Source organism: Ruegeria sp. CDSB113 (assembly GCF_059611045.1).
In genome coordinates, this window is sequence record NZ_JBXWOU010000004.1 from 111,224 (window position 1) to 224,028 (window position 112,805).

The 112,805-nt window shown below is 57.6% G+C and carries 111 protein-coding genes (2 of these 111 running past the window's edge); 42 read left to right on the plus strand and 69 right to left on the minus strand.

Annotation, left to right across the window (positions count from 1 at the left end; genetic code table 11):
• On the plus strand, positions 1–457 hold the 3' portion of the coding sequence (map, locus tag AC2FIS_RS09440; protein WP_113791219.1) for a type I methionyl aminopeptidase. It extends 356 nt beyond the left edge of the window; 457 of the gene's 813 nt are visible here — the last part of the coding sequence; the start codon falls outside the window, past its left edge; the stop codon is at positions 455–457.
• Here map and AC2FIS_RS09445 read toward each other — a convergent pair.
• The 4 genes from AC2FIS_RS09445 to AC2FIS_RS09460 are packed head-to-tail and all read right to left on the minus strand — an operon-like array spanning position 445 to position 3,050.
• The gene (locus tag AC2FIS_RS09445) at positions 445–624 is read right to left on the minus strand and encodes a hypothetical protein (RefSeq protein WP_496721112.1); all 180 of its coding nucleotides are present in this window, start codon (positions 622–624) and stop codon (positions 445–447) included. The genes map and AC2FIS_RS09445 overlap by 13 nt on opposite strands.
• Positions 625–647: 23 nt before the next feature.
• Entirely contained in the window at positions 648–1,283 is a 636-nt protein-coding gene (locus AC2FIS_RS09450) for an HAD family hydrolase (protein ID WP_496773053.1), read from the minus strand.
• A gap of 1 nt (position 1,284) precedes the next feature.
• Positions 1,285–1,842 carry a 16S rRNA (guanine(966)-N(2))-methyltransferase RsmD gene (rsmD, locus tag AC2FIS_RS09455; protein ID WP_496773054.1) on the minus strand — a complete coding sequence of 186 codons (558 nt, stop codon included), beginning with the start codon at positions 1,840–1,842 and terminating at the stop codon, positions 1,285–1,287.
• Entirely contained in the window at positions 1,839–3,050 is a 1,212-nt protein-coding gene (locus tag AC2FIS_RS09460; RefSeq protein ID WP_496773056.1) for an NAD(P)/FAD-dependent oxidoreductase, read from the minus strand. The genes rsmD and AC2FIS_RS09460 overlap by 4 nt, the downstream gene beginning before the upstream one ends.
• Before the next feature lie 99 nt (positions 3,051–3,149).
• On the opposite strand from AC2FIS_RS09460, the gene AC2FIS_RS09465 reads away from it, so the two are divergent.
• The 4 genes from AC2FIS_RS09465 to AC2FIS_RS09480 all read left to right on the plus strand — a co-directional run bounded on the left by AC2FIS_RS09465 (position 3,150) and on the right by AC2FIS_RS09480 (position 4,687).
• A complete protein-coding gene (locus AC2FIS_RS09465; protein ID WP_058279067.1) occupies positions 3,150–3,635 on the plus strand; it encodes a peroxiredoxin in 486 nt (161 codons plus the stop codon).
• A gap of 103 nt (positions 3,636–3,738) precedes the next feature.
• Positions 3,739–3,984, plus strand: coding sequence for a glycine zipper 2TM domain-containing protein (locus AC2FIS_RS09470; RefSeq protein WP_496726400.1), 246 nt, complete (start codon positions 3,739–3,741; stop codon positions 3,982–3,984).
• 13 nt (positions 3,985–3,997) lie between these two features.
• A complete protein-coding gene (locus AC2FIS_RS09475; RefSeq protein ID WP_496773057.1) occupies positions 3,998–4,345 on the plus strand; it encodes an EF-hand domain-containing protein in 348 nt (115 codons plus the stop codon).
• Positions 4,346–4,378: 33 nt separating this feature from the next.
• A complete protein-coding gene (locus AC2FIS_RS09480; protein WP_058279069.1) occupies positions 4,379–4,687 on the plus strand; it encodes a hypothetical protein in 309 nt (102 codons plus the stop codon).
• Here the strand turns inward: AC2FIS_RS09480 and AC2FIS_RS09485 are convergent.
• Genes AC2FIS_RS09485 through AC2FIS_RS09500 form a run of 4 tightly spaced genes read right to left on the minus strand, consistent with a single transcriptional unit; the run spans position 4,684 to position 7,426 of the window.
• Complete coding sequence (locus tag AC2FIS_RS09485) at positions 4,684–4,977, minus strand: 4a-hydroxytetrahydrobiopterin dehydratase (protein WP_058275007.1); 294 nt, start codon at positions 4,975–4,977, stop codon at positions 4,684–4,686. The two genes, AC2FIS_RS09480 and AC2FIS_RS09485, sit on opposite strands and share 4 nt — an antisense overlap.
• On the minus strand, positions 4,974–6,161 hold the full coding sequence (locus tag AC2FIS_RS09490) for a GNAT family N-acetyltransferase (RefSeq protein WP_496773058.1): 1,188 nt from the start codon (positions 6,159–6,161) through the stop codon (positions 4,974–4,976). Before AC2FIS_RS09490 ends, AC2FIS_RS09485 begins: the two co-directional genes overlap by 4 nt.
• Positions 6,162–6,206: 45 nt before the next feature.
• Positions 6,207–6,974: a glycerophosphodiester phosphodiesterase family protein gene (locus AC2FIS_RS09495; RefSeq protein ID WP_496773059.1), complete on the minus strand. Its 768-nt coding sequence runs from the start codon at positions 6,972–6,974 to the stop codon at positions 6,207–6,209.
• Entirely contained in the window at positions 6,971–7,426 is a 456-nt protein-coding gene (locus AC2FIS_RS09500) for a RidA family protein (protein ID WP_496721130.1), read from the minus strand. Before AC2FIS_RS09500 ends, AC2FIS_RS09495 begins: the two co-directional genes overlap by 4 nt.
• 291 nt (positions 7,427–7,717) lie before the next feature.
• Between AC2FIS_RS09500 and AC2FIS_RS09505 the strand changes: the two genes are divergently transcribed.
• Positions 7,718–8,545: an MlaA family lipoprotein gene (locus tag AC2FIS_RS09505; RefSeq protein ID WP_113791221.1), complete on the plus strand. Its 828-nt coding sequence runs from the start codon at positions 7,718–7,720 to the stop codon at positions 8,543–8,545.
• Positions 8,535–9,134, plus strand: a complete 600-nt coding sequence (locus AC2FIS_RS09510; protein ID WP_113790948.1) for an MlaC/ttg2D family ABC transporter substrate-binding protein — start codon at positions 8,535–8,537, stop codon at positions 9,132–9,134. Before AC2FIS_RS09505 ends, AC2FIS_RS09510 begins: the two co-directional genes overlap by 11 nt.
• 72 nt (positions 9,135–9,206) lie before the next feature.
• Here the strand turns inward: AC2FIS_RS09510 and AC2FIS_RS09515 are convergent, their stop codons facing one another.
• Genes AC2FIS_RS09515 through AC2FIS_RS09530 form a run of 4 tightly spaced genes read right to left on the minus strand, consistent with a single transcriptional unit; the run spans position 9,207 to position 13,374 of the window.
• The gene (locus AC2FIS_RS09515; protein WP_496773061.1) at positions 9,207–10,304 is read right to left on the minus strand and encodes an ABC transporter ATP-binding protein; all 1,098 of its coding nucleotides are present in this window, start codon (positions 10,302–10,304) and stop codon (positions 9,207–9,209) included.
• Positions 10,305–10,307: 3 nt separating this feature from the next.
• On the minus strand, positions 10,308–11,207 hold the full coding sequence (locus AC2FIS_RS09520; protein WP_058279072.1) for a carbohydrate ABC transporter permease: 900 nt from the start codon (positions 11,205–11,207) through the stop codon (positions 10,308–10,310).
• Positions 11,200–12,072, minus strand: a complete 873-nt coding sequence (locus AC2FIS_RS09525; protein WP_058275014.1) for a carbohydrate ABC transporter permease — start codon at positions 12,070–12,072, stop codon at positions 11,200–11,202. The genes AC2FIS_RS09520 and AC2FIS_RS09525 overlap by 8 nt, the downstream gene beginning before the upstream one ends.
• 57 nt (positions 12,073–12,129) lie before the next feature.
• Entirely contained in the window at positions 12,130–13,374 is a 1,245-nt protein-coding gene (locus AC2FIS_RS09530) for an ABC transporter substrate-binding protein (protein ID WP_058279073.1), read from the minus strand.
• Between the two features lie 217 nt (positions 13,375–13,591).
• Between AC2FIS_RS09530 and AC2FIS_RS09535 the strand changes: the two genes are divergently transcribed.
• Both AC2FIS_RS09535 and AC2FIS_RS09540 read left to right on the plus strand, forming a co-directional pair.
• On the plus strand, positions 13,592–14,323 hold the full coding sequence (locus tag AC2FIS_RS09535; protein ID WP_496773063.1) for a response regulator transcription factor: 732 nt from the start codon (positions 13,592–13,594) through the stop codon (positions 14,321–14,323).
• Positions 14,320–15,762 carry a sensor histidine kinase gene (locus AC2FIS_RS09540; protein WP_496773064.1) on the plus strand — a complete coding sequence of 481 codons (1,443 nt, stop codon included), beginning with the start codon at positions 14,320–14,322 and terminating at the stop codon, positions 15,760–15,762. Before AC2FIS_RS09535 ends, AC2FIS_RS09540 begins: the two co-directional genes overlap by 4 nt.
• Before the next feature lie 4 nt (positions 15,763–15,766).
• Here the strand turns inward: AC2FIS_RS09540 and fliP are convergent, their stop codons facing one another.
• Genes fliP through fliF form a run of 4 tightly spaced genes read right to left on the minus strand, consistent with a single transcriptional unit; the run spans position 15,767 to position 18,963 of the window.
• The gene (gene fliP / locus AC2FIS_RS09545) at positions 15,767–16,498 is read right to left on the minus strand and encodes a flagellar type III secretion system pore protein FliP (protein WP_496773065.1); all 732 of its coding nucleotides are present in this window, start codon (positions 16,496–16,498) and stop codon (positions 15,767–15,769) included.
• Positions 16,498–16,785 (minus strand): FliM/FliN family flagellar motor switch protein, encoded by a 288-nt coding sequence (locus AC2FIS_RS09550; protein ID WP_282119613.1) that lies wholly within the window; start codon positions 16,783–16,785, stop codon positions 16,498–16,500. The genes fliP and AC2FIS_RS09550 overlap by 1 nt, the downstream gene beginning before the upstream one ends.
• Positions 16,778–17,374, minus strand: a complete 597-nt coding sequence (locus AC2FIS_RS09555; RefSeq protein WP_496773066.1) for a FliH/SctL family protein — start codon at positions 17,372–17,374, stop codon at positions 16,778–16,780. Before AC2FIS_RS09555 ends, AC2FIS_RS09550 begins: the two co-directional genes overlap by 8 nt.
• Positions 17,374–18,963: a flagellar basal-body MS-ring/collar protein FliF gene (gene fliF, locus AC2FIS_RS09560; protein ID WP_496773068.1), complete on the minus strand. Its 1,590-nt coding sequence runs from the start codon at positions 18,961–18,963 to the stop codon at positions 17,374–17,376. Before fliF ends, AC2FIS_RS09555 begins: the two co-directional genes overlap by 1 nt.
• A gap of 119 nt (positions 18,964–19,082) precedes the next feature.
• On the opposite strand from fliF, the gene AC2FIS_RS09565 reads away from it, so the two are divergent.
• From AC2FIS_RS09565 to AC2FIS_RS09585, 5 genes are read left to right on the plus strand one after another with little or no spacing between them, the layout of a single operon-like run.
• Entirely contained in the window at positions 19,083–19,580 is a 498-nt protein-coding gene (locus tag AC2FIS_RS09565) for a flagellar basal body-associated FliL family protein (RefSeq protein WP_496773069.1), read from the plus strand.
• A gap of 9 nt (positions 19,581–19,589) precedes the next feature.
• Positions 19,590–20,051: a hypothetical protein gene (locus tag AC2FIS_RS09570; RefSeq protein ID WP_496773070.1), complete on the plus strand. Its 462-nt coding sequence runs from the start codon at positions 19,590–19,592 to the stop codon at positions 20,049–20,051.
• Positions 20,048–20,623 (plus strand): MotE family protein, encoded by a 576-nt coding sequence (locus AC2FIS_RS09575; protein WP_496773071.1) that lies wholly within the window; start codon positions 20,048–20,050, stop codon positions 20,621–20,623. Before AC2FIS_RS09570 ends, AC2FIS_RS09575 begins: the two co-directional genes overlap by 4 nt.
• 46 nt (positions 20,624–20,669) lie before the next feature.
• On the plus strand, positions 20,670–21,539 hold the full coding sequence (gene motA, locus AC2FIS_RS09580) for a flagellar motor stator protein MotA (RefSeq protein WP_496773072.1): 870 nt from the start codon (positions 20,670–20,672) through the stop codon (positions 21,537–21,539).
• Positions 21,536–23,674, plus strand: coding sequence for a hypothetical protein (locus AC2FIS_RS09585; protein ID WP_496773073.1), 2,139 nt, complete (start codon positions 21,536–21,538; stop codon positions 23,672–23,674). Before motA ends, AC2FIS_RS09585 begins: the two co-directional genes overlap by 4 nt.
• 87 nt (positions 23,675–23,761) lie before the next feature.
• Here the strand turns inward: AC2FIS_RS09585 and AC2FIS_RS09590 are convergent, their stop codons facing one another.
• The 3 genes from AC2FIS_RS09590 to betB all read right to left on the minus strand — a co-directional run bounded on the left by AC2FIS_RS09590 (position 23,762) and on the right by betB (position 29,130).
• Entirely contained in the window at positions 23,762–25,105 is a 1,344-nt protein-coding gene (locus AC2FIS_RS09590; RefSeq protein ID WP_496773074.1) for an MmgE/PrpD family protein, read from the minus strand.
• Complete coding sequence (locus AC2FIS_RS09595; protein ID WP_496773075.1) at positions 25,102–27,546, minus strand: GcvT family protein; 2,445 nt, start codon at positions 27,544–27,546, stop codon at positions 25,102–25,104. The genes AC2FIS_RS09590 and AC2FIS_RS09595 overlap by 4 nt, the downstream gene beginning before the upstream one ends.
• A gap of 129 nt (positions 27,547–27,675) precedes the next feature.
• On the minus strand, positions 27,676–29,130 hold the full coding sequence (gene betB, locus AC2FIS_RS09600) for a betaine-aldehyde dehydrogenase (RefSeq protein ID WP_496773076.1): 1,455 nt from the start codon (positions 29,128–29,130) through the stop codon (positions 27,676–27,678).
• A gap of 164 nt (positions 29,131–29,294) precedes the next feature.
• Between betB and AC2FIS_RS09605 the strand changes: the two genes are divergently transcribed.
• The gene (locus AC2FIS_RS09605; protein WP_496773077.1) at positions 29,295–29,624 is read left to right on the plus strand and encodes a hypothetical protein; all 330 of its coding nucleotides are present in this window, start codon (positions 29,295–29,297) and stop codon (positions 29,622–29,624) included.
• A gap of 7 nt (positions 29,625–29,631) precedes the next feature.
• On the opposite strand, the gene AC2FIS_RS09610 is transcribed toward AC2FIS_RS09605, so the two are convergent.
• The gene (locus AC2FIS_RS09610; protein WP_058275022.1) at positions 29,632–30,132 is read right to left on the minus strand and encodes a potassium channel family protein; all 501 of its coding nucleotides are present in this window, start codon (positions 30,130–30,132) and stop codon (positions 29,632–29,634) included.
• Positions 30,133–30,208: 76 nt separating this feature from the next.
• A complete protein-coding gene (trhO, locus tag AC2FIS_RS09615; RefSeq protein WP_496773078.1) occupies positions 30,209–31,114 on the minus strand; it encodes an oxygen-dependent tRNA uridine(34) hydroxylase TrhO in 906 nt (301 codons plus the stop codon).
• 97 nt (positions 31,115–31,211) lie between these two features.
• On the opposite strand from trhO, the gene pncA reads away from it, so the two are divergent.
• Positions 31,212–31,805, plus strand: coding sequence for a bifunctional nicotinamidase/pyrazinamidase (gene pncA, locus AC2FIS_RS09620; protein WP_496773079.1), 594 nt, complete (start codon positions 31,212–31,214; stop codon positions 31,803–31,805).
• Here the strand turns inward: pncA and AC2FIS_RS09625 are convergent.
• Positions 31,802–32,326 carry a hypothetical protein gene (locus AC2FIS_RS09625; RefSeq protein ID WP_496755386.1) on the minus strand — a complete coding sequence of 175 codons (525 nt, stop codon included), beginning with the start codon at positions 32,324–32,326 and terminating at the stop codon, positions 31,802–31,804. The two genes, pncA and AC2FIS_RS09625, sit on opposite strands and share 4 nt — an antisense overlap.
• Before the next feature lie 165 nt (positions 32,327–32,491).
• On the opposite strand from AC2FIS_RS09625, the gene pncB reads away from it, so the two are divergent.
• Positions 32,492–33,784 carry a nicotinate phosphoribosyltransferase gene (gene pncB, locus AC2FIS_RS09630; protein WP_496773080.1) on the plus strand — a complete coding sequence of 431 codons (1,293 nt, stop codon included), beginning with the start codon at positions 32,492–32,494 and terminating at the stop codon, positions 33,782–33,784.
• Positions 33,785–33,787: 3 nt separating this feature from the next.
• Here pncB and AC2FIS_RS09635 read toward each other — a convergent pair whose 3' ends face one another.
• Genes AC2FIS_RS09635 through AC2FIS_RS09660 form a run of 6 tightly spaced genes read right to left on the minus strand, consistent with a single transcriptional unit; the run spans position 33,788 to position 41,286 of the window.
• Positions 33,788–35,239 (minus strand): aldehyde dehydrogenase family protein, encoded by a 1,452-nt coding sequence (locus AC2FIS_RS09635; protein ID WP_496773081.1) that lies wholly within the window; start codon positions 35,237–35,239, stop codon positions 33,788–33,790.
• 33 nt (positions 35,240–35,272) lie between these two features.
• Complete coding sequence (locus AC2FIS_RS09640) at positions 35,273–36,871, minus strand: ABC transporter ATP-binding protein (protein ID WP_496773082.1); 1,599 nt, start codon at positions 36,869–36,871, stop codon at positions 35,273–35,275.
• A complete protein-coding gene (locus tag AC2FIS_RS09645; RefSeq protein WP_496773083.1) occupies positions 36,868–37,683 on the minus strand; it encodes an ABC transporter permease in 816 nt (271 codons plus the stop codon). Before AC2FIS_RS09645 ends, AC2FIS_RS09640 begins: the two co-directional genes overlap by 4 nt.
• Positions 37,680–38,627 carry an ABC transporter permease gene (locus tag AC2FIS_RS09650; RefSeq protein ID WP_496773084.1) on the minus strand — a complete coding sequence of 316 codons (948 nt, stop codon included), beginning with the start codon at positions 38,625–38,627 and terminating at the stop codon, positions 37,680–37,682. Before AC2FIS_RS09650 ends, AC2FIS_RS09645 begins: the two co-directional genes overlap by 4 nt.
• Before the next feature lie 40 nt (positions 38,628–38,667).
• A complete protein-coding gene (locus AC2FIS_RS09655) occupies positions 38,668–39,738 on the minus strand; it encodes a ligand-gated ion channel (protein WP_496773085.1) in 1,071 nt (356 codons plus the stop codon).
• A gap of 60 nt (positions 39,739–39,798) precedes the next feature.
• Positions 39,799–41,286: an ABC transporter substrate-binding protein gene (locus AC2FIS_RS09660; RefSeq protein WP_496773086.1), complete on the minus strand. Its 1,488-nt coding sequence runs from the start codon at positions 41,284–41,286 to the stop codon at positions 39,799–39,801.
• A gap of 169 nt (positions 41,287–41,455) precedes the next feature.
• Between AC2FIS_RS09660 and panB the strand changes: the two genes are divergently transcribed.
• From panB to glpK, 3 genes are all read left to right on the plus strand, one after another.
• Positions 41,456–42,295, plus strand: a complete 840-nt coding sequence (gene panB / locus AC2FIS_RS09665; RefSeq protein WP_496773087.1) for a 3-methyl-2-oxobutanoate hydroxymethyltransferase — start codon at positions 41,456–41,458, stop codon at positions 42,293–42,295.
• The gene (gene panC / locus AC2FIS_RS09670; protein ID WP_496773089.1) at positions 42,292–43,134 is read left to right on the plus strand and encodes a pantoate--beta-alanine ligase; all 843 of its coding nucleotides are present in this window, start codon (positions 42,292–42,294) and stop codon (positions 43,132–43,134) included. Before panB ends, panC begins: the two co-directional genes overlap by 4 nt.
• Positions 43,135–43,201: 67 nt before the next feature.
• The gene (gene glpK / locus AC2FIS_RS09675; RefSeq protein ID WP_496773090.1) at positions 43,202–44,680 is read left to right on the plus strand and encodes a glycerol kinase GlpK; all 1,479 of its coding nucleotides are present in this window, start codon (positions 43,202–43,204) and stop codon (positions 44,678–44,680) included.
• Between the two features lie 13 nt (positions 44,681–44,693).
• On the opposite strand, the gene smpB is transcribed toward glpK, so the two are convergent.
• The 10 genes from smpB to AC2FIS_RS09725 form a co-directional block, all read right to left on the minus strand.
• A complete protein-coding gene (gene smpB / locus AC2FIS_RS09680) occupies positions 44,694–45,170 on the minus strand; it encodes an SsrA-binding protein SmpB (protein ID WP_058272887.1) in 477 nt (158 codons plus the stop codon).
• Positions 45,171–45,217: 47 nt separating this feature from the next.
• Positions 45,218–45,760, minus strand: coding sequence for an isopentenyl-diphosphate Delta-isomerase (gene idi, locus AC2FIS_RS09685; protein ID WP_058272886.1), 543 nt, complete (start codon positions 45,758–45,760; stop codon positions 45,218–45,220).
• 208 nt (positions 45,761–45,968) lie between these two features.
• The gene (locus tag AC2FIS_RS09690; protein ID WP_496773091.1) at positions 45,969–46,382 is read right to left on the minus strand and encodes a c-type cytochrome; all 414 of its coding nucleotides are present in this window, start codon (positions 46,380–46,382) and stop codon (positions 45,969–45,971) included.
• Positions 46,383–46,495: 113 nt separating this feature from the next.
• Positions 46,496–47,509, minus strand: coding sequence for a P1 family peptidase (locus AC2FIS_RS09695; protein WP_496773093.1), 1,014 nt, complete (start codon positions 47,507–47,509; stop codon positions 46,496–46,498).
• Between the two features lie 81 nt (positions 47,510–47,590).
• Complete coding sequence (locus AC2FIS_RS09700; protein WP_058279346.1) at positions 47,591–48,337, minus strand: SDR family oxidoreductase; 747 nt, start codon at positions 48,335–48,337, stop codon at positions 47,591–47,593.
• Between the two features lie 60 nt (positions 48,338–48,397).
• Positions 48,398–48,817 (minus strand): alternative ribosome rescue aminoacyl-tRNA hydrolase ArfB, encoded by a 420-nt coding sequence (gene arfB / locus AC2FIS_RS09705; RefSeq protein WP_058272882.1) that lies wholly within the window; start codon positions 48,815–48,817, stop codon positions 48,398–48,400.
• A gap of 263 nt (positions 48,818–49,080) precedes the next feature.
• Positions 49,081–49,725 (minus strand): queuosine precursor transporter, encoded by a 645-nt coding sequence (locus AC2FIS_RS09710; protein ID WP_496773094.1) that lies wholly within the window; start codon positions 49,723–49,725, stop codon positions 49,081–49,083.
• A gap of 91 nt (positions 49,726–49,816) precedes the next feature.
• Complete coding sequence (locus tag AC2FIS_RS09715; RefSeq protein WP_496773095.1) at positions 49,817–50,701, minus strand: esterase-like activity of phytase family protein; 885 nt, start codon at positions 50,699–50,701, stop codon at positions 49,817–49,819.
• Positions 50,674–51,537, minus strand: coding sequence for a penicillin-insensitive murein endopeptidase (mepA, locus tag AC2FIS_RS09720; RefSeq protein ID WP_496773097.1), 864 nt, complete (start codon positions 51,535–51,537; stop codon positions 50,674–50,676). Before mepA ends, AC2FIS_RS09715 begins: the two co-directional genes overlap by 28 nt.
• Entirely contained in the window at positions 51,534–52,901 is a 1,368-nt protein-coding gene (locus AC2FIS_RS09725; protein ID WP_496773098.1) for an MFS transporter, read from the minus strand. Before AC2FIS_RS09725 ends, mepA begins: the two co-directional genes overlap by 4 nt.
• A gap of 132 nt (positions 52,902–53,033) precedes the next feature.
• On the opposite strand from AC2FIS_RS09725, the gene AC2FIS_RS09730 reads away from it, so the two are divergent.
• The 3 genes from AC2FIS_RS09730 to yaaA all read left to right on the plus strand — a co-directional run bounded on the left by AC2FIS_RS09730 (position 53,034) and on the right by yaaA (position 56,256).
• Positions 53,034–53,324 (plus strand): YggT family protein, encoded by a 291-nt coding sequence (locus tag AC2FIS_RS09730; protein ID WP_108860000.1) that lies wholly within the window; start codon positions 53,034–53,036, stop codon positions 53,322–53,324.
• 86 nt (positions 53,325–53,410) lie between these two features.
• A complete protein-coding gene (gene recQ / locus AC2FIS_RS09735) occupies positions 53,411–55,450 on the plus strand; it encodes a DNA helicase RecQ (RefSeq protein ID WP_496773099.1) in 2,040 nt (679 codons plus the stop codon).
• A 35-nt stretch (positions 55,451–55,485) separates the two neighbouring features.
• Positions 55,486–56,256: a peroxide stress protein YaaA gene (gene yaaA, locus AC2FIS_RS09740; RefSeq protein WP_109313672.1), complete on the plus strand. Its 771-nt coding sequence runs from the start codon at positions 55,486–55,488 to the stop codon at positions 56,254–56,256.
• Here the strand turns inward: yaaA and AC2FIS_RS09745 are convergent.
• A complete protein-coding gene (locus AC2FIS_RS09745) occupies positions 56,247–56,708 on the minus strand; it encodes a VOC family protein (protein WP_109313673.1) in 462 nt (153 codons plus the stop codon). The two genes, yaaA and AC2FIS_RS09745, sit on opposite strands and share 10 nt — an antisense overlap.
• Positions 56,709–56,717: 9 nt before the next feature.
• Complete coding sequence (locus AC2FIS_RS09750) at positions 56,718–58,922, minus strand: response regulator (RefSeq protein WP_496773101.1); 2,205 nt, start codon at positions 58,920–58,922, stop codon at positions 56,718–56,720.
• Positions 58,923–59,037: 115 nt separating this feature from the next.
• Here AC2FIS_RS09750 and AC2FIS_RS09755 point away from each other — a divergent pair, with 115 nt between their 5' ends.
• On the plus strand, positions 59,038–59,883 hold the full coding sequence (locus AC2FIS_RS09755) for a 2-keto-4-pentenoate hydratase (protein WP_496773102.1): 846 nt from the start codon (positions 59,038–59,040) through the stop codon (positions 59,881–59,883).
• Positions 59,884–59,887: 4 nt separating this feature from the next.
• Here the strand turns inward: AC2FIS_RS09755 and AC2FIS_RS09760 are convergent, their stop codons facing one another.
• Genes AC2FIS_RS09760 through AC2FIS_RS09775 form a run of 4 tightly spaced genes read right to left on the minus strand, consistent with a single transcriptional unit; the run spans position 59,888 to position 66,562 of the window.
• Complete coding sequence (locus tag AC2FIS_RS09760) at positions 59,888–61,927, minus strand: hypothetical protein (protein WP_496773103.1); 2,040 nt, start codon at positions 61,925–61,927, stop codon at positions 59,888–59,890.
• Positions 61,924–64,686 (minus strand): DUF4159 domain-containing protein, encoded by a 2,763-nt coding sequence (locus AC2FIS_RS09765; RefSeq protein ID WP_496773104.1) that lies wholly within the window; start codon positions 64,684–64,686, stop codon positions 61,924–61,926. The genes AC2FIS_RS09760 and AC2FIS_RS09765 overlap by 4 nt, the downstream gene beginning before the upstream one ends.
• On the minus strand, positions 64,683–65,558 hold the full coding sequence (locus AC2FIS_RS09770; RefSeq protein WP_496773105.1) for a DUF58 domain-containing protein: 876 nt from the start codon (positions 65,556–65,558) through the stop codon (positions 64,683–64,685). Before AC2FIS_RS09770 ends, AC2FIS_RS09765 begins: the two co-directional genes overlap by 4 nt.
• Positions 65,555–66,562, minus strand: coding sequence for an AAA family ATPase (locus AC2FIS_RS09775; protein ID WP_496773106.1), 1,008 nt, complete (start codon positions 66,560–66,562; stop codon positions 65,555–65,557). Before AC2FIS_RS09775 ends, AC2FIS_RS09770 begins: the two co-directional genes overlap by 4 nt.
• Before the next feature lie 64 nt (positions 66,563–66,626).
• Here AC2FIS_RS09775 and AC2FIS_RS09780 point away from each other — a divergent pair, with 64 nt between their 5' ends.
• Complete coding sequence (locus tag AC2FIS_RS09780; RefSeq protein WP_496773107.1) at positions 66,627–67,205, plus strand: DUF1285 domain-containing protein; 579 nt, start codon at positions 66,627–66,629, stop codon at positions 67,203–67,205.
• Here the strand turns inward: AC2FIS_RS09780 and AC2FIS_RS09785 are convergent.
• The gene (locus AC2FIS_RS09785) at positions 67,202–68,146 is read right to left on the minus strand and encodes a DMT family transporter (RefSeq protein ID WP_496773108.1); all 945 of its coding nucleotides are present in this window, start codon (positions 68,144–68,146) and stop codon (positions 67,202–67,204) included. The two genes, AC2FIS_RS09780 and AC2FIS_RS09785, sit on opposite strands and share 4 nt — an antisense overlap.
• A 175-nt stretch (positions 68,147–68,321) precedes the next feature.
• Here AC2FIS_RS09785 and AC2FIS_RS09790 point away from each other — a divergent pair, with 175 nt between their 5' ends.
• Both AC2FIS_RS09790 and AC2FIS_RS09795 read left to right on the plus strand, forming a co-directional pair.
• Entirely contained in the window at positions 68,322–69,071 is a 750-nt protein-coding gene (locus AC2FIS_RS09790; RefSeq protein WP_496773110.1) for a hydroxypyruvate isomerase family protein, read from the plus strand.
• A gap of 79 nt (positions 69,072–69,150) precedes the next feature.
• Positions 69,151–69,381 carry a DUF2798 domain-containing protein gene (locus AC2FIS_RS09795; RefSeq protein ID WP_496773112.1) on the plus strand — a complete coding sequence of 77 codons (231 nt, stop codon included), beginning with the start codon at positions 69,151–69,153 and terminating at the stop codon, positions 69,379–69,381.
• Between the two features lie 58 nt (positions 69,382–69,439).
• On the opposite strand, the gene polA is transcribed toward AC2FIS_RS09795, so the two are convergent.
• From polA to AC2FIS_RS09810, 3 genes are all read right to left on the minus strand, one after another.
• Positions 69,440–72,238, minus strand: a complete 2,799-nt coding sequence (polA, locus tag AC2FIS_RS09800) for a DNA polymerase I (RefSeq protein WP_496773114.1) — start codon at positions 72,236–72,238, stop codon at positions 69,440–69,442.
• 124 nt (positions 72,239–72,362) lie between these two features.
• On the minus strand, positions 72,363–73,025 hold the full coding sequence (locus tag AC2FIS_RS09805) for a YrbL family protein (RefSeq protein ID WP_496773116.1): 663 nt from the start codon (positions 73,023–73,025) through the stop codon (positions 72,363–72,365).
• Positions 73,026–73,038: 13 nt separating this feature from the next.
• Positions 73,039–73,215, minus strand: a complete 177-nt coding sequence (locus AC2FIS_RS09810; protein WP_108859985.1) for a zinc-finger domain-containing protein — start codon at positions 73,213–73,215, stop codon at positions 73,039–73,041.
• A gap of 87 nt (positions 73,216–73,302) precedes the next feature.
• On the opposite strand from AC2FIS_RS09810, the gene AC2FIS_RS09815 reads away from it, so the two are divergent.
• On the plus strand, positions 73,303–74,295 hold the full coding sequence (locus tag AC2FIS_RS09815) for an ABC transporter ATP-binding protein (protein WP_496773342.1): 993 nt from the start codon (positions 73,303–73,305) through the stop codon (positions 74,293–74,295).
• Here the strand turns inward: AC2FIS_RS09815 and AC2FIS_RS09820 are convergent.
• Positions 74,292–74,756: a DUF1203 domain-containing protein gene (locus AC2FIS_RS09820; RefSeq protein WP_496773118.1), complete on the minus strand. Its 465-nt coding sequence runs from the start codon at positions 74,754–74,756 to the stop codon at positions 74,292–74,294. The two genes, AC2FIS_RS09815 and AC2FIS_RS09820, sit on opposite strands and share 4 nt — an antisense overlap.
• A gap of 109 nt (positions 74,757–74,865) precedes the next feature.
• On the opposite strand from AC2FIS_RS09820, the gene AC2FIS_RS09825 reads away from it, so the two are divergent.
• From AC2FIS_RS09825 to AC2FIS_RS09835, 3 genes are all read left to right on the plus strand, one after another.
• The gene (locus AC2FIS_RS09825; protein WP_496773120.1) at positions 74,866–77,784 is read left to right on the plus strand and encodes an error-prone DNA polymerase; all 2,919 of its coding nucleotides are present in this window, start codon (positions 74,866–74,868) and stop codon (positions 77,782–77,784) included.
• Between the two features lie 50 nt (positions 77,785–77,834).
• Positions 77,835–78,248 carry a group III truncated hemoglobin gene (locus AC2FIS_RS09830; protein WP_496773122.1) on the plus strand — a complete coding sequence of 138 codons (414 nt, stop codon included), beginning with the start codon at positions 77,835–77,837 and terminating at the stop codon, positions 78,246–78,248.
• Between the two features lie 148 nt (positions 78,249–78,396).
• Positions 78,397–79,335 carry a DMT family transporter gene (locus AC2FIS_RS09835; RefSeq protein ID WP_113791000.1) on the plus strand — a complete coding sequence of 313 codons (939 nt, stop codon included), beginning with the start codon at positions 78,397–78,399 and terminating at the stop codon, positions 79,333–79,335.
• Positions 79,336–79,412: 77 nt separating this feature from the next.
• Here AC2FIS_RS09835 and AC2FIS_RS09840 read toward each other — a convergent pair whose 3' ends face one another.
• The gene (locus AC2FIS_RS09840; RefSeq protein WP_496773123.1) at positions 79,413–80,525 is read right to left on the minus strand and encodes an S-(hydroxymethyl)glutathione dehydrogenase/class III alcohol dehydrogenase; all 1,113 of its coding nucleotides are present in this window, start codon (positions 80,523–80,525) and stop codon (positions 79,413–79,415) included.
• A 130-nt stretch (positions 80,526–80,655) separates the two neighbouring features.
• On the opposite strand from AC2FIS_RS09840, the gene AC2FIS_RS09845 reads away from it, so the two are divergent.
• The gene (locus tag AC2FIS_RS09845; protein WP_496773124.1) at positions 80,656–80,940 is read left to right on the plus strand and encodes an I78 family peptidase inhibitor; all 285 of its coding nucleotides are present in this window, start codon (positions 80,656–80,658) and stop codon (positions 80,938–80,940) included.
• A 42-nt stretch (positions 80,941–80,982) separates the two neighbouring features.
• Here the strand turns inward: AC2FIS_RS09845 and AC2FIS_RS09850 are convergent, their stop codons facing one another.
• Positions 80,983–81,966 (minus strand): formylglycine-generating enzyme family protein, encoded by a 984-nt coding sequence (locus AC2FIS_RS09850; protein ID WP_496773126.1) that lies wholly within the window; start codon positions 81,964–81,966, stop codon positions 80,983–80,985.
• 184 nt (positions 81,967–82,150) lie between these two features.
• Here AC2FIS_RS09850 and AC2FIS_RS09855 point away from each other — a divergent pair, with 184 nt between their 5' ends.
• Positions 82,151–83,803: a DUF6504 family protein gene (locus AC2FIS_RS09855; RefSeq protein ID WP_496773128.1), complete on the plus strand. Its 1,653-nt coding sequence runs from the start codon at positions 82,151–82,153 to the stop codon at positions 83,801–83,803.
• Positions 83,804–83,819: 16 nt separating this feature from the next.
• Here the strand turns inward: AC2FIS_RS09855 and AC2FIS_RS09860 are convergent, their stop codons facing one another.
• Entirely contained in the window at positions 83,820–84,545 is a 726-nt protein-coding gene (locus AC2FIS_RS09860; RefSeq protein WP_496773131.1) for an SDR family NAD(P)-dependent oxidoreductase, read from the minus strand.
• A gap of 228 nt (positions 84,546–84,773) precedes the next feature.
• On the opposite strand from AC2FIS_RS09860, the gene AC2FIS_RS09865 reads away from it, so the two are divergent.
• The 5 genes from AC2FIS_RS09865 to AC2FIS_RS09885 are packed head-to-tail and all read left to right on the plus strand — an operon-like array spanning position 84,774 to position 88,980.
• Entirely contained in the window at positions 84,774–86,105 is a 1,332-nt protein-coding gene (locus AC2FIS_RS09865) for an NAD(P)/FAD-dependent oxidoreductase (RefSeq protein WP_496773132.1), read from the plus strand.
• Positions 86,059–86,604, plus strand: a complete 546-nt coding sequence (locus AC2FIS_RS09870) for a hypothetical protein (protein ID WP_496773134.1) — start codon at positions 86,059–86,061, stop codon at positions 86,602–86,604. Before AC2FIS_RS09865 ends, AC2FIS_RS09870 begins: the two co-directional genes overlap by 47 nt.
• Entirely contained in the window at positions 86,604–87,827 is a 1,224-nt protein-coding gene (locus tag AC2FIS_RS09875) for an MFS transporter (RefSeq protein ID WP_496773136.1), read from the plus strand. The genes AC2FIS_RS09870 and AC2FIS_RS09875 overlap by 1 nt, the downstream gene beginning before the upstream one ends.
• Positions 87,824–88,441 carry a DUF3833 domain-containing protein gene (locus AC2FIS_RS09880; protein WP_496773137.1) on the plus strand — a complete coding sequence of 206 codons (618 nt, stop codon included), beginning with the start codon at positions 87,824–87,826 and terminating at the stop codon, positions 88,439–88,441. The genes AC2FIS_RS09875 and AC2FIS_RS09880 overlap by 4 nt, the downstream gene beginning before the upstream one ends.
• Positions 88,438–88,980 carry a DUF3833 domain-containing protein gene (locus AC2FIS_RS09885; protein WP_496773139.1) on the plus strand — a complete coding sequence of 181 codons (543 nt, stop codon included), beginning with the start codon at positions 88,438–88,440 and terminating at the stop codon, positions 88,978–88,980. Before AC2FIS_RS09880 ends, AC2FIS_RS09885 begins: the two co-directional genes overlap by 4 nt.
• A 64-nt stretch (positions 88,981–89,044) precedes the next feature.
• Here the strand turns inward: AC2FIS_RS09885 and AC2FIS_RS09890 are convergent, their stop codons facing one another.
• The 11 genes from AC2FIS_RS09890 to AC2FIS_RS09940 form a co-directional block, all read right to left on the minus strand.
• The gene (locus AC2FIS_RS09890) at positions 89,045–90,070 is read right to left on the minus strand and encodes a porin (RefSeq protein ID WP_496773141.1); all 1,026 of its coding nucleotides are present in this window, start codon (positions 90,068–90,070) and stop codon (positions 89,045–89,047) included.
• A gap of 378 nt (positions 90,071–90,448) precedes the next feature.
• The gene (locus tag AC2FIS_RS09895) at positions 90,449–91,585 is read right to left on the minus strand and encodes an energy transducer TonB family protein (protein WP_496773142.1); all 1,137 of its coding nucleotides are present in this window, start codon (positions 91,583–91,585) and stop codon (positions 90,449–90,451) included.
• A complete protein-coding gene (locus tag AC2FIS_RS09900; protein ID WP_496773144.1) occupies positions 91,582–91,959 on the minus strand; it encodes an ExbD/TolR family protein in 378 nt (125 codons plus the stop codon). The genes AC2FIS_RS09895 and AC2FIS_RS09900 overlap by 4 nt, the downstream gene beginning before the upstream one ends.
• On the minus strand, positions 91,956–92,288 hold the full coding sequence (locus AC2FIS_RS09905; RefSeq protein ID WP_348774513.1) for an ExbD/TolR family protein: 333 nt from the start codon (positions 92,286–92,288) through the stop codon (positions 91,956–91,958). Before AC2FIS_RS09905 ends, AC2FIS_RS09900 begins: the two co-directional genes overlap by 4 nt.
• Positions 92,289–92,313: 25 nt before the next feature.
• Positions 92,314–92,979, minus strand: coding sequence for a MotA/TolQ/ExbB proton channel family protein (locus AC2FIS_RS09910; RefSeq protein ID WP_058272851.1), 666 nt, complete (start codon positions 92,977–92,979; stop codon positions 92,314–92,316).
• Complete coding sequence (locus AC2FIS_RS09915) at positions 92,976–93,410, minus strand: hypothetical protein (RefSeq protein ID WP_496773145.1); 435 nt, start codon at positions 93,408–93,410, stop codon at positions 92,976–92,978. Before AC2FIS_RS09915 ends, AC2FIS_RS09910 begins: the two co-directional genes overlap by 4 nt.
• Before the next feature lie 128 nt (positions 93,411–93,538).
• Positions 93,539–96,076 (minus strand): cellulase N-terminal Ig-like domain-containing protein, encoded by a 2,538-nt coding sequence (locus tag AC2FIS_RS09920; RefSeq protein WP_496773147.1) that lies wholly within the window; start codon positions 96,074–96,076, stop codon positions 93,539–93,541.
• Between the two features lie 44 nt (positions 96,077–96,120).
• Complete coding sequence (locus tag AC2FIS_RS09925) at positions 96,121–97,050, minus strand: glycosyltransferase family 2 protein (protein ID WP_496773148.1); 930 nt, start codon at positions 97,048–97,050, stop codon at positions 96,121–96,123.
• Position 97,051: 1 nt separating this feature from the next.
• Positions 97,052–98,017 carry a glycosyltransferase family 2 protein gene (locus tag AC2FIS_RS09930; protein ID WP_496773149.1) on the minus strand — a complete coding sequence of 322 codons (966 nt, stop codon included), beginning with the start codon at positions 98,015–98,017 and terminating at the stop codon, positions 97,052–97,054.
• Complete coding sequence (locus AC2FIS_RS09935) at positions 98,007–98,978, minus strand: sulfotransferase family protein (protein ID WP_496773151.1); 972 nt, start codon at positions 98,976–98,978, stop codon at positions 98,007–98,009. The genes AC2FIS_RS09930 and AC2FIS_RS09935 overlap by 11 nt, the downstream gene beginning before the upstream one ends.
• Before the next feature lie 321 nt (positions 98,979–99,299).
• Positions 99,300–100,052 carry a WecB/TagA/CpsF family glycosyltransferase gene (locus AC2FIS_RS09940; RefSeq protein WP_496773152.1) on the minus strand — a complete coding sequence of 251 codons (753 nt, stop codon included), beginning with the start codon at positions 100,050–100,052 and terminating at the stop codon, positions 99,300–99,302.
• A 318-nt stretch (positions 100,053–100,370) separates the two neighbouring features.
• Here AC2FIS_RS09940 and AC2FIS_RS09945 point away from each other — a divergent pair, with 318 nt between their 5' ends.
• A complete protein-coding gene (locus AC2FIS_RS09945) occupies positions 100,371–102,605 on the plus strand; it encodes an exopolysaccharide transport family protein (RefSeq protein ID WP_496773153.1) in 2,235 nt (744 codons plus the stop codon).
• A gap of 85 nt (positions 102,606–102,690) precedes the next feature.
• Here AC2FIS_RS09945 and AC2FIS_RS09950 read toward each other — a convergent pair whose 3' ends face one another.
• From AC2FIS_RS09950 to AC2FIS_RS09970, 5 genes are all read right to left on the minus strand, one after another.
• Entirely contained in the window at positions 102,691–103,602 is a 912-nt protein-coding gene (locus AC2FIS_RS09950) for a sulfotransferase family protein (RefSeq protein WP_496773155.1), read from the minus strand.
• A gap of 86 nt (positions 103,603–103,688) precedes the next feature.
• On the minus strand, positions 103,689–104,972 hold the full coding sequence (locus AC2FIS_RS09955) for a polysaccharide biosynthesis/export family protein (protein WP_496773157.1): 1,284 nt from the start codon (positions 104,970–104,972) through the stop codon (positions 103,689–103,691).
• Between the two features lie 36 nt (positions 104,973–105,008).
• Positions 105,009–105,713, minus strand: coding sequence for a sugar transferase (locus AC2FIS_RS09960; protein WP_496773159.1), 705 nt, complete (start codon positions 105,711–105,713; stop codon positions 105,009–105,011).
• A 376-nt stretch (positions 105,714–106,089) separates the two neighbouring features.
• Complete coding sequence (locus AC2FIS_RS09965; RefSeq protein ID WP_496773161.1) at positions 106,090–106,353, minus strand: hypothetical protein; 264 nt, start codon at positions 106,351–106,353, stop codon at positions 106,090–106,092.
• 262 nt (positions 106,354–106,615) lie between these two features.
• Entirely contained in the window at positions 106,616–108,037 is a 1,422-nt protein-coding gene (locus tag AC2FIS_RS09970) for an oligosaccharide flippase family protein (RefSeq protein ID WP_496773162.1), read from the minus strand.
• A 391-nt stretch (positions 108,038–108,428) separates the two neighbouring features.
• On the opposite strand from AC2FIS_RS09970, the gene AC2FIS_RS09975 reads away from it, so the two are divergent.
• The 3 genes from AC2FIS_RS09975 to AC2FIS_RS09985 all read left to right on the plus strand — a co-directional run bounded on the left by AC2FIS_RS09975 (position 108,429) and on the right by AC2FIS_RS09985 (position 111,751).
• Positions 108,429–109,709 (plus strand): O-antigen ligase family protein, encoded by a 1,281-nt coding sequence (locus AC2FIS_RS09975; RefSeq protein ID WP_496773163.1) that lies wholly within the window; start codon positions 108,429–108,431, stop codon positions 109,707–109,709.
• A gap of 190 nt (positions 109,710–109,899) precedes the next feature.
• Positions 109,900–110,814, plus strand: a complete 915-nt coding sequence (gene rfbF / locus AC2FIS_RS09980) for a glucose-1-phosphate cytidylyltransferase (RefSeq protein WP_496773164.1) — start codon at positions 109,900–109,902, stop codon at positions 110,812–110,814.
• On the plus strand, positions 110,741–111,751 hold the full coding sequence (locus tag AC2FIS_RS09985; RefSeq protein WP_496773166.1) for an NAD-dependent epimerase/dehydratase family protein: 1,011 nt from the start codon (positions 110,741–110,743) through the stop codon (positions 111,749–111,751). Before rfbF ends, AC2FIS_RS09985 begins: the two co-directional genes overlap by 74 nt.
• 15 nt (positions 111,752–111,766) lie before the next feature.
• On the opposite strand, the gene AC2FIS_RS09990 is transcribed toward AC2FIS_RS09985, so the two are convergent.
• Positions 111,767–112,805: the 3' portion of a protoporphyrinogen/coproporphyrinogen oxidase gene (locus AC2FIS_RS09990; RefSeq protein WP_496773167.1), read on the minus strand. It continues 284 nt past the right edge of the window; only the last 1,039 of its 1,323 coding nucleotides appear in the window; the start codon falls outside the window, past its right edge; the stop codon is at positions 111,767–111,769.

Genomic DNA, 112,805 nt, shown 5'->3' on the forward strand with positions numbered 1-112,805 from the left:
CATGTATGTTGCGGGCAAACTACCCCGCAAGGCTGAACGTCTGATCCAAGTGACACATGATGCCCTGTTCAAAGGCATCGAGGCGGTCAAACCGGGCAACACCTTCGGCGATATCGGCCACGCCATTCAGGCCTACGTCGAGGCGCATCGGATGAGCGTTGTCCGTGATTTCTGTGGCCACGGATTGGGCCGGGTATTCCACGCGCCGCCAAACGTTCTGCACTATGGCCGTCCGGGCACCGGCGCGGTGCTGGAAGAGGGCATGTTCTTCACCATCGAACCGATGGTGAACCTTGGCCGTCCTGAGACGAAAACACTGGCCGACGACTGGACCGCTGTGACCCGCGACAAGTCACTGTCAGCGCAGTTCGAACACTCGGTGGGTGTGACGGCTGATGGGGTCGATATCTTTACCCTGTCACCGGGCAACAAGTTCCATCCGACCTATTCGTCCTGATCGGCGGCCTGTTCGCGCAGCAGTTTCAGCAGCAATGTTTCCGTGCCCCACGGCGTAATCGCGTCGTGGATGAACACAGGCGCGCGTAAAGGCTTGGGCGCGGGTCCGGTGTGGGTTTCAGCGGCCTGTGAGTGGGTCCAGAACAGAGAGGTGGCGGTGCGGTCCATCCGCCAATCCTAGCATAATTGGGCTATAGACCCAAAAGCTTTGGCACTTGTGCCATGTCGTCAAAGACTTCGGCACCCAACGCAGCCAGCCGCGCACCGTCGTCATGGGCCGCATACCCCAGGCACCGCATATCGGCGCGCTTGGCAGCGGTCACTCCGCTTTCGCTGTCTTCGATGACGACCGGGGACTTGGCACCGAAATGCTGCGCCGCTGCAATGAACAAAGCAGGATCGGGCTTACCCACCCCCAGAATATGCGCCGAGAACATCACATCCCGGAACCTGTCCCATAATCCGTTCTGGCCCAGGGTGATCTGCATCTTTTCCGGGCGGCCATTCGAGGCGACGCAATACGGAATACCCAATGAATCCAACTGCTCCAATAGCTCGGGGATACCCGCGATCAGGGGCGTGCCCGTGCGCAGAACTTCGTAGGTTTCCGAATAGATCTGTTCAATCCAGTCTTCAGGTAGATCCGCGCCCAGCGCCCGGGCCTTGCCGCGGACACCGGTCATCGTACCACCGACGAAAAGCGCCATGCACTCCGCCAAAGACAGGTTCAGCCCATGTCTCGCAAAGCTGTCGATCAAAACCTGATTGGACAGAACCTCACTATCGACCAGAACACCATCGCAATCGAAAATGACCAGATCGTGCATGTCAGGCCTCAGTCCGCCACATCAGTGAGATATGCGTGTCGCCATATCTACGCGCATTGTGCAGGTCAAATCCTTCGGGCGCTTCCATGGGGGCGTTTTCTTCCCAGACGATCAAGGCGTCTTTTGCCAACCACCCCCCTTGAGTGACCGTCGCAAGCGCCTTTTGCCCCAGGCTTTTGCCGTAAGGCGGGTCGAGAAAAATAAGATCACAAGGCGCGCCCGGATTGTCGCCCAATCGCGTCGCGTCGCGACGGATCAGATCAGTACGATCCTTGCTGTGGGTCAGATCAATGTTCTTACGGATCAGTCCCTGCGCGACACGCCCGTCATCCACGAACGTCACATGCGCCGCGCCGCGCGACAGCGCCTCAAGCCCCAGTGCTCCGGTGCCGGCGAAAAGGTCCAGAACACGCAGCCCATCAAAGTCGATCTGATGGCTCAGCACATTGAACAGGCTTTCGCGCACCCGGTCCGTTGTGGGGCGCAGATGCGCCCCGGCATCGCCTTTGCCGACCGAGGCCAAGGCGCGACCTCGGAACTCTCCGGCGATGATCCTCACGCTTTGAGCAGCGGTTTCAGGTCCGCGCCTGGGTCGGCCACGACGGCCGGGTCGGCCGTTTTGCCTGCATCAATCAGGCGTTTGCCCACCATATAGGCACGTGGGTCATTCATCGCGTCGACCGCGATCAGCTGATCGCCTTTGTAATACCAGAAGGACACCGTCTGCCCGTCGCCCTTGCGGGTCACCACGCGGTCATAGCCCGTGTTCAGACCTGCGATCTGTAGTTTGACGTCATACTGGTCCGACCAGAACCACGGCGTCGCCACATAATCCCTGGCGGCACCGAGCATGTTCTGAGCAACGATCTCGGCCTGATCGATGGCATTCGGTACGCTTTCCAGCCGGATACGGCCACCATCATGCGGGAACGACGCGCAATCGCCCGCCGCCCAGATAGCCGGATCAGAGGTGCGGCCATGGGCATCCGTTTTGATGCCGTTGTCCAATTCCAACCCGGCCATCTCGGCCAATTGGGTCGAGGGTGCGATGCCCACGCCAACCACGACGAAATCAACCTCAAGCTTGGTGCCATCAGTCAGAATGGCCCCGGTGACCTTGCCGTCTTCGCCGACCAGACGATCCAGCCCGACGCCTTCACGAATGTCGGCACCGTATTCGGAATGCAGAGCACGGAAGTAGTCGCTGGTTTCCGGTGCTGCGACGCGTTGCAAAATCCGTTCCGCCATCTCGACCAGAGTAACCTTGACCCCGCGCTTGGCACAGACGGCAGCCGCTTCAAGCCCGATATAACCACCACCAACGATCAGGGCGCGGGCGCCCTCTTTCACGCGGGGCTCCATCTCGTCGATATGGGTCAGGTCGCGCACGACATGGACGCCTTCGAGATCACCGCCAATGGCAGCAGGCAAGTAACGCGGGTCGGAACCAGTGGTCAGGGCCAGTTCGTCATAAGAAATCACCTCATCGCCCAGGGTCACGGTCTTGGCCTTGGGGTCGATCCCGGTCACGCGCTGACCCAGACGCAGGGTGATGTTGTTTTCGGCGTAGAAACTTTCGGGGCGCAGGAACAGGCGTTCAAGCTCCATGTCGCCCAGCAGATAAGCCTTCGACAGAGGCGGTCGCTGATATGGCAGGTGCTGCTCGGCACCGATCAGCGTGATATCGCCTTCAAACCCGTCCTTGCGCAGCCTAGCAACAAGAGATGATCCCGCCTGCCCGGCTCCGATCACAACAATATGGCTCATGTTCGTCCTGCCCTGTCAAATTCCCGTGGTTTCATTCTCTGGCTCACCTATATTGCGGCTGAGGCCGACTCTGCAAATCCAATCGACAGGAGGAACAAGATGATTTCAACCGGTGATACGCTTCCCGACGCAACGTTGACTCAAATGGGGGCAGAAGGGCCCGAAGAGGTTCGGATTTCAGACAAGACCAAAGGCCGCAAAGTCGTTATCTTTGCTGTGCCCGGCGCATTCACACCAACCTGCCATTCGGCCCACGTGCCCAGCTTTATGCGAACCAAGGAACAGTTCGACGCCAAAGGCGTGGACGAAATCATCTGCGTCTCGGTCAACGACCCTTTTGTAATGAGCGCATGGGGCGAAGCCACTGGCGCGACCGGCGCAGGCCTGACCATGCTGGCCGACGCCGCATCCGAATTCACCAAGGCCATTGGCATGGATTTCGATGCCCCGCCCGTCGGCCTGCTTGCACGCTCAAAGCGCTATGCGATGTTGGTCGAAGATGGCAAGGTCGTTGCGCTGAACCTCGAGGAAAACCCCGGTGCCTGCGAGATTTCCGCGGGCGAAGGTCTGCTTGAGGCCATCTAGGTCACTCGGGCCCCGGTACAGCCGGGGCCACGTTAACCCTATTTCACTTGATGCAACTTCCTGATGGGTCGATACTTGCCCCATTCATTCAGGGAGTTTTTTGATGAAGCTCAAAATCATCACAGTCATTCTGGGTTCGGCAGGTGCGCTCGCCGCCTGTGGCCCGGCCCCGACACCTCAGCAGCAGCAAGCACGACAGCATGAGATCGCCTGCCTCGGCGGCACACTAGGCGGCGCACTGATCGGCGGGGCGATTGGCAATCAATTCGGCGGTGGGTCCGGCAAAGACATCCTGACCGCGGCAGGGGCCGTCGCGGGCGGTGTCTCGGGCCAGCGTTATGCGTGCTGAGGAGAGAATGATGATGAAAACAGCGATTTTAGCGACAACGGTCATTCTGGTGGCCAGTGCAACTTTGGCGGAAACAGTGGCTGAACTGCACGAAAAGGAACTGAACGCCATTGATTCCAACAACGATGGCTTCCTGTCCAAGGACGAGTTCAACGCCTTTTCGGACTATGCTTTTCAGGCCATGGACGAAGACAAGAACGGAACGCTGGGTCTGGAAGAAGCCAAGCCGTTTCTGGACATAAAGCGGTTTCAAAACGTTGACCGCAACAACGACAGCTTTATTTCACGATCAGAGTATGACCAGCAGATGGGCGATGATTTCCTGGCCGCCGATCAGGACGGAAACGGCCAGTTGGATTGATCGCACGACCGGGCTGAACGATAGGAGCGTGGTATGAAAAAGTGGATAGCCCTCGGCATTCTGGGGTTTCTTGCCGCCTGTGATGCGCCGCAGGCCCCCGTGGTGACCGGACCGAACGGACAGCCCCAGATCCAGATCAGTACTTCGGGCCTGACGTGCTATGATACGCGATGTTTGGACATCAATCCAGCGGCGCGCAGCGTTCGTTCGGTTGGGAATCGGACAACCGGTATTCCACGAGACATCGACGTCAGCAACGGCACGGTCACACCCGCCGATTTCCGTCGTCTGGGTGAAATAGCTTCTCTGGCCGGCGGTATGGGATCCAGAGGGGACCGTTAAACGAGGCTGTCCATTTTACGCGCCAACTTGGCATCCAGCGCTGACAAACCGCCCACATCATGGGTGGACAGGACGACCTCGACCGTGCGGTACACGTTTGACCATTCGGGATGGTGGTTCCATTTCTCGGCAAAGATCGCCACCTGGGTCATCCAGCCAAAGGCATGAACAAAATCTTCGAATATGAAGGTCTTGGTGATAGCGTCCCGGTCGGTGACCATGGTCCAGCCGTTGTCGAACAGCGGATCAAGAAGAGGGCCGCGAGTTTCGGTCGACAATAGTTCCGTCATTGCTGTTCCTCCGGATTCGATTTTCTGAACGGACCATAATCCGTCAGAATCTCGATCTCTTCTCCCACTGCGTGGGCCTCGGCGTCCAGATATTTCTTGATCGCATCGGCAAAGCCCGGGTCGTTGACCCAATGCAAGCTATGCGTGCGCGTGGGCAAGTAACCGCGCGCCAGCTTATGTTCACCCTGCGCGCCTGCTTCGACCCGCGCCAGACCTTCCGCAATGGCAAAGTCGATCGCCCTATAATAGCACAGTTCGAAATGCAGGCAGGCGTGATGTTCAGTGCAACCCCAATACCGGCCAAAAAGCGTTTCGCGGCCTATGAAATTCAAAGCCCCGGCGATAGGGTATCCGTCCCGTTCTGCCAGCACCAAAGCCATGTCGTCCGCCATGGTTTCATGTGCGATATCAAAGAATTGGCGGGTAAGATAAGGCACGCCCCATTTACGGGACCCGGTGTCCTGATAAAACTGCCAGAAGGCATCCCAATGTTCGGGGCGCAGGTCATCCCCTGTCAGAGTGCGGATTTCGCCGCCAAAATCGATGGCCTGCGCGCGTTCTTTGCGGATATTCTTGCGCTTGCGCGATGACAACGCCGCAAGAAATCCGTCGAAATCTTGATATTCGTCATTCAGCCAGTGAAACTGCTGCGACTGACGCAGCATAAGGCCCATCTGTTCGCCCGCCAACGCCTCCGCTTCGGTGCAGAAGGTTGCGTGGACCGAAGACACCTGATTGTCCGCAGCCAATTGCACCGCCCCCTGCACCAGCGCAGACATGCCAACCGAGTCATAGCCGGGGCGCACCAGAAAACGCCGACCTGTTGCGGGTGTGAACGGTACGGCGATCTGCAGCTTGGGATAGTAACGACCCCCGGCACCTTCATAGGCATGCGCCCAGTTGTGGTCGAAGATGTATTCGCCCTGACTGTGGGATTTGGCATACATCGGCGCCGCCGCGATCAGCATCCCGTCCAGATAGGCCGTCAGGTATTGCGGCTGCCAGCCAGTTCCGCGCCCAACCGAGCCGCTGTGTTCAAGTGCCAGCAGAAACCGGTGGGTGGTAAACGGATCAAGCGGACGGCCGCCATCGGCAACCTCGGGACAGGCGCAGTTATCCCATTCCGCCGCAGATATCTGCGACAGCGAGCCCAGCACCCGAACCTCGATCTGTGCCTGATCCATTTGCCCTCCGCCTCTGATCTTTATCTGTGACGTCGCAGGGCTGGTTCAACCCGGTTGTACAGCCAGATACCCTTCGAACGTCACATTGTCCGCAACTTCGCGGGCCTCTGCCTCTTGTTCAGGCGATCGCACAGTCCAGCACAGGATCGGCACGCCGCGCGCCTTCAGTTCGGCCACGCGGGGGCGGTCAAGGTCTTCGACCTCATGGCTGATGAAGCTGGCCCCGACACGGTCGAAATCCGGAATGTCGCGCAGGTGGTCACAAACACTCTGAGGTAAAAGCTCGACTTTGGGCTGGTACGATCCCGTCACGATGCCACGCGGCAGATGCGGTGCCAGCCGCGCCAGTTCAGCGACCGAGTTTGGGTTGAACGACATCAACGCCACCGGCCCATCGTAACCTGACAATGCACGCACCGCGTCTTGTTCCAACGGGCCTACAGATGTGCCCATCGCGCCGTCCTGATCCTTGAATTCGATCAGCAGCGGTACTTTGCCTGACACGATTTGCAGCACCTCATCCAGCGTCGGGATACCATCGTCCGCGTGCAACAGCGTCGTGCCTGATGCCTGAACCGACGTGATCTGCTGGATCGGACCGGACTGCCCGGTCAGGCGGGTCATGTCATAGTCATGAAACACCATTGCCCGGTTGTCCGAGGTCCGTTGCAGATCAATCTCAATCCCATACCCGGCGTCCACGGCGGCGCGAATGGCCGCCCGGCTGTTTTCCGGGCGGTTGTCCTGTTTGTCGTGCAGCGCACGATGCGCCAGCGGGACTTGAAGGAATACGTCAGGCAGTGCGGGCGTCATTGAACTTCAAAGATACCTTCAATCTCAACCGCGACGCCCAAGGGCAGTGCCGCCGCGCTGACGGCTGAACGCGAATGGCGACCTGCATCACCCAGCGCTTCGACCAGAAAGTCCGACGCGCCGTTGATGACTTGCGGCTGCGCAGTGAAATCTGCCGTCGAGTTCACAAACCCGGTCAGCTTGATGACGCGCACCAACTTTTCGATATCGCCACCGCAGGCCGCCTTGACCTGCGCCAGAAGGTTGATCGCACATACCTTGGCCGCAGCAGCGCCTGCTTCGACTTCCATGTCGTCGCCCAGCTTGCCAGTGATCAGATCATCCGCCTTCGAGATCTGCCCCGAGACATAGACGATATTGCCCACGCGCACGAAGGGCACGTAGTTGGCAGCCGGCGCAGGAGCGTCCGGTAGGTTGACACCCAGGCTTTCCAGTTTCGCCGCGATGCTCATGAGGTCTCCTCCCAAATTTGAGTCGGGGCGAAGCTAACCGGGAAGGCAAGGATCGAAAAGTGCGAAAACGGCGATGTGACCTGCACCGGTTGTGGGCGTAACTTTTCTTATTCTGAACTGTTGAACCTGTGTCACTTTACGTTGACCTATTCGGCAGGTTAAACGCTATCTGTTTCATATTGGTGGCGAAACGCCTATGTGACTTTGGGTAGGCCGGGCACAACGGCCAAAGAGAGTATTGATTAAGTGTTCGGGCACGGACTGTCCGAACGTTTTGGAGTGGCAAAGACCGTGTTGAGCAGAATCAGCCTAAAACCCCTGATCGTTGTGTCCGTATTGGCAGTTCTCAGCGCCTGCACTACACGCCCTCCGGAGGGTGTTCAGCAGGGTGAAGCATTTGATCCCTACGAAAGCAACAACCGGGGCATCCACAAGTTCAACCTTGGCGTCGACCGGTTTCTGTTTCGTCCGGCCTCGAAAGGGTACGTAAAGATCGTGCCCGACCCGATGGTGACCAGTTTCAACCATTTTGCCGAGAACCTGACGATGCCGGGCCAAGCCGTGGATTACCTGCTGCAAGGCAACCTCAAGCAGTCAGGCAACGCATTGCTGCAGTTTGTGATCAACACGACCGTTGGTGGTCTGGGGTTGTCAGCCCCCGCCGACGAGTTGAACCTTCCTCCTGTGGATACCGATTTCGGTGAAACGCTGCACGTCTGGGGTTTCGGCGAAGGCGCTTATGTCGAGCTGCCCCTCTATGGTCCGTCAACGCAGCGGGACTCGATTGGCGTTATCGTCAACCTGTTCTCGAACCCGATCAACTTCTCTCCGGTCCGTCCGGTCGACAATATCGGTGTCTATGCCGAGGTCGTGCGCCGAATGGGTGATCGGGGGCGTTTTTCGGACACGGTCGACTCGATCCTGTATGAAAGCGCAGACAGTTATGCGCAGGCGCGGACCATTTACCTACAAAATCGCCGCTTCGAACTGGCGAGAGACGACGAAGAAACCTATCTGGGTCTTTACGACGACCCTTATGCAGACAACGGGACCGACCCTGTCAGAGATCCCTACCTAGACCCATACGAGGACCCCTATGAGGACCCCTATGCCGAGTAACCATATGAACCGGCGCGGTTTTGTCGCCACTGGCCTTGCCGGCCTGGCACTGACCGCCCTGCCTTTTTCCGCTTTTGCCCAGACTGAAGCCAGCGCCAAGGCTCTGGTCGTCAGTGTCGTGGATGACATCAACCGCATTATCGCCTCGGGCAAATCCGAAAAGGCGATGATCCGCGATTTCGAAAAGGTCTTTGTGCAATATGCCGATGTGCCGATCATGGCGCGTTATGTACTGGGGGCAGATGCCCGTTCGGCCAGCCCGTCGCAGTTGAAGCAGTTCACCAGAGCGTTTCAGGGCTATATCTCGAACAAGTATGGCCGGCGTTTCCGCGAATTCATTGGTGGGCAAGTCACCGTCCGGAAGGCCCGGAAAATCAAGGCCGGTTACGAAGTACGCACCTCGGTTAAGCTGCAGGGCTCATCCCCGTTCGAGGTGACATTCCTGGTTTCGGACAAATCGGGCCGCGACAAGTTCTTCAACATGTTCATCGAAGGGGTGAATATGCTGCTGACCGAACGGACCGAGGTTGGCGCGATGCTGGACGCCCGCGGTGGGGACCTGAACCGTCTGATCAAGGACTTGAGCTAGAACAAGGTCAGCTGACCCGGTTCAAACGCAAAGAAACGCCGCGCGATTGAGTTCGCGCGGCGTTTCTTACTTTTAATTCAAGCGCTCGCCGGTTTCCTTGGCGAAGTACGATACTTTGCTCATATCGAAGGCCAGGTTCAACATCTTGCCCGCCTGCGCACTGGTTTCGGCATGTAATCTTGCGGTCACCTGCTTGCCACCCAGTTCTGAGACGACATAGGTATCGGCCCCTGCGGGTTCGACCATATCGACCATGCACGCAGCTTCCTGCACGCCATCACCCGCACGGAACCCGGCCTCGGCGATATCCTCAGGGCGCAAACCCAGGATCACATCCTTGGGCAACGCCAGATCGCGCGCATCGTTCAGAACCAGAGTTTCCCCGGCATCGCGCGAGATGACGATTTGTGTACCCGACCCGTTCTTGGTGACCTGCGCAGGGATCAGATTCATCGCCGGCGAGCCCATGAAATCGGCGACAAACAGATTGGCCGGGTTGTTATAAATCTCGGCTGGGCTGCCGATCTGCTGCACGATACCGCCCTTCAAGACCACGATCTTGGTCGCCAGCGTCATCGCCTCAATCTGATCGTGGGTCACGTAGACGATGGAAGCGTCCAATGTCTGGTGCAGCTTCTTGATCTCGGTCCGCATCTCAACCCGAAGCTTGGCATCGAGGTTCGACAGCGGTTCATCAAACAGGAACAGCTTGGGATCGCGCACCAGCGCCCGGCCCATCGCCACACGCTGACGCTGACCACCGGATAGCTGGCTGGGACGACGGTTCAGCAGCGGCTCGATTTGCAACAGCGAGGCCACATCGTTTAGTTTGGCCTCCTGCGTCGCCTGATCGACCCCGCGCACCTTCATGCCGAAGGTGATGTTCTTGGCCACGCTCATCGTCGGATACAGAGCGTAGGATTGGAACACCATCGCGATGTCGCGGTCCTTGGGGCTGACATGGGTCATGTCTTTGCCGCCAATCGCCAGTGTCCCGTCGGTGATTTCCTCCAATCCCGCAATGCAGTTCAGCAGCGTGGATTTACCGCAGCCCGAGGGGCCGACCAGCACCAGGAAATCGCCCGGTTCGATCGAGATGTTGATGTCCTTCAGAATCTCGGTTGCGCCGTAATTCTTGTAGAGTTTGTTGATATCAAGGATGGGAGCCATGGGTTATCCCTTCACAGAGCCAGCGGTCAGGCCGCGGATGAAATACTTACCGGCAACGACATAGACGAGCAGCGTCGGCAGCCCCGCGATGATCGCGGCGGCCATGTCAACGTTGTACTCTTTGACGCCGGTGGTGGAGTTTACGATGTTGTTGAGCGCCACAGTCACAGGCTGCGTGCCTGCCTGGCTGAACGACACACCGAACAGGAAGTCGTTCCAGATCTGCGTGAACTGCCAGATTACGGTCACAACGATGATGGGCAGTGACAGCGGCAGGAAGATCGACCAGAAAATCCGCAGGAACCCTGCCCCATCGACCCGAGCGGCTTTGGTCAGCTCGGCCGGAATGGTGACATAGTAGTTGCGGAAGAACAGCGTAGTGAAGCCAAGGCCATAGATCACGTGGACAAAGATCAGGCCCGGAATGGTTCCGGCGATCCCCATCATGCCCAGCAGCCGCGCCATCGGCAGCAGCACGACCTGAAACGGAATAAAGCAGCCAAACAGCATCAGCGAGAAGATGATGTTCGCGCCTTTGAACCGCCACTGCGCCACGACATAACCGTTCAGCGCACCTATCAGGGTGGACAAAAACACTGCAGGCACCGCGATCAGGACCGAGTTCCAGAAGTAAGGCCGCAGACCTTCACATTGGATACCGGTACAAGCGCCTGACCACGCGGTTTTCCAGGCGTCGAAGCTGACTTCTCGGGGCAGCGAGATCAGGGACCCGGTGCGGATTTCCTCAAGGCTTTTCAGCGATGTCGTCAACATCACGAAAAGCGGCATCAGGTAGTACAGCGCGAACAGGCCCAGCAGGACGTAAAGCAGCCAACGAAGGGCAATCTTGCCGGTGGCGCTCTGCGAGCGGGTTTGGGTTTGGGGCATCGACAGATCAGTCATTTTTCGCCCTCAGCTCTGAATAAAGATATGGAACCACGATGGCAAAGACGACCAGCATCATGATCATTGCGGAAGACGCCGCCTGACCAATATCGCCGCGCGAAAACGCCATGGCATACATGTATGTGGCTGGCAGATCGGTGGCGTATCCCGGACCGCCGCCTGTCAGCGCGATGACAAGGTCAAAGCTCTTGATCGCAAGGTGGGCCAGCACGATGAAGGCCGACAGGAAGATCGGTGCCATCGACGGTATGATGATCGCCGTATAGATGCGCCATGTGGGGATACCATCGACCTGTGCGGCTTTGATGATTTCACCATCCACCGAACGAAGCCCGGCCAGAAACAGCGCCATAACAAAGCCCGAGCTCTGCCAGATCGCGGCAATCACGATCGTGTAGATGGCGTAATCGGGGTTCACCAGCCAATCGAATTCGAAATTCGGAAAGCCCCAGCCCTGCACCATGGATTCAATGCCCAGACCTGGGTTCAGGATCCACTTCCATGCGGTGCCGGTCACGATCATCGACAGTGCCATCGGGTACAGGTAGATGGTGCGAATAACCCCTTCGACGCGGATCTTCTGATCCAACAGGATGGCCAGCAACAGCCCCAGCACCATCGCGATCACGATGAACAGCGCGCCAAAGATATACAGGTTGTTGATTGCCGTATCCCAGCGAGGGGAATCGAACAGGCGTTCATACTGAATGAAGCCATGGATCTCGTATTTCGGCAGTAGTTTCGATCGGGTCAGCGACACCCATGCGGTCCATCCGATAAATCCGTAGACAAAAATCAATACGGCGATGAACGACGGTGCCAGCACCACCTTGGGCAGGTGGTTTTCCAGCCATTCGGACATTTTTTCCTCCGGGGAAAAGTGCTCTGCCCCTCAGCATAGGGGGCAGAGCGTTTTGGATCAGTAGCTGTTGGCCACCGCGTCCGCCAGTTGCTGAACCGCGTCAGCCGAGGACATATCCGAGTTGAAGTGCGCGGTCACAACGTCGGTGATCGCACCGGACTGCGACCCGCGCAGCGCCATGCCATGGGCGTAAGACGGCAGCAGGGAACCACCTGCCGAGGTCGTACCCATGTCTTCTGCCGAGATTTTCGCACAGATATCAAAGGCATCCAGCGCTACGTCGGTTCGTGCAGGGATCGAACCCTTGTTCAGGTTGAACACTTCCTGGAAGTTCGGTGCGACGATCAGTTTGGCCAGCAGTTCCTGACCGGCGCGGTTGTCGTCACCTTCGACTTCGAACATGGCAAAGCTGTCGACGTTGTACAGATAACCGTCACCGGGGGTCGAGGCGCACAGGAAATCTTCGCCGGGCTTCTTGCCAGCGGCCAGGAATTCACCTTTGGCCCAGTCACCCATGATCTGGAAAGCGGCCTCGCCATTCATCACCATGGCGGTGGCCAGGTTCCAGTCGCGACCCGAGAAGTTCTCGTCAACATATCCACGCATGGTACGCATCTGGTCAAAGACCTGTACCATTGTGTCGGACGTCAACGCTTCGGGGTCGAGATCGACCAGGGCTTTCTGGTAGAATTCTGGTCCACCAATACCCATGACAACCGCCTCAAACACGGTCGCGTCCTGCCAGGCCTGACCACCGTGGGCCAGCGGGATCACACCAGCGGCCTGCAGTTTTTCGGCTGCTGCGTTGAACTCATCCCATGTGGTGGGCATTTCGATGTCGTTTGCCGCCAGAACATCAGCATTCGCCCAGATCCAGTCGATGCGGTGCACGTTCACGGGTGCAGCGCACCAAGTGCCTTCGCACATCATATGGCCCGCGATCGACGCAGGCAGGACATCCGCCCAGCCTTCCGCCTCGGCCACGTTCGAAATGTCGGCCAGAACGCCTTCTTCGTACCATTCCTGAATGGCAGGGCCTTTCAGCTGAACGGCGGTCGGTGCGTTACCGGAAAGAACGCGGGCACGCAGTGCGGTCATTGCCGCATCACCACCGCCACCCGCGACGGGCATGTCGGTCCAGGTGCCGCCGTTCGAGGCGAATTCTTCCTGCAGAACGGCAACCGACTTGGCCTCGCCACCCGAGGTCCACCAGTGCAGTACTTCCGCCTGCGGCTCGGCCACAACGGACGATCCGGCCACAACAGCCAAAGTCGAAACGGTGGCAAATGCAAAACGCTTCATTTTTTGTCTCCTCCCTGAGAACTCAGTGACTGCCAAAGCAGCGATGGCGCTATTACTGTGGTCTGATCGCCGTCTGGCAAAGCGGAATTCATAGTAAAGCACGGAAACGGCCCAAATTTTCACCACTTCTGTTACAGCGTGTTACGTTGGCATTGAATCTGTTTCCATTCGTTACAATGGACATCGACAGAGGGAAAAGATCGGGAGGAAAGACAGAGTGAGCATTCCGCGGCTTCTGGTGGTGGATGACGACCCTGAGATGCGGTCGATGATGACGCAGCTATTGCAGCAAAACAGCTTCATCGCCCTTCCCGCCAGTTCCGAGCGGGAAATCCGGGCGCACCTGTCCAATGGCCGGATCGATCTGATTTTGTTGGACGTCATGCTGGGGGACGAGAACGGGATTGATATCTGCGCCCGGTTGCGGCGCGAACAGGACGTCCCGATCATTCTGGTCTCTGCCCTGTCTGCCGACCATCAGCGCATGGCAGGGTACGAAGTTGGGGCAGACGACTACATCGCCAAACCCTTCAACCCTCAGCTGATGCTGGCCCGTGTCAGGGCAGTGATGCAGCGCGCTCGGCGGTCGTCTTCGCTGGCGTATCGCCGCAGAACCCGCACGTTCCGATTTGACGGCTGGGTCTTTGACGGAAAGCGTGATGATTTGCATTCGCCAGAAGGCTATTTGGTCGCGTTGTCACAGCGGGAAACCGCCCTGCTCAAGGTCTTGCTGGCCAATCCACATATTCCGCTGACGCGCGATGAAATCGTCACGGCACTGGATGTAACAGGGGACAGCGAAAAGTCCGAAGCGCAGGGCCGCGCCATCGACATGCTGGTCGGTCGCCTGCGATCCAAGATCGAGACCAACCCTAAAGATCCGCAAATGCTGCGCACGGAACGCGGGGTCGGGTATATCTTTGCCGCCGACATTTCGGTCGAAGAATGACACTGCGCCTGCGCAATCTGGGGTGGCTTTGGACCCTTTCAGCCTTTGCCGCCGGTTTGCTGTCTGCAGGGTTATGGTTCGCTTCGGCGCGCGCCTGGAACGACTACCTGCTTCAATCTTTTGTGGCGGGGTTCACCGTCTACGAAGAATTGCGAACAGGCATGGCCCCCTCCGAGGGGTTGTCGATAACGCCCTTGCCGCCCCAGGATACTGCTCTTGCCGAAAATGGTGAATTTCAGCGGTTGCCCGGGTTTTCAAACCGCCGTTTTGTCACCAACCTTTCGATCCTGACCGACAGTTCCTCGCCGCTCAGCGGGCGTGAATTAAGCGTGGCAATTCTGTCCGACCGGTTGGTTTATCCGGTTTCGGACATTGTGTCAGGCAGTGATCAGACCGGGCCTGAAAAGATGGGAAACCTGACCCGGTTGCTGGCGACATATTGCAGCGAACCAATCCTGATTGCGAAATTTGGGCGTGAGGCCTGGCATCAGGTCGACGGGACCCAGATATGGGGCTGTCAGGCGGCCCCAACGGATTTACGTCTGCCCGCAATACTTATGGGGATCGTCGCAATGGCGGTCATCTTATCCGCAGTCAGTAACGTCTCAGATACCTTCACCCGGTTTGCCCGCGCGTTGCGCGAACGGCAGCGCCTTGGGGGGCCGGAAAGCTACGAGGCGGATGGCCCGGATGAACTGCGCGATATCGTCTCGGCGGTGAACGCCCATCTTGAGGCCGAGCGCGCGCAGCTTGAAAAGCGGGCAACGGTTTTGTCCGGCGTCAGCCACGATCTGGGTACCCCTGCGACACGCGTGCGCCTGCGTGCCGCTCTGATCCCCGACGATGAACTACGCGAAAAGCTCGAGGCGGATGTAGATCAGATGACGGGCATGATCGAAAGCGTCCTGACCTATACGCGATCCGAACTGGATGTTGAGGAACCGCGCCAGATTTCTCTGACCTCTTTGGTCGAGGCTCTGGTCGCCGATTATCAGGATATGGACCTGCCCGTGACACTAAAAAAGACCGACCCCGTCACGGTCGATGGGGTTACATCGGTTTTCATGTCCCGGCGCGGCCACGGACAGCTGACCGAAACACGCCGCGTTCTGGTCATGGCGCGGCCCATATCGCTTAGGCGTGCGCTGACCAATTTGATCGATAACGCGTTGAAATATGGTCGACACGCCGAAGTGCAGTTGGCGACCGATGCGACCACCGCGACGATCACGGTCGAAGACAAGGGCACCGATCTGTCCGTGACAGACATCGAAAACCTCATGGCTCCGTTTCGTCGTGGATCCAACACCGGATCGTCTGACGGCTATGGTTTGGGCCTGACAATCGCCGCCACCGTGGCCGAACAGCATGGCGGAGAAATGCGCTTTGAGGCCGGCGACTGCGGCCTGCGCGCCTGCCTGCAAATCGCCCGGCAGTAAAAAACTAGGTAGTATAGCTGCGCACAAGCGCGCTGGCGATCAAGGACCAACCGTCGGCGATGACGAAAAACGCCAGTTTGAACGGCAAAGACACTGTGGCTGGCGGAACCATCATCATCCCCATCGACATCAGTACCGCCGCAACCACAAGGTCGATAATCAGAAATGGCAGAAAGACCAGAAACCCGATCTGAAAAGCGCGCGCAATCTCGGACAGCATGAAGGACGGCATCAGGATGGACAGCGGCGCGTCGGGCGACAGCGTTGTGGCATCACCACCGGGGCGCAAGGCGGCCATGGCGTGAAACGTATCGGGGTCCAATCGCGCAGCCATGAAACCGCGAAACGGCTGTAATGCACGCTCCAATGCAGGTTCGACCTCCATAGTTTCATCGACCAACGGCCGAATTCCTGTTGTCCAGGCTTCGGAAAAGACCGGCTCCATAATGAAATAAGTCAGAAACAACGCCAGACTGACAATCAGCATATTGGGAGGAGATTGCTGCAACCCGATACCCTGGCGCAGGATCGCCAAAACAGTGATCAGAAACGGAAAACAGGTGATCATGATCGCCAATCCCGGAGCCAGGCTGAGCACGGTGATCAACAGGATCAACTGAATCGTTCGCGCAGATATCGAACCGCCCTCGCCCAGCGAAACAGACAACTCCTGCGCCGTGGCCAGAGACGGGGTCAGCACCGCAAACGTGACCGCCAGAATAAGAAAGAGGCGCATCAGCCGATCCCGTTTTGCAGGTCCGCGATTTCGGTCAGACGCACAGCCAGTTGACCGGCCTGCTCGCCCTCCATCTCCTCTAGCAGACCGCGCGCGACAAGCTGGTCGCCGACATACAGGTCAACCGGATCCTCGATGCGTTTGTCCAGCATCAGCACGGCGTTTTCCCCCATGTTCAGTAGATCGCGGATCAAAGGGCGCGCCCGGCCAACCGATACGGTGACTTCAATCGGAACAGCCTCGAACGGGTTGGGCTTCTCGGATTTCGGGGTTTGCGGATCACTCATTGGTCACTGCCTCTTTTGCCTGAAAAACAAACGCCTGAAAGGCTTGATCGACCGCAGCAAGCAAGCCGCTGCAATCCACTTCGCGCTGGGAAATCCCGACCTTGAGCCGCGCTTGCCCTGCCTCAAGCGACGGGTCTTCGATCACCTGCACAGGCGATGACAGATCGGCAGGGATCAGGTCCTCTACCTCGTTGACACGACGTGAGGGTACGAAGATTTGCATGGGCTGTCCGATCTGCGCGCGCGCCATATCGGTGAGCTGCTCGACAAGCAGAACGGCAAACCCACGGTCCAGCATTTCAGGCAAAACCAGCTGTGTCAGGCTCTGAAACATTGGTTCCAGCGACAGGGCCATCCGGTTAACCGCCTCATGGTAGGTAAAAGACATATCTTCGAGCGATTTGGCTAATTCAGCCGAAACCTGCCCCCGGCTTTTCTCCTGCGCCTGGACCGCGTCTTCCCAGCCTGCGCTATAGCCTTGCTCGAACGAGGCCAGCCTTTGTTCCTCTAACGCGTCCTCATCCAGTACGTGCAGCTGTCCGCCGCCGGCCTGTAAAGTGAAATCCTCAAGAAGATGGGCAATCGACATCACACACGCTCCTCACCTTCTTCCAGCCAGCTGCGCAGGATTTCGACCGTTTCTTCCTGCTTGTCGCCGATCATCGCCCTGAGCCGATCCACCGGATCCGCCCCGGCATCGGTCCCAAGCGCCGGAACGTTCCCTGTGGGCGCCTGCCCCGGCAAGGTGGTGAATTGGCCGCCTTCTTCCGTCGCAATTTCGCCGGTCAGGTATGCGTCAGGTTCCTGAGCCGTACCTGCGGGCAACAGCGCCGGAGCAGTTGCCGGTTGAGTCAGTATGGGGCGGATGACAAACACCCCAAGTACCAGAGAAACCAGCGCCAACACGGCCATCTGAATCAGCGACATCGCGTCGAAATGCACCTTCTGCCACAGTGAGGCGGTTGCCAGACTGCCCTGCGGCTCGACCGCCGGCAGATCCAGCGATTTCAGCGTAATAACGTCGCCCCGCTCGACATCGTAGCCCACTGCCGAGGCCACAAGCTCTAGCAGTGCATCCATCTCGGTCTGCCGCATCGGCGTGAATGTTTCACTGCCGTTTGCGTCCACGGATCGCGTCCCGTTTACCAGAACAGCCACCGTCAGTCGCTTGATCGCGCCGGGGCCGTTGTGAACCTCAAGCTCGGTCTCGGAAACCTCGTAGTTGACCCGCTCTCGGGTCTGGGTTGCGTTCGAATTGGATTCGTCCCCGCCTGCGCCATCGCCATCGGGCAGGTTTGACGCAACCGTCACATCCCCGGATTGGTTGCGGGCACTGTCCGAACGCTCTTCGACATCGGTGCTGATGGCCACGCGGCCATTGGGATCGAAACGCCGTTCGCGGATTGATTCTGTCTTGGTAACTGTATCGACACTCACCTCGACCACAGCATTTCCAGCTCCGACACGGGCTTCTACCAGACGCAGAACCCGTTCGCGCAGCTGGCGCGATTTATCGTCAGCGGTATCTGCGGACACCGGGTTGTCCTGTGCCCCGATCACTGCGCCATTCGAATCGATGACGGTGACGTTCTCGGGCGCCAGTCCGCTGACTGCGGACGACACCAGGAACCGGATCGCCTTTGCCTGATCCGACGTGATGTCCGTGCCCGACGCGACCAGATAGATCGATGCGGTTGGTGCAACACTGCGCTGGAACGGATTGGCTGATCCATTGGCAATATGCACACGCGCCTGGCTGATATGGGGGCTGCCGACGATGGTTCGGGCCAGCTCTCCTTCTTTGGCGCGCCAATAGGCGGCGTCGAACATCTGCGACGTTGTGCCAAACCCGCTGAGCGAATCCAGCAACTCGTAGCCCCGGTTTCCGGTTGCCGGCAGACCTTCGCTGGCCAGCGTCAAGCGCAGTTCATCCCGCTGTGATCCCGGCACATAGATGGAGCCGCCGCGAATCTCATACTGCACACCGCGCTGATCCAATGAACGGACGATATCCCCTGCAGCACCGCTTTCTAATCCGGCGTAAAGCAGGGTCATCGACGGCGTTGTCACCAGACGCGACATCGCAAGGATCCCCAGAAACACCAGCACGACTGCACCCGCGACAATGATTTGTTTACGCCTGTCCAAACTTGCCCAGACAGTTCCGATCTGCTGCACGATCACCTCCGACTCGCCGACATTCTGTGCGACGCATCCCTTGTTTGGACGATTGCCCTTAACAATCGGTTAGTCCCTGTCGGGTTATGACGATTGCAGATTGTAGGAATGAGGACGTCATGACCGACGCGACTGCAGAACAGGCAGAAGTCCCGGAAAAATCTGGGAAAAAGGGAATGATAATAGGCGCGATTCTGGCGATAGCCGGTGCTGCGGGCGGGTATTTCCTAACCACCACCGGCCTGTTGCCGGTGGGCGGAAAACCCGTCGTGCAAAACGCCGAGGAAACAGAGAAAAGCAAGCCTGCCACGGCTCTGCCAAAGGTCGGATTCGTTGACCTTGCCCCAGTCGTCGTGTCGGTAAACACCAGCGATTCGCGACATCTGAAGTTTCATGCCCAGCTCGAGGTGAACGCGCCGTACATGGCGGATGTGGAAAAGATGAAACCGCGAATTATGGACGTGCTGAACGGATATCTGCGCGCGATCGAGGTGTCGGATCTTGAGGATTCGCTCGCGCTCATGCGCATCCGAGGACACCTGTTGCGGCGTATCGAAATCGTCGTCGGTGAAGGCCGTGTGCGCGATGTTCTCGTCATGGAATTCGTACTGAACTAGGAGGCGAAGTTGGAGCTGATTGCAGATATTTTGCTGGTCGCGGGCGCCTTGGGTGCGGGTCTCTATTGTTTCGTTCTGTCCCGGCGGTTGAAACGCTTTACCGACCTTGAAAAAGGCGTCGGTGGTGCGGTGGCCGTGCTGTCTTCGCAAGCGGAAGAGTTGAAAAAGTCACTGGAGGCCGCGCGGGACGCCTCGGATCAGTCTGGCGTCGTTCTTAAGGAATTGACCGAACGCGCCGAAACAGTGGCGCAGCGGCTTGAGCTGATGATGGCCTCGATGCATGACGTAGTGCCGGACGATGAAGAGGCGACCGAGACCCCTACACCAGAGCCTGAGTCGGTTGCTTCCAAAGAACAGTCCCAAGCCACCTCAGTGCCCGTCATTGAAGAAGACGCGCCGGCCGAAACTCAGGTCAAACGTCCGGGTGGGTTGATGTTCCTGCGCCACAGCCGCAGCGAGGCCACGACATGAGGAGGAAGCGGACGGAGAATCGCCCCAAAGGCGGCGTTCTTGCGGTGATCGCAATGCTTATGATCGGTTCCGCCGCGATCAGAATAGGATTCGAGGCCGGGCCCGCGCTGGCTAAAGGATCCGATCCCGCCCCATCGCTGGCGAAGAACAGCCAACCCAAACAGCCCGGTGCGCAAGAATTGTTGACTGAATTGCTACGCCGCGAAGACTCGCTCAAAAAACGAGAGGCCGCGTTGCAAGACAAAGAAAAGGCGCAGGATATCGCGGATCAGGCGATTGAAACGCGCTTGGCTGCCTTGCAGGAGGCAGAAGAGTCGCTGCGACAGACACTGGCCTTCGCCGAAAAAGCCGCCGAGGCCGATCTGACGCGCCTGACGGATGTGTATCAGAGCATGAAGCCCAAGGACGCAGCCGCCCTGTTCGAAACCATGGACCCCGGCTTTGCGGCTGGCTTTTTGTCGCGGATGCCGCCTGACGCAGCAGCAGGTGTTCTGGCCGGTCTCAGCCCCGAAGCCGCCTATACGATCAGCGTGATCATGGCCGGTCGCAATGCTGCGGTGCCGCAGGAGTAGCGCACATGTTTTTTACCCCCGCATCTGACATTGCAGGAGACCGCCCATGATCGGAATCATCGGAATCGTCGTCATTTTCGCCATGGTGTTTGGCGGATATCTTGCCGCCGGTGGCAAGATGACGATCATTTTGAAATCGCTCCCGTTCGAGATGATGATGATCGGCGGCGCCGCCGTTGGCGCATTCATGATCAGCAACGACTTGAGCGCTGTCAAACATACGATCAAGGACATGGGTAAAGTGTTCAAGGGCCCCAAATGGAAACCCGAAGATTACCGCGATCTGCTGTGCCTTTTGTTTTCTCTGATCCGCATTGCCAAGGCCAACCCCGTCGAGGTGGAACAGCATATCGAAGACCCCGAGAACTCGACCCTATTCTCAGCCTATCCGAAGATTCAGAAGGACAAGGAAGCTGTCGATCTGATCTGCGACACGATGCGATCCGCGTCGATGAATTACGACGATCCACATCAAGTTGAAGAAGTGCTGGAAAAACGGATGGAGACCAATTTTCACCACGCCATGCATTCCAGCCACGCATTACAAACCGTCGCCGATGGTTTGCCCGCACTTGGGATTGTGGCCGCCGTTTTGGGCGTAATCAAAACGATGGGGTCCATCGACCAGCCGCCCGAAGTACTGGGCAAACTGATCGGTGGCGCGTTGGTCGGGACGTTCCTGGGCGTGTTTCTCGCCTATGGCCTGGTTGGCCCGTTCGCCGGCAAGCTGAAAGCGGTAGTCGAAGAGGACAACCATTTCTACCAGCTGATCAAAGAGGTTCTGGTCGCCAACCTGCACAACCACAATGCAGCCATGTGCATTGAAGTTGGACGCCAGAACACGCCGACGCATAACCGACCCGGATTTTCTGAGCTAGAAGATGCGTTGAAGGAACTCAAACAGGCAGCGGCATGATCCGGATAGTTTTTCTTGTTTTGGCTTTTGCCGCTGCGACAACGCAGGTTCAGGCACAGGATGTGCAGGTGCGTTCGGGCGAACATGATGGGTATACGCGGCTGGTCGCACAGGTTCCGCCGGGCACTAAATGGTTGCTGTCGCACAAGAAAAATGGTGCGCGACTGAATGTCGAATTGGAATTGGTAAACTTCGACACAGCAGCTGTGTTCCGGCGTCTGACGCAAAACCGCTTGGCCGCGATCTCTCAGTCCGAACCGGGTGCCGCACTGGATATGCAATTTGGCTGCGACTGTGTTGCCAATGCCTTTCTGTTCAAGGGCACGATGATCGTGGTGGATATTGCACCAGGCGCGGCGCTGCCCCCAATCAGCGCTGATATTCCGTCGCCTGTTTTGCCCAAAGCGTCCAAAGAGAAAGACCCGTTGGTTGCGCAAAATTTGCAGAGTCTCGAATTGCCACTGCTGAACCTGAACGCACAGCGTTTTGAAGAACAGCTCTCTACCCTGCTGCTGCGCGGTTCTGACCGGGAAGTCGTTGATTTGAGGCTTTCTCCGGTCGGACCAAGGCCGTCTGTCCCCAAGAACGATCCCTTTAGTCCCTCAGACCTTAATGCCAATATTCATGTGACATCCGTTCTGGACGGCTTGAATGAACTTTTAGGGCCATCCCTGCCGCAGCTTGAACAACGCCCACCCTGCATCTCAAGCGCTGAGCTTGGGTTTGACCGTTGGTCTGGGGCAACTCCCTTTCCGGAACAGGTGGCTTCGTTGCGCGCCGCCTTGTTCAAAGAATTTGATCATCTCGACGAAGAAGAAACGCTGAAGCTGGCGCAGCTATACGCCTATTCCGGGTTCGGCGCCGAGGCTATTCGGACGCTTGAATTGCTTGGGCGGCATGCGCCGGACACAGATCGGGTTGCCGCCATAGCCCGGTATCTTGATGGCGCACAGCCGTCCCATCCGAACCCATTTACCAGTCTTCAGCGGTGTGAAAGCGACGCCGCGCTTTGGGCTCTTTTGATCGAAGGAGAGCTGCAGGAAGAGGCCCGGTTGCAATCGATCGAACAGTCATTTGCGCGCCTGCCCGACCATCTGCGCCGTCACATTGGGCCGACATTGGCGGAAATTCTGACAGATGCCGGGAAACTTGAACCAGCAAGGCGCGTGTTGCGCGCGGTCGACCGCGTTGCGACTGAGGACAGCGCTGATACGTCCCAAGCCAAGGCTAAAGTCGCGGCTGCCGAAGGCGACGGTCCGAAGTCGGAAGCATTGTTGAACGAGGTCATCGCCGCGTCGGGCGCAGAGTTGGAGGCACCGCTTGCGCTTGCGCGACTGGTCGACAAGCGATGGTCGGAACGTGGGGCAATATCTCCGCAAGAGCTTGATCTTGCGGTCTCTTACGTCACGGAGTTTCGCCGGTCTGAAATCGGGCCGCGCATGCTGCAAACACAGATCGTCGCGTTAAGCTTAAGCCATGAGTTCGACAAGGCGATGAATCTGCTGGGCGCCCAAGATACACGGGCCAATGCCGCCGAAACGTTGAACCGCGTCGCCCAGATCCTGACCGAACGCGCCGACGACGCGACATTTCTAAGGCGTGTGGTGACCCTGACGCCCGAGCAGAAACTGGCGCTCGTCACAGACACAAGCGTGGCGATGGCCGAGCGTTTGGTCACCCTTGGTTTTGCGGATGCGGCGCTGGAGTTGGCCAGTCGGCCACAGGACAAGGCCCGGCGCGCAGAAAGGGCACGGTTACGCGCGCGCGCTGCCTTACTGCAACGCCGACCTCATCAAGCGATGTTGGAACTGGCCGACGATCCATCAGACGCGGCCCAGCTTTTGCGAGGGCAAGCATTGCAGATGACGGATGATTACGTGGCAGCTGGTCAGCTTTTGCGTGCTGTGGGTGAGGATGAAAAAGCCGATCGGTTCTTTTGGTTGGCCGATCATCCGGAAACAGTCGAGCCCGAACGCGACACAAAGTTCCTCGCAGTTCAGCAAACAACGCAGCTCCTGTCCGTGCCGCCAACGCGAATGCAGGACAAACCCTTAGCTGACGCGAAAGGCTTGTTGGATGACAGCGCAAAAGCACGCCAGCACATTCTGGATTTGCTTGCGAAGGTGGACCAATAGCGGATCACGTCAGCGCCACCTGCATTCACGGTTTGTCTTTCATTAGGTGCCCACTGAGCATCGGCCTGCAGTCCGTACTGGCCGCTTTTACGGATCAAAGACCAAAGGCATCAGGTCCGACAATCTGGATGTAGGCTCGACCCAACCCAATATGGCTGCGCGGATCGCGTCCGCGCGATCTGAACCGACGACTGGCGCGGCAAACTCGGTGTACTTGGCGATCACATCTCCCCTGCTGAGCGGGGCCTCCGGCCCGCCGCGCGCGTGAGTGTCGCCGGATTCGAACACACGCCCATCGTTCGATTTCAAGGTGACATCGGCCCACCGCCCCTGCGGGAAGCGTGCACTGTGGCGCGCATCTTCCTGAACGTGAATACGCGATACCAACTCTGCCACCGCCGGATCAGACAGACCCGAACCCGAGATATGTTCAACCGCGATCCGACCATGGATCGCCTGAACCGCCACAGCAAAAGGCAGAGAATACTGGGCCTGAGACGTGGTATTAGGCATCCCGCCATACAGGCAGGCCGCTTCTTGAAAACTGTTGATATGGATGGATCGGATCTGGTCGTGGGCTAGGTCATTCTCCATCATCACAGCCCGAACGCCATCAATTGCCGCATGAGCCCAGCGACATATCGGATAAGGTTTTACGTATTGGTGTTCGACCTGCCAGAACTGACCCAAATCATCCCAAAACGACGCAACATCAGCATCTTCGATTGTGATGGCCGGGGCGCCCGTGAAACCACGTTCAGCCAGGATCGCAGATGATATGCCAACCATCGCGCCCCAACCCGATCCGTCATGCAGCATCGTCGGATTTGCAATCTCGCGCATCATCTGGCTTCGGGGGCCGTGGTATTCTGCTATCCCCAATGCTTGTCGAAACTGGTCGGGCGTATGCCTGCGCATGCGCGCGGCCATGGCGACCACGCCAAGGGCATTCCAGGCGCCGGACGTGTGGTAATCGCTGACCGATGCGTGCAGCGACAGCCCCGCACGTCCCGCGATTTCATATCCCGTGACGACGGCAGCCAGGGCTTCGGGACCGGACAAATCAGGGCAATGCGCACCAAGTGAAACCAACGCAGGCAGGACGACGACACCGATATGCCCCTTGGTCGGGTTGTAGCCGTCATGCCCGTCCAAATTGTCGGTTTGTGTGGCTGCTGCGTAGGCAGCGCCCGCTATGCTGACGGGGCGGCCGTCAAACATCATCGGAACGCTGAATGCCGCATCAGTGCTTGCATAGAGCAGCGCGGCAGTATCGCGGGCGATCACGCCGGCCTCCATCGGGCCGGAGGCGATCAGGATGCCCATTGTATCCAGCATCATCAGGGCGGCGGCCTCTTTCGCGCTGTCAGGCATCTCCTGCGCTGAAAGGTTCAGGGCAAAATCCGTGACCCGCTCAAGCGTGCCGGTCATTTGGCCGTCTCCATCGCCTTGTGTTGGACATCGCGCAGCCGAAGACCCGATGGATCAAAGGGCGGTTCGGCCAAAACTCTGGCTTTATGCGGTTTGCCGAGGATGAAGATTTCCACCATATCCCCCGGCTTTACGACCGCCGGATTTGCATAACCGATGGCCAGTGACTTGTCGACTGAATAGCCATAGGCGCCTGACGTCACACGTCCGACCGGTGCGCCACCTGGTGTAAAAATAGGTTCGCCACCGGACGCGTCGGCATCCGTCACCTCGACCTCAAAAATCGATAGAACCTCGCGCGCGGCGTTGTCCTTGATGGCCAGATAGGCGTCTTTGTGCAAGAAGTCCTTGTCCAGCTTGATCAGACCTGCCAGCCCGACTTCCTGCGGCCAGTATTCCTGAGAATACTCGCGGCCCCAGGAGCCATAGCCCTTCTCGATCCGCAGTGCCCCCAACGCACGGCCGCCCACTGGACCACCGTCGCACGCCTTCGCAGCCTCAAGAAGTGCGGAATAGAGCCTGATCTGATCTTTTTCCGCGCAGTGCAGCTCCCACCCCAGATCACCGGTAAAGCTGACGCGGATGGCAAGGCAGGTGACGCCCGCCACCTCGATCGTTTGTGAGCGCATAAAACGGAACGCTTCGTTCGACAGGTTGGCATTTGTCAGTCGTTGCAACAGGTCACGCGACTTGGGACCCGCTACATTGAAACCCGCGATGCGATCTGTTGCCACTTCGAGTGTTGTGCCTTCGGGCAGGTCGACCATGTTGAAGAACCGCTGATGATAACGCTCGGCCATGCCCGAGCCGATCATCATGTATTCTTCATCTGCCACTTTGGTGATGGTGAAATCCCCGGCAACGCCGCCCCGGACTGAAATCAGCGGTGTCAGGCACGACCGCCCAATCTCGGTCGGCACCCTATTCGCGACCAAACAGTCCAGCCAATCATAGGCACCCGGGCCCTTAATGACGTAGTTGGCAAAGTTCGAGATGTCGATCACGCCAACGTTTTCGCGCAGCATCTTGACCTCTTGCCCAACCGGTTCCCACCAGTTCTGGCGGGTGAACCCGTTTGTCTCGGTGGTGCCGGTTCGATCCGCAAACCACAGTGGGTGTTCCCAGCCGCAGTTCAGACCAAAGACGCAGCCCATGTCCCTTTGCATCTCATACGCCGGGCGCACGCGGGCCGGGCGGCCAGCGCTGCGTTCCTCGCTCGGGAAATGGATGGCAAAACGGTGGGTATACTGGTCCTCAACCCGTGCCTTGGTGAATTTCTTGTCCGCCCAATCGCCAAACCGCGCCAGATCCCATGCGAACATGTCGTATTGAGGCTCACCCTCGATCATCCACTGCGCCGCCAGAAGGCCAAGACCGCCCGATTGCGAGAAGCCGGGGATCAGACCGCCGCATAAGAAATAGTTCTTTAACTCTGGCACCGGACCCCAAAGGGCGGAACTGTCCGGGGACCAGATCATAGGCCCGTTGATCACCCGTTTCACACCAGCCGTCGCCGCGGCGGGCACACGTTCGGTTGCGCGGATCACGTTCTCCATAATCCGGTCCAGATCGTCGGGGAACAGATCATGAGCGAAGTCCAGCGGCGTGCCCTCTTCGGCCCAGAACTTCATGTCCTTTTCATAGGCCCCGATCAGCAGCCCGTTGCCTTCCTGTCGGAAGTAGTACTCGCCGTCCCGATCGGCGATCGAAGGCAGACGGCGGCCGAGATTGGCTACCTCATCAATGGAATCGGTTACGAAATACTGGTGTTCAGTTGGTTGCAACGGCAGGGTCAGACCGGCCAGCGCCGCAACTTCGCGCCCCCAAAGACCTGCTGCATTCACCACCCATTGCGTATGGATATCCCCCTTTTCCGTGCGCACGATCCACGATCCGTCAGGCTGTTGTTCAGTGCCTAATACGGGGCAAAAGCGCTCGATCGTTGCACCCATGGCGCGCGCGCCTGCGGCATAGGCGTGCGGCACGCCTGAGGGATCCACGTTGCCGCCTTCGGGTTCAAACATAATGCAGCGGATATCGTCGAACCGCGCCAGCGGGTGAAGTTCCATCGCTTGTTCTCGGCTGACCTCGTAGAAATTCAGGCCATAGAACCGAGCCTTGGCCTCTTGCAGGCGCAACTGGTGCTCACGATCTTCGGTCTGAGCCAGATACAGGGAACCGGGCTGGAACACTCCGCAACTCTGGCCGGTTTCCTGCTCCAGCTCTTTATACAGGTTCATTGTGTAATGCTGGATGCGGGTGATGTTGTTATTGTCATGCAACCCGTGGATATTGGCCGCCGCGTGCCAGGTTGATCCGCTGGTCAGTTCATCCCGTTCAAGCAGGACAACGTCCCGCCAACCAAGCTTGGCCAAATGGTACAGGATTGAACAGCCAGCCAATCCTCCGCCGATGACCACGGCCTGCGCATGCGTTTTCATGAACTTGATCTCCTGCCGACAGTGCCGAAAACAGCACCCTTAAGCAGAAGTCAGCCACATGTCTTATGTGGCTTATGCTCTGTTCCCGACGCGAAATGTCGGGAACAGAGCTTGAATGGCCGGTTTTGATTAGTACGGCGCTTCGACGTCGTTCATCGAAACATAGACCGTCTTCATCTCGCTGAAGTGATTGATCGCCAGTTTCGAGTTTTCGCGCCCGACACCCGACATTTTGGATCCACCGAACGGGGCCTCGACCGGAGCCAGATTATAGGTGTTGATATAGCAGGTGCCCGCCTCGAACGCGGCCACGATGCGGTGCGCGCGGGTCAGGTCGTTGGTGAAGACACCGGCTGCCAATCCAAACTCGGTGTCGTTGGCGCGGGCCAACACCTCTTCTTCGGTATCAAAATCCAGCACAGACATGACCGGGCCAAAGATTTCTTCGCGCGCGATGGCCATATCGTCCGTCACATCCGCAAACACAGTGGGCTGCATGTAAAAGCCGTCACCGTCGATCCGCTCACCACCGAATACCAGACGTGCACCTTCGGCTTTGCCTTTTTCGACATAGCTCAGCGCAATGTTCAGTTGGTTTTCACTGACCATCGGGCCAAAGTTGACGTCCTCATCCAGCGGATCACCGATTTTCGCAGTGGCCAGACGTTCAGAGAGGCGCTTGAGGAATGCTTCTTTGACGCCTTTCTGCACAAAAACACGGGTGCCGTTCGAACAGACCTGACCCGAGGAATAGAAGTTGCCCAGGATCGCACCCGAAACAGCATTTTCGATATCGGCGTCGTCGAACACGATCATCGGGGACTTGCCGCCCAGTTCCATCGTCACGTGTTTCATGCCGTCGGCAGCTGCGGCATAGACCTTGCGACCGGTCGGCACGGACCCGGTCAGCGAAACCTTGGCCACGCGCGGATCGGTCACGAGCGATGCGCCAACATCGCCATAGCCCTGAACCACGTTATAGACGCCCTTTGGCGCGCCCGCCTCGATCAGAATCTCGGCCACTTGTAGAGCCGACAGGGGCGTTGTCTCGGACGGTTTGAAGACCATCGTATTGCCGCAGGCCAGTGCAGGGGCTCCTTTCCAGCATGCGATCTGGGTCGGGTAATTCCATGCGCCGATACCGACGCAAACGCCCAGCGCCTCGCGGATGGTGTAGACAAAGTCTCCGCCGCCCAGCGGGATATGCTCACCCGTCAATGACGCAGCCAGCCCCCCAAAGTACTCCAACGCATCCGCACCCGATGTGGCGTCGGCCACCAGGGTTTCCTGCAAGGGTTTACCGGTGTCGTGGGTTTCGAGGATCGAAAGCGCGCGATTGCGGTCACGCATGATGTCAGATGCCCGTCTCAGGATGCGGCCACGATCGGTCCCGGACATTGCCGCCCACTCTGCCTGAGCGGTTTTAGCGCTTGTTAGAGCCTGATCTACAATATCCGGCGTGGCAGAGTGCAGCCGGGCGATGATTTCACCGGTGGCCGGGTAGATCACGTCGATAGGGGCGCCGTTGGTATCTTCGATATATGTGCCGTTGATGAAATGGCTCGCTTTGGGCTGAAACTTCATGCCGATTTCCTTCTCAGAGGTCCTTTCCTTCGCGTTTATATTTTATTGATTGACCAGTCAATAAAAGCAATTCACGGCGGACTCCCGCTGATGTGAATCGGCGACCTCTTGAATAAAACGTCAAATGTTCCATTTATGTTCTACATAGTCAGAGGAACAATCCGATGTCTTACCACGCCAGAAACTCGGCCCTGAATGGCCCGTCGAACGATTATCATTTGTTGCCTGTCACCGACCAGCAAATGCGATATGCCCGTGCAATTGCCCAGCAGTCAGCCTTGGAAATCCCAGTCGAGGCACAGCAAGACCGCAGGTCGATGTCGGCCTGGATTTCGGCGCACAAACCAATCGACCCTTCGCCCTTCGCGAACTATCCAACCGGCAAGCAGGTTGCCTTTGCCGAACGCATTTCCCGCAGCAAGCGCAGGCCTATCCCGTCCGAGTGTTTCCGCGATAAACAGATGATGTCCCGCTGGATTGATCAGAACAAATAATGGCCGTCTAATGTTTATGGTGGCGGGTATAGAGTGCAACCGTAGCAGCAACAAACATACCCAAGAGAATGTAACCGGTAACGGCCTCAGCGACGGCCAGACCGCGACACAGACCTGTTGGGATCATGTCGCCATATCCCACCGTTGTGAAGGTAACGTATGAAAAATACAGGAAATCGGCTGGGGCATCTGCACCGACAACGCAATTGTCGGCGTAACCGAATGCGCCATACGCCGCCGCGAACAAGAACGGCACGACCTGAATGAATGACACACCCATCAGAAACAAGCGTCGATGCGGCAGCTTCACCTGTGTCATGTAGTACCAGGATTGCGATGCGACCCAAACCACCAGGCAGACCGACACAATAGTACCAATGGTTTCCCCTGCGGCCGCCTCACTCAGACGCGACAGACCATACCACGCGAAAAAACTGGCAATAACCAGTCCGACCGCTGCGATAAGCGTCGATTTCCACTCTTCCAGGGTTGTAGGTTCGCGGTGCATAAAACCTCCGATGGCCTAGGTTTTTCCGCGATCATCAGGATTCCAGCCTGTACCCGCAACCTTAATCATTCACCCATCATTCAATGCCTAGGTGTTCCTGCCCGCGCTGACGTGACAACAGGATCTGTTTCTGGCGTTCGCGGAACCGCGTTTTGTCCGCGTCTGATGTCTCGTTTATGCACCGATGGCAGGACACGCCGTGCTCGTATTCCGGGCGTTTCATATCCTCGGGCAGGATCGGGCGGCGGCAGCCATGGCACAGGTTGTGCGGCCCTTCGACCAGCCCATGTCCGACCGAGACACGATTGTCGAACACAAAGCACTCACCCTGCCAACTACTGTCATCGGCGGGCATCTCTTCGAGATACCGCAGAATGCCACCTTTCAGGTGATACACATCCTCAACCCCCTGCCCCAGCAGGTAGTTGGTAGATTTCTCGCAACGGATGCCGCCGGTGCAGAACATGGCAACCCGCTTGTTGTGAAAGCGGTCTTTGTTTTCTTCCCACCAGACCGGGAAATCACGGAAACTGGCTGTTTCAGGGTCTACTGCGCCCTCAAACGTACCAATCGCCACTTCGTAGTCGTTGCGCGTGTCGATCACGACCACATCGTCAGACCGGATCAGATCGTTCCAGTCTTCGGGTTCGACATAGTTGCCGACGCGGGCGCGCGGATCGACGTCCGGCTGACCCATGGTCACGATCTCTTTCTTCAGGCGCACCTTCATTTTGCCAAAGGGCGGGTGATCGGATGTGGCCTCTTTCCACTCAAGATCCGCGCATCCGGGCAGAGCCTTGATGTGGGCCAGCACCGCATCGATCCCACTACGCGGGCCGGCGATGGTTCCGTTGATCCCCTCGGCGGCCAGCAACAAGGTGCCTTTGACTGATTGCGCGCGGCATAGGTCCAGCAGCGGGTCGCGCAAGGACACGTGATCCGAAAAACGGGTAAAGTGATAGAGAGCAGCGATCGTATACATGCGCGCGGTCTAAACCTGCTGGACAAGAGTCGCAAGAGACCGGATTGACGCCCCCCGCCCTGCCCCCTACCGATAGAACAATGCGAGGAGATACCCGATGGCCCATGCCCTGATTGTAATCGACGTTCAGAACGATTTCTGCCCCGGTGGCGCGCTGGCGGTGCCCGGAGGTCACGAGATCGTGGACCCTATCAACGCGATGATGGCAGAGTTCGACGCCGTGATCCTGACGCAGGATTGGCACCCGGCGGGACATTCGTCCTTTGCCAGTGAACATGATGGCAAAGCCCCCTTGGACATGACCGACATGCATTATGGGCCGCAGGTCTTGTGGCCGGATCACTGTGTGCAGGGCACCGATGGTGCGGAATTCCACCCGGACCTGAATACCCATGCTGACCTTGTCATTCGCAAAGGCTTTCGGCGCGGCATCGATAGCTATTCCGCCTTTTTCGAGAACGACCAAAAGACACCGACCGGGTTGGAAGGTTACTTAAAATCACGTGGTATCACCAAACTGACCCTGGTTGGGCTGGCCACAGATTTCTGTGTTCATTATTCGGCCGTCGACGCAGCCCGGCTGGGTTTTGATGTCGCAGTGCGCATGGACGCATGTCGGGCGATTGATATGGATGGATCATTGGCAGCCGCCGTGGCCGCGATGCGCGCCGCAGGCGTTACGCTGGATTAAGGCGTAGCGCCTTTTTCGGCAAGATACCTAAGCACTGCAAACAAGATCACCGCCAGTCCCAATGCGACGCCAATTCGTCCCGGCAATGTACGGCGCTCAGGCGTTGCGGGTGATTTGTAGCGTGGATTTGGCGTCCAATTCTCGACTTTTGGGCGTTGGTCGTTGCGTGGTTTGGCCGTTTTGACGTTGTCCAAAAAGCGATGGAAATCGAATTCACCGCAATATTCGCCCTCAATTCCCATTTCGCGAATATTGGCAAAAAGCGCGTGCAGAATGCGTTTGCGTTGGTCTACGTCCCGTGACGAATAGTACCCTTGCGACAGCTTGCTGTCGGTTGAATCCAGATCAAAGCCGGCTTCCTGGAAAATTTGTCGAATCTTCGGTGACGTCGCCCGAAGCGCGTCAGCCGTTTTCACATGACGGAATCGGGCACGCGCGACGGAAATGTCCAATCGCTCTGAACCGGCGTCATCTTCCAATTCTTCGTTAACAACGATGTCAAAATCGTACTCGAGAACCATTCACCAAATTAACCTCGTTCAACCATCCCTCTCTTTTCACTAAACTGTGAAAAGATCACACAATATGCTCGCAATGTGACCTGACCTTGTCATTGTTATCATTCTAGCGACTCTTGCCATTCCACGCACCGATTGATCTAACAACGGAAATCGCAGGAGTTCCCCATGGTCGATATTGCGACACGCGTGTACAATCATAAATGGAAGATTGACCCGATTGTACGGTCTTTGATCGACACGGACTTCTACAAACTGCTGATGTGCCAGTCAGTGTTTCGAAATAAGCCTCAAACAGATGTGGTTTTTTCCCTGATCAACCGGTCGAATCACATCCCTTTGGCCAAACTTATCGATGAAGGCGAGCTGCGCGAGCAATTGGATCATATCCGATCGCTTGGCCTGAGCCGGGGAGAAAGCACGTGGCTGCGGGGCAATACGTTCTATGGCAAGCGCCAGATGTTCCGTTCGGATTTCATGGAATGGTTCGAAAACATGCGCCTGCCGCCCTATCACCTGGAACGGAAGGGCGATCAGTACGAGCTGACCTTTGAAGGCAAATGGCACGAGGTCATGCTGTGGGAAATCCCAGCGCTTGCGGTTCTGATGGAGCTGCGCTCGCGCGCGGTGCTGAACAACATGCGGCGGTTCGAGCTGCAGGTGCTATATGCCCAGGCCATGACCCGCGTTTGGAAGAAGATCGAAAAGCTGCGGGATATTGACGGGCTTGGAATCGCTGACTTCGGAACCCGGCGTCGACACAGCTTTCTTTGGCAGGACTGGTGCGTGCAGGCCATGATCGAGGGTCTAGGACCGTCGTTCACTGGCACATCGAACTGTCTGATCGCCATGCGGCGCGAAGTTGAGGCCATTGGCACCAATGCGCACGAACTGCCGATGGTCTACAGTGCCCTTGCCAAAGACGATGCCGAACTGGCGCAAGCGCCTTATGACGTGCTGAGCGACTGGCACGAGGAACATGACGGCAATCTGCGTATCATTCTGCCCGACACATATGGCACGCAGGGTTTTCTGGATCGCGCGCCCGACTGGCTGGCCGGATGGACCGGCATTCGCATCGACAGCGGTGATCCTGCAACAGGCGCAGAAACCGCGATCAAGTGGTGGCAATCCCGTGGGGAAGACCCCCTGGAAAAGCGCGTGATTTTCTCGGATGGTCTGGATGTCGACAAAATTCGGGAACTGCACACGCAGTTTTCCGACAGGACCAAAATCTCGTTTGGTTGGGGCACATTGCTGACCAACGACTTCCGCGGCCTCGTGCCAAACGACGCGTTGGCGCCGTTCTCGCTGGTCTGCAAGGCCGTATCCGCCAATGGCCAGCCGACTGTGAAACTGTCGGACAACCCGGAAAAGGCGATGGGACCGAAGGATCAGATCGAACGCTACAAACGAGTGTTCGGCGTAGGGGCGCAAGAGGCGATCGAGGTGATTGTTTAGGCTCTAACCATGGTACGCCGCGACCGTTTTCAATTGTGAAAAGCCATATAGGGCCTCGAACCCTTTCTCGCGGCCGTGTCCAGATTTTCCGACACCACCAAATGGTAGCTCTACGCCACCACCCGCGCCGTAGTTGTTGATGAACACCTGGCCCGAGCGCAGTTGCTTTGCCAGCCGCATCTGCCGTGCGCCGTCGCGGGTCCAGATGCTGGCGACCAACCCGTAATCGGTGCCGTTGGCAATCTTCACCGCGTCTTCTTCTGAATCGAATGGGATCAGCACCTGCACGGGACCGAAGATCTCATCCTTGGCCAGACAGTGATCCGGCGGAACGTCCGCAAAAAGGGTCGGCACAACATAGGCTCCTTCGGACGGCGCACCGTCTACGATCTGTCCTTGCCCTGCGACGGTCAGGTCTGCGCCCCTGGCCAGAAAGTCCGAAACGATGTCCTTTTGACGGGCCGATATCAGCGGGCCGACGCGCAGATCGTCTTGCGCAGGGCCAACGGTCAAATCTGCATAGGCCGCTGCCATACGATGCTTGACCTGATCATAAACCCCGCGCTGCACCAAAATGCGTGACGAGGCCGAGCAGGTTTGTCCGGCATTCTGAATGCCCGCATTCACCAGAAAGGGCAGGGCCGCATCCAGATCGGCATCGTCAAACACCAGTTGAGGTGACTTCCCCCCAAGCTCCAGCGTCACAGGAATCACGTTTTGCCCCGCTGCCTGCTGCACCAGCGCCCCAGTAGCGACTGACCCGGTAAACGAGACGTGGTGCACGCCCGTATGGCCCGCCAAAGCCGCCCCCGCCTCGGCCCCCAACCCGGGGACGACATTAAGGGCACCGGCCGGTAAACCGGCCTCTTGCGCCAGATGCGCAAAGGCCAGCGCGGTCAGGCAAGCTTCTTCCGCAGGTTTCAGAACGCAGGCATTGCCCATCGCCAACGCAGCCCCAACCGACCGCCCAATGATCTGCATCGGATAGTTCCACGGAACGATATGCCCCGTCACGCCGTGCGGTTCCCGTAAAGTATAGACGGTGTAGCCATCCAGATACGGGATGGTCTCGCCCATGACCTTGTCCGCGGCCCCACCATAGAATTCGCAATACCGTGCCAACGCAACCGCATCTGCGCGTGCCTGCGTCAGGGGCTTGCCGACATCCATGGCCTCTAGCGTGGCCAGGTCCTCGACACGCTCCAAAACCATCCTTCCCATACGCGTAAGGATACGGCCCCGCTCCAGCGCAGTCTTTCGTCCCCAACCCCCATCAATCGCAGTCTGAGCAGCCTTGACCGCAGCAACAACATCATGCGCGCCGCCCCTTGCGATCTGGCAGATCTCTGAGCCGTCAGAAGGATTGATCAAAGGCAATGTTTGTTCGGAGGTTGGCGGCACCCAATTGCCGCCGATCAGACACAGGCTTGGATCAAACCAAAGGGGGCTGGACATGAGATACTCCTATATTCGGCTCTAATATGCGGTTCACGCCACATCACGACCAATGTCTGGCAGCACTGGCGCGGCATTGATCAGGTTTTTCGTGTATTGGTGTTTCGGATCAGAGAAGACGCTTTCGGTATCGCCTTCTTCGACGATCTTTCCGGCCCGCATCACCATAACGCGGTCAGTGATGGTGCGCACGACGCTCAGATCATGGCTGATGAACAGATAAGTCAGATCATAGGCCTCACATAGTTCGGCCAACAGGTCGAGAATCTGCGCCCGGACCGACACATCAAGGGCGGAAACAGCCTCGTCAAACAAGATCAGTTCGGGCCGGATGATTAAGGCACGGGCGATGGCAATGCGCTGTCTCTGACCGCCCGAGAATTCATGAATATACTTACCAGCGTCATCCGGGCTGAGACCCACCGCTGTCAACATTTCAGCGATCCGGTCCTGCCTCTCGGACCCCATTACAGGAGCATCGAGCAGATGGAACGGTTCAGTGATCAACCGGGCCACGCGGTGACGTGGATTGAAGCTGCCATAGGGGTCCTGAAAGACCACCTGCATCTTGCGCCGCACGGCGAGGTTGGGATTGTGACCCGAAAACACAGGCTGGCCATCCAGACGAATGTCACCACCCTGAACTTCTTCAAGACCCAGAATTGCCTTTGTTAGGGTCGATTTTCCACACCCCGACTCGCCGACCAGGCCCAGACGTTCTCCGCTATTGAGCGTAAAGCTGACTTGGTCCACTGCCCTGTGGTGCCCCGGTGTATCAAACAGCCCCTTGCGAGGCAGACGATAGTCGCGAATGACATTTGTCGCTTCAAGCAAAGGGCGGGATTTCGCGGGTTCGGGCAGGGATACCTGATGCCCCGAAGCCTTGAACAGCATACGGGTATATGGATGCTGCATGTGGTGTAGCAGATGGGCAGTGGCCCCAGATTCGACCACTTCGCCATGGCGCATAACAACAATTTGGTCGGCCATATCCGCAACCACGGCAAGATCATGGGTGATCATCAACAGCCCCATGTCGTATTCCGACACCAGCCCTTTTAGAAGCTTGAGGATTTGCGCCTGCGTTGTCACATCTAGCGCTGTGGTCGGCTCATCCGCGATCAACAGCTTGGGACGCAACGCGATCGCCATCGCAATCACGACACGCTGACGCTGCCCCCCGGACAGTTCGTGCGGAAAGCGGGACAGCGGGAAGCGATCCGGCGGCAGGCCAACACGGGTCAGAACTTCCTCCGTCCGGTCACGCGCCTGTCTGGGCGGCATGGCCTTGTGGATCAGGATAGTCTCCATCACCTGATCGCCAATGGTTTTGACCGGGTTCAGTGCGGTCATAGGTTCTTGGAACACCATACCGATCGCGGCACCGCGCAAGGCACACAAATCGTTTTCATCGCGGTCTAACATATCTGAGCCGTTCAGCCGGATGGCTCCGGTTGTCTTTGCTCCGTCCGGCAAAAGCTGCATCACCGCGAGCGCGGTCATCGATTTGCCCGATCCGCTTTCCCCGGTCACGGCCACGATCTGACCGGGCGCAATGGACAGATTGACCTGTTTCAGGATGTTCGTGCCGTGAATGGACAGCGTCAGGTTTTCGATCTCAAGCAAACTCATGCGCGCGCCACCCTGATCCGGGGATCCAGCCAATCGCGCAACCCATCTCCCAGCAGGTTCAAGCCAAGCACCGTGACAATGATCGCCAGACCCGGAATCAGAGCCAAATGTGGGGCAAAACTGACCATTGTCTGCGCATCTGCCAGCATCCGGCCCCAACTTGGCGTGGGCGGTTGCGCGCCCAGACCGACATAAGACAGACCAGCCTCAGCCAGAATGCCCAGAGAGAACTGGATGGTGCCCTGAACGATCAGAAGGTTGGCGACGTTAGGCAGGATATGCTCAGCCGATATCCGTGCCGCACCTTTGCCCGAAACGCGCGCGGCCAGGATGAACTCCCTCTCCCACAGTGAAAGCGCCGCGCCGCGAGTGATGCGTGCAAAAACCGGGATGTTGAAAATGCCAATGGCGATGATCGCATTTATCGCGCCAGCACCGAACACGGCAGTGATCAGGATGGCGATGACCAGAGACGGGAAGGCAAAGACCAGATCGTTGCCGCGCATGATCAGCTCGTCCAGCCACGACCCTTTGCGCGCAGCCGCTGTCAGGCCCAAAGGCACGCCCAGCGCCATGCCAATCCCCACCGCCACCAAAGCAACGGCAATCGAGGTACGGGCACCGACCATGATCATCGAGAACATGTCGCGTCCGAAGTGGTCTGTGCCAAACCAATGCTGCGCGTTGGGGGGCTGCAGTTTGTCGGGGATGTTCAGCGCAGCGTAATCATAGGGCGTCCAAACAAAGGAAATCGTCGCTGCCAGTAACACCAGCGAGGACAGACAAGCCCCAAGGATCAGGCTCCGGCTCATGTCCGGCTCCTTAACCTTGGATCAACGGCTGCATAGGCCAGATCGACCAGAAAGTTCACGGTGATGACGGCAAAGACCAGCAGCATTACCACGGATTCCACCACAATCAGATCGCGGGCCGAGATTGCCTGAAACACCAATCGTCCAAGACCCGGCAGGTAGAACACCTGTTCGATGATGATTGAACCGGCTAGCAGGAAGGAAAACTGCAACCCGATGATGGTCAGAACCGGGATCAGCGCGTTGCGCACCCCGTGCCGCCACAGGGCCTGACGACGCGAAAGCCCTTTGGCACGTGCGGTGCGCATGAAGTCTTCGCCCAATATGTCCAACAACGAAGATCGCATGACCCGCGCCAGAATGGCTGCCTGCGGCAGGGCCAGCGCGATGGCCGGCAGAGTCAGGGAATGTAGCCCCGCCCAAAGCCCTTTGTCCCAGCCTGCGAACCCTCCGGCATTGAACCAACGCAGGTTGATGGCGAATATCAGAACCAGCATCATGGCGAACCAGAAATTCGGTACCGCAATGCCAAGTTGCGTTGCCCCCATCACCGTCAGATCGCCCGGTTTGCCCCGGCGCGCGGCAGCATAGATGCCAACCGGAAACGCTATCGCGGTGGACAGGGTAAGCGCATACAGCGCCAGAGGCAGCGAGACCCACAGCCGATCCGCGATCATCTGCGATACTGGCGTGCGATAGGTGTAAGAGGTTCCGAAATCCCCCACCATCATCCCGCCAACCCAATTGAAATACCGCTGCACCTTGGAGACATCCAAACCCAACTCGGCCCGCAGAGCGGCAAGCGTATCCTCTTGCGCATTGACGCCCAACATGAATGACGCCGGATCGCCGGGTGCCACCTCAATCACGGCAAATATGACCACAGAGGCGACGGCGAGGCTGATCACCAGCGATATCAGTCGTTTGAGGGCATAGCGAAGCATCGAGGCCACGTTAGGGGTGCGCGCCCTGCGGGTCCAGCACCTATGAAACCAGAAGATAGGCAAAAACCGCATAGCCAACGATTGCGGCGTAACCCAGCGGGTAAATCCACTTGACGGCGTAGTTATCCAACTTGCGCGCCCCGGATTCGCGACCCGAGACTTTGAGCCTGCGCAAGGCGACATTGAACACAATCAATGCCCCTGTCATCAGGAACATACATTGCAGAACGAAATCCAGAAATGTCAGATATCCCAGCTTTGGCAGGTCAGCAGAAATCGCCCAATTGAAAGCTACGAATACCAGCAAGTTTCCTCCGGCAATTTCGATCCTTTTGCGGTATTCATCAAGAAAGAACAGTGCCCAGCCAACCGAGATCAGCACCAGCATCGGCAGAAACACCCGAATGACATAGTAGGTCAGATGCCGGTGGCCTTCAAAAATCAGCGCAACCTGGTCGCTGTCCTGACCGGAAAGGCCCGTGACCTGAGAGGTTTCAAGTCGCGCATTATCCAGAATCCACTCTTCTTCGCCCAGCAGATCACCAAGGCCCGAAAACTCGTTTATCGGATGATAGGACACATATTGGGATGGAAAGATCGAAACGACCTCGAAATGAAACTCCTGTGTGTCGAAAGGATATTTCCGAAAATCGAAATGTGGAGCCTGTAATGTCAGCGAGGATTTCTCGACGTACAGCACCCGCCCGTCATATCGCAGAGAGGCGGCGGATTCGTGAATCCACTTGTTGGATTGTTGGTTGTGAATGACGAATGCTGGTACCACCGTCCCGATCTCAGCGGCATGATCGGCCAGCGCCGGGGGGTTGAAAACCCGGATATCGCGCCCGAGCTCTTGCCGGTCAAAAGCCAACGCAGGGTCGGTCCACTCAACTCGCAGCACAACCACGGCACCGTAGTTTTCGGCCTTCTGGTCAACGCTGGTGATCTGATCTATTCGAATACCGATACCAACATCCAGCGGGTTCTCTGGCGTCCCGATGGGCGTGTCCAACCGACTGTCCAGAATGTTCTGCGCCACAACCGGTTCCACAGTCGTTGCCGCTAGGGCAACGGTCACAAAAACCAGAAACAGGACACGAAACAAAATCATCCTTGGCTCACTCGACAACATTAAATGCAAGGGCCGTGAACCAGCGGCCCCTGCCTTGAGTCACTCGGACCAGCTGATCTGCGTCAGATCGATTGCCGCCGTGGGCGCGTTTTCCCACAGGCCCTGAACTCCAGCCTTGGCCACGCCCAGCTTGGCCAGTTGAAACAGGTACCCGTTGACGTAGTCGTCTGCGATCAGGCGCTGTGCCTCACCCAGCAGACGGGTGCGTTCTTCTGGGTCTGTCGTCGAATTCAACGTGTCCATCAGCGCCTGGAAATCCGTACTGTCATATTGGAAGTAATAGTCAGGGCGCGCATAGATCCCAATATCCATAGGCTCGGTATGACTGACGATGGTCAGGCCGAAATCCTTGCCCTTGAACACCGATTCCAGCCACTGAGCCCATTCAACGTTGATGATATTGGCCGTGATCCCGACTTCAGCCAGTTGGGCGGCCACAATCTCACCCCCGCGGCGGGCATAGGATGGGGGAGGCAGGTGCAGCGTCGTTTCAAACCCTTCCGCATATCCAGCATCGGCCAACATCTTGGCGGCCTTCTTGGGGTCGTAGGCCGAGTTCCCGGTCAGATCGACATAGGCCGGATTGTGCGGCGCGAAATGCGTGCCGATGGGCGTGCCGTAGCCAAACATCGCGCCATCGATGATCGCCTGACGGTCAATCGCATGCGCCAATGCCTGACGCACTTGGATATCATCGAAGGGTGGCATCTTGTTATTGGTGGACAGAATGGTTTCCCCTTCGGTCGAGCCGACGAGCACCTGAAAGCGCGGATCAGCCTCAAATTGCGGCAGGTTCTCTGGCGCGGGGAAATTGTCGAACACGTCGATATCCTCGGCCATCATGGCCGCAAAGGCCGCCGTCGGGTCCGAGATGAACTTGAACGTAGCAGTCTCTAACGCAGGCTGATTGCCCCAATAGTCAGGGCTGCGGTTCAGGGTGATACTGTCGCCCTGCACCCATTCACCAAAGGTAAATGCGCCGGTTCCGACGGGGTTGGTCTTGATGCCCTCGATGCTTTCGGGCGCGACAATAACCGCATCACCCCAGGCCAGGTTGAACAGGAAATTCCCGTTTGGCTCGGACAGGGTCACCTTGACGGTCAGCGGGTCGACCACCTCGATGTTTTCAATCCCGGCAAACAGGGCTTTTTGCGCATTTGCGCTATCCTCGGATCGGGCGCGGTCTAGGCTGAACTTGACGTCCTCGGCATCCATCGTGGTGCCGTCGTGGAAGGTAACCCCATCGTGCAGCTTGAAGGTATAGACCTTGCCATCTTCCGAGATTTCCCAACTTTCAGCCAGACCAGGAACCACCGATCCGTCACCCATAAACCGGGTAAGGCCTTCGAAGATATTGGTGTAAACCACCGAATCGATGGCCTGCGCTGCGGCACTGGTCGGGTCCAGATGCGGCGGCTCTAGTTGCAACGCTATGGTAATGTCGGATTTAGCGAAAACCTGTGTACCAAACAGGCTGGCGCTAACCGCCAGCACCGAAGCAAAGGACCGAAATGTCTGCTTTGTCATGTAAATTACTCCCCACTGAAAATGGAAACCTGCGATTTTTTGGGCCGTACTGCACCCAACTTCTCTTTAAACCTTAGGTCATTCAAGGAAATGTTCGCGCAACCGGGGTTTCTATAGCCCGCTCCCATCTGTTATGCCGCGCTGCAACATGACAACCGGAGGAGCGACAATGAGCGCCACCGCCCGCAAAAAAGCCCCGAATGCACAGGATATCCGCGCCCGCAAAGGCGGCGAGCCGCTGGTCAGTCTGACAGCCTACACCACGCCGATGGCGCGGTTGATGGATGATCATTGTGATTTCGTTTTGGTGGGCGACAGCGTCGGCATGGTGTTGCACGGGCTGGAATCGACGCTGGGTGTGACGATGGAGATGATGGTGATGCATGGTCAGGCCGTCGCGCGCGGTTTGGAAAGCGCGATGATGGTCATCGACATGCCCTTTGCCAGTTACGAGCATTCGCCTGCCGAGGCATTCCGGAACGCCGCCCGGCTGATGTCCGAAACCAGCGCGGGCGCAGTTAAGTTGGAAGGCGGCGTCGAGATGGCCGAGACCATCCGCTTTCTGGTCAAGCGCGGGATTCCAGTGATGGCGCATATTGGCCTGACGCCGCAATCGATCAACACACTTGGCGGCTACAAGGTTCAAGGTCGCGCCGAACAGGCCGAGGCTGTACTGGCCGATGCACGCGCTGTGGCCGAGGCGGGCGCGTTCTCGGTCGTTCTTGAAAAAGTACCGCAGAAATTGGCCGATCAGATCACGGCTGAGATCGCGATCCCAACAATCGGAATCGGAGCCTCGGCGGGGTGCGACGGTCAGATTCTGGTTGTCGACGACTTGGTTGGCTTTTTCACCGCCTTCAAACCGAAATTCGTCAAACGCTATGCTGAGCTTGGTCCATTGGCCGAAGCCGCCATTGCAGAATATGCCACAGAGGTGCGCGCACGAACCTTCCCGGCGGACGAACACGTCTTTTCCGATCAGGCCCCGACCAAAGGACCAAAGACATGACCGCCCCAATCTTTCGCCGTCTGGCCGACCTGCGTGCCTTGACTTCGGAATGGAAGCGGAAGGGTGAAGAGGTCGGCGTGGTTCCGACCATGGGCGCGCTGCATCAGGGGCATCTGTCGCTGGTCGAGGCCGCAAAGGCAGGTTGTGACCGGGTGATCGTCACGATCTTTGTGAACCCCAAACAGTTCAACAACCCCGAGGATCTGGCAAAGTACCCGCGCACCGAGAACGAGGATGCGCAGAAATTGGCCCCATACGGCGTTGACGCGATCTACGTGCCGGAACCCGAAGAAATTTACCCGCAGGGCTTTGCCACCACAGTTTCCGTCGCGGGCCTGACCGATGTGATGGAAGGTGAATTCCGTCCCGGACATTTCGACGGCGTTGCCACGGTCGTGGCCAAACTGTTCCTGCAAACGCACGCGGATAGAGCCTATTTTGGGGAAAAAGACTATCAGCAACTGATGATCGTGACCCGAATGGCCCGCGATCTGGACATACCCACAGAGGTTGTTGGATGCCCCACGGTGCGCGAGCCCTCGGGTCTGGCCATGTCATCGCGCAACCTGCGACTGTCGTCCGAGGGGCTGGATATTGCCGCCCACAAATACCGGATCATGGGGGAATTGGCAGCCGCCCTGAAAGACGGCGCGCCGTTTGACCCTTTGGCTGCACAGGCCGAGATCGATCTGCTGGCCGCGGGCTTCACGCAGGTGGAATATATTCAACTGCGGTGTGCCGAAACGCTGGACCCAATAACCCACGCAAACCGGCCTGCCCGCCTGTTCGCAGCAGCTTGGGCGGATGGTGTGCGGCTGATCGACAATATTCCTGTCTGAACACACTGGCACGTTCGTCATTGTTTGCGCTAAAGTCCCGCAAAACCAAACGACGGGGGGCGCAGGCGTGACCTACATTCTTGCCATTGATCAGGGCACCACATCATCGCGGGCAATTCTGTTCGACGCAGAGATGCAGCGCGCAGGCACCGCGCAGCACGAATTCACTCAGCACTTCCCGCAGGAAGGCTGGGTCGAACACGACGCCGAGGAAATCTGGAACAGTGTTCTGCGCGTTTGCCGCGAAGTTATGGATAGCGTCGGGGTAACCTCTGATCAGATCGCGGGCATCGGCATCACCAACCAGCGCGAAACAACAGTAGTTTGGGACCGCGCTACTGGCGCGCCAATCCACAACGCGATCGTCTGGCAGGACCGCCGTACCGCCGAGATCTGCGCGCGCTACAAGCAGGCCGGGTGCGAGGATGACGTGACCGCCCAGACCGGGCTGCTGCTGGACCCCTATTTCTCGGGTACCAAAGTTAAATGGTTGCTGGACACCGTGCCGGGTGCGCGGGACCGGGCCGAGGCTGGAGAGCTGATGTTCGGCACCATCGACAGCTTTCTGATCTGGCGCCTGACCGAAGGGCGCAGCCACGCCACAGATGCCACCAACGCGGCGCGCACGCTTTTGTTCGACATCCACAAGGGTGAATGGAGCGCCGAGATCTGTGATCTGCTGGACGTGCCGATGAACATGTTACCCCAGGTGCATGATTGCGCCTCGGATTTTGGAGATACGACCCTATTTGGGGGAAATATTCCAATTTTGGGCGTGGCCGGTGATCAACAGGCCGCCACCATCGGTCAGGCCTGCTTCCAACCCGGCATGATGAAATCCACTTATGGCACCGGTTGTTTTGCTCTTCTGAACACAGGGGATAAGCCGGTCGAGTCGAAGAACCGCCTGTTGACCACCATCGCCTATCAATTGGACGGTAAACGGACCTATGCGCTGGAAGGGTCAATCTTTGTGGCCGGTGCAGCGGTGCAATGGCTGCGCGACGCGTTGCAGATCATCGAGAACGCCCCGGAAAGTGGCGAGCTGGCCCAAAAGGCAGACCCGAACCAGCATGTCGTGCTGGTGCCCGCCTTTACCGGCCTCGGCGCACCGTATTGGAAACCAGACTGCCGGGGTGCGGTGTTCGGCCTGACCCGCAACTCGGGTCGCGCCGAATTTGCACGGGCCACCTTGGAAAGCATTGCCTACCAAACACGCGACCTGTGGCACGCCATGCAGGGCGATTGGGGCGCCGCGACCGAGGTCACTCTGCGCGTGGACGGCGGTGCGAGCGCCTCGGACTGGGCGATGCAGGGGTTGTCGGATTACCTCGGTGCGGAAGTCGACCGACCAGTCATGCAGGAAACCACAGCGTTGGGCGCGGCCTGGCTGGCTGGAATGCGCGCTGGGGTTTACCCGGACCAACAGGGATTTTCTGAAACCTGGGCGCTGGATCGTCGGTTTGAACCCGAACTGTCCGCCGAAGAGCGTGATGCCGCCTATGACCGCTGGAAACGTGCGGTATCAGCTGCGATGGCGTTCTGAGAGGTATGAAGGGTCAGCTATGATCCTTCATCAACCGCTGCTTTTGTCGTGACCAGTCACGCTTGGCCTGGGTTTCGCGCTTGTCATGGTTCTTCTTACCCTTGGCGATACCGATTTTGATCTTGGCCTTGCCCTTGTGGTTGAAATACAAAACCAGCGGCACCAGCGTCATGCCTTTGCGCTGGGTCGCGTTCCACAGGTTCGACAATTCCTTACGTGACACCAGCAGTTTGCGCCGGCGGCGTTCCTCGTGCTTGAACGATTTGGCTTGCTCATAGGGGGCGATATAGCTGTTGACCAGCCACAGCTCACCATCATCGACTGAGGCATAGCTTTCGGCGATGTTCGTCCCACCTACGCGCAGGGATTTGACCTCGGACCCTTCCAGCATGATGCCGCACTCAAGATCGTCCTCGATTGCGTAATCGAAGCGTGCGCGCCGGTTTTCGGCGATGACTTTGTAATTCGGGTCTGTCTTTTGCTTAGCCATGACGCGTTGATCTATGCGGCTTGGGCGGCCCTTGCAAGGCGTAGCCGTCAGGAGGTGGCCGAGATAATCAGATCAGGTCCGAAAATAGTGTCGGCGTGATTGTGCAAATAGATCTTGAGCCACGGTGTAAATCGCTCGGGGTAACGCTGCACCTCGGCCAGAAGATCGTGGTAATCGACCCAGCGAATTTCCATGACCTCTTCCGGGTTGGGCTCAATCTTCAGCGGGCCGCGCACATGGGCCAGAAAGATGTCGACCACTTCATGCTCGATCATGTTGTTGCCGACATCGGCATGATACTCCAGCCGGTGACGGTATTCCGGGTAAAGCCCGGTAATTCCCAATTCTTCACGCAGCCGGCGCACTGCACAGACAGACGGTGTCTCGCCCCAGTCGGGGTGGGTGCAGCAGGTATTCGCCCACAGACCAGGGGTGTGATATTTTCCCAAAGCCCGACGCTGCATCAAAATTTCGGTCCCGCGCACAACAAAGACCGACACCGCCTTGTGCCGCAGGCCTTTTTCATGCGCCTCAAGCTTGTCCACTGGGGTCAACTCCCCATCAACCCAGGCCGGGATCATGATTCCCATCTGTCGTCTCCTGCTGCCGATCCACCCGAAGGGCCGGAAATTCGAAATTGGCTGCCACCGGGTCGGCTTGGCTCTGCGAATTTATGCGTGCAACGCATGAAATACCGCGCGCTTTCAAATTGGCGCTGTTCAACGCGGTTATCAAGCGCACGAAAGGCCGCAGGGGCTGCGGCCTTTCGTAACCTCAAACGGTGTTTGGTCTGCGGCTTTATTCGCCAGAAACGCTTACGATATAGGCGTAAACATCCTCGGCACCCTTCTTCAGCTTGAAAGTCATCTTGGATTTGGCCGAAGTTTCACCCAGATAACCTTTCAGAAACGCCTTGGGATCCTTTGCATATTCAACGAATGTCGTTTCGTCCCAGACCAGACCGTTTTCACCAGCGGCAACGATGCTGTCGCCATATTTGAACTCTTCAACGGTGCCTGCGGTCCGGCCTGCAACCCCATAAAGGTTCGGACCGGTTTTACCGCCCTTTACGATGACTTCACCCTCAGGATCGGCAATCTGATGACAGGATTTACACTTGTTGAAGGTTTTCTTTCCGGCTTCGGCGTCTCCTTCGGCATATGCGGGAAGGGCCAGAAGGCCGACGATTGCGGTCGCGAGGATGCGATTCATAGCTTTTGCTCCGATACGAATTGGCTGCACCGAATGGACCGTCGGCGCAAAAAAGAGTCAACGCGCAGATTGCCGCGCGAGGGCACTGTGCCACTGCGGCATATAGGCCGTCCTTAACTTAAGTCATGTAGTGCGGACCAACAGGGTAAAAGATCCCCCGGCGCTGGCGAGGCAAGATATACGGCCCGCGCAATCGCCCGCGCCAGACAGATCGAAGCCACGTGGCCAAGGAGTCCCAGTTCAGCCTCTGGAAGGTCGTGATTGCCTGTGCTGACGCCGAACACCAGATCGCCATCGCCTGGTGTGTGCGCGGGAACAATCGCCCGCGCGATCCCGTCATGGGCGGCCACCGCCAATCTATGGCATTGCGGCTTGGACAGCACCGCGTCAGTGGCAACAATTGCGATGGTGGTGTTGGTCTTGTCCGGCTGGGCGGATCGCATTGCTTTGACCTTAAGACTGGTCATGATACGACCAAGACCTGTGTTGGAATCAGGCCCTAAACCGCCGAATTCGTCGCCGATTTCAAACGGAGCGGCCCAAAAATGACGGTCACCGGGCGTGGTGACACTGCCTAGCGGATTGGCGGCAACCAATGCGCCAACCGTGACGCCGTTTTCCATCACAATCGAGGCGGATCCGAGCCCACCCTTTTGCATGGCAGCCAACGCACCAGTACCTGCGCCAGCAGTACCCAGATCGAACTGATCGGACGCTCCCTCGAATGCGCGGTGCCCCAGCGCGCGATAGGGGTTCTCGGCCCAGGCTTTGTCACCGCCGTTAAGCAGGTCAAACAGGATCGCCCCCGGAACGATGGGAACGACGACACTGCCAACCTCAAACCCGCGATGTTGCGCCCTAAGCGCGTCAGCTACTCCGGAACAGGCGTCCAGGCCAAAGGCCGAGCCACCGGATAGAACGATGGCATCCACGCGCGACACAGATTTGTCAGGTGCCAGCAAGTCGGTTTCCCGCGTGCCTGGCGCACCACCCATCACGTGAACGGAGGCCGTGAAGGGTTCGGGTGACGTCAGAACGGTTGCGCCGGATTTGAGCGCGTCATCCTGAGCGTTTCCAACCAAAAGGCCGGGGACATCGGTGATCAGGTTTCGGGGTCCGGGGGTCATTGCTTTGTCAGATGTAAGAGCAGAAGAGCGCGCAGGCGCGCTGCCTCCGGCGGGGATATTTCTTGCCAGATGAAGAGCGGATCAGATGCAGCGGCCACCGTCGACCTCCAAAGCTGTGCCGGTGATCATGCTGGCCTCGTCGGAACATAAGAAACAGGCGGCGTTGGCCATATCCTCTGGGGTTGAGAAACGGCCCAGCGGGATGGTCGACAGGAACTTGGCGCGAATCTCGGGCGTATCCTCGCCCATAAAGGACTTGAGCAGGGGCGTTTCCCCTGCAACCGGGCAGATGGCGTTTACCCGGACACCCGATGGGGCCAGTTCGACCGCCATGGTCTTGGTCGCGGTGATCATCCAACCCTTGGAGGCGTTGTACCAGTTGAGATTTGGGCGCGGCGACAGGCCAGCGGTCGAGGCCACGTTCAGGATTGCACCAGTACCACGCGATTTCATATGCGGAACCAATGCACGGGCCGTTAGATAGACAGATTTCATGTTCACGTTGAAAACACGGTCGAAATCCTCTTCGCTCACATCCTCCAGCGGGGTGGGAAGGTGGGTGACGCCGGCGTTGTTGACTAGGATATCGAGATGCCCCAGTCGATCAAAGGCTGCGTCTGCCATCGCCTCAACCGATGCGCCGTTGGCCAGATCGACCTGATGGGCAAAGGCGTTCGGGCCCAATTGATTGGCCTGAACTTCGGCCGCATCACCGTTGATATCGGCGATCATGACGCGGGCACCTTCAGACAGGAATTTCCGCGCGATCCCGGCACCAAAGCCTGATGCGCTACCGGTCACGATTGCGGTTTTTCCCTCTAACCTCATGATCTTGTCCTTTTGCAGCTGCGCAAAATCAGAGTAGCGATGCGCCGCAAAGATACCAGATCAATCTTCGGGTATCTTGCCGCGCAGGGCTTTAACGTCTGAGCGTGCCTTTTTGGAAGCCAGACGTCGCTTGACCGAACCATAGGTGGGTTTGGTGGCGATACGGCGCTTGGGTTTAACCATAGCGCGGGTGATCAACTCGGCCAGCCGGTTGCGCGCTATTTCGCGGTTGCGCGCCTGACTGCGGGTTTCGTCGCATTGAATGATGATCGCGCCCTCTTTGGTCCAGCGTCGCCCCGCCAGTCGCTTGAGCCGCGATTTGACGGGATCAGGCAACGAAGGTGAGCGCGCCGCCTCGAACCGCAATTCGACGGCAGTGGACACCTTGTTGACGTTCTGCCCGCCGGGACCGGATGAGCGAACAAAGCTCTCGGTCATTTCCCAGTCTTGCAGGGTGATATCGTCGGTGATGCGCAACATGAGGCTGACCTTACAGGCCTGATCCGAAAACAAAAAGGGCCGCCCCGCATGGGACGGCCCTTCGAAAGCTCAGGAGGTTGGGTCGGTTAGATCAATCGACCAGCCGGAGCGAGCGCTCCGCCAAGGGCTGCCTTAACAGGCGATCCCCCCGGTTGTTCCAACACCTCTCTCCAATCCCTTTCTCGACATTGGATCACCTCCTTTCAATCTGTTTCCGTTACCCGAAATCGTGCCACGAGTTGCGCGAAACGCAAAGCGTTTTTTTACGCGGGCTGCGCCGTCAGCCGCGCCACGATCACTTTGAATGGGATCAATGCGATCAGGGCCAGCGACAGTTTTACCAGCCAATCCGCAAAGGCCAGCGATACCCATAGGGGAGCCATCGGGCCGGTCAGCATGAAGGGAACGGGTTCCCATGCCCAGCTGATTGCCGCGTCGGCATCGGCACCAAAGATTGTGACAGAGGCCGAGAAGGCGATGGTGAAGAACAGTGCCGTATCCAGCGCAGACCCAACCAGAGTCGAGGCCAGCGGCGCACGCCACCAGCGACCGCCGCGCAGTTTGTTGAACACCGCAACATCAGTCAGCTGAGCGATCAGGAAACCGGTACCCGACGCAACCGCGACCCGCAACGGTACGGCGGCATAGGTGAATCCGTCACCCTGCAGAATGATCTGCGTGCCGATCAGCGAGCAGATGATACCGGTGACGAAACCGGCGAATACCACCTTGCGGGCAGCCTGCACGCCGTAGACACGGTTCATGATGTCCGTGACCAGAAAGGCCACAGGGAAGGTAAAGGCACCCCAAGTCAGGAGGCCGTCCAGCAGAAGAAACTGGACCAGAATGTTCGAGGCCACAACAATGGCAGCCATGGCAATGATGCCGGGAATATAAGCGCGTTGCATTTTCAGATGCCCGTTTTGACAAGGTAGCGGCGACTTGGCCAAGGGACCGTCCCAAGGCAAGCCGCGCTTCTAGACCTTTGCTTTAAGCGAGTCAATCGGGCAAGGCATACTCGACCAGTTCGGTGCGCTGAAGCGCCAGAAAATTGTCATCGGACACCATCGTAGCCCGCAATCGGCCCTGATCATCGCGCCATACAGATAATCCTTCGAGGTTGTCATGTGCACCGGTCTCCGTTTGGAACAGAACCTCTTCGGCACGTGGGATGTCGCCATCCAACTGCCAGCGCCGCAGACGTGAACGGAACCCGGTCCAGCCTACATCTCGTTCCAAAACGTAAAACCTGCCATCCGGTCCAAAATCTGCTGAAACTGGAAGGTATTTTCCCCGTTGCGGCAAAACAAAAGGCGTCGACCACGCCTGACCGTCCCATCGATAGACGGGGATGTCACCTGTCGCCGTTCGGTTTTCCTCGGGCATAGTGAGAAGGTGACCACGTTGATCAATGGCCAACGCCTCGAGCGAGCCGTTGAGCTCAAAGTCATCGAACGCCTTGGGCCGCGGCAGTACCTGCGCTTTGGTCCCTGGCGCGGGGTAATATGCCACGCGGTGCGTGTTTTCGAACGAGACATAAAGACCGCCATCGGGCGCAATGGCTATGCCTTCGGAATCCCCGGCACCTCCGATCAGGGGGCGCCCCCGGCTGGAAATGAGAGGCCAGTTTCCGGTGATATGAATATCCGAAATTTCGTCATCATTGCGCTCGACCCGCGCGGTGATCAGCGTCGACCGATCGGTCATTCCCATCAAATGGCGGCCATCATCCGAGATGTGGATGGCAGAGAATCCGCCAAACCATTCGGCCGGGTGACGCCATGTGAAACTGCTCAGATGGCTGGACGTATTGTGATCAACTGCCCAAGCCGCCCCGGCCAGCATTATCGCGACGATCAGTTGGATTGCAGAACTTGTGTGCATTGCTGAGGCAGATCGGCCAATCGGTATTCACGCCGTTTCTTGGGCGCTGGGGCATTAGGGTCGGGCGGGGGTGGGTTAAGGATATTGTTCACCCATTGCTGCGCTTCGGCACAGCCATCCCCTTTTGGCGGGGAATCTTGATTAACGCAACCTTTAGAACCGCGTGGGCATTTCAGGCGCACGTGGAAATGATAATGATGACCCCACCAGGGCCTGATCTTGCGCAAATAGGCACGATTGCCCTTCTCGTTTTTGCACATTTCCACCTTGGCACCGGGAAAGACGAAAATACGCGCAACACGCTTGTCCTTTGCGGCCTGGCGCAGCACGGCATGGTGTTGTTGCGTCCAGTTACCGTTGACAAACGCGCCATTCGACCGGCGCAGGGAAATTGACGAGATATTCTCACGCGCCTTGCGGCTTAAGCGCATGTTGTCGCCGGGCAGCATCCAGATATCGATGTCCAGACCCAGCTGATGGCTGCGGTGCCCGGATGTCATCGGCCCACCGCGCGGCTGACTGATATCGCCGACGTAAAGCCCGTTCCACCCGGGCTGCTTGGCCGCGAACTTGCTGAGATCCTGCACATAATCGATCGCCTCAGGATGCCCCCAATTGCGATTGCGTGACAGCCGCATCGCCTGCCATGTCGGTCCCGTTTCGGGCAATTGCACCGACCCTGCAGCGCATCCACGCGAATAACTGCCGAAGGCTGCGGATTTTTGCTGCGAACTTGCTTTCTGCGCCCCGAACAACTGCTTTGCCAGAGGCTGCGCTGTAGCAGTGTTCGTCAGAACCATCGCGGCCAGTATCGTCAAAAAACGTAATAAAATCATCTACTCTGATCCCCTTCCGGTTTCACCCAGCGCATCAGTATTAGTCCCAGAATAAACAACAGAACGATGGGTGACACCCCCAGTCTGGCACTGCCGGTTACAGTTGTGGCTATTCCGATCAGTAAGGGGGCGGCAAAGGCTGTGGCACGCCCCGACAAACCATAAAGTCCAAAGCTCTCGACCGGGGCTTTTGGGTCGGTGTGACGCACCATCATCGAACGGCTGGCGGATTGCAGAATACCGCCCATACCGCCGATCAGAACCCCGCAGCCAAAGAACACCAGATCAGGCAGGCCGGACCCTTCGGGTAAAGACATGCCAAAGATCTGTGTGCGGTCCATCGACACGATGGTGATGCACACAAAGATCAGCACCCAGATGGCCACCAAAATCACCGGTTTAGGGCCGTATTTCTTGTCCAGTTTACCGCCGACCCACGAAAACGCAGCCGCAGCCAGAACGCTGACGATACCAAAGACTCCGATCTTGATCAGGTCCCATTCCAGCACCAGTCGCGCATAAACACCGCCAAAGGTGTAAAGCCCGTTCAACGCGTCACGATAGAACATAGATGATCCAAGGTAGGTGGCCAGGCTGACCCGGTGGCGCAGATTGGAAATCGACTTGACCAACAGGCGCAGCGCGTCGCCCACATTACCTTTTTTGTCGGTCGGCGCATCATCCCGGACCCAAAGGAAATAGGGGATCATGAACAGAACGAACCAAACCGCCGTGAATGGCCCCACGAAACGCGTGCCCTGCTGCATTGAGGCATCCAGCCCAAACAGCGGATCCATCCCGATCAGGGTCTTGCCGTTGGCCTGCTCGACGAACAGCGCCAGCATGATCGCAAGTGAGATCAGCCCACCAAAATAGCCAAAGGCAAATCCTGACCCCGAAATCTCACCAACCTCATTTTCGTCCCCCAAATCGGGCAGCTGCGAATTGATGAAGATCAGCGCGTATTCCGCGCCAACAAAGCCCAAACCAAAGGCCGACAACATCAGCCACATATTCGACCCGTCGGGCATCGTGTACCAAAGCGCGGCGGACCCCACCGCATACATCACCGAAAACGCGAAAATCCATGGCATTCGGCGACCCGAAACATCCGCCATGGCCCCCATCAACGGCGCGCCAAAGGCGATGATCAGCCCAATAATGGTCATGCAATTCGCCCACACCGTCTGCGCCCGCGCATCGGCTGCGTCGGCACCCAGACCGGACGTCAGATAATACTCTGCCGCAACTCCGGCAAAGTAGGGACCAAAGACAAATGTAACCAGCAAGGTGTGATACGGTTGACTGGCCCAGTCGAAAAACCACCAACCCCAAATGCGCTTGCGCTTGGAAATTTCTGCCATGACTGCCCCTGTTTATCGTTGTCTTCATAAGACGGGGCTTTGGTCTAATTCGCAAGGGTTCTGTTAGCGCACACTTGCTCTTTGCCGCGCTAGCTACTACCTCTCGCGAAACGTGACTTGGAGTATACGAATATGATGGCAATTTTCGGCCCGATCGACTTGGTATTGAGCATCGCCTATTGGTTCGTCTTGATTCAGGTCATAATGAGCTGGCTGATCAACTTTCAGGTTCTGAACCTTCATCAACAATTCGTTGCCCAGATTTGGTACGGATTGAATCGGATCCTGGAGCCGATTTATCGCCCTATTCGCAAAGTGCTGCCCGATCTTGGCGGCATCGATCTCACGCCTTTGGTCGTGTTGATCATCATCATTTCACTGCGAAGCTACGTCCTGCCGGAACTCTTTCTGGCCCTGAGCTGAGGCTGATCCCTCTTGTTCACCGAATCTTAGTATGTGATTGTCCTGTCTTAAGAGCAGATAAACCTTAAAACAGGGCAACCCCGCACATGTTCGACGCCGCACCGATGCTGCGAGATGTCTTTGGATTCGACGACTTCCGCCCCGGGCAGGAAGAGATCGTCGATGCCGTGACCGCAGGTGAAAACGTGCTGGCGATCATGCCAACTGGTGGCGGTAAATCCCTGTGTTTCCAACTGCCTGCGTTGATGCGGGATGGCGTGACGGTGGTGATTTCCCCGCTGATCGCCCTGATGCGCGATCAGGTGCGCGGGTTGCAAGAGGCCGGCGTTGAAGCAGGTGCTCTGACCTCGGGCAACACACCCGAAGAAACAGATGCCGTGTGGGAAGCGCTGGAGGCCGGGCGGCTCAAGCTGCTTTACATGGCCCCCGAACGTCTGGCGGCAGGGTCGGCGCTGGGGATGCTGCGCCGGATCAACGTCAGTCTGATTGCCGTGGATGAAGCCCATTGCGTCAGCCAGTGGGGCCATGATTTCCGGCCAGACTATCTACGGATCGGAGAACTGCGCCGCGCGCTGGGCGTCCCCCTCGCCGCTTTTACCGCCACCGCGGATGCCGAAACGCAAGACGAGATTGTCGAAAAACTGTTCGACGGCACACCTCCCAACAAATTCCTACGCGGTTTCGACCGCCCCAACATCCATCTGGCCTTCGGCACCAAGGATGGCCCCCGTAAACAGATCCTCGACTTCGCCGAAGCGCGCAAAGGCCAGTCGGGCATTGTCTATTGCGGCACCCGCAACAAAACCGAGGTGCTCGCGCAAGCCTTACGCGCCGAAGGGCATTCCGCCTGCCACTACCACGGCGGGATGGAGGCCGAGGATCGCCGTATCGTCGAAACCCGCTTTGCCCGCGAAGACGGGTTGATCGTGGTTGCCACCGTGGCTTTTGGCATGGGCATCGACAAACCCGACATTCGATGGGTCGCCCATGCGGACCTGCCCAAATCCATCGAAGCCTATTATCAGGAAATCGGTCGTGCGGGCCGTGACGGTGGCCCTGCCGAGACGCTAACTCTGTTCGGCCCCGACGATATCCGCCTGCGCCGCTCGCAAATCGACGAAGGGTTGGCCCCACCGGAACGCCGCATGGCCGACCATGCACGCCTGAATTCTCTATTGGGTCTGGCCGAGGCATTGGAATGCCGCCGTCAAACTCTGTTGGGCTACTTCGGTGAACAGGCAGAACCTTGCGGAAAATGCGATCTGTGTGACGCCCCACCAGAGGTGTTCGATGGCACCACGCCCGTCCGCATGGCGTTGTCCGCGATCCTGCGCACCGAGGAATGGTTCGGCGCCGGCCATCTGATCGACATCCTGCTCGGCAATGAAACCGACAAGATTCTTGCGCGACGCCATGACCAGCTATCGACCTATGGGATCGGCAAAGAGTGGTCCCGACCCCAATGGCAGGCGATCTTTCGGCAGATGATGGGGTATGATCTGGTCCGCCCGGACGCCGAACGCCACGGCGCACTGCAAATGACCGAGGCTGCCAAGCCCATCCTGAAGGGTGAGGCCCGGATCAACCTGCGCAAGGACACATTGCGCAAGGCCGGACGTCGCCCGGCGGTCAAAATGATGGTGTCCGAGGAAGACGCGCCGCTGCTGTCGGCCCTGAAAGCCAAACGGCGCGCTTTAGCCGAAGCCGCGCGGGTTCCGGCCTATGTCATCTTCCCCGACCGCACGCTGATCGAAATGGCTGAGAAACGCCCCATGTCCCTAGACGATATGGCCCGAATTGGCGGGGTCGGCGCGAAAAAGCTGGAACGTTACGGTGACACCTTTCTTGAAGTCGTCGCCGGTGAGGTTGAAGCCGTTCATCCCGCGCGCCGCAAATTGGCCGGCCGGGATCAGGGCAATATCTATGACCAGTTGCTTGAAGTGCAGTCGCAGCTGTCACGCGGTCCGGAGGGGATCGACAAGCCGCTAACTTGCTCGGCCTCGCAACTGGCCAAGGTCGCACAGTTGCGATCAGATGACCCGCGCGCGATCGAACATGTTCTGGGTGACCGCCGTCACGAAAGGTTTGGAGCCGCCTTTCTGGACGTGCTGCGACAGACGGACTAGATACGGCCCAGAACAGGCAAGGAAAGAGAGCGGATATGCTGGTAGTTATCTCCCCGGCCAAGCGGCTGGACTGGGCGGAACGGGATGTCGAAGTCACGCAGCCAGACTTTCAGGACGATGCCATCCGTCTGTCGAAAACCGCTCGCAATTTGACGCTGGGTGATCTGAAAAAGCTGATGGACCTGAGCGATGATCTCGCGCGCTTGAACCGCGACCGGTATCGCGCGTTCTCAGACGCGCCCGAGGCGGATGTGACACGCCCCGCCGCGCTGGCCTTTGCGGGCGACACCTATCAGGGGCTCGAAGCTGCGTCGCTGGATGCTGAGGAGATGGCCTGGGCGCAGGATCATCTTCGCATTCTTTCCGGTCTGTACGGTGTGCTGCGCCCGCTGGATTCCATTCAGGCCTATCGGCTTGAGATGGGCAGCAAGCTAAAAACCCGCCGCGGAAAGAACTTGTATGAATATTGGCGCGATCAGCTGAGCAAAGCGCTTAATGCGCAAGGTGCTGAGGTTGGATCGGACGTTCTGGTCAACTGCGCCAGCCAGGAATATTTCGGCGCAGTAGACCCTAAAGCGCTAAAGCTACGCGTTATCACCCCTGTTTTCATGGAAGACAAAGCCGGCACGCCAAAGATCGTGAGCTTTTTCGCCAAAAAAGCGCGCGGTGCGATGGCGCGGTATGTCATTCAGCACAGACTGGACGACCCCAAAGGACTGCTGGACTTTGACTCAGGTGGCTATGAATACCGCCCCGATTTGTCAGAAGAAAACAAACCCGTCTTTGTGCGGCCCTATCAGGCCTGATCCAACATAGATGGGTCATAAGCGACGAGTTCAACAGTATTGCCTTCGGGGTCTTCGGTGAAGATACCGCGCCAACCGATCCATCCGAACTGCTCGATCCGGTAGGGCTGGCCAAGGTGGTCATACCACTGCATCACTGCTTCTTGTTCGTCGAATGGCAGCGACAATGCGATGTGATGCAGGGATGACGCTCCACCTGTCACCGGTTTTTGCGATCCGATAGGATGCAGGCCTAGTCGCGGAGCAACTGTGTGGTGAAACAGGGCCAGGACCTGCGTGTGGCCACTATATCCGGGCGCAATCTGGAAGAAGGTGATCGCGCTGTTGTGGTCACCGCTAAGACGCTTTAACCCGATCACGTTTTCATAAAACGCGACCATGGCGGCCATATCCACACAGCGGATGGCAATCTCACCCAGCGCGCGGGGCTGAAATCCACGATCTTCAGACATGGGTTCAATCTAGTCAGCCCGGATTTCCTCTGCAACAACCGGGCAACAATCATCCGGCCTATGGGTCAGAACCATCTGGTGAATCGTCTGCTTTTGCAGCGGTTTGGTCAGGTAGTGATCCAGCCCGGCAGATAAGATTCCCTGATCGTCACCAGCCACCGCATGAGCCGTCAGGGCGACAATAGGAACATGACGGCCAGTCTCAATCTCACGGCGCCGGATTTCGGCTGTGGCCTGTTTGCCGTCCATTTTAGGCATCGAGATATCCATAAAGATAAGGTCTGGGTCAAATTCCTGATACGCCTGCACCGCTTCGATACCATTGCCGGCAAAGCGCAGGTCGATGTTCAGATCTTTGACCATCTTCTTAAGGATCAGTTGATTGGTCCGGTTATCTTCGGCCGCCAGAACACGCATGATACGCTGCGTTCCTTCACATGCGGGTTGGTTAAGTTCCTGATTGATCGGTGGCATCTCGACGCCCTTTGGGGGGCCAAGCGCTTTCAGGCGCGCGTACAGCTCGGCCCTGGGGATCGGCTTTTGCAGAACGCCTTCGATAAGGTGGCGTGCGGGGTGGGCGTGAATGACACCGGGATTGGCCGACATCACGACAATCGGCAGAGCGCCCCACCCCCTGTCTTTCAGCATGACAGCCAGCTCAAGCCCGTCCATGTCGGGCAGGTCATGATCGCACAGCAGAAGGTCCACACTGTCGTCCAGCGCCGTCAGCGCCTCTCGCCCCGACGTGCAAACGGTGCCCTGAACCCCCAGCCGCCCTAGCTGTTTGGACAGGATCGCGCAGTTGGCGGCCAAATCCTCGACGATCATCACATGGCGCAGGCGCCCGTCAAGATCGGGCGGGGCAGGTTGCGGGCCTTCAGCGGTCGGCAGTGAGACACGAAAGCCAAAGCAGGACCCCTGCCCCGGCTCGCTATCCACCCAGATAGCACCACCCATTAATGTGATCAGTCGCTTGGTAATGGCAAGGCCCAGACCGGTCCCCTCAAAGGCCCTGTTCCGTTCGTCTTCGACCTGATTGAATTCACCAAAAATGTGCCCGATCTTGTCTTCGTCGATGCCGATGCCGGTATCTTCGATTGCAACATGCACGTCGCAGGATTGGGTATCCGGGTTCGGCACACCGGTGACACGGATCAGGACATGGCCCTCGGACGTGAACTTGACTGCATTGCCGACGAGATTGGTCAAAACCTGCCGGACCCGCCCCGGATCGCCGACAAACAATGTGGGCAGGAACAGATCGTAATCCACCAATAGCGTCAGACCTTTATCGCGCACGCTGGGTTGCAGCAGCATCGCGACTTCAAGAATGCAGCGTTCAAAGTCGAACTGTTCCGGGTGCAGGGTCAGCTTGTCCGCCTCGATCTTGGAATAGTCCAGGACGTCGTTGATAATCACCAAAAGCGCTTCGCCCGAATTGCGGATGGTGTTCAAATACAGCCGTTGTTCTTCATCCAAAGGTGTTTCGGTCAGCAATTCGGTCATGCCCACGATACCGTTCATCGGGGTTCGAATTTCATGGCTCATATTGGCCAGAAAGGCCGATTTGGCGCGGTTTGCTGCCTCGGCCCGTTCACGAGCAGCGGTCAATTCGGCCTCATGCCGCACGGATGCGGAGATGTTTAGGGCCAGGCTCACCACATCGCCACCATGACCGCGCTGGTCGATCAGCTTGATATAATGGCCGTTCCACAGCCGGATAACCTCGGGCTGGGGGTGCGGCATCGCCCATCTCTGCAGCATTCTATCGCGCCAGCCGGGCGTCGGCTCGGACCCAAGATCAATCAGCCCCTCGGTCGTCAGGATCTCCAAAATCCTCGGATAGGTCACACCCGGCGCAACCTCTTCCAGCCCGTCAAAGACGCTTAAGTAAGCCGCGTTTGCCCCAATCAGGCGACTTTCCTCGTCAAAGAACGCGAATCCATCCTGAATGGTTTGGATTGAATGCCACAGGCGACGCTCGGCCACCTCGATTTTGGCGTTGGCGACCGTCAGATCGGATTTGACCTTTTCATTCTCACCCCGAACCGTTTCAACCTCGGCCTGGGTTTCACCGATCCGCTTGGTCAATGCCATCGCATGCAGGCCCAGTTTGCGGTTTGCAGCCGACAGCTCTGCCTGTTTCATTTCCAACAACCGCTCGGCCGCCAGACGTGCGCGCCGTTCCTGTGACAGTTTTCCTGCAAGACTCATCTTTGGTGTTTCCGGGACAATCTGCGTCCAGCATCCGGGCAGAGAGTGAAGAACTGTTTAAGCCGTTGCCCAATGATCGAACCTCATGCCACTCTTGCCAAAACGGAGGTGTGATATGCGGTGTTTCTTCGGCGCGTTGTTGGCCTGTGGCGTATTTGCTCATCCTGTGGCGGCGGGCTGCGCAACGGATGGTCAGATCGATCGGTTCGTCGCGGATTACCTCTCAGCTACGCCTACATCTGCCCTTTCGCCTGATGGCACAATGAACGATGCACTGTGTACGCAAGCGCGAATAGTGTACGCATTAGAGCCACATTTAGGGCCGGTCATCGGCTACAAGGCCGGTCTGACCAGCGCGCCGGCACAAGAAAGGTTTGGCGCGTCGGAACCGGTGCAGGGCGTTTTGTTCCGCGACATGATGCTGGATGACGGCGCGACCGTTCCATCAGACTGGGGTGCGCGACCGGTTCTTGAGGCCGATCTGGTGCTGGTTGTTGGCACAGCGGATATCAATCAGGCCACGTCGCCAGAGGAGGTGCTGCAAGGCGTCTCAGCCATCCGCCCGTTTATCGAACTACCTGACCTGACCCTTGCCGAGGGTGAACCGATCACCCCTGTCACGCTGACAGCAATTGGCGTTGCTCCGAAACTGGGCGTTTTGGGTGCAGAAATTCCTGTGTCCGATCCGGCAGCTATAGTGCAGGCATTGGCCGATATGACCGTCACACTCCGCGCCGCAGATTACGAGATTCTGGCGCAGGTACCGGGCACAGCGGTACTGGGGCATCCGGCCAATGCCGCCCTTTGGCTAATGTCAAAAGGGATTGAATTTCAACCCGGGGACCTGATTTCCGTCGGATCATTCGGGCCGTTATTCCCACCTGCGAAGGGTAAAGGCGGGGCATCAGTGTCTTACGACGGATTACCCGGCAATCCCACGGTCAGCGTGGTGTTTGACTGATCTGTCACCGCCCCTCGCGCAGCCAGCCCGCCAGAAGGAACCCGCCCGCCAACAGCAATACAAGCCAAGGTGGCAATAGCCCGGCCTGCGTCACGTCACGTGTTTCATAGGCGTTGCGCGGGGTCAGACCGATCCATCCGCGCCCTGATGCGGGACGCCCGGTACGTACGTTGCGGATCGATGGCAAACCCTCCTCCAAACGTACCGTACCGCCGCGCAATTCCGCCATCACAGGTTCCAATACCTCGGCCGTCGCAATCGTACGTTCGAATTCCTTGGGTGCCGCGGGGCCAAGCCCGATGACGGTAGATTGTTCCCCTTCCTGCAGGCGGTAGAGGCCGATTTCTGGCCCGAAATACTGTGCTTCGAACCGCCCCGGCGAGACCTCATCCAAGGTAATCTCGACCGTTTCGCCGTTCGGGCGGGTTACGGTTACCGGCCCGACCTCATCCCCCAGCGTCTGACGGATGATGCGCATCACCTGACCATTGGCCTCGGCCCACAAGGCCTCTTCCTCAAGTTCGGGCTCTTTCATCATCCAATGCGCCAACCGGCGCAGCAATTCCAGCTGCGGTCCGCCACCTTCGAATCCCCGGCTCCACAACCAGGCATGGTCCGAGGCCAGCAGCGCGACGCGCCCTTCGCCAACACGGTTGAGCACCAACAGGGGCCGGTCATCCACGCCCGTCATCAACACATCACCCGTGCGGTGATTGACGTCGATCTGGCGCAGCCAAGCACCCCAATTATCCGAGTCGCCAAGGTCGGTCGTGACCGGATGGCGATGCCCCAGGTCGGTGACCATCGGCACATAGCGTTCCTCGATCACCCGCGCGGTGGGTTGCGCAGGCAGGATCGGTGCCAGGGGTGAGCGGAAGATACTGTCGGCGCTGGCAAAATCCGGCCCGGCAGCAACAAGAACGGCACCGCCTTCGTTGATATAGTTGGTGACGTTGTCCAGATAGATCGCCGGCAGGATGCCGCGCCGCTTGTAGCGGTCAAAGATGATCAGGTCGAAATCGTTGATCTTTTCCAGAAACAGCTCGCGCGTCGGGAAGGCGATCAGCGAAAGTTCATCCACCGGCACTCCGTCCTGCTTTTCGGGGGGGCGCAGAATGGTGAAATGTACCAGATCCACGGAACTGTCGGATTTCAGCAAGTTGCGCCATGTTCGCCCGCCTGGATGCGGCTCACCCGAAACCAGCAACACGCGCAGCCGGTCACGGACCCCGTTCATCTGGATCAGCGCGGTGTTGTTGCGATCGGTCAGTTCGCCCTCAGCCTCTGGCACGGTGAACTGAATCACATTGCGCCCGCCATGGGGCAGCGTGATCGGCAGCTCTACATCAACGCCAATGGGAATCGTGAATTGTTCGGCTTCGGCCCCGTCGACCGAAATTTCGAGCGGCGCGGTCGAGGCCCCAGTGGGCGCTGCACCGCTATCCTCAACCCTTAGGGTCAAGGTGACGGGTTCATCAATAATGGCAAAGGCAGGTGCATTGCGGACGATCAGACGGCGATCCCAATCCGTTGTACGCCCTGATTGCAAAAGATGCATGGGCGCGGGCAGGTCGGGGGCCTGATCGGCATCATGCACGATGCCGTCCGACACCACCAAAATGCCCGCGATCCGCGCGCGTGGTTCTTCGGCCAACGCTTCGTTCAGCGCCGCCATGACTTGAGTGCCTTCGTCCCCGTCTCCGTCACCTACGCGAATGCGGCGCAGTTCCGTATTGTCACGGGATTCAATCTCGGCCGCCAATTCCTTTGTGGCCTGCGCGGTCTGATCCGCCCGGTCCGAAAGGGTTTGGCTGGCGCTTTCATCCTCGATCATCAGAACGATATCGGTCAACGGCGCGCGATCTTCGATCTGATAGACCGGACCTGACAGCGCAGCAATCACAACCAGCGCCGCCAATCCCCGCAAAGCCCAGCCAGACAGACCGCGCCACAGGGCCAGAGCAACCCCAGCGACGGCAATCGCAACCACGATGGCCAGAACGGGCCAGGGGATCAGCGGATCGAAGATGACGGTTCCTGTCATTGTCCCAACCTGTCCAGCAAGGCAGGCACGTGCACCTGATCTGATTTGTAGTTCCCGGTCAGCACATGCATCACCAGATTGACACCAAAGCGGTTTGCAAGCTCACGCTGCCGCTCACCCGCATACCCGCGGCCGACCGGCAGCAGTGCCTGACCGTTGCGATCAATGGCCCAGGCCGCACCCCAGTCATTGCCGCCGATCACCACCGGCGTCACGTTATCATTGAGGTTGCGGAAGGGCATGCCTTCGATCTGCTCAGCATCCATGGGTGCCGACTCGACCCACACTTCGGTGCCGGCGTAGCGACCTGGGAAATCCTGCAAAAGGTAGAAGGCACGGGTCAGGACATGATCACGCGGAACAGGCTCTAACGAAGGGATATTCAGCGGAGCCGCGATCTGTTGCAGCTTGCGCCCATTCGGGCTGGCGGCCCCGAAGCGGGCTACATCCGCGTCGCGCGTGTCGAACAGGATCATCCCGCCCGAACGCAGGTAAGCGTTGAGCTTGACATAAGCCTCAGCCGACGGTTGCGGCTGGTCGGGTGAGATCGGCCAATAAAGCAGCGGGAAAAACGCCAACTCGTCCCGTTCCAGATCCACGCCTATGGGTTCAGCAGGTTCTACCGAGGTTCGGAAAAACAACGTCTGAGCCAATCCGCGCATTCCGGCGGCCGCAATATCGTCAACCTGCTGATCACCCGTCAGAACATGCGCCAGAACCAGTTCCTGTGTGGCGCTCAACGCGAAATCTGTACTTTCGGGCGTTTGCGCCTGTACTTCGGGCACCAGCAAAATCGCCCCCAGTGCGACAGCCGCTGCTCTGGCCAAACCCAGGCGACCGGACAACGCCAGCGAGGCGATGACGTCGATCGTCAGTAACAACAATGCAAGGCTCAGCAGGATGCCCCCAATGGGTGTTTCGGTGCTGACCTCCTGGCCCTTGATCGGAACATCCGACGGCCAGACCGCTGGGCTGAGAACCGTTTCATCGGTCAGAACATTGCGTGCCAATTTCTGTTTGCCGCTTTCGTAAAGGCCGGGTCGCAGATCGGGACCGATCTGACCGGTCACAAGCTCAACACCATCGACGCCCGGTAGATTTCCGGCATCAGACAGAACACCAAAGCCATCCATAACCTGAATCGGTTCCCACGTGGTGCCTTGCAACTGTGACTCCTGCCGCGATTTCGCCGCTGACGACACCGCCAGCCGGTCCAACATTTCAACAAAAAGCCCAGACAAGGGAAGGCTGGACCATTCCGCATCTGCCGTGACATGGAACAGTACCACCTGCCCCAAACCCAACGCTTTTCTCGTCACCAAGGGCGTGCCATCCGAAAGTGAGGCAATAACCCGATCCGCCAAATTAGGGTCTGGTTGCGCCATGACTTGCGTGGTCACTGTGACATCTTCCGGCACCTGCAGCCCATAGAAGGGCGAGTTCTCCGGGAAAGGTGCCAGCCCTTTGGCTTCGCCCCAGCTCATCGCGCCACCGACCGAGCGTCCGCCGCTGCGTAGACGCACCGGCAACAGGGTATCCTCGGCATCCCGGCCAAGATCGCTGGCCGCCATCCGAGGGCCAGCAAAGCGCAGCAGCAAACCGCCCTGTTCCACCCATTCGACCAGCGCCGCTTGTTCGGACCCGGCCAGTTTCGCCACATCGGCCAGCACGATCACATCGGGATTGGCGGGCAGGACTTCCAGCAACCCGCCATCGACGAAGTCCGCCGTTGGGGTCAGAACTTGCGTAAGGTAATGCAACGGCGACAACAGCTCTAATCCTTCGCGGTTCAGCGATCCGGCAATCAGGGCGACTTCGCGCCGCCGCAAGCTGTCATCGGTCAGCGTGACGGCCCCTGCCGAACGCTCACCCTGAATCTCAAACCGGGTGATGCGCGCGCGCAGTTCGGAAGGCAGCGACAGTTCTACCTGCGTCTGTGTCTCACCGCTGGCAAACTCCATCTCGGCCGATTGCAGAACACGCATCGCACCGGCGGGATCACGCCCCTGAGCCAGTATCGTGATGCGATCTGCAGGACCGGGTTCCGCCCGTTGCGCGGACAATTGAATAACCCCGTCCTGATATGTAGCAGGCAGAATCGCAACCGCAGGCGACGGGGCCTGATAGACTGTCACATCACCGCGCGCGCGCAGCGCAGACAGGATCGCTTCGTGCCCCTCGTAGGTCAGGCGATCGCTGAACCAGTGGGTGTCAAACCCTCCGTCCACCTGATCCATGGCAGCCAGCGCCATATCGACTTGCGCCCGTGTCGGTTGCCACGGTGTCGGGGTCAGCCCGGGTAAACGGCCGCGCCATGCTTCGGCGGCTTGGAATACGGGGGCTTCAGGTTCGGTCAGGCGCAGGATGGCCACAGTACGGCCTGCGCGCCCGGCCTCGGTCAACTGCACATCGATCTGATCCAGAGTCGTTGACCAGCGGGTCGCCCCGGCCCAACTGGCATCCAGCACCAGCAGCAACGGACCCGAGCCTGCCTGATCGCGCGAGGGGTTCAGGACCGGTCCGGCCAATCCAATGATAATCGCCGCCGCCGCCAGCATGCGCAGCAACAGCAGCCACCATGGGGTGCGGTCAGAAACGCTCTCATCATCCCTCAACCCCAGCAGTAGCGTCACGGCCGGGAACAACCGACGGATCGGCGCGGGTGGCACGGCACGCAAGATCAGCCACAGGATCGGCAGGGTCAAAAGACCAATCAACACCCACGGAGCGGTAAAGCCAATGCCCGCCAGAACCGTCATCCCGTGCCCCCATCCAGCGCACGATAGAGCCACAACAGAGCCGCTTGCGCACTGTCATCGGTGTGATGCAGCCCCATTTGCCACCCCGTCGCGCGGCACAGCCGGGTCAGTGCGTCCTTACGCTTGGCAAGCCGTTCCAGATACCGCGCACGCAGATCTCCGGCCTTTAGGGTTTCATGGCGAACGGAACCGCCGACGCTTTCAAAGATCGTACGACCGCGATAGGGAAAGGTTTCTTCACCTGGATCAAGAACCTGCAGCACCAAGCCTCGCACCCCACGGTCGGCGGCTTTGGTGAGGGCCAGTTCAACCTCATCCAGCGGACCAAGGAAATCGGAAATGAAAACGGCGCGGGCATGCGGGATCATGGCGCGGTGTTCGGGTGGCGCATAGTCGCTCTCAGCATCCTCGGACCACGCTTCTGCCAGTCGGATGACCTGCGCGTTGCCGCGCCGTGGCGGCAGGGTCGTGCCGGTCAGGCCAACGCGCTCACCCCCGCGCACAAGCAGGATCGCGGTTGCCAGCCCTAGCAGGCGGGCGCGGTCGGCCTTGGTGGACAGGTTCTTGTCAGACGCAAACCGCATCGACGCGCCCTGATCGACCCACAGCATTACCGATTGCGCAATCTGCCACTCACGTTCGCGCACAAATTGCTGATCCCCCCGGGCAGAGCGCCGATGGTCGATCATCCGGCGGCTGTCACCGATCTGAGCAGGGCGATATTGCCAGAAGTCATCACCAAGCCCCGAGCGGCGGCGTCCGTGATCGCCCAGCAGAACGGTTCCGGCCAATTGCTCAGCCCGTGCCAACAACGGCGGCAGCCGGGACGCCTCGGCCTCAGATCTTTCTCGAAGGGTCAGCGCGGCATTCACGCCGCAGCCTCGGTGCGGACCAGACCGGCGGCAGTCGAGTCGATCAGGTCAGCCAAACTGTCACCGCGCGCCCGCGCCGCAAAGTTCAACGCCATCCGGTGGCTGAGCACCGGGCGCGCCATGTCCAGCACATCCTCGGAATTTGGGGCCAAACGCCCCTGCAGCATCGCCCGGGCGCGCACTGTCATCATCAGCGCTTGTGCAGCACGGGGGCCGGGGCCCCAGGCGACGGTTTCAGCCACCCGTTCGGTAACACCCGCCTCTTCGGGGCGGAAGGCGCGGACAAGATCGAGGATCAGTTCCACAACAGAGTCCCCGACCGGCATCCGGCGCAACAGGGTCTGAGCGGCCAACAGCTCTTCCTTGCTGAAAATCTCGTGCGCTTCGTCCTCTTCCACGCCAGTCGTGGCCAAAAGAATATCGCGCTCGGTCTGGCGATCGGGATAATCCACGTCTATCCGCACCAAAAAGCGGTCCAGCTGCGCCTCGGGCAGTGGATAAGTACCCTCTTGCTCGATCGGGTTTTGCGTCGCCAATACGTGGAATGGTTCACCCAGATCGCGGTCTTCGCCAGCCACAGTCACAGTGCGTTCCTGCATCGCCTGCAAAAGCGCTGACTGAGTCCGGGGGCTGGCGCGGTTGATTTCGTCCGCCATCAGCAGCTGACAGAAGATCGGACCGGAAATAAAGCGAAAGTGGCGGCTGCCATCCTCGGCTGTGTCCAGAACCTCGGACCCCAGAATATCGGCGGGCATCAGGTCGGGTGTGAACTGGATGCGGTTGCCGTCCAGACCCATCACGGTCGACAGCGTTTCAACCAGCCGCGTCTTGCCAAGCCCAGGCAGGCCGATCAGCAGGGCGTGGCCACCGCACAACAGGGCGGTCAGCGTCAGGTCCACGACCCTTTCCTGTCCGATAAAGCGACGGGTGATCGAGGCCTTGGCCTCTTGCAGTTTGATTTCCAGCGCTTCGATCTCGGACACGAGGTCGGCAGGTTCGGTCATGACTTTCCCTTCCGTGGACTATTATGGTTGAAGTGTATCGCGCGAAAAGGAAATGGCAAAAGCAATGAGCGGACAAAAACCTGTGACCCCCTCTCCGGACGGGCTGGCGGCCTCGGTCAAAGCGGCCAAAACCAGGGGTTTACCCCCTGTTCACCTGTGGAATCCTCCGTTTTGCGGCGATCTGGACATCCATATCGCAAAAGATGGGTCTTGGACTTATTTAGGGTCGCCGATCAACCGGTTCGAGCTTGTGAAGCTTTTTTCCTCAATTCTTAAGAAAGAAGACGGGAAATACTACCTTGTGACCCCGGTGGAAAAGGTGGGAATCACTGTCGAGGATGCGCCCTTTGTAGCCGTGGATTTTGACGCGACAGGCGAGGGTCAGGCCCAAATACTGACATTTTCGACCCGTGTTGGTGATACCGCGATTGCTGGCCCTGATCACCCAATCCGGATTGTCATCGATCCCGAAACAGATGAGCCGTCACCTTATGTATTGGTTCGCACTAATCTTGAGGCGCGCATAGATCGCAAGAGCTTTTATCGCCTTGTGGACATTGCAACGCACAAAGATGGCTGGTTTGGCGTCTGGTCCGATGGGCAGTTTTTCCCACTTGTCCGGTCGGACAGCCTGACCGACTAGGCCGGTTTTGCGGTCCGACGGTCCTGTGCCAGAACCACAGCCATCGCGACAACCCCTGCGCCCAGCGCACGGGTCCAGTTCCACTCATCGCCCAGCACCAGCATGATCAGCATCACGTAGAAGGGGGCGACATTGATGTGAAAGGACGAAAGCGCGACACCCAGTTTGCCAATCGATGCAACAAACAGGATCTGACTGAGCGCCATGGAAATCAGCGAATAGATCGCCAGCATTCCAATTTGACGCGAATCGATAGAAATGGACGGCACGATATCCATACCCAGATGATGTGCTCCGGCCATCAGGATGGTTGCCATGAAGAACCCGCCAACAAATGTGACCGCTGCGCGCCCGGTCTGGCTTAATTCGGGGAAATCTCGCGAGGTTGCCTGGCTACCCCAGCAAAACAGTGCTGTCGCCGCAACGGCACAGGCAGCGCCCAAACCCAACTGTGCCGGTGCGACGGCGCTGGTGGCGATCAATCCGCCCACTACCGAGATCAGAACCCCAACAGCAAAATTCCACTTGAGTCGCCGAGTACCAGACGCAAGTTCCAACAGTGTTGCAATCAATGGCGCGCATGAGGCAATGATGGCCGTTGTGACCGGGTCAGTCAGTTTTTGCGCCACGATCAGCAGAAACATCCCCAGACCGATGCCAAACCCGCCGACAACAAACGCATGTCCCCAACGGGCGCGCAGAACCCGTTCCGGGCCATCTATCATGACCCAAATCGGGAGTAGAAACGCAACAGCCATGGCCATGCGCGCAACCAACAGCGCAACTGGCGGCCATGTCTGCAACAACACCTCGGCCGCCGGAAACCCAGCCGCCCACGTCAGCATGGACGCCACTGCCAAGCCGTTGCCGGACAGGGCCGAATTTTGCCCGGCAGACGCAGAAAGGGCGTTCCCGCGCGCGGGGTCTGGGCTCATCGCCATAGTGTTCGAACCTTTTGTTGGCACGGCGTTCTGAAATGATTCGCCGCGTTGCCCCGACCCTCGCTGATTCAGTCAGCCCGATCTGGTCGAATTTCGACAAACTGTCGTTTTCAGTCTCTTTCGCTGAAATCGCCACGCGGATAAGGTCGGCGCACCAGCTAACCAAAGGCCTCCGATGCCAAAATTCGCAGCCAATATTTCTCTGCTCTTTGCCGAGCTTCCCTACCTGGACCGGTTTCAGGCCGCAGCAGAGGCCGGGTTCAAGGCAGTCGAGATTCTGTTTCCCTACGAACTGGCCGCCAAAGAGACACACCGCGCATTGCTTGCCAACGGTTTGGATCTGGTGCTGATCAATGCACCCCCACCCAATTACACCGGCGGCAATCCCGGTTATGCCGCTGTTCCCGGTGGTGAAGGCCGGTTCCAGTCGGATATCCGCCGTGTTTTGCGCTATGCTCAGGTTCTCCGCCCAGGGCTGATCCACATCATGTCAGGCTATTCCTCGGGACCGGACGCGTTTGAATGCATGGTGCACAACCTGCAATGGGCGGCCGACCTTGCACCGCACCAACAATTTACGATCGAACCGCTCAACCCCCTGTCTCAGCCCGATTACTTTCTCAACGATTACAACCTGGCTGCTGATATCCTGGACCGTGTCGACCGCCCAAATGTCGGCCTGCAATATGACAGCTTTCACGCCCATATGATCCATGGGGACGCGCTGGCTGTTTGGGAACAGTTTCATCCAAGGGTCGTACATGCCCAGGTCGGAGCCGCCCCGGACCGCTCTGAACCGGGACGCGGTCCGACGGACTTCGCTCAGCTTTTTAACGCTATGACGGCGTCGGGATATTCCGGCTGGGTTAGTGCCGAATACACCCCGTCAACATCCAGAACCGTGCATTCACTGGGCTGGATGTGACGCCAGATTCCCTATTCCGTCTGGCAATCAGGGGGAAAATATCTAAAACCGGGGCATCGCGACCTTAAGGATGCCCGAAATGATCCCTGCCCGCTTTGCCCACGCTGTGTTCGGACTGATCATGTCCGGCCTCATGTCCTGTATCGTCACTGGCATCGCCACGGCCAAAGCCGTGGGATTCGGACCATCCACATTTGGTGACTGGATGGGTTCATGGGCTTTTTGCTGGCCCATCGCCTTCGCCGTCATCCTGACCCTTGGACCAACAGTAAAACGTATGGTCGAGGGCTGGGTCAGACCGCAGGGCTGACCCGCTGCAAAAAGGGCCCGCCGGGCCTGATGAGCAGCGCCGCACCCATTTTTTGCAGCTAGTGTGCCTCGGCCCAATTGGCGCCCTGTCCGGCATCCACGCTTAGCTTGACGTCCAGCTTTACAGCCGGATCAGATGCGCCTTCCATCACGTCGCGTGCGACATCGATCAAAGGGTCCACCGCATCCTCGGCGACTTCGAACAGCAATTCGTCATGCACCTGCAGCAGCATTTTTGCAGGCAAACCAATGACGGCATCCGGCATCCGCACCATCGCACGCCGGATCACATCTGCCGCAGTCCCCTGAATCGGCGCGTTGATCGCTGCGCGGCGCGAGAAACCGGCATGCGGGCCCTTGGCATTTATCTCAGGCGTGTGGATTTTGCGCCCGAACAGGGTCTGCACATAGCCATGTTCTTTGGCGAAAGCGACGGTGTCGTCCATATACTTGCGTATACCCGGGAAGCGTTCGAAATAACGGTCGATGAACCCCTGCGCCTCGACCCGTGGAATGCGCAGGTTGCGCGCCAGACCAAAGCCCGAAATGCCATAGATCACACCAAAGTTGATAGCCTTGGCCTGACGGCGGATATCCGGCGTCATCTCGTCCAGCGGCACATCGAACATCTCGGATGCGGTCATGGCGTGAATATCCAAGCCATCCGAAAACGCCTGTTTCAGGGCCGTAATATCAGCGATATGCGCCAGAATGCGCAGCTCGATCTGGCTGTAGTCGAGGCTGACCAGCACATTGCCCGGCTCGGCAATGAACGCCTCGCGAATACGGCGGCCTTCCTCGGTGCGCACGGGGATGTTCTGCAGGTTCGGATCGGTCGAGGCCAGACGCCCGGTGTTGGCTCCGGTGATTGAATAAGACGTATGCACCCGGCCCGTATCTGGATTGATATGGGTCTGCAGCGCGTCGGTGTAGGTCGATTTCAGCTTGGACAATTGCCGCCAATCCAGCACCCGCCGAGGCAATTCATGCTCGGTCGCGAGGTCTTCCAGAATATCTGCCCCGGTCGAGTATTTTCCGGTCTTCCCCTTTTTGCCGCCTTCCAGACCCATCTTGTCAAACAGGATCTCACCCAACTGGGCCGGAGAGCCAACATTGAAGTTCTCGCCCGCCAGCTCGTGAATTTCAGCCTCTAATCCGGCCATTTTCTGAGCAAAAGCATTGGACATCCGGCTCAACACATCGCGGTCGACCTTGATGCCGTGCATTTCCATCTCGGCCAAAACCGGCACCAATGGACGTTCGAGCGTCTCATATACCGTTGTCACCTGCACCTGATGCAGTTGCGGTTTGAACAGCTTCCACAGGCGCAGAGTTATATCGGCATCTTCGGCCGCATAGGCGGTCGCCTCATCAATCGGCACCTTGTCGAAAGTGATCGCCGATTTACCCGAACCCAGCAGCGGTTTGATCGGGATCGGCGTGTGGTTCAAATAGCGTTCGGACAGCGTGTCCATCCCATGCCCATGCTCACCGCCATGCATTGCATAGGACATCAGCATCGTGTCATCGATTGGCGCCACGTTCACGCCAAAGCGGGCGAAAATCTTGGCGTCGTATTTCATGTTCTGCCCGATCTTCAGGATCGACGGATCCTCTAGCATCGGTTTCAGCAGCTTCAGAGCCTCATTTACGGGTATTTGCCCCTCGGCCAGCGCGTCTGAGCCGAACAGATCATCGCTGGCGCTTTCTCGATGGATCAGCGGGATGTAACACGCCTCGCCCGGCTCAACCGACAGAGAGATGCCGACAAGATCAGCTATCATTTCATTCAGGCCAGTGGTTTCCGTGTCCACCGCGATCCAGCCGCGCTCATACGCCTGATCTATCCATTTCTGCAGCGCATCGGCATCCCGCACACATTCGTATTTCGACGCATCAAAGGGGATGGCTTCGGCTTCGACTACCTCAGCAGCCGGCGCAGGCGCATCGGCAATCGCCGGTGCTTCGGCACCCAACTTGTCCGCGATCCGCTTGGTGAGTGTGCGAAACTCCATATCTGCCAGAAAACCCAGCAAGGTGTCAGGTTCGGGATCTTTCACCTCAAGATCGTCCAGCGTGAAATCCAGCGGTGTGTTCTCGTCCAACTGCACCAGTTTCTTCGACAACTCGATCTGGTCGCGCTTTTCGATCAGGGTCTGCCGGCGCTTGGGCTGTTTGATCTCTTCTGCGCGGTCCAGCAGCGTTTCCAGATCACCGTATTCGTTGATCAGCAGGGCGGCCGTCTTGACCCCAATGCCTGGAGCCCCGGGAACGTTATCGACGCTGTCGCCCGCCAACGCCTGCACATCGACCACCCGTTCAGGGCCAACGCCGAATTTCTCAATCACGCCATCGCGGTCGATGCGCTTGTTCTTCATCGCATCCAGCATTTCGACACCGCCGCCAACCAGCTGCATCAGGTCCTTGTCCGAGCTTACGATTGTCACACGCCCGCCCGCCTCACGCGCCTGCACAGCAAGGGTCGCGATGATGTCGTCGGCCTCGTATCCCTCCAACTCTTTGCAAGCGATGTTAAAGGCTTTCGTCGCTTCGCGTGTCAGCGGCATCTGCGGGCGCAGGTCCTCGGGCATCGCTTCTCGGTTGGCCTTGTAGAGGTCATACATATCGTTGCGGAACGTGTGCGAGCCTTTGTCGAAGATCACCGCCACATGGGTCGGTGCGTCCGGGCCAGCGTTCCCTTCAACATATTTCTGCAACATGTTGCAAAAGCCGGAAACAGCGCCAATCGGCAGCCCGTCCGACTTTCGCGTCAGTGGCGGCAGCGCGTGATAGGCCCTGAAAATAAAGGCCGATCCGTCAATCAGATGCAGGTGACACCCTTTTCCGAAATTGCTCATGCGCGCGCTCCGTTCTGGTTGGAAACGGTTCTGCCACAGGCCCGCGCGGGTGGCCAGTAAAGAAGGTAGTCAATCCACACAAGAGGCCGGAAAACTGTGCCGGAACGTTAACGCAGGCCGTCAATCACGCGACGCGGAATTCCTGCCCGGTTCTATCCCAGATCAGCCCCACACGCTCGGCGATGCCGTTCATCTGCTTGTGCAGCGACCGGTCGTTCAACCTGCGGCTCAATGTGCGCAAGGGAACAAGATTGCGTTCTCCATACCCGTCGATCAGCAGAAACATCCGGGTTTCGTTGCGCAGCCCGTAGACAATGTTGGTCTCGTGAATATCGCGGGCAACAATTTGAAGCTTAAACAGTTTTTTGGCAAAACTGTTCAATTCATTCAGAACATCATCGCTCAGCGCTCCATCCTCGCACAACTTCGCAAGGGGATGTGCGAGCTGTCCGTCATCGGATTCGATCCGCTCCACAACGATCGCCGGGCCAATGTCGGTTTGCGCTATGCCAAAACATCGCGCCAAAGGCAGTTGCTCGATGTCGGTGCCGCTTTTCAACGCCGCCTTCATCTCACCCTCGATTTCCTTCAGCGCATTGCGAAAAACAGAATCGGGCAAAAGCCGTCGGATCAACCGTTTTGCAAAGGATCGGTTGGGCCGTTTGCGCGGGCGCGTCACCTTTACCAATAAGTGGGATTGCCCCGGACAGGCATACACGTCTCGGTGTCCGCCTGTGGCAATCGGGTCCTGATCGGACACCCGCAAAAGCTGCACTGCAAAAAGCATCCGGCCTCCGAATTTATTGCGCGTCGTGCTCCGACAGCACGTATTTGCAATCGCAATACGGGCACTCGACCCAGCCGGTATCTTCGGGGATCTGCAACCAGACACGCGGATGGCCCAACGCGCCTTCGCCGCCGTCACAGGCGACACGTGCGGTTTCGACGAACTTGGTTTCCGGTGCATCAAGTGTCACGGCTGGCGATCCTTCATTGGTTGTCGGCCTCGCGGGCATGCATTAGGTGCGTTTATGAGCGATGAGCAAACCGGGGGCAAGGGTCTCATGACCGATGCGGCAATCAGGATCGATGGACTGCGCAAGACCTATCGGGGTGGCAAGGGCCAGCCCGAGAAACAGGCGCTGAAGGGCATTGACCTGAGCATTCCACGGGGGTCAGTGTTTGGCCTGCTGGGCCCGAACGGGGCCGGTAAATCGACCTTGATCAACATTCTGGCTGGTTTGGTGGTGAAATCAGCGGGTTCCGTGTCGATCTGGGGGTACGATCAGGACCGCAACCCACGCCAGTCCCGCGCCGCGATTGGCGTGATGCCCCAAGAGCTGAACCTTGACCCGTTTTTCACCCCCCGCGGCGCGTTGGAGGTACAGGCCGGTTTGTACGGCGTGCCCAAGGCCGAGCGTCGCAGCGATGAGATCCTTGAACTGGTCGGTCTCAGCGACAAGGCCGAATCCTATGCCCGCACCCTGTCGGGTGGCATGCGGCGGCGGTTGCTGCTGGCCAAGGCGCTGGTGCATCACCCCAAGATCCTGGTGCTGGACGAACCGACGGCAGGTGTGGATATCGAACTGCGCCAGATGCTCTGGACAAATGTGCGCAAGCTGAACGAACAGGGCACGACCATCATCCTGACCACCCATTACCTGGAAGAAGCGCAGGAAATGTGTGACGAGATTGCAATCATCAATCACGGTGAGAAAATCGCGCAGGACAGCACCGCCAACCTGCTGGGCCGAATGGACAGCCGTACCATGGTCATCGTGCCCGACAACCCAGTCGTCGATCTGCCCGCAACCGAAGGGGTCGAGGCCGCCTTGCGCGACGATGGTAACCTTGTTCTGCAATATCGCAGCGCCCAGACCAACGCCGAGCAAGTTCTGGAATCCGTCCGCGCAGCCAATATCCGCATTCGCGACGTCCGCACTGAAGAGGCTGATCTAGAGGATGTGTTCCTCGCCCTGACATCCAGCCGCTCCGAGGACGCCCCGGCGGCTGATCCGGATCAGCCGCGCCGGGGAATGCATAGGGTCAAGCTTTAGTCTCGGTCGATTCGGGCCTGATAGCAGTTGTTTCGCGCGGATCGGACATGGATATAGGCCACATCTGGTCGGGCAAAGATATCTCTGACTTTTGCACCGATCTGATCCGTGGGCGTGATCGCCCCGGTGCCATAGACGATGCGGTCATCTGTGCCATAGCCCTTAATAAGGTAGTCAGGCGACGAGGTCAGAATCTCGGGCAGGTCTTGCCCTTCGTATCGCTCACAGGGTGCAGCACACAGAAAGATCGGCCCGGTTTCGGCATATGGGTGTGTCTCTAAAAAGGGCCTGTGGGCCAAGACCAGCATTTCTTCACCCTCGGGAATATTTTGCAAACAATGGCGACACGGGTTACCGGCACCCGCGGAAACGGCCCGTTCTGGCGTTGCGCCATAAGCATCCGGGTGACCGGCCTGAAGGGCGCGTACGTCGTCTGTGGGTAATGCGGTGATTTTAAACATTTTGGGTCTCCTTTTTCCCGACACTGCCGATCGGACCAAACCCAATCGACCCGTTTCCTGCGCAAAGGACTCGAAAAAGAACAAAACGTGAATATAATATGGAATCGTCATGTATGCCGAGCTGTCGATCACGTCGAATTTCACCTTCCTCACCGGGGCGTCCCACCCCGAGGAGTATATGGAGCGTGCCGTCACCCTGGGCCTGCCCGCCATCGCCATCGCTGATGACAACTCGGTCGCCGGGATCGTCCGCGCCCATACGCAGGCGCGTGAGATCACCCGCAAGGTGCGCGAACGGCTGGAGTGGGAGGCGCAGAACACCTCCATAGGCCCACCCTGCCCCGATCACATCCCCAAACCGCCCTCGTACCCGATCCACGCGGTGCCCCGTCTGATGCCGGCGGCACGGCTGATCTTTACCGACGCACCCACGGTTACCGCCCTGCCCCTGAACCGGCAGGGCTGGGCCAATCTGTGCCGCATCCTGTCCAAGGGCCGTCTGCGCGCCGAGAAAGGCGACTGCATCCTGCACCTGACCGACCTGCTGGAGTTTTCTGACGGTCTCCACCTGCTGCTGTGGCCACAAACGGCCCGGTCTCCGGGTGGCGCGGACGGGTGGCGGACACAAGCGCAACAGCTGACGCGCCGCTTTGTCGGGCGGATACATCTGTTGATGCACCCCCGGTATGATGGCGCAGACAGTGCATATTTCCCTTTATTAGAGACTGAATCAAAGCAACTTGGCCTCCCCACACTCGCCAGCGCCACACCGATGATGCATCACGGCACGCGCCGCAAGCTGGGTGATGTGCTGACCGCCATCCGCCTGCGCCGCAAGGTCGATGAGTTGGGCCGCGAGGCGCTGGCCAATGGCGAACAACGCCTGCGGTCCGAGGCCGAGATGCTGCGCATCTTCAAAGGCTATGAGGGGGCCGTCGCCCGCGCGCATGAACTCAGCGAACAGCTCACATTCTCGCTGGACGAGCTGCGTTATGAGTACCCCAGCGAGGGCAGCGAGCAGGAAACCCCGGCCCAACGCCTGCATCGTCTGGCGCATGAAGGGTTGCAATGGCGCTACCCCGCCGGGGCGTCCGAGAAGGCGAAAAAGATGCTGGCGCATGAGCTCGCCCTGATCAGCAAGCTGAAATACGAACCCTACTTCCTGACCGTCCGCGATATCGTTCATTTCGCCCGCTCGCGCGACATCCTCTGCCAGGGGCGCGGCTCGGCGGCCAATTCGGTCGTCTGTTTCTGCCTCGGCATCACCGAAGTCAGCCCCGAGATGGGCACGATGGTCTTTGAGCGCTTCGTGTCCGAGGCGCGGGATGAGCCCCCCGATATCGACGTCGATTTCGAACATGAGCGCCGCGAAGAGGTGATTCAGCACATCTATGACCGTTATGGCCGCCACCGCGCGGGCCTTTGCGCAACGGTCGTGCATTATCGCGGCAAACGCGCCATCCGCGAGGTTGGCCGCGCGATGGGCCTGACCGAAGATACGATCTCAGCGCTCTCATCTCAGCTTTGGGGCTTCTTCTCGTCTGCGGGGCTTGAGGCGGAACGGATGCGCGAGATTGGCCTCGACCCCGAAGATCGCCGTCTAAAACAGACTCTAATGCTGGTATATGAGATCGACGGGTTCCCCCGTCACCTCTCACAACATGTCGGCGGCTTCATCATCACCGAGGGGCGTCTGGACGAGCTTGTTCCTATCGAGAACGCCACGATGGAGGACCGCACGGTCATCTGCTGGGACAAGGACGATATCGACACGCTGGGCATCCTCAAGGTCGATGTTCTCAGCCTCGGGATGTTGACCTGTATCCGCAAGGCGTTCGACCTGATCGGGCAGCACCACCAGACCAGCTATACGCTCGCCACCCTGCCGCCCGAGGACCCTGTCGTCTACGACATGCTGTGCAAGGCGGACTCGATTGGCGTGTTTCAGGTGGAATCACGTGCACAGATGAACTTCCTTCCCCGGATGCGGCCGCGTAATTTCTATGATCTGGTGATCGAGGTCGCCATCATCCGCCCCGGCCCCATTCAGGGCGACATGGTCCACCCCTATATCCGCCGCCGGAACGGAGAGGAGGAGGTCAGCTTTCCCTCGGACGAGTTGGGCGATGTGCTGGGCAAAACGCTGGGCGTGCCGCTGTTTCAGGAACAGGCGATGCAGATTGCCATTGTCGGCGCAGGGTTCACCCCGGAACAGGCGGACCGGCTGCGCCGGTCTCTGGCAACCTTCAAGAAGCACGGCAATGTCAGCGAATTCCGCGCGCTGTTCCTGCGCGGGATGAAACGCAACGGGTATGAACAGGGTTTCGCGGAACGCTGTTTTTCGCAGATCGAAGGGTTCGGTTCCTACGGCTTCCCCGAAAGCCACGCGGCCAGCTTTGCGCTGCTGGTCTATGCCTCGGCCTGGATCAAATGCCACCACCCGGGCATCTTCGCCTGCGCCCTGCTGAATTCGCAACCAATGGGGTTCTATGCCCCCGCCCAGATCGTCCGCGATGCGCGCGAGCACGGGGTGCAAGTGCGCCCGGTCTGCATCAATACCAGCTTTTGGGACAATGTGATGGAACCTGACGGTCAGGGCGGGCTGGCGCTGCGGCTGGGGTTCCGCCAGATCAAGGGCCTCAGCGAGGAAGATGCCAGCTGGCTGACAGCCGCGCGCGGCAATGGCTACCATCAGGTCGACGATGTCTGGCGCCGTGCCGGTTTGGGACCATCGGTGATCGAACGGCTGGCCGAGGCCGACGCCTTTACCGCCTGCGACCTGACCCGGCGTGAGGCGTTATGGCAGGCCAAGGCAATTGCGACCGCCAAACCCCTGCCCTTGTTCTCGCAGGATCTGGAGGGCGAGGCGTTGGATGAACCCCAAGCCTATCTGCCGAAAATGACCTTGGGCGAGCAGGTGGTCGAGGACTACGTCGCCACCCGCCTCAGCCTACGGGCGCATCCGGTCGCCCTGCTGCGGCATATTCTGACACCGGACCCGCGCGACAAAACCACGCCTGTCGCATGACCGCAGAACGGGATAATGCCTCTGAACAGAGTCGAAATCGGACCACCCCAATGACCAGACCCACCCTGCCCCCACGCTTTCCCGCGACGCCAGATCAGATCAACGCGCAGGTCCGCGCCTTTTACGCCCGCGTGCGCGAGGACACGGTACTGGGACCGGTCTTCAACAAACATGTCCACGACTGGCCCGCCCATGAGGAGAAGATCGCCGCCTTCTGGCGCAACGCGATTTTGTTCGAGCGCAGTTATGACGGCAATCCGCAACGAGTCCATATCGAGCGGCCCGACGTAAAGCCCGAGTTCTTCGCCCATTGGCTGGATCTGTTCGAAGAGGTCGCGACGCAGACGCTGCCCCCTGAAACCGCGGTACCGTGGGGCGCGCTGGCGCGCCGCATTGGTGTGGGAATGAAGGCCGGTGTTCAATCCGCACGTCAACCCAAGGATGCACCACCGATCCTGCGGTGATCCCGTGTCATAGCGGCCATGCAATGTTAGCGGTAAATTAAGGACTATGCGCGCAGCCAAAATGGGTTTACTCAAAGGCAAGCCACCCGCAACATACGCGGTGTGATGGCACAGTCACAACACCGAGACATCACCCGAGGCCACAACGATGAGCACTCAGAACTCCACCCTTCGGGGACTTGGCTACGCGTTTTTGGGCTTTGCGGTGTTTGCCAGCCATGACGCTCTGATCAAGGCGCTTGGCGGCGTCTACTCGGTGATGCAGATCATCTTTTTTGCCACGCTGTTTTCCTTTGTGCCCATGGCCGTCACGATTCTGACCGACCGGACAACCGGGAACTTCCTGCCCCGCCACCCATGGCTGGTGCTGCTGCGGTCGGGCCTGATGGTCACCGCAATGTCCTGCGCGTTTTACTCCTTTTCCGTATTGCCGCTGGCCGAGGTCTATTCGCTGCTGTTCTCCTTTCCACTGATCGTGACGGTCCTGTCGATCCCCATCCTTGGCGAGGTGGTCCGCGCCCAGCGCTGGGCCGCAGTCGGTGTTGGTCTGATCGGAGTCTTGATTGTTCTTCGTCCGGGGGCCACCGACATTACCCTAGGCCATCTGGCGGCGTTGATGGCGGCGTTCTGCAGCGCTTTCGCCTCGGTTCTGGTGCGCAAGATCGGGAATGAGGAACGCTCGGCCGTGCTGATCCTGTACCCCATGCTGTTGGCCATCGCGGTGATGAGCCTTGCACAACCTGCCGTGTACCAACCACCATCCCTGCTGCATCTTGCGATGATGGCGCTGGTCGGTGTGTTCTCGGTCATCGCCCAGCATCTGATCATTCTGGCCTATCGTGCGGCACCTGCCGGAGTTATTGCCCCAAGCCAGTATAGCCAGATCATCTGGGCCACGATTTTCGGCATGGCTTTCTTTGGTGAACGCCCGGACATCTGGGTTGCAGTCGGTGCAAGCGTCATTATCGCATCCGGCGTCTACGTGGTGTGGCGCGAAAGCCGGACAAACACGACCTCAGCCAACACACCGGTTCTGCGGGTGCGGTCACCCCGGTCGGACACCGGAGCGTCACGGCCAGGCGAGTAAACGTCAAATTAAAAAACGGCGCACTTTCCCGCGCGCCGTTTTCAACCGCATCATGCGGATTGTCTGGTATTTGAGCCTTAGTAAATGACGACCGACCGAATGCTTTCGCCTTTATGCATCAGGTCGAAGCCGTGATTGATATCATCCAGACCCATGGTGTGGGTGATCATCGGGTCGATCTCGATCTTGCCGTCCATATACCAGTCGACGACCTTGGGCACATCGGTCCGTCCCCGCGCGCCGCCAAAGGCGGTGCCGCGCCACGAACGACCGGTGACCAACTGGAATGGGCGGGTCGAGATTTCGGCCCCCGCAGGTGCCACGCCGATGATGATCGATTCACCCCAGCCTTTGTGCGCCGCTTCCAGAGCCGTGCGCATCACGCCGACATTGCCGGTGGCGTCAAAAGTGTAATCCGCGCCGCCTTTGGTCAGGTTCACCAGATAGGGCACCAGATCACCTTCAACTTCGGATGGGTTGACGAAATCGGTCATGCCGAACCTGGTCGCCATCTCGACCTTTGACGGGTTCAGGTCGACGCCGACGATCTGGTCCGCTCCGGCCAGACGCAGGCCCTGAATGACGTTCAGGCCGATGCCGCCCAGACCGAACACGATGGCACGGCTGCCAATCTCGACCTTGGCGGTGTTGATGACGGCACCGATGCCGGTGGTCACGCCACAACCGATGTAGCAGATCTTGTCGAAAGGCGCGTCTTCGCGCACTTTGGCTAGCGCGATTTCGGGCAGAACCGTGTGGTTGGCAAAGGTCGAGCAGCCCATGTAGTGCAGGATCGGGTCACCATCCAAAGTCGTAAACCGCGAGGTTCCGTCGGGCATCAGGCCCCGGCCTTGGGTTTCGCGGATCGCCTGACACAGGTTGGTCTTGGGGTGCAGACAGTATTCGCACTCACGACATTCAGGGGTGTAGAGCGGGATCACGTGATCGCCCGGTTTCAGACTGGTGACGCCCGGACCGACGTCGACAACCACACCCGCGCCCTCGTGGCCCAGAATGGCCGGGAACAGGCCTTCGGGGTCAGCACCCGACCGGGTGAATTCGTCGGTGTGGCAAAGGCCGGTGGCCTTGATTTCGACCAGAACCTCGCCCGCCTTGGGGCCTTCGAGGTTCACATCCATCACTTCCAAAGGTTTGCCCGCCTGAATGGCGACGGCGGCACGGGTGCGCATGATCGTTGTCTCCCTGTCTTATTTGCCCCGACCCTGCGTCAATTGCAGGGTGTTTTCAACTGCGCTTTGGTGGCAGGTTGGCTAATTGTTTGATATTGCAGTAACGACATTGTCAGAAGGAGAAACGCCAATGCACCGATTTATTCCCGCGCTGGTCCTGCTGGCAGGCTGTGCTGAAACGATTGCACCTGTGGATGCACCCGCCTCAACGGACGCGCCGGTTGATCTGGCCTTTTGCCTGGGCGGCGATTTTGCCGATTCCATCGGCCAACCGGTTTCGACCATCCAAGCCCAGTTGCCCGAGCGGTCGCGTATTCTGGGTCCTGATGACATTGCCACACAGGATTATCGCATCGACCGACTGAATGTTTTCGTGAACGGAGCCGGAATCATACAACGCCTGACCTGCGGGTAGTACACATTTTGGCAGTGCCTCATCAGCTCTGAACGGAGTTCGTTACTTCTCCGCTTCGAAGATGCGAACAACCCGAATACCTAGGTAAGGTATCCTGCGATCCAAAGTCGGGCGTATACGAGACGCAGGACGCAACCCATCCATGGCGGTATTGAACGCCCCGCCTTTGGCGACCACGCGTTCGCAAGAACTTTGCTGTTTTGAGAGAGACAGGTAGGCACTATTTGTTGGCAAACCTAAATGCTCTTCCGTCCAGCAAGACAGGGTAATCTCATCAACATTGCCAGCCATATGGCGAACACCCCACGCATTGGCAGCGTCGAGGTCTCCAACCGGAACCGGAATTCGTCGGTTCTTGAGCGCAGGCAGTGATGCTTCGCGCCCGCGCAGATGCTCTGTCGCCCTTCTCGAAAAGTTCGCCTGATCAGCAGTCAATTCGTCCCCTTGCGCGAACCTAGTTTCCGTCCCGGCGCGGGCGGCGTATTCCCATTCTGCCTCGGTTGGTAAACGATAAACCTCCTCGCCAACCAGCGAGTTCAACCACGCCGTATATTCCAGCGCATCCAGATACGACACATTAATCACCGGGTGGTCAGTGCCCAGGGTCACTTGGCCGTATAGCGTTTGCACGCTGTGCTCTGGCACATGTGAGCACCCACCGGCGTCAACGCAGGCCATCCATTCCGCATGCGTAACTTCATTGCGACCAATCGCATAGAGAATATCCATCTTTACCCGATGGCGAGGGTGTTCGCTGGGGATGATGTTGATCTTATCTGGCCCACGCACGCCAAGATAGCCGTCCTTGCCGTAAAACGTGAATGGATTGCGGGACTCACCGGGGATGGCCCCCATCATGAATGAACCGGGTGGCATGACGATCATTTCGGGGCAATCTTCACATTCCTGAAAACGCTCAAGCGGGTTTCCGATAGGCCCCCTCGTCGGCGTGGCACTTTCTGCCGCGACCTTCGCGATAAATAGCGCTCCCCAGATCACAAGCAATGAAACGGAAAGAAGTGCCACACGATAGAAAATCATCTCTTTTATAAAATCCTGAACGGGGGTGAACTGCGCCCATTGGCTGGCAAATTTGAATCACGCCATAGGGCGAATTGCAACTTGATCACCGCCTTTTTCGGCTGAATCGCTCTCGACTCAGTAGGTGATTCCGCGATAAGAACAAAGTAAGAACATTTGATGTCTGCCGATGCCAAAACGCCGAATACTCTCACTGTGGTTCCCCCGTCTGGGGGCTGAACGGCTGATCCGTGCCGCGCGGGGGCTGCATGTTGGCCCTTTGGCCGTCGTTGCGGAACAGTCGAACATGCAGGTGATCACCTCGCTGAACGCAGAAGCGCAGGCCGCAGGTCTGCGTGCGGGGCAGCCCGTGCGTGATGCCCATGCCATGTGCGCGACCCTGATCACACGACACCGCAACGCCCCCGCCGAGGCCGCGTTTCTGACCGCGCTGCGCCGCTGGGCCGGCAAGTTCAGCCCATGGGTGGCTGAAGAGATCCCCGATGGTCTGATCGTCGACCTGTCGGGCTGCACGCATCTGTTCGGCGGGGAGGAGGCGCTGCTGAGCGTCATTGAAACCGATTGCGCCGATATGGGGCTAAGCGTTCAGATGGGTATCGCCGACACGCTGGGCGCAGCCTGGGCGCTGGCGCGTTATGCGGGGCAAGAGGCCACGTCTGACCGCAACGGCGACGCCATCAGCCAAGAGGCACGCGCCACCCGCGCGCGCGCAGGGAAACGGCGGCACTGGACCAAGGGCGGGGCCGCGCCGCAAGTGATGGCTCTGGGCGGTGGCGCGCGGATCGCGGCACCAGGGCAATCTTATGGCGCGCTCAGCCCTCTGCCGATTGCGGCGCTGCGGCTGGAAGATCAGGTTGTGGCACAACTGAACCGGCTGGGCCTACGCCGGATCGGCGATCTTTTGGGCCAACCCCGGGCTTCTCTCGCCCGACGGTTCGGGCGCGGGCTGGTGATGAGACTGGACCAAGCGATGGGCAGCGCGCCCGAACCGGTATCCCCCGCGCGTCCGCCGCATCACTTTGCGGTGCGGATGACCCTGCCCAATCCGATCGGCCTGATCGAGGACGTGATGGCCGCCATCGACCGGGTGCTGCCCACGCTGTGCGCGAAGCTGGAAGAGAAGGCGCGTGGCGTCCGCACCCTACGGCTTGAGGCGCATCGCGCCGATCAGGCGGCCGAGATCATCGAGGTTGGTTTGGCTCGGCCCACTTACGACAAACACCGCATTCGCCCCTTGTTAGAGATGAAAATCGACAAAATAGACGCAGGCTATGGCATCGACATGCTGCGGCTTGAGGCGATCCAGACCGAGCCCATCCATGCCCGCACCGTGGCCGGTCACGCCGAGGCCCGCCGTGTGGCCCGCGCGCGGCTGGAGGGCAATACAGCCGTAGATGATCTGATCGGCAAACTGGGCGCGCGGGTCGGGTTGGACGTGATCACCCGGCGGCACCCGGCAGCCTCACATATCCCCGAAAAAACCGCGCAGACGTTGGCGGCGGCGTGGTCGGAACCCGCCCGTGACTGGCCTGCCCCGTCGCGCCCGCGTCCGTTGCAGATGTGGCAGCCCGAGCCGGTGATGGCCGCTGAAGCCCCGGATGTTCCAGCCGCCTTTCGGTGGCGCGGGCGCGACTGGCAGTTGGCACAGGCCACCGGTCCGGAACGGATCGCACCCGAATGGTGGCTGGATGACCCCAACTGGCGCAGCGGCGTGCGTGACTACTGGGTGGTGGTCACCGAACAGGGTGAGCGACTGTGGCTGTTTTACGGCCATGGCGGCACGATGTCGGCAGGCTGGTTCTGTCAGGGGCAGTTTGGTTAGAACGCCTGATTAGACTCTATTTTCCACGGTAAATCAGCCAATCTGGCAGGTAATCCAGCAAACGGATCACCCAAGAGAACGGTGCCGGGAAATCGGTGCGGAACCGGCGGCGCGACATCGCCCTGACCACCCGGTCCGCCGCGTCCTCGGGTGTCATCAGCATCGGCATCTTGAACGTGTTCTTTTCGGTCAGGCGGGTCTTAATGAAACCCGGATTGACGATCCGAACAGTTACCCCCGTGCCTGCCAGATCAAATCGCATCGTTTCAGCCAATGAGACAAGCGCCGCCTTGCTGGCCGCGTATCCGACAGCAGCCGGAAGCCCGCGATAGCCAGACAAAGACCCGATCAGGGTAATGTCGCCCTGTCCGGCCCGTATAAACCCTGGCACAGTCTCACCCAACACACGCAGCGCGCCAAGGTAGTTCACGTCTGTCATGGACAGAACAGCTTCGGTATCCCAATCGGCCGATTTCATAGGCTCGTAGGCACCGGCATTGTAGACCAGCCCATCCACCACGCCGACATCTGCAACGGCCCGGCGCACAGCCGCCAGATCGGTCACATCAAACGGCACCGCCCGCGCGTTCGGAAGGGTTTTGCAAATCTCGGCCAATCGCGCCGCATTGCGCGCCGAGAGGATCAGTTTTGCCCCCTGTCGGCTTAGCGCCTGGGCCAAAGATCGGCCCAGCCCCTCACTGGCGCCAACGATCCAATAGGTTTTTCCGTCAAAACTGCTCATGCTTGGGCCATCCGGACTGTCGGGTACATATGGCCCGGACATTGGTTTCGTGTTGTTTCAGACAATTTAAGGATTTTACGGATCGGCAACAAAGCTGGATCACGTTAACGCTCAAAAAACCAGGCAAGGCATCACGATGTAACGCACGTTCAAAAAAAGTCCAACGTGATTGATCCGTACCCGCATCTGATGCGTAATCCTTTTAAATTGCCGAACTAAGGGGATCACATGTTCGACGAACCAAGGGGCGCACGCAAGAAAATCGCAATTGTGGGTGCAGGAATCTCAGGCCTATCCGCAGCTTACTATCTATCAGAAGACAATGATGTAACGATCTATGAGGCCGAACCAAGGTTGGGCGGCCATGCAAGGACTGTGATGGCTGGCAAAAACGGTGATCAACCGGTCGACACCGGGTTCATCGTGTTCAACTATGCCACTTACCCCAACCTGACCAAACTGTTCGACGAACTGAACGTCCCGGTCACCAAAAGCGAGATGAGCTTTGGCGCCACGATCGACAATGGTCGCCTTGAATACGGGTTGAACAATCTGCGCACCCTGACAGCGCAAAAACGCAACCTGATGCGCCCGGCATATTACAAGATGATTTCGGACATCCTGCGCTTTGGCAAACAGGCTCCGGAGGCTGCCAAGAACAATGACACGACGATAGGTGAACTGATCGACGAACTGCGTCTGGGCCACTGGTTCCGCCACAACTACCTGATGCCCATGTGCGGGGCGATCTGGTCTACCCCCGTCGAGTTCATTGACCGCTTTCCCGCACGTTCGCTGGTGCAGTTCTTTCAGAACCATGCCTTGCTGGCCGGTGATCGGTCAAAACAGCATCAGTGGTGGACGGTAAAAGGCGGTAGCATCGAATATGTCCGCCGGATCGAGGCTGCATTGCGCGCCCGCGGTTGCGAAATCCGCGTCGCCTCCCCCGTGCAGCATGTTCAGAGGGATGAACTGGGCGTGACCGTACTCAGCGAAGGCCAGACTGACCTTTATGATGAGATCATCCTTGCCACCCATTCCGACCAGTCGCTGGCCATTCTGGGCGACAACGCCACACCCGAAGAAATTGCTGCCCTTAGCGCGATCAAGTACCAACCCAACAAGGCCGTCTTGCATTGCGATCCCGGCCAGATGCCCAAAAGGCGGGCCTGCTGGTCCAGCTGGACCTATCGTTCACAGGCCGGAAATGTCGGCGTTACCTACTGGATGAACCGGTTACAGAACATTCCGGACAGTGATCCGATGTTTGTAACGCTCAATGTTGCGGCGGATATTCCCGCAGAAAAAATCTATGACGAAGTCGAATTCGCCCATCCGGTTTTCGATCAAGCCGCACTGAAGGCCCAGGGGCAAATTCGCGACATGCAGGGACAGAACAAAACGTGGTTTGCCGGTGCATATAACCGGCATGGTTTTCACGAGGACGGGATTGCCAGCGCGATGCATGTTGTCGCGCAGTTGAACGGCACCCCGCAAACCATCGGAGCTGACAATGGCATTGCCAAAAATGACCCGGTCATCCCTGTCGCGGCCGAATAGCTCGGTCTGGTGCGTCGCTCTGCTGTCGCTGACCTTGCTGGCCCCAGTCGGGCTGGAAGCGTCAACCGTGTCGAACGAATTGCCGAACGCCGAACTGCGCGGGTCCGCCACGTTCCGTTACCTTGGCCTGCCGATCTATGACGCAAAGCTGTTCACGCCAGGCGGTGCCCCGTTCAGTTGGAGCGATGATTTCGGATTGCAGCTGACCTACCGCAAAAACCTCAAGCAGAAGGCTCTGGTCGAATCCACGCTGGATGAGATGACACGGCAAGGAAACAGCGGGCTGACACAAGCCCAGCTTGAGCAGTGCTTTCAGGCCGTCAGCAAAGGCGACAGCTATCTGGCCATCTCGGAAGGGCCGAACAAGGTTGGTTTCTGGCGGAACGGGCGCAAAACCTGCACCCTGTCCGGGCAAGGCGTCAAAAAGACATTCATGTCGATCTTTCTGGGAGATAATACCAGATCCGCAAGCTTTACGCGGCAATTGAAGGGACAGTGATGCTGTATCCCCGGGTCAGCCTCTATGCGCTGATGCTCGCAGCGGCGGGTATTCCCCTCTATATCCACCTGCCGCGTTTTGCCTCCGTGAACCTTGGGATTAGCCTTGGAGTGATTGGAACGGCACTGCTGTTGATCCGGCTTGTGGATCTTGTGCAAGACCCGCTGATAGGCTGGGCGATTGACCGATGGCCGGGCGGTCAATTGTTGTTCGCCGCCATGGCCGCTGTTGGGCTGGCGGTCGGCTTTCCGCTGCTCTTTGCCTTGCCACAGGGCGCAAACGTGACATCGCTGATCCTGATCCTGATCCTGCTATTCTCGGCCTACAGCCTCGGGACCATCCTGCTTTACGGGCGCAGCGCAACCCTGGCCAAAACACCAGACGCAAAAGAGTTGATGACGCTGGCAGCCTTCCGTGAAGGTGGACAATTGGCGGGGGTTGTCATTGCCGCGAGCGCGCCTGCACTGTTCGTCGCTTTAGGGGCGAGCGCGCAGGGATACCCCGCCTTTGGGCTGTTTCTGGGCGTCCTTTCGATCGTAACCATCGCGCTGACATTCCCAATGTGGCGGCGCCCGCCTATTACTGGCGAAGGCCTGTCTTTCGCAGGGCTGGGGCGGGCTGGGGCGCTGCGACTTTTGGCGCTGGCGCTGGTAAACAGTTTGCCGGTCGCCATCACCTCAACCCTATTTCTGTTCTTCGTCGAAGACAGGCTGCAATTGCCGGGCAAGGCGGGTCCCCTGTTGATCCTGTTTTTCCTCAGCGCGGGGGCCTGCGTTCCGCTTTGGGCCAAGCTCAGCAATCGCATTGGTCCAAAACAGACCCTAATCATGGCTATGCCGCTGTCCATAGCCGGCTTTATCGGGGCTGCAATGTTGCCAGCGGGTGAGCTTTTGGGATTTGCTCTGATCTGCCTTGCCTCGGGTGCGGCACTTGGGGCCGATATGGTGGTCCTGCCCGCCATGTTCTCGGTCGTTTTGACCCGCGCCGGCCTGAACGCCTCAGCCGCGTTCGGCATCTGGTCCTTTGCGGGCAAGCTGGGCCTCGCGCTTGCCGCCTTCTTTACATTGCCCCTGCTGGAACGCAGCGGCTTTTCACCTGGCCAATCGAATTCCGCCCAAGCCCTGGAAACACTCAATCTGGCTTATGCGGTACTACCCTGCATCCTGAAACTCGGCGCGTTTGGTATGGTCCTGACGCTGCCCACGGAGGTCTCAGCCAAATGAAAACGCTTGTTGTTTTACTGCTCGCCGCTCTCGCTTTGTTTATCGCCAAGAACCGGTTCCTGAGCTTCCGGTCGCAAACACCGGCCGACTACACCGGCACTGGACCTGCATTCAAAATGAAAGAGGTTCTGAACGGAGAGATCCTGTCCGAAGGGCTGATCTATGGCCCGAACGGCAAGATGTCGAACAGCTTTGTCGCCCGTATGGTGGGGAAATGGGATGGCAACACCGGCACGTTGGCCGAGCATTTCACCTATTCCAACGGCAAACAGATGACACGCAAGTGGTATCTGACGCTGGGCACCGGCAATACGTTCATCGCCACGGCGGATGACATCGTCGGTGAAGGCAAAGGCACGATTTCGGGTTCGACGGTCAAACTGACCTACCGGATCATATTGCCTGAGGATGCCGGGGGACACACTTTGGACGTCACCGACTGGATGTACCTGACCGAAAACGGTGTAATCATGAACCGATCCGAGATGCGCAAATTCGGTATCAAGGTCGCAGAGCTGATTGCCACGATGCGCCCCGGGCCCGAAGTTAAATCCACACATGTCCCCAGTTCAAACGGCTATGATGCGGACGCAGAACAAAGGCCGCTGCAATGATCTCGCGTCGGGTCCTTGTTGCGGGTCTGGCGATCGCCGGACTGGCCGTTCTGACTGCCTGTTCAGCCAAACCGCGCGTTCCCAAGACCTTTCTATCTGACCGGCAGTTGAACCTTGAAGAGTTCTTTGAGGGCAAGACCGTCGCTTATGGCCAGTTTCAGGATGTTCTGGGCAACGTACCGCGCCGCTTTACAGTAGACATCGATGGAACGTGGGATGGAGAAACCCTGACCCTGGTTGAGGATTTCGTCTATGATGACGGCGCCACCGAACAGCGTGTCTGGACGTTGACCAAAACGGGCGCGGACACCTGGACCGGCACCGCACCTGGCGTTCTGGGAACCGCTACCGGGGTCGAACGTGGCGATACGTTCAACTGGACCTACAAGATCGACTTGCCGGTCAAAGAGGGCACCATGCGGGTCAACTTCGACGACTGGATGTGGCTGCTGGAGGATGATCGCCTGCTGAACCGAGCCTATGTCTCGCGTTATGGCGTCCGGCTGGGCGAGGTCATCCTGTTCTTTGAGAAGAAATAGGCTAGCAGCAATAGAAATGGGCAGGTCCGGAGACCTGCCCTTAAACTTTGTGGTTTAGATCAAATTAGAAGTTGAACTGAGCACCGAAGTCAGCGCGGATGCGACCGTCCTCGTCACCCATTTTGATTTCGCCGATACCACCACGCAGCGATGCACCGCCGCCCAGGTCGTAGATGGCGCCAATACCGATATTGCGGGTATCGTTGTCAGCGGAACCGTCACCGTAAGCAAACTGCAGGGTGGTTGCGGCGCCGAGATTGTATGCCAGCGACAGACCGTATGCGGTGCCGTTCTCAGCGTCATCAACAACGTCATCGTCCGCGACAAACACAGTACCCGAGAAGTCACCGAATTCTGCGCCCAGGGTCAGAACGGTCAGCGACTGCTTTTCGCTGCTGCTGTTCACGTTCGCCTTGGTCTGACCATAGGCCAGTGCAGCGGTGATGTTGTTGAAGTTGTAGGTTGCGCTGATGTCCCAGCGGTCTGCATCCTGCGGAACACCGTCCAGAGCAATGGTTGCCTGGTCGTACGATGCGCCGAATGCAAAATCGCCGACTGCGTACTGGAAGAACACAGCGTTCGCGCCTGAACCGGTCGAGGTGTACTCCAGAAAGCTGTAGTTCACGCCCGAATACTGACCCAGAAACTCTTCCAGGCCCGGTTCGTTACCGAAGTAGTTTGCCAGGTTGTCAAAGGAACCGGCCACGTTGCCTGCGTCAACACGCAGACCACCGTAAATGACCGAGAAGCGTGCGCCGTTCAGACCCGCGCTGTTCTGTTCGCCGTTGCCGGAATCGTCATCAGCCTGCAGACGAACACGTGCCTGGAACTCAACGCCGCCATCGGTTTCTGCGGTGCCGTCGATGTTCAGACGGAAGCGCGAGACCAGGATGGTGTTATCGGTGTCGACGTTCGCGGTGCCATCAGCGACGATGTCGCCGTTTGCGTCCGTGGTAAAGTTGTCAACAGTACCGGTGCGGTCTTCCTGATATCCAATACCAAAACGGCCGTAGCCGCTGAATTTAACATCCGCGGCAGCAACGCTTGCGGTTGCGATCAACGCGGTCGATGCAATGAGGAGATTTTTCATGGTAAATCCATAAGATTTGAGAGGAGTGTAGCCGTCAAAGCGACTGCTGGCCTACTCGGACAAATTCCGAGCGTGCGCAATGGTTTCGCTGCACTTCATTCTGGGCAAAGTTGGTATTTGTTGCATCTTTGCAAATGCAGAAAACCGCACAAAACCCAATTTCCTGAGTATTTACGTATGTTTCGCGATCAGTTGTGTTTCGTTACAAAAAGTTGATCAAAGAAATGCGACGATACCTCTTTAAATGACAAAAATTATTCAGGTTTGCAAATGAGACTTCCCGTGTCGTGAGCCCGCACACCGGAAATGGTGGATTCGGGCAAAATCCCGCCCAAAACTGGTTCTGTATTGCACGGATGAGGGACTCAATCCTGCCAATCAATTGCTGGTGTAGAAGAAGGACAACTTGCGGCTGACCCCACCTGGCGGCAGCGGAAAGGGCGAGGCCGCCTGCACCTGCGCCCGAGCGGCCCGGTCAACATCGGACGACCCTGAACTGTCGATGACATCAACCCAGGCCAGCGTGCCATCGGGATTGATTTCGAAAAACACCTTGGCAAATCCCCGGGCAGCAACAAATACCGGGGGCGCGCGGTTCAGGTGGACCAAGACTTCACCCGCATAATTGGTGGTGTCCGAATTGCCGGGGCCACGCCCGCCCGAACGGCTGCCACTGCTGCCAGACGTGAAGGCATCCAGACCTTCGCGCCTGTAGGCGTAAAGGGGCGATTCAACCACCTCTGACGGGAACTGCAACTCGCTAAAGTCGCGCGCGCCGTTCAGGGTGCCCCGCCTTTCGGGCGTTGGTTGCCGGTCGGGGCGCTGCGGTCGGATCGAAGACGTCACGGCCAGTTCTGTCACGTCTTCATTTGCATCCTGGTCGGTTGGATCAACCGGATCATCCGGCTCAATCGCCTCAGACTCCAACGGGACAACAGGGATCACGGCCTCGGGCGACGGGGTGACCGGCAGCGCCGCCAGCTCTTGCGGTTGGGGCGATACGGGCTGGACCTCGGTCGCGACCTCTGGCTCGACCGCGACTGCCTCGGGGATTCCTTCGGGCACATCGGTTGCTGTTTCCTCCTCAACCGGCGGGGTTTCGTTGACATCTTCGCCGGCGGCGGCATCGCTTTCGGATGTGTTTTCGGTCTCTGCCACATCAGGCTCAACCGGTTCCGTTGCAGTCGGCTGAACCACTTCGGCTTCGCCGATATCAGGCGCGTAAACCTCTTGCGGGTTTTCAGACGCCACAAGCGCCTCACTGACCGGGATTTCCGGTTCTTCGGGCAGTGTTTCAACCGGTGGCTCAGGTGCCTCGGCCGGTTCGGGTTCAACCGGCTCGGCGACAACCTCGGCAAGATCCTCGAATGTCGTGCTTAGCTCAATTGATTCAGGCGCTTGGCCGCCTGGCGCGTCTTCTGCAAACCGCTGCCCGGTCACGCTTAACCCTATCAGGTGCAAAAACAGCGACACCAGAATGGCTGCCGCCGCAATCATAACCGACCGGCGGATCATTCCAGCGCCTTCTCGGTCACAACAAAGACGGATGACGCGCCCAGACGGCGTAGCGCGCCGGTTACCTCGATCAGACGCGGGCCCGGTGCGTTTCGGTCGGGGACGATGCGCACGGCCTCGGCCCCTTGGTCACGCATATGCGTTTCGGGGTCGGTTGGAATTCCACGATAGCTAAGCGTGCCGTCGGCGTGCAGGATCAGCGCATCGGGTGGCTCGCGCCCTTCTAGGTCTGCCGTATTCACCAGCTCGAGATCCGGATCAAGCGGCGGAGCCAATGTGCCGGTGAGCAGGAAAAAGATCAGCATCAGGAAAACGACGTTGATCAGCGCAATCGTCGAGTCGCGTCTGCGTTTGGGGCGTCTGTACTTGATCATTCCAGCACCAGAACGCTTAACCCGTCACGCCCGCGCAGCCGGACCAATACGTCGATGACGCGCTGCGCCGTTGTATCCGGGTCCAAACTGACCAAAACCTGCCCGGCCTCCAATTGCGTTTCCAGATCATTGAGAGAGACCGTTTGCCCGTTCAGCACCAGCCGCTCCGCCCCCAACTGCAGGAACAAGCGCTCGGTCGGTGTCGCCGAAGTCGTACTGCCGCCCACTGCGTTGCTCAGCTCGATTTCGCCATATTTGGAAAAGGTAGAGGTCAGCATGAAGAACAGCAACAGCAGGAAAATCACGTCGATGAGCGGAGTCATCGACATGGGACGTCGTACGAAGGGTGCGGTGTTACGCATGTCCGGGGGCGGTCGCCACGGCCCGGGTATCGTCGGCCTGCGCAACAGCCTGCCCCGGCACCAGAATTGTGCGCAGCGCCTTGTCCGCAAAAACCCGTTCGCGCGCCGTGCGACTTTCGAACCAGGACAACAGCATCGAGGTCGGCATCGCCACAGCCAGTCCCACAGCCGTTGTCAGCAGCGCAACCCAGATACCTCCGGCAAGCAGTGATGGGTCGACCGACGACCCGGCGGATTGCAGGCTGCGAAATGCCTCAATCATCCCCAGGACCGTACCGAACAGACCCAGCAGCGGCGCAAGCTGCGCCACGGTGTCCAACAGTCGGAAGCCGCGTTCAAGCCCGGCAAGCGCCAGACCGGCCTCGGCATCCAGCCGTTGGTCCAGACCCGGCGTATCTGAGGCATTCATCGCGACCCGTACCAGAGGGGCAAGGTAACTGCGGCTTTTGTCCAGACGGGCGTGGGCGGTTTGCGGATCGCCCGCATCCCAGGCCGCCAACGCCTCGGACAACACCCGGTGACGCCCGACGCCGGACGCGGCAAACTGCCAAAGCTTGTAAAGCGTGACCGCAACAGTCACCACCGACATCGCGATCAGGATCGCAACAACAGGCCCGCCCAGATCCAGGATTTCGCGCAGCGCATCAAAGGGGCTCATCCAATCAACTCCACATCTGTTCGGCTTTGCAGTTTCAGACTGTCTTCACAAATCGAACTCTCCTCCCCGGCCACCTTGCAGGTGTTTGTGCCGTTGATCAGGGCTTTTCCGATCGAACTACAGTCCCTGTCGGGCAAGACGAACTGGCGCACACGCAGGCGATCTGCTGGCAGGTCACGGAAATTGAAGAGCGTCAAGCTGACCACGCTGCCGGAGGCATCAAAGATCACCGTCTCAAAGCTGGCTTCGTCAATGGCTGTCCCGGTTTGGTTTTCCACCACAAACGACAGTCGGCAGGCGTTTTCGACATCCTGAACCGTATTCAGCTCAATTTGCAGACCTTCCGAACCCACCACCTCGGACTGCGCTATCGCAACTGCAGGCAATGCACATACACAAAATGCGGCAAGTGCCGGACGGAGAAAGAACATTGGCGCGCTCCCGATTGTTCAAGGCAGACATCAAGGGCCGGCGACGCTCCGCTGGCGTTCCGCTACACATAGTCAATGCAAGAGGTTGGCGAAAGGGGGGCCTTTTGGGTTTGTGATTAGGGATCACATCAGCGTTCCTGCGCGGTCGCAAGCGCGCAGGCGATCAGCCACTCAAGGGCGTTTGATTTCATACCGTGTTCGGCAGAAATCACGATGCTTCGGCTTTCAAAAATCTGTGTATAAACAGGCCAGTCTTCCTGGTTCGCCGGATAAATCGAACCGGCCACCTTTCTCAGTTCCCACTCATGCATCTTTCCGCCAGTCACGCCAAAGCTGATCTGACCGGGAATAGTGGTCGTCCCAAACTTTTCGGTCATCAACGGGTCAGCGAAATCGCGCTGTCCTAGCCCCTGAACAAATGAGACATTGGCCGGGTTACATCCCAGCCCGAACCACATCCCTTCGATCGCAGCATTTTGAAATTCGGCTGGCAGTTCGCCTTTTGCGGCATAGTACATCATCCACTGACCGGCGCGCCAGTTTGAGCCCGGCCCGAACCGCATCCAGGCCCGGCTCCACGGATAGGTTTCGGTCGTGTGCAATCCGAAATCGCGCCCCATGCGTTTCAGCTGTAAGGCACGGTACTTGATCCATCCTTCTATTGCCGCAACGATTTTCGGGTTCGCAGGTCGCCCTTCACGGGACGCCCGAACATACTCGAGGTAAGAATTGGGATATCTCTCAGCCTTGATTGCCTTGATCGGGTCGTCGGATTGAGGCGCAAACGGATTATTGTCTTCGAACAGAACGCGGGCGGCCTCGTCACCGCTCGCTCGGTAAACAACCGCCGCCGATGCGATACGTGCCCGCAACACGCTGTCGCGGTTGATTTCCGACTGGTCCTGCGTTGGCACCGGCTGGCTTTCGGCCCAATGCCAGGCCCGGACAGACTCGTCTATTATGGCGTCCCCCAATACGGCGTCGCCGCAGACCGTCTTGATCACATGACCCAGTTTTGCAGCCCCAAAAGCGAAACGGTAGGCGGCCCAGTCTTCGGCACCATAAGCATAGGTTGTCTGGACCGGGTTCCACGAAACCGATCCGATAATGCCGCTGCTTGAATACTCGACCCCACCAATGATGGCCCCGTCGTCCCCTTGCGTTCTGCGCCATACCGAAGCCCCCCACAGCGCCTCGTGGATAAGATCCGGCAAAACTGTTTCCCCGTCCCCCAAATCCTGGCCGTCCTTTTTGGCGGCAACAGCAGGGTCTGCGAAGGATTTGCCACTTTCCGGCAGGTTAAGGGATAAAGACCGAGTGTATTCAAAGGTCTCGACGATATCAGCCATGTGATACACGACATCCATATGCTGGATGCGCCGGTCCCAATCCCCGGCGTCGTGCCAGCCCCCCCAAGCATGTGGATTGGGGGTCATGGGATCCTGATCAGCCGAACCGTTGACCGGATGAGCCGCCGCATACTCGGACAGCAATTTGAAAGCATCAGCTTTGCCATACCCTTCTATCGTCTGGCCTATGGTCACTTGGGTTTGCCAGACGGTCAGCCCGTCATCGGGATGGCCGTTGCGGGGGCGTGTCCGGCCTTCGCCATATGGCTCTGAAATCTCACAACCGGACCTTTGGTGGAAATACCAACGCGCGGCCAGCCTCAGCGCCTTTTCATAGGGCTGAGGCGAAACTTCGAAGGGGAAAGATCGCCCGAAACCCTCGACATGCAAGTAATATTGTCCAGGGGTTTCGATATCCGAAAAGTCAGCCTCGTAAATGTCGCAGCCGTTGAAATTTGCGTCCTTCTGATGCAATTCCTCGACTGGTTTTGCCAGGGTCAGTTGCCCAGATTTCGCTGTGGTTCCATCTTCTGCTGAAATCAGGCTCCAGGCAGTGCTTTCCGACAACAGGGCGTCAGTGCTGCCGCTGCGACCGTCCTTGTCGTGACCCCACCAACCGCCGACGTAACCGATCTTGGGACCAGCCAGCGGATACCCGGCCTGACATACATGGACTGCCTCAGTGAATACCTGCGGCTCGCGGCGGAGTTCGGACTTGGGAACCGAGGGCCCTTCAATCGTGACGAGCGCACCATCCTGAACAGGACGATCCAGCTCGAACGTCATATAGTGCCGCTTGCTGCTTTCCCATCGTCTGATGGCGACCGCCCACGTGCCGATCGGGGATGATCTTCGATAAAGCGCTACGATCTGTGCAGGATCCCCATCGATACTAATGCGCCAATTCTCGGGTTGATCGGCCAGTGTGTGTTTCTGGTGCGCTTTCTTACCCTGCCGAAACCCGCTGCGGCGGCTTTGCGGGACAACTTCCGGCCATGCCGTAAACAGCTGCGGTTGGACAAGATTTATATCACCCGAAAACCATCCTGATCGGCCATTCAATTGACCTGCAGATCCAAAAGCGTTCCGGGGGTCCGGCGCCCATTTCACGCGATCTGTGTCCGAAACGGCAACAGGCTCGGCAAGGTCAAAAACTGTGTCCAGAACTGTTAACTGGACGGCGTTGTCACCGGCAAACCCAACGGCGCTGTCCTGCGATACGCCTGTATCCGCTGAGGCCGGCAGACAATGAACAAATGGCGCTAAGACCGCTAACGCGGTTCCCTGCTTTAACAAAACGCGTCGTGACAGCGCCATTGCCTTTGTCCTCCGCACGGGTCTTCTGTGCATACTCGTTAAACTTAAACTCTTCGATCCAGGCTGCGAACGAACCGCCAGATCAATTTAGGGCGAAACAGGCTGTCTGGATACATAAGCATTCCGCACAGCCCTTCAAAGAGCGCGGCGGGTTTGCGCCCATACTGGTATTGATTTCTGACCCCGGTCCAGAAGACATCAATTTGCCTGGCCCGCAGTAGACGCCGCAAGCGCGATCCAAACTCTTTTTGCATCGCTGGATTTTCGGCGACTTTGTCGATGCATGGAACGCGGCGGGAAAAAACCGGACCGCGGGTCATGAAATTGGCGCCGCTGGCGACCTGTCGATAGAGTAAAAGCGCAGGTCCATCGACCACCGCAAACGGGCCGATCAGCGCAACACGGCACCAAAATTCCCAGTCCTCACCATTATTAAGTTCTTCGTCCAATCCTCCGGACTGCCGCGCAATATCGGTACGAAGGGCAAGCGCACCGCCGTTTACGATGAAGTTCTTTCGCAGCAGTGCCGCCAGTTGATCCTGCTGCGGGACAAGGAGACGGTTATCTGCCCCCCGCAGTTCTTCACCTTCCATGTTGATGCGCTGCACACCGGCCACTGCACCCACGACCTGCGGATCGGTCAGGGCCGCACGGAACCTGTCCAATGCCTGAGGATGCAAAACATCGTCGGCATCAAGAAACAAAAGCAAATTTCCCTTCGCCATTTGCAACCCAAGGTTCCTGGCGGCGCTGACCCCTTTGGCTGGCCCTGAAACCGGCAGAAAGCGATCATCGGTTCCGGCAAACCTATCAAGAATGTCCCGAGTACCATCTGTCGAACCGTCATCAATACACAGAACTTCAAAGTCCGACATGTATTGTTTGCGGACACTTTCCAGCGTTTCCTCGATGAACCGCTCCATATTTCGAGCCGGGATGATGATTGAGAATTCGGGCGCAGATTTCCGCTCCATTTCATCGCCCTCCGACCCGGTCAACCTGCACGGCCGACGTGCTGTACTCGGCGAAATCGAACCGCAATAGGGCCGCTAGCATCCCGAACCCCCGAAATACCTCCAACACACCGCGATGCCACCTTGCGCTTGACCCAAAACCCAAACAGACACAGGTCAGGCAGCCCCAACCTATTGCGCCAAACCCCTTGATGGCGCGCATCACGATCCCGCGGCGATGGATCAGTGCAATGCGGCCCAACGTGTTGCCCTTGCGAAACCAACGACGCGCAAGCCAGCGCATTGAAGTCCGGTTTTCGGGAACATCGTCCCAGACCAAGGCGTCCGACGACGCACGGATTGTGCCGCCCGCTTGGCGCAGCCTTGTGAAAAATTCCTCGTCTTCACCGCCGGTGATGTTGAAACGCGGATCGAATCTGATCCCAAGCTTGCGGACAACACTCGCATCGACCATCGAATTGTTGGTGGCAGCCGAATTCAGGCGCGCGCCCTGCTCATAAGGCCCCATACGGAACAGATTGAGCGTGTCGACCCAAGCAGGTGGGTCCTGCCGGTATTTTGGCTCAACCGGCCCCTGAACGGCGACAGTATCTGGAAGCATTACTGCTTCCAGCATCCGTTCCAACCAATGCTCAGACACGGATTCGTCGTCGTCCAGAAATGCGATGTAATCCGCGTCTTGCGGTGCTTCGGCCAAAGCCCGATTGCGCGCGGACACAATGCCGCGCACATGTTCGACGACATAGAGAACCGGCCATTTCGTCAAATTCTGTATGTCACCCAAGGTATCCTTGGCGGTTGCGTCCGGCGCGTTATCAACAATTACCAATGTGACGCGCACGGTCTTACCCTCAAGTTTTTGCGCGTCGAGACTTTCGATCAATGAGCGAAGCCCCTGAGGCCGCAGATACGTGGCAACGCAGATTGCGACATGCGGTTTGTAGTGTTTTTGCAGGTCAGCGTTCATAACCAGCCAGCTCCAGCGCGCTTCCGGCCAGCCTGTCAAACCGCGCTTTTTTTGCGTCCGACCAGGACGCCCAGCGCTTTACCGGATTGAAATCCGCTGATTTTGCCTCGGGTTTCCAACGATCATCATTCGACACTTTCGATCGCGATGAACCGCGGACCGGCATCTTGTCGATCTCATCCCATGGAAAACGATCTTCGACCAATCCAACATGGGAAAGCACCTTGCGCACATTTCCATGCGTATCCGCTACGACGTCCTCATATCTGACGATCATCGTGTCCGCGTTTGCATTTTCTCCGGCGTTGTCAAAGGTCATGATCGCCTCGGTGCCAAGGCGCCATTCATCAGCCAACTGGCGAAAATTCTTACTGGTCAGGGAAAACCGCGAGAATGTCTTGAGAGAGGATTCCACGACGTCGCGCCCGTCCCGCAGGCACAGAATGATTTTTGCGTCGGGAAAAATATGGCGTGCAAGAGACAGATCTTGAACGTGCGGGCATTTCAGCAAAATGTGTTTCGTGTCATCTTGCGCCTGCAACTCACGAAACCACGCCCCGGCCAGCATGGCCAGAACGTCATACTTTCCCATGACCTCTTCGTTTCTTGGAAAATATCGTAAGAAGTCGCGGGTAAATGCAGCGGCATCCCCCGCCGCGTGCAACAGGGGGAACTCGTAAAGTCTGCCGGGATCAGCCGCGACGTCGGGATGTTTTGCCACAAGGTCGCGAACAAAATTTGTACCCGATCTTGGCATAACGCCCAGTATCAGGATGGGCGTGTTTATGTCGCCCCGGGCGCGACGTGCAAGGTCTGCCAGATGCCGCCCCTGGTCCGGCGAGATAGAGGGCATGAAGTCTTCGTCGTTCAGAAACCGAGCGCCAAGTACACGCTTAGTGATTCGGACAACTTGATTGATGCGCAGGTCTCCGGCCAACTGGACCGTATTTGAAACACTCATGCGTCATCCACCCCTCTTGGTGATGGAAGAGCCACGGGCATTTCGCATCGTCGATCTGTGGTGCCCGCACCATTCATTCCGAACAACGCCCACCTTATTGAGAGCCCGGTCACTGAACGGCTTGGCCAATATCGGTACATATGTCGCGTGACACTCTTGCCGAGCATACGCGCACAACAGAATGTCCCGGAACCATTCCGCCGGAGTTTCGATCAAAACACGTCTAATAAAATCAGCAACAAACACGAAAAATACCCTTTAAGCCCGTGACGTGACACCTTTCAGTCTACACAAAGCACCATTGAAAACAGACACCAGCGTTCAGCGGCGCGCAAACAGTCGCGACACATCTTTTTTCAAAACGATGCTCAATGCATGTGGCACAGTCACCAAATACCTTGTGAATAAGTACCTTGGGCCCGTTGCGATGCGATGAACCCACTCTAACCCAAAATTCTGCATCCAAAGAGGCGCGCGCGGATAGTCCCCGACGATGTAATGAAAACACCCCCCGCAGGTCACGACCCAGGCGCAATGTTCAAGTTTTGACGCAACCCGAGCTGAAAAATATTGCTCTTTTGGCTTGCCGAGACCAACCCAAAGAATATCGGCACCGCTGGCATTGATGTCGGCGACAATATCGTCTTCTTCCGCATCGCTGAAATAGCCGTTCCGCCGGCCTGCAATTTTCAACCCAGGATACAGTTCAGTCAGCTTTTCAGCACAGTGCCGATTGATGTCTTCCACGCCACCAAGCAGATAGAAACTCAACCCGTGCTCTTGTGCGACTTTTGCCGCCGTATGGATGAAGTCGGTTGTTGCCGTACGTTCGGGGATCCCCGGCCCATTGTGGGATATCTTCGAGGCCCAAACGACGATTTGACCGTCAGCGTGGACGATATCTGCCGAGTTGATCACCTTCGCAAAACGTTCATCACTGGCATAAGAAGAGATGGCATGCGCATTGGAATCAAAGACCGTTACCGCGCGATGTAAATTTCCGCTTTTGCGACGTTCGACATCTTCCAGCATCGCGGCATTAAGCTGTTCGTCGCTTGCAAGGGCGACGGGCATTCCTCCGACAAGTATGTGCGGTAATCGCATATCAACTGTCTTATTCATCCCTATTGATCCCACAAACCTCCCAGCAAAAAGACTGGGTACAAACAACAATTACCAAGCGCAGCGATTCTTAATTTAAGGGTAAATCCAAAAACTCAGTCTTAGGCCAAATTTACTCCGAACCACGCGTTTAGGGCCGTATAAGCCCCAAAACTTAAACCAATCACCTTAATCCTAGCACATTGTTGCTGTCTATTGCAGTTTTCTCTGTTGAAAAAGCCGTCCAGGGCCTATGTTCGCAATAGTCCTTTTTTCGAGTGTTTATTTGTTATGACCGATCAATACCGCAGAGGCTTGGATGTAGAACTCTCCGGGTTAGGCGCACCGTCAACCGGCGACCCGGAACTTAGGGTACTGTCAAACGTCGCCTGGGCTATCAGACGTTCTTTTCTTTGGATTGTTCTTTTCAGCTTCGGCGGTGCAGTTCTAGCCTATCTTCTTACCTATGCTGCTGACAAGAAATACACCTCCAGTGCGAAGGTGATGATTGAAACTCGCGTTCAGACGGAAACCGAGTTCACCCCCCAGGTCTCGGGGCTTCCGCTGTCACTGACGTCTTTGGAAAGTGAACTTGAGCTTTTGCGCTCGACTGACTTGGTCGAAAATGTCGTTGATCGTTTAGACCTGACCTCCGACCCTGAGTTTTCCGGGGAAGAAACCGGCTTTTCCCTGTCGCCGGTTGCGTTGTTGCGCAGCGCCATCAAAGGTGCGCTAAGCCTTGTTGGTGTAGGAGAAGACACCGGTCCGGCAGGGGACGGCGCACAATCCGAAGACGAGCTGCTTCGCGAAACAACCATCGAAAACCTATTGAAATCCAGTAGCGTCGAACAAATCGGTGAAACGTCGGCCGTCTATCAAATAGAAGTGACGGCCAAATCTGCGCACAAGGCGGCAAATGTCGCGAACAGTCTCGCGTCCGAGTATCTGTCAGTTCTGACGAAGATGAAGCGGGACGACCTTCTTCAATCTCAGGAGTGGCTGGCGACACGTATTGGGCAAATTCGCGAAGACCTGAACAAGCTGAGTTCGGATCTCGAGTCGCATTCGATCGAGACCCCTTATTCGCCTGACGAGTATGCGACGATCAAAGCGCAGCGGATCAAAGCGGAAAAACGATCAAAGCTCGTGTTAAATGAGTTGGTCGTTATCGAAGATGACCTGGCTGCGATCCAGATCCTCAGAGACGCCGGAAAGGATCAGGAGGCTGTCACCCTTGCAAGGCAATTGGGGGTATTGCCGGAAGGTTCGTCTGAACAGGCAGATCTGCAAAATGACCTTGAAACACTTGATGCTGCAGAGGCAGCTTCAGAGCAGAAAATCGAAGTTCTGAACGGGCAATTTGCCGCTTTAAGCCTACGCATCGATACGTTGCGGGAACAACAGGTTCAACAGGTTCAACATGACTCGATCACCAAGAGGATCGAAAACGAAATTCTGGTCGCTGAAGAGATTTACCGGGATTTTGTGTCGCAGTTGGGCCGCCGGACAGAGCAGGGCAATTACTTGGATGCAGGCGCGCATATCATCGAAACAGCCCGGGTGTCCGTTGATCATTCAAACCCAAAACGTTCACAGGTTGCGATCGTTGCTTTATTCTTTGTGTTCTTCGCCGGTATGGCCTGGACCGTTCTGAGAGAGCTGGTTCAAAATCGCCTCAGAACCACGTTTGAATATGAAAGCATTACCGGCACAAAGCTGACTGCAATTGTACCCGAAATCAAAAATGAACCGCCATTCGAAACCTTCTTTACGAATGACGGAAAGTTCGATCCCCAGCTGTCTCATTTCGGCAGGAAGCTTCTGGCCAGTAGTGATATCGGCTTGCGAACCCTGCGAAACGACGCTTCTCCGACCTTTCCGCAAGCTGTTGAATTTTTTGCGAAAAATTTGGATGGGAAATCCGGACAACGCTTTGCAGACGAAGCTTGCATCATCTTTTCGGGTGCCTCTGCTCTACCGGATGAAGGAAAGACTTCCTCCCTGCTTTTGATCGGCTCGGGCTGCGCTCAGGCTGGGTATCGGACCCTAGTTATTGATTGCGACACCGTCACGTCGACATACCGGGAATTGTCCCAGCTTACGGTCGATTCCCTTAAAAAGGCGGTAAATGACCCCCGGGCCATGCAAGACTTCATTGTCGGAACACCACAAGATGGCTTGGATATTTTACCTCTGATCGGTGATCGGGAAGATGAAGCGCGGACCAAGGCGGTGGAAGATTTCTTTTGCTCCCCGGCGTTCCTGAACCTTCTGTATTCCCTCTCGGACTCATACGAAGTCATTTTGTTGGATACGCCGCCGCTTCTCAAATCCGTGGAATCGGCTTACTTGTCTCAGATCTCACAACGGGTCATTCTGTTTGCACGGTGGAACAGCACGGACAGAAACTCGGTTCTACAAGCCATGCGCGAGCTGGAAAACGCAGGCGTTCGACCTGCCGCTCTGGTCGCAACGCGCGTCGACATGAAACACGTCAAACACTATGCAGACCCGATATTGAGGTGAGGCTGCGCCCCGGCTGATCAGGGCGCACAAATTTTCCGTTTATCAAACCTGATACGCCCAGACGCATGTCCAACCGAGGCCCCGATCAACCAGCCACGAAATCCTTTTTGTCTTTCAGCGCCGTGTACCGTCGATCAAACTGATAACAATAGGCGTCGGGCAATTCGACGCTGGTAAATCCGGTACGCAAAGCCGCAACTTCCTCATCGGTCAGCTTACCACGCCATTTATCAACCTGTTTTCGGCTGTTTCTATGAATATCATATGGGTCGTCGAAGTCATGGGCAGATGCCGAAGACAACTCCTGTACGGATGACCGAACACTTGGTCTGATTTCGCGCCCGCAGAACCCATAGATGGTTTCCAAGACCCCTTCTGTATCCAGGCACAGATCCTCGTATTTTACATGTAGGAACTGGTCGCAGCCTTCAGCCTGATCGACTGCAACGCGCCAACAACGTGCGACCCGCTGCCCAAACTCTTCCCAGCGTCGCAATTGGTCGCCACTGGTATCCCACCACCCTTGCTCCCGAAAACTCAGCGCGATGTCCGCCGGATGCCGCGTCAGGAAAATCAATACAGGCTCATACTCTTGCAAAAACCACCCACATGCATGGGGGTTCACTTCTTTGATGACCATTCTGGCCGGGCCATGGGAAAAAGGCGGCCATTGAGACAGGTGAGCCAGCACACTGGGCCTGAAGGCCGCAGAACCCGCCTGAATACGCCGTTTTACATCAAGATAGACATCTGGCGGTGCCGCAATGTCAAACTCCACCAAGGATTCGCTCGGGTGCTGTGTCACGTATGTTCGTGTGAAAGGCTCCCTGAGGTACTGTGTATTTGGACCCAATCCCAACAGGCTGCCGATCCAACTTGAACCGCTGCGCGGCATTGAGACAACGAATATCGGTCTTCCGCTTCGTTTTCGGCACGACCCCATAATCGATGCAAAGCGCACTGCTGAGTAAGGGATCAATTTTCGAATACGCTTCATGTCCTGCGCCTGCCAAACTTAACTTCACATCGGCAATCCGATTGGCCTCGGAAAACCAAACTCCGGGCGAGTTCCCCTAGGTACAATTACTCGGTCAGCGCAACGTCTGTCATGATTTCCTGAACGGATACTTCCAGGCTATCACCGGGCAAAAGTTCCGTCAGTTTGTCGGCCGCCAGCGTCTGAAGTTTTCCATCAACCACCCGAAAAATCGTCACGGTATAATCGATATCTGAAATCAGCGACTCGGTACCAATCTCATTCGAAGCGCCTGCCAGGTACTTTGAAATGGTGTCCATGCGAACAGCGGCATCCCGAATGGCAAGATTTGCGGTCCGGCGCTCCTGCAGCAACCGCAGTGAGCGTTCTTGCTCATATTGCTCCTGATCGCGGCGAAGGCGGGTCAGGATAAGCCCGGTTGCTGCCAAGTCTTCTTCAACGTCAAGAAGACGCGTGGCCGAAAGAACAGTGGTACGCCGCGTGTCGGCAAGCCGTGAGCCCGGCGCCAATCCCTTATCCACAAGACTTACAACTCTTGCTTCTTCTTCTTCATCAGCAGCCAGCGCTTTGGCTAGCTCGGACTTTTGCTGCTCCAGAATTCTGATCCTTGCCGCAGCCTGCGTCTTTGCATTCTCGAAATAAGTACGCTCTCCCGCTTCGTTGTCGCGGTTGATGGTTCGGATCTTGATCTGTTCAGCCAGTATTTCTTGCAAAACCTTTGCTGAAATGGTGACGTCCTCGGGTTTGGGCGGGGCAAGGTTCATGTTGTCCGCCAATTCGGTTGACGCGCGCCAGACCTCAACAACAGCTTGCGCGTGTTGGACGGCAGCCTGACCATAAGTTGTTTGATAGCGTACCAACTGAATGGGATCGATGGTCACATCTTCTGTCAGCAGCTGGCTTCTTACGCCACCCGCCAGCGCAACCGCTTCACGCGCCGTAATGGCCGGGCGATAATCAATCAGTCCCGTACGCGCCACGTCCCCGCCCAATACGATCGGGCGATAGCCGGTGCGTGCGATTTCAATCTCGTCGCCATCCAGCTGGATAATATAGATTTCCCCCTGAAGGTCGTATTGCTTGACGATCTTTCCGGCGGCGTCCTGCCGAACCAGCTGCTCCAACTCCTCAGATGAAAGCCCTTGCGCTTTGAAGTGCCCCAGCCAATTCAGATTGATGTCCCCGTGCACGTCAATCGTCGCGTCGAAAGACAAATCATCCAAGCCTGTCAAAGAGACGCGCACTTCATCACCCGGTTCCAGGTCGAAATCTGCGGCTGACGGCCCCACGCCCAGAAACAGCGCGACTGCGAAAGCCCAAATCCCGACGGTCCGCCGGATCAGTTTGTAAACGGTCGATGTAAAGGTCACACTGCAACTCGATCTGGTTTCCATGATCCTACCATTTCACCGACCGGTGCCGTTACACACGGCCCCGATGGTCCGATAAAGAATTTTGAGGTCGACCCAGAACCCGATGCTGCGCGCATAGTCGCTGTCATAAATCGCACGATGCGAGAATTCGACCTCGTTCCTCTTAGACACTTGCCACAGCCCCGTTATTCCCGGCTTCATCAGGTTGTAATCGTGACCGGGATAAAGCGCCTTCTGTTCGGGCATCATCGGCCGCGGACCGACCAGGCTCATGTCTCCAGCAAGCACGTTCCAAAGTTGCGGCAACTCGTCCAATGAGGTCGTTCTGATAAAACGCCCAAGTTTTGTAACACGTGGGTCCTTGTCCAACTTTTGCTTTGTTTCCCATTCAGCTGCCGCAGCAGGATTCTTGCTTAAATGTTTCTCAAGGAAGCAATCCGCATCAGGAATCATCGAACGAAACTTCAGGAAATCGAACTCGCGTCCACCTAACCCGACACGTCGTTGCCGGAATATGACCGATCCACCGTCCAACTTGATCAAAACCGCAATTGCAAACATTAGAGGCAAAACAAACGGTGCACCAATCAAAACCAAGACCACGTCCAGTAGGCGCTTGCCTTTGACAGCATAAAAACTTCTCAGATTGAAATAATCGTTGTTATTCTTTGAAGAGCTTTGACTTGGTTGGTAAATATTGGTGTCTTCTAACTCAAAAGAACCTCGAATTTGGTTCATAATAACCCCCAAAACTAACACACCACACAATAATAACTGCGCCCGGGTACCAACCGCGCGCGACACTCACATCCGACAATTGCCTGCCACAATGGCAAACTAAGGCAATGTTCAACTACTATTCACTCGATAGATTAGGGACCGGACGCTTATAATTGCGTTTACCCGAGAAATTTGGCCCGACTCACCTATGAAAAATGCCAAGTGTTCTTAACCTAGAAAAATATCGCACTTATAGCCTTAAGTGACAACATATTTGTTACGAACAGCGGCGCGCATGCCCATTGCCCGTGTAATGAATTACTTCCACAGAAGCGTGATACCAGTCAAACGACCGGACCAACCATAGTCACGCATCTTATGGTGCGTGAAACCCTCAGTTGCGGGATTTTACTGGTAGCTTGTTTATGATTTTCAGGCGCAATTTGCTGTTCATTGCGACGTGCAAACAAGCGATCAGAACAGGTGCCAGGCAACCGATCAGGATACTAGAGATCAGTGCTTCGCCCAAGGCATTGCCACGCAGCAGAAATCCCACAAAACACAGTGCGGAGATCAGGGGACCCGACAGTAAATACACGACCACCATTGTTCTTAGCTCTTGCTTTCGGTTTTCTGTGACGATTCTGCGTCTGCCCATTGTAAGATCGGAATGTGTACATTTTGGGGCAGGCATTCAAGGGCTGTGCCCTTCGCAAAAAGACAACCATCTTCAAATATGTGTTTTGAATTCAAAACGAGTATTTGGGCAGGTCCCATGATCCCGTCCAAGCCTCAGACAGTTATGGATTTTTGGGCTTGAAAACGCTCGTGGCGACCGATCGGCAGAGAACCGCTAGGACCTGCATCCAGACCAGCCGTGGAAGCCAATGCGCCCTGCTGCTGCACGCTAATGCGGTTGCCTATGAAGAAAATCCGCTGAGGGCAAACCACCGGGTGGCCTTCCGGAACACCGCCACAGCAGCTGTCTGTCGTACACCGACCAGGACTGCAAACATGACCAATGCACCCAGCGTCAACACCCCGAATTGCGCAGGAACATCGGTCAGCGCATCGGCCCACATACCAAAAGGCGCAAAAGCCGCCGCACCGACCAAAGCCTTGATCACTTCGTCGATTGGAATGGCTATCGGATCAATTTTTCTTCCGAAGTAATAGTAGGCGATAAACCCAAGCACGCCGCTTGCCAAAAACGCCAGGGAAGCTCCCGACGCTCCAAACAGGTAAATGAAAACAAATGAGAGCACGACGTGCAAAACCAATGAACAAATTGTGATGCCGAGCTGTAGCCCGGTTTTCTTAGAACGAGAGAATGAAAAGCTCAAATACGCGCCTTGCAGGCCAAAAACCAAAGACGCTAGGGCCAAAACCCGCAAGTATCCCTGCGTTTCTGATGCAAATGCGGGTTCAAACATCAAATTGGCAAAAACATCTGCGGCGCAAATCAGTGCGACCACGATTGGCACAGCAATCAGCATCAAGAACGAAAAGTACCGTACGAGCACCGCGTTCGACGAGGTCGTACCGCGTACTTCCAGTTCTTCAAACACAGAAGGTCCCACAACGCGCGCCAAAGTATCCATCGGCAACCTCAACGTCCGCGAAGCAAGCGACTGGGCGGCCGCAAAATACCCCGCAAATTCCATGCCGGCAAAAACCGCCAACAGCGATTGCGTCGACATCGCAAAGAAGGTTGCGGTCGACGAGACCACCGCGACTGGAAACCCAAACAGAAAGTAAGCTTTCAGCGCCACGTATTTAGGAACTTCGATGCCTGACCTTCGAAGAGCGATCATCAAGGCATAGGCGCCAGGCAACGCGGCCCCCAGTGACATACCAACCAAGGCGCTTTGATAGCCGCCCCCGTTCAAAACAAATGCGACAGCAAGCGCTACACCCAGCACATGCCGCAACAGCGTGACCGCTGCGTATTTGGGCCCTTCGTTGTATTGACGCAGACAGGCCGTTCCCAGTTCGTGCATCGCGTGACTTACGCAATAGACAGCTGCAAAAAACAGGCTGTCGATCCAGGACCCTGGCACGATCAAGGGAACGAGGCTGGCAACTATCAACAGCGCAAACGCCAATGCGACCGACGTACCAAGCACGGAAGCGATTGTCTTGCCTTCGAACTCTTTAGAATGATGAAACCTGCCGATGGCGATGGCAAGCCAGTGAAACGTGAACGAAAATAATAGGTTTCCCAGAAGAAGCGTCAGATTATACCGCCCGAAATCCGCCGGACCCAACACACGCGTCAGGACAATCAGGATCGCGATTGCAATTAATGCCGACAGCATTCTGGGGGCAAAATACCACGTCATGGGAGGTCATTTGCCGTTGTTGGCTGCCGAAAATTCATAAACTCTCACCCAACCGCCCGACACGGGCGAAAAACCATTTGAACCAAAAAACCGCGAACCGCCCGCTTAGGCCTGGTGCTTTGCGGCGTAACAATTCTCTTACTTTAAAGACCCACAATCTGGTCTGGCGTGATGTCTTTTTAGACATAGACACCCTTCATTGTCGATTCAGAGGGTGCCGTTTGTTTGGAAACAATGCTTCACACAAGCGGATTGACGGGTATCATGCTAATGTGGCTCAGATAGGCTTGGCACTTCAATTTCGGTCAGTCTTTCGATCTTACGTAGGTTTTTTTGTTTAACAGTTAGTGCCCTGCTCGAAAGTTGAGCGCGTGGCCATGCAGACACATTCATGACGCTTGCCAATGTAAACATTCCGTCGCAGCAGTCCGCAGGACTTTTGTTTCACCACCTGGTTCTGGCGGTGGCGTTAGTGGTCATGTTGATGATCGGCACCGACTTTATCTCGATCGTCTTATGGCAGCATCCACTGGCCAAGAAGGTGGAGATCTTGCTTCTTGTTCCGCTCTTGGCGATTACGCTCTTGTACTTCAAGCATTTCATTCGTGGGATACTTGCCTCACCCGAGATTTCATTGATGGTATTGTTTGCTGTCTTATCAATCGCTTGGAGCGACTACCCAAACTACACGATTCAACGCTGCATCCCTCTGGTCGTGACGTCTGCCTTTGCTTTGGCGCTGGGCAGCATGATGTCACTTCGAGGCCTGTTGTTGTTTATCTCGATCTTTTTCGCCGCAACGATGGTCCTGTCACTGGGGGCAATTATTGCCTTGCCCCAAGCCCGCGGAATACCCCCATGGGACAATGTTTGGAATGGCATTTATGTGCATAAAAACGGCTTTGGTCTGGCCGCCGCGCTGGGCCTGGTGTCGTGCTATTATGCGTCATGGCAATTTAATGGGCGACTAAAGGCGCTCTTTGTTGCGGGATTTGTTCTTTCCCTGTTCCTTTTAGTGATGTCCCAGTCGCGCACCTCGCAGATCGTGGCAATACTTTCGATGTTCGCGATGCTCGCCAGTCAAATAATGCCGAAAAGGGAAACAATTTGGGCAATTACCTACATTTTGTCTTCTGCCTTTATGGTTGGTGTGGTGACGTTCATTCTTGCGTCCCCCATTGCCGAGCCAATATTTGGGCTGATCGGGCGTAAGCCAACTCTGTCGGACCGAATCCCAACATGGGAACTGGTCTGGCCCTATGTCACCGAACGGTTCTGGATCGGCTACGGTTATGCGGCCCATTGGTATGAGGAAGGAACCTACGCTCTCTACTATGCAATGAAGCTGGAATACCCGCCCCACTATTCGCACAACGGCCTGCTCGAGACGTTCCTGAATGTTGGATTTATCGGGGTAATCCTCTTGTTTTGTGCGTTTTTTCGCCTGTTTTTCTCGGTGTTTTATTGTATGCGCTTCATCCCGCAGAGGGACGCGTTCGTTTTTGTTTTCGTCTTGGGGATGCTCTATTTTTTCTCGAACATCACGGAAAGTTCTATTCTGAGCAGGCTGAGCGACAGCTGGATGTTCTTTGTGGCCTACGGAACCAAAATCAGTCTCGTCGCCAAGGCCTTGCGTCGCAGCGCCAGAATGAGAGGCGGATCAGTTGGTTGAAGTGCAAGGAATAAAGTTTCCCCAAAGCCCCCAATTTCCACTTTGATAGCCGCATTGTTTCAAAAAACAGCGATATTCAGCTGATACAGAACGGGCAGACCAATTGACAGTTGCTGCCCGGGTGGTGTGCACTTTGAGCATTCGTACTTTGAGTCTTTTTCCGATCGTCCATTCCTCTGAGGAGGCGCAATTGAAGACAGTAATATTTGCCGGCGGCAAGGGGTCTCGCCTCATCGAGGAAACCCGTGTACGCCCCAAACCTTTGGTCGAAATCGCCAACCGACCGATCCTGTGGCATATCATGCAGCATTATTCGACCTACGGTCACCACGAATTCGTGCTGGCGCTTGGGTATATGGGCGACCTGATCAAACGGTATATTTCCAATCTGTGCCAATACGAAGGCAACCTGCGCATCGATTTCGACAAACGGGAACTGTTCGGTGAACCGGACTATTTCAACGGCTCCGGCGACGTCGAAACACCGCCCTGGACCGTGGATCTGATCGACACTGGCATGGACACCATGACAGGTGGGCGCCTTGCCAGACTTCAGCCCTATCTGGGCGACGAGACCTTCATGCTGACGTACGGCGACGGGGTGTCGAATGTCGATCTGGACGCCTTGCTGGCGTTTCATCGATCCCATGGGAAACTGGCGACCATCACCATGGTCCGGCCACTGACCACCTTCGGCCACCTACAGGTGCGCGAGGACGGGCTCGTCGAAGGGTTCATGGAAAAGCCGGAAACTGCGGCTGACTGGATCAATGGCGGGTTCTTCGTACTGGAACCCGAAGTGTTCGATGCCGTCGCCAGCGTCAATGGCGACGAGATCATGTGGGAAGAAGGACCGCTGCCCAAGCTGATGGAGATGGGTGAGCTGATGGCATACCGCCATCCCGGATTCTGGTATTGTATGGATCACCTGGCGGACAAACGCCGGCTTGAGGAGATGTGGAAAAATGGCAACCGACCGTGGGCAACATGGGAACATTCAGAAGGTCCTGTTAACGGGTCATCTCGGCTACGTGGGGACGGTCACCGCCCCGGTCTTGGCCGAGGCGGGAATCCAGGTGACTGGGTGCGATATAAATCTCTTTGATCGGGCTGATTTCGCGCCCGGCGGTGACGTTCCGCAGATTCCCAACCTGGGCAAAGACATCCGCGATCTGACTGTCGAGGATCTGAATGGCTTCGACGCTGTGGTGCATCTGGCGGCTCTATCAAACGACCCTCTGGGTCAATTGCGCCCCGGTCTGACACAGCAGATCAACCACGAAGGCACGATCCATGTGGCCACAAAGGCAAAGGCGGCGGGCGTGACACGCTTTGTCTTCGCCTCGTCCTGTTCGAACTATGGCCGCGCAGGAGAGGATTTTGTCGACGAGAGTGGCCAGCTTAACCCTCAGACTGACTACGGCGTGTCCAAGGTGTTGGCCGAACGAGATCTGAAACCATTGGCGGATGAGACGTTCACCCCGACCTTCCTGCGCTTTGCCACCGCCTATGGGGCAAGCCCGCGCATGCGATTTGATATCGTGCTGAACAACCTGATCGCGCATGCCTACACGTCAGGCCGCATTCTGATGATGTCCGATGGCACCCCGTGGCGGCCCATCATTCATGTCGAGGATATGGCCCGCGCTTTCCTTGCCACGCTTGAGGCTGATCCAAAGGTGATCTCGGGCGAAGCGTTCAACGTTTGCCGGACCGAAAACAACTATCAGATCAGGGATCTGGCCGAGATCGTGGCAGATACGGTACCCGGCGCGCAGATCGACTATGCCGCCGATGCCGGACCGGACAACCGGTCGTATCGCGTTAGCTCGGCCAAGATCGAAACATGCATTCCGGGATTTGAACCCAAATGGGATGCGGCTCGTGGCGCGCAGCAGCTGTACGACGCAGTCAAAGCCTGCGATCTGAAAGTCGAAGATTTCGAGGGCCGGAAATACAAGCGACTGGCCCAGCTGGAGGCCCTGTTGCAGGAAGACCAACTGGATCAGGACTTTCGCAGAACCGAGCCGATCGCATCGTGATCGGAACGCGCTAAATTACACGGCCTGGAGCGTTTCCATAACGGTCCGGGCACCCCGTTCGCCGGATTTGAACGCCTCATCCGTCCACTGGTATCCCCATTCGCCAAACCGGCCGACATAGGTGATCCCAGCTTCATCCAACCATTTGTGCACAATCGGCAACGCCTCTTCCCGGTCGAGGTCGAAAATAATGTTGGCGTGGGTGATCAGACGCGCATCGGTGTGCAGGATCTTTTCGTCCTTTTCGATCAGGCCGATCTTAACCAAATCATCGATGACCGGTTGGATCAGATCCTCGGGCTTCACATCCAGCGGTCTGTATTTATGCGAATAGTAGCATTCCGCCTGAATAGAGCCGCATCCCGGCGGGCAGGTCTTGGTCGACATTTTGTGCGGAAAGCTGAGACGCGTGAACACGATGTCTTCGTCATAGATGTAGGTCCATGTCGCTGGCGTGAAGTCATCCCGCGCAAGCCCCAGGTTAACGGTGACACATGTGGTGCAGGCCAACTTTGCGGCGGCGTCCAGAACATGTTGTGGCGCGCCTTTGACCATCGGGATCAGGTCAGGCAGCGGAATGGACGAAATCAGCTGACCGTACTGCTCGGTCACGCCGTTTTCGAATTGCACTGTCTTTGCAACGGGGTCGATAGCGACCACCTTGTGATCCAGATGCAACTCTGACTTCTCCATGAAGGGCTTCAGATACGAAATAAAGCCGCCCTCGGTCGGGTATCGGAAATCGGTGATATAGTGCACGTCAGGCGTTTCCGCGAAAATCGCACCGCGGATCACCTCGTCCATGGACGGGCGATACAGCCGCGGGCCCATCCAGACCGTACTCATCTGATCTGCGTCAACGGTGTGATACTTTTTGCCGTACACGGCTGGGAAATGTGTGGCGAAGGTCTCTCCGAAGACCGAGATCAGCCATTCCAGATAATTGGCTGGTTTCTCGACGACTTCCTTTTTCGACGCTTCGATAAAGTCCAGAATGCACTGCGTTTTCAACTCGTCTGGCAGGTTATGCAAATTGGCCTGCGCGGGGTGTTTG

Coding starts and splice junctions, on each gene's coding strand:
- AC2FIS_RS09445 (WP_496721112.1), bottom strand. CDS start 624: ATGGACCGCACCGCCACCTCTCTGTTCTGGACCCACTCACAGGCCGCT.
- AC2FIS_RS09450 (WP_496773053.1), bottom strand. CDS start 1,283: ATGCACGATCTGGTCATTTTCGATTGCGATGGTGTTCTGGTCGATAGT.
- AC2FIS_RS09460 (WP_496773056.1), bottom strand. CDS start 3,050: ATGAGCCATATTGTTGTGATCGGAGCCGGGCAGGCGGGATCATCTCTT.
- AC2FIS_RS09465 (WP_058279067.1), top strand. CDS start 3,150: ATGATTTCAACCGGTGATACGCTTCCCGACGCAACGTTGACTCAAATG.
- AC2FIS_RS09470 (WP_496726400.1), top strand. CDS start 3,739: ATGAAGCTCAAAATCATCACAGTCATTCTGGGTTCGGCAGGTGCGCTC.
- AC2FIS_RS09475 (WP_496773057.1), top strand. CDS start 3,998: ATGAAAACAGCGATTTTAGCGACAACGGTCATTCTGGTGGCCAGTGCA.
- AC2FIS_RS09480 (WP_058279069.1), top strand. CDS start 4,379: ATGAAAAAGTGGATAGCCCTCGGCATTCTGGGGTTTCTTGCCGCCTGT.
- AC2FIS_RS09485 (WP_058275007.1), bottom strand. CDS start 4,977: ATGACGGAACTATTGTCGACCGAAACTCGCGGCCCTCTTCTTGATCCG.
- AC2FIS_RS09490 (WP_496773058.1), bottom strand. CDS start 6,161: ATGGATCAGGCACAGATCGAGGTTCGGGTGCTGGGCTCGCTGTCGCAG.
- AC2FIS_RS09495 (WP_496773059.1), bottom strand. CDS start 6,974: ATGACGCCCGCACTGCCTGACGTATTCCTTCAAGTCCCGCTGGCGCAT.
- AC2FIS_RS09500 (WP_496721130.1), bottom strand. CDS start 7,426: ATGAGCATCGCGGCGAAACTGGAAAGCCTGGGTGTCAACCTACCGGAC.
- AC2FIS_RS09510 (WP_113790948.1), top strand. CDS start 8,535: ATGCCGAGTAACCATATGAACCGGCGCGGTTTTGTCGCCACTGGCCTT.
- AC2FIS_RS09515 (WP_496773061.1), bottom strand. CDS start 10,304: ATGGCTCCCATCCTTGATATCAACAAACTCTACAAGAATTACGGCGCA.
- AC2FIS_RS09520 (WP_058279072.1), bottom strand. CDS start 11,207: ATGACTGATCTGTCGATGCCCCAAACCCAAACCCGCTCGCAGAGCGCC.
- AC2FIS_RS09525 (WP_058275014.1), bottom strand. CDS start 12,072: ATGTCCGAATGGCTGGAAAACCACCTGCCCAAGGTGGTGCTGGCACCG.
- AC2FIS_RS09530 (WP_058279073.1), bottom strand. CDS start 13,374: ATGAAGCGTTTTGCATTTGCCACCGTTTCGACTTTGGCTGTTGTGGCC.
- AC2FIS_RS09540 (WP_496773064.1), top strand. CDS start 14,320: ATGACACTGCGCCTGCGCAATCTGGGGTGGCTTTGGACCCTTTCAGCC.
- fliP (WP_496773065.1), bottom strand. CDS start 16,498: ATGCGCCTCTTTCTTATTCTGGCGGTCACGTTTGCGGTGCTGACCCCG.
- AC2FIS_RS09550 (WP_282119613.1), bottom strand. CDS start 16,785: ATGAGTGATCCGCAAACCCCGAAATCCGAGAAGCCCAACCCGTTCGAG.
- AC2FIS_RS09555 (WP_496773066.1), bottom strand. CDS start 17,374: ATGTCGATTGCCCATCTTCTTGAGGATTTCACTTTACAGGCCGGCGGC.
- AC2FIS_RS09565 (WP_496773069.1), top strand. CDS start 19,083: ATGACCGACGCGACTGCAGAACAGGCAGAAGTCCCGGAAAAATCTGGG.
- AC2FIS_RS09575 (WP_496773071.1), top strand. CDS start 20,048: ATGAGGAGGAAGCGGACGGAGAATCGCCCCAAAGGCGGCGTTCTTGCG.
- motA (WP_496773072.1), top strand. CDS start 20,670: ATGATCGGAATCATCGGAATCGTCGTCATTTTCGCCATGGTGTTTGGC.
- AC2FIS_RS09585 (WP_496773073.1), top strand. CDS start 21,536: ATGATCCGGATAGTTTTTCTTGTTTTGGCTTTTGCCGCTGCGACAACG.
- AC2FIS_RS09590 (WP_496773074.1), bottom strand. CDS start 25,105: ATGACCGGCACGCTTGAGCGGGTCACGGATTTTGCCCTGAACCTTTCA.
- AC2FIS_RS09595 (WP_496773075.1), bottom strand. CDS start 27,546: ATGAAAACGCATGCGCAGGCCGTGGTCATCGGCGGAGGATTGGCTGGC.
- betB (WP_496773076.1), bottom strand. CDS start 29,130: ATGAAGTTTCAGCCCAAAGCGAGCCATTTCATCAACGGCACATATATC.
- AC2FIS_RS09605 (WP_496773077.1), top strand. CDS start 29,295: ATGTCTTACCACGCCAGAAACTCGGCCCTGAATGGCCCGTCGAACGAT.
- AC2FIS_RS09610 (WP_058275022.1), bottom strand. CDS start 30,132: ATGCACCGCGAACCTACAACCCTGGAAGAGTGGAAATCGACGCTTATC.
- trhO (WP_496773078.1), bottom strand. CDS start 31,114: ATGTATACGATCGCTGCTCTCTATCACTTTACCCGTTTTTCGGATCAC.
- pncA (WP_496773079.1), top strand. CDS start 31,212: ATGGCCCATGCCCTGATTGTAATCGACGTTCAGAACGATTTCTGCCCC.
- AC2FIS_RS09625 (WP_496755386.1), bottom strand. CDS start 32,326: ATGGTTCTCGAGTACGATTTTGACATCGTTGTTAACGAAGAATTGGAA.
- pncB (WP_496773080.1), top strand. CDS start 32,492: ATGGTCGATATTGCGACACGCGTGTACAATCATAAATGGAAGATTGAC.
- AC2FIS_RS09635 (WP_496773081.1), bottom strand. CDS start 35,239: ATGTCCAGCCCCCTTTGGTTTGATCCAAGCCTGTGTCTGATCGGCGGC.
- AC2FIS_RS09640 (WP_496773082.1), bottom strand. CDS start 36,871: ATGAGTTTGCTTGAGATCGAAAACCTGACGCTGTCCATTCACGGCACG.
- AC2FIS_RS09645 (WP_496773083.1), bottom strand. CDS start 37,683: ATGAGCCGGAGCCTGATCCTTGGGGCTTGTCTGTCCTCGCTGGTGTTA.
- AC2FIS_RS09650 (WP_496773084.1), bottom strand. CDS start 38,627: ATGCTTCGCTATGCCCTCAAACGACTGATATCGCTGGTGATCAGCCTC.
- AC2FIS_RS09655 (WP_496773085.1), bottom strand. CDS start 39,738: ATGATTTTGTTTCGTGTCCTGTTTCTGGTTTTTGTGACCGTTGCCCTA.
- AC2FIS_RS09660 (WP_496773086.1), bottom strand. CDS start 41,286: ATGACAAAGCAGACATTTCGGTCCTTTGCTTCGGTGCTGGCGGTTAGC.
- panB (WP_496773087.1), top strand. CDS start 41,456: ATGAGCGCCACCGCCCGCAAAAAAGCCCCGAATGCACAGGATATCCGC.
- panC (WP_496773089.1), top strand. CDS start 42,292: ATGACCGCCCCAATCTTTCGCCGTCTGGCCGACCTGCGTGCCTTGACT.
- smpB (WP_058272887.1), bottom strand. CDS start 45,170: ATGGCTAAGCAAAAGACAGACCCGAATTACAAAGTCATCGCCGAAAAC.
- idi (WP_058272886.1), bottom strand. CDS start 45,760: ATGGGAATCATGATCCCGGCCTGGGTTGATGGGGAGTTGACCCCAGTG.
- AC2FIS_RS09690 (WP_496773091.1), bottom strand. CDS start 46,382: ATGAATCGCATCCTCGCGACCGCAATCGTCGGCCTTCTGGCCCTTCCC.
- AC2FIS_RS09695 (WP_496773093.1), bottom strand. CDS start 47,509: ATGACCCCCGGACCCCGAAACCTGATCACCGATGTCCCCGGCCTTTTG.
- AC2FIS_RS09700 (WP_058279346.1), bottom strand. CDS start 48,337: ATGAGGTTAGAGGGAAAAACCGCAATCGTGACCGGTAGCGCATCAGGC.
- arfB (WP_058272882.1), bottom strand. CDS start 48,817: ATGTTGCGCATCACCGACGATATCACCCTGCAAGACTGGGAAATGACC.
- AC2FIS_RS09710 (WP_496773094.1), bottom strand. CDS start 49,725: ATGCAACGCGCTTATATTCCCGGCATCATTGCCATGGCTGCCATTGTT.
- AC2FIS_RS09715 (WP_496773095.1), bottom strand. CDS start 50,701: ATGCACACAAGTTCTGCAATCCAACTGATCGTCGCGATAATGCTGGCC.
- mepA (WP_496773097.1), bottom strand. CDS start 51,537: ATGATTTTATTACGTTTTTTGACGATACTGGCCGCGATGGTTCTGACG.
- AC2FIS_RS09725 (WP_496773098.1), bottom strand. CDS start 52,901: ATGGCAGAAATTTCCAAGCGCAAGCGCATTTGGGGTTGGTGGTTTTTC.
- AC2FIS_RS09730 (WP_108860000.1), top strand. CDS start 53,034: ATGATGGCAATTTTCGGCCCGATCGACTTGGTATTGAGCATCGCCTAT.
- recQ (WP_496773099.1), top strand. CDS start 53,411: ATGTTCGACGCCGCACCGATGCTGCGAGATGTCTTTGGATTCGACGAC.
- yaaA (WP_109313672.1), top strand. CDS start 55,486: ATGCTGGTAGTTATCTCCCCGGCCAAGCGGCTGGACTGGGCGGAACGG.
- AC2FIS_RS09745 (WP_109313673.1), bottom strand. CDS start 56,708: ATGTCTGAAGATCGTGGATTTCAGCCCCGCGCGCTGGGTGAGATTGCC.
- AC2FIS_RS09750 (WP_496773101.1), bottom strand. CDS start 58,922: ATGAGTCTTGCAGGAAAACTGTCACAGGAACGGCGCGCACGTCTGGCG.
- AC2FIS_RS09755 (WP_496773102.1), top strand. CDS start 59,038: ATGCGGTGTTTCTTCGGCGCGTTGTTGGCCTGTGGCGTATTTGCTCAT.
- AC2FIS_RS09760 (WP_496773103.1), bottom strand. CDS start 61,927: ATGACAGGAACCGTCATCTTCGATCCGCTGATCCCCTGGCCCGTTCTG.
- AC2FIS_RS09765 (WP_496773104.1), bottom strand. CDS start 64,686: ATGACGGTTCTGGCGGGCATTGGCTTTACCGCTCCGTGGGTGTTGATT.
- AC2FIS_RS09775 (WP_496773106.1), bottom strand. CDS start 66,562: ATGACCGAACCTGCCGACCTCGTGTCCGAGATCGAAGCGCTGGAAATC.
- AC2FIS_RS09780 (WP_496773107.1), top strand. CDS start 66,627: ATGAGCGGACAAAAACCTGTGACCCCCTCTCCGGACGGGCTGGCGGCC.
- AC2FIS_RS09785 (WP_496773108.1), bottom strand. CDS start 68,146: ATGGCGATGAGCCCAGACCCCGCGCGCGGGAACGCCCTTTCTGCGTCT.
- AC2FIS_RS09790 (WP_496773110.1), top strand. CDS start 68,322: ATGCCAAAATTCGCAGCCAATATTTCTCTGCTCTTTGCCGAGCTTCCC.
- AC2FIS_RS09795 (WP_496773112.1), top strand. CDS start 69,151: ATGATCCCTGCCCGCTTTGCCCACGCTGTGTTCGGACTGATCATGTCC.
- polA (WP_496773114.1), bottom strand. CDS start 72,238: ATGAGCAATTTCGGAAAAGGGTGTCACCTGCATCTGATTGACGGATCG.
- AC2FIS_RS09805 (WP_496773116.1), bottom strand. CDS start 73,025: ATGCTTTTTGCAGTGCAGCTTTTGCGGGTGTCCGATCAGGACCCGATT.
- AC2FIS_RS09815 (WP_496773342.1), top strand. CDS start 73,303: ATGACCGATGCGGCAATCAGGATCGATGGACTGCGCAAGACCTATCGG.
- AC2FIS_RS09820 (WP_496773118.1), bottom strand. CDS start 74,756: ATGTTTAAAATCACCGCATTACCCACAGACGACGTACGCGCCCTTCAG.
- AC2FIS_RS09825 (WP_496773120.1), top strand. CDS start 74,866: ATGTATGCCGAGCTGTCGATCACGTCGAATTTCACCTTCCTCACCGGG.
- AC2FIS_RS09830 (WP_496773122.1), top strand. CDS start 77,835: ATGACCAGACCCACCCTGCCCCCACGCTTTCCCGCGACGCCAGATCAG.
- AC2FIS_RS09835 (WP_113791000.1), top strand. CDS start 78,397: ATGAGCACTCAGAACTCCACCCTTCGGGGACTTGGCTACGCGTTTTTG.
- AC2FIS_RS09840 (WP_496773123.1), bottom strand. CDS start 80,525: ATGCGCACCCGTGCCGCCGTCGCCATTCAGGCGGGCAAACCTTTGGAA.
- AC2FIS_RS09845 (WP_496773124.1), top strand. CDS start 80,656: ATGCACCGATTTATTCCCGCGCTGGTCCTGCTGGCAGGCTGTGCTGAA.
- AC2FIS_RS09855 (WP_496773128.1), top strand. CDS start 82,151: ATGCCAAAACGCCGAATACTCTCACTGTGGTTCCCCCGTCTGGGGGCT.
- AC2FIS_RS09860 (WP_496773131.1), bottom strand. CDS start 84,545: ATGAGCAGTTTTGACGGAAAAACCTATTGGATCGTTGGCGCCAGTGAG.
- AC2FIS_RS09865 (WP_496773132.1), top strand. CDS start 84,774: ATGTTCGACGAACCAAGGGGCGCACGCAAGAAAATCGCAATTGTGGGT.
- AC2FIS_RS09870 (WP_496773134.1), top strand. CDS start 86,059: ATGGCATTGCCAAAAATGACCCGGTCATCCCTGTCGCGGCCGAATAGC.
- AC2FIS_RS09875 (WP_496773136.1), top strand. CDS start 86,604: ATGCTGTATCCCCGGGTCAGCCTCTATGCGCTGATGCTCGCAGCGGCG.
- AC2FIS_RS09880 (WP_496773137.1), top strand. CDS start 87,824: ATGAAAACGCTTGTTGTTTTACTGCTCGCCGCTCTCGCTTTGTTTATC.
- AC2FIS_RS09885 (WP_496773139.1), top strand. CDS start 88,438: ATGATCTCGCGTCGGGTCCTTGTTGCGGGTCTGGCGATCGCCGGACTG.
- AC2FIS_RS09890 (WP_496773141.1), bottom strand. CDS start 90,070: ATGAAAAATCTCCTCATTGCATCGACCGCGTTGATCGCAACCGCAAGC.
- AC2FIS_RS09895 (WP_496773142.1), bottom strand. CDS start 91,585: ATGATCCGCCGGTCGGTTATGATTGCGGCGGCAGCCATTCTGGTGTCG.
- AC2FIS_RS09900 (WP_496773144.1), bottom strand. CDS start 91,959: ATGATCAAGTACAGACGCCCCAAACGCAGACGCGACTCGACGATTGCG.
- AC2FIS_RS09905 (WP_348774513.1), bottom strand. CDS start 92,288: ATGTCGATGACTCCGCTCATCGACGTGATTTTCCTGCTGTTGCTGTTC.
- AC2FIS_RS09910 (WP_058272851.1), bottom strand. CDS start 92,979: ATGAGCCCCTTTGATGCGCTGCGCGAAATCCTGGATCTGGGCGGGCCT.
- AC2FIS_RS09915 (WP_496773145.1), bottom strand. CDS start 93,410: ATGTTCTTTCTCCGTCCGGCACTTGCCGCATTTTGTGTATGTGCATTG.
- AC2FIS_RS09920 (WP_496773147.1), bottom strand. CDS start 96,076: ATGGCGCTGTCACGACGCGTTTTGTTAAAGCAGGGAACCGCGTTAGCG.
- AC2FIS_RS09925 (WP_496773148.1), bottom strand. CDS start 97,050: ATGGAGCGGAAATCTGCGCCCGAATTCTCAATCATCATCCCGGCTCGA.
- AC2FIS_RS09930 (WP_496773149.1), bottom strand. CDS start 98,017: ATGAACGCTGACCTGCAAAAACACTACAAACCGCATGTCGCAATCTGC.
- AC2FIS_RS09935 (WP_496773151.1), bottom strand. CDS start 98,978: ATGAGTGTTTCAAATACGGTCCAGTTGGCCGGAGACCTGCGCATCAAT.
- AC2FIS_RS09940 (WP_496773152.1), bottom strand. CDS start 100,052: ATGCCCGTCGCCCTTGCAAGCGACGAACAGCTTAATGCCGCGATGCTG.
- AC2FIS_RS09945 (WP_496773153.1), top strand. CDS start 100,371: ATGACCGATCAATACCGCAGAGGCTTGGATGTAGAACTCTCCGGGTTA.
- AC2FIS_RS09950 (WP_496773155.1), bottom strand. CDS start 103,602: ATGAAGCGTATTCGAAAATTGATCCCTTACTCAGCAGTGCGCTTTGCA.
- AC2FIS_RS09960 (WP_496773159.1), bottom strand. CDS start 105,713: ATGAACCAAATTCGAGGTTCTTTTGAGTTAGAAGACACCAATATTTAC.
- AC2FIS_RS09965 (WP_496773161.1), bottom strand. CDS start 106,353: ATGGGCAGACGCAGAATCGTCACAGAAAACCGAAAGCAAGAGCTAAGA.
- AC2FIS_RS09970 (WP_496773162.1), bottom strand. CDS start 108,037: ATGACGTGGTATTTTGCCCCCAGAATGCTGTCGGCATTAATTGCAATC.
- AC2FIS_RS09975 (WP_496773163.1), top strand. CDS start 108,429: ATGACGCTTGCCAATGTAAACATTCCGTCGCAGCAGTCCGCAGGACTT.